This is a genomic window from Xanthomonas sp. 3058 (genome assembly GCF_014199765.1).
Taxonomy (GTDB): Bacteria; Pseudomonadota; Gammaproteobacteria; order Xanthomonadales; family Xanthomonadaceae; genus Xanthomonas; species Xanthomonas campestris_B.
Window position 1 is genome coordinate 57672 of the sequence record NZ_JACHOF010000002.1, and the last position, 115343, is coordinate 173014.

The following is a 115343-nucleotide window of genomic DNA, read 5'->3' on the forward strand; positions in this document are numbered from 1 at the left end:
TGGTGATCGGCGGCGAAGCCTTGCCCGCAGCAACACTCGCACGCTGGCAGACCCTGGCCCCACACACGCGGATCATCAACGAATACGGCCCCACCGAGACCGTGGTCGGCTGCGCGGTGCACGCCACCACCGCCGACGATGCCCTGGCCCCGAGCGGCCGCGTGCCGATTGGCCGACCGATCGATCATCTACGGCTCTATGTCCTGGATCCGCACGGTCAGCTGGCACCGATCGGCGTCGCCGGCCACCTGCATATCGCCGGCCCGCAGCTCGCCCGCGGCTACCTCGGCCGCCCCGACCTGACCGCCGAACGCTTCGTCCCCGATCCGTTCGCAGAACAGCCCGGCCAGCGCATGTACCGCAGCGGCGATGTGGCCTGCTGGCGTACCAACGGCACGCTGGACTTCCTCGGCCGCAACGACGACCAGGTCAAGCTGCGCGGCTTCCGTATCGAACTCGGCGAAATCGCCGCCGCGCTGCGTGCCTGCCCCGGCGTGCACGACGCCGCCGTGCTGCTGCGCGAAGACACTCCCGGCCAGCCGCGCCTGGTCGCCTATCTGCTCACCGAACGGCCCGACCAGGCCGACCCGCTGGCGCTGCGCGACACCTTGGCCATACGCCTGCCCGAGGTGATGCTGCCGACCGCCTATGTGCGACTCGAAGCGCTGCCGCTGACCGCCAACGGCAAGCTCGATCGCCGCGCCCTGCCGGCGCCGGGCGCGGACGCGCGCGCCGCGCAGGCCTATGCGGCCCCCGAAGGCGAGCGGGAAACCCTGCTGGCCGCGCTGTGGAGCGAGCTGCTCGAGATCGACCGGGTCGGCCGCCAAGACAGCTTTTTCGCCCTCGGCGGGGACTCGCTACTGGCGATCCTGTTGATCGAACGCCTGCAGCAGTCGGGCTGGCAGTTGGACGTCGGCGACCTGTTCAAGACACCGGTGCTGGCCACGCTGGCCGATGCGCTGCGTCCGGCGGCGGTCGTGCCGGTGCCGGCCAACCGGATCGCGCGCGATTGCACGCGGATCGTGCCCGACGACCTGCCGCTGGTGGTCCTGACCCAGACCGAGATCGATGCGGTGGTGGCGACCGTTGCAGGCGGCGCCGCCAACGTGCAGGACATCTATCCACTCGCCGCGCTGCAGGAAGGCCTGCTGTTCCACCATCTGCAACACACCGACAGCGACCCTTACGTCATGCCCGGCCTGCATGCATTCGCCACGCGTGCCGAGCTGGATCGGTTCCTGGCCGCACTGAACAGCGTGATCGCCCGCCACGACATCCTGCGCACCGCCTTCGTCTGGCATGGGGTCCGCGAAGCGGTGCAGGTGGTCTGGCGACACGCTCCGCTGCGGCTGCATTCCCATGTCCTCGACGGCAGCGACGCGTTGGCGCAACTGCAGCGCTGCCTCACATCGCCGCAGGCGCGGATCGACCCGCAGCAGGCACCACTGCTGCATGCACATCTGCTCCACGACACCATTCACCAGCGCTGGCTGCTCGGCCTCCTCTACCACCACCTGGTGATGGACCACACCTCGATGGATCTGGCCATCGAGGAAGTCGGCGCGTTCCTGGCCGGCCAGGAGCAGTCCCTGCCGGCACCGCTGCCGTTCCGCGAGTTCGTCGCCCGTGCGCGGCTGGGCGGTTCGGCACAGGCGCAGGAAGCGTTCTTCGGCGAACTGCTGGGCGACGTCGCGCAGACCACCGCGCCGTACGGCATGCTCGATGTGCACGGCGACGGCAGCAATGTGCGCGAAGCGCGCCTGCCGGTCCCCGACGCGCTGACCCAGGCGCTGCGCGCGCAGGCGCGGGTGCTGGACGTAGGCATGGCCAGCCTGTTCCATCTGGCTTACGCGCTGGTGGTGGCCACGACCAGCGGACGCGACGACGTGGTGTTCGGCACGACGCTGTTCGGCCGCATGCAGGGCGGCAGCGGCATCCACCGCGTGCTGGGCATGTTCCTCAATACCTTGCCGCTGCGCCTGCGCATCGACGCCACCAGCGTGGCCGATGCCGCAGGCACGGTGCAGGCCCTGTTGGCGATGCTCATGCAGCACGAACACGCGCCGTTGAGCCTGGCCCAGCGCTGCAGCGGCGTCGCCGCACCGGCACCGTTGTTCACCGCCCTGCTCAACTACCGCCACGTCGGCGGTAGCCAGGTGCTGGACAAGGCGCCGGACTGGGGTGGCATGCAATCGCTTGGCGCCAGCGAACGGACCAACTATCCGCTGTCGTTGTCGGTGAACGATGACGACCGCGGTTTCTGGCTGGATGTCCAGACCGGCCCAGCGGTCGCACCGGAGTCGGTCGGGCATCTCATGCTCGAAGCCTTGCAGCAACTCGCGCGAGCGCTGGCCGATGCGCCAGGCACCGCATTGCACGACCTCGACATCCTGCCGGAGAGCATGCGTACCGGCATCGTCGCCGGATTCAACCCGGCGCCCGCCGACGCACCCGACGCTGGCGTATCGCACTTGTTCGCCATGCAGGCGGCGCGCACTCCGCAGGCACCGGCGCTGATCGATGCCGACGGTACCACCCTCAGCTATGAAGAACTCGCGCAACGCGCCGAGCATCTGGCCTGCCGCCTGCGTGCGTTGGGCATCGGGCCGGAAGCGCGGGTGGCGGTGTGCATGCCGCGCGGCATCGATCTGGTGGCAACGCTGCTGGGCGTGTTGCAGGCCGGCGCGGCCTACGTGCCGCTGGACCCCGAGTATCCCGAGCAACGCCGTGCCGACATCCTGCGCGACTGCCGGCCACAGTTGCTGGTGACAACCTCCGCGTGCGCACACACGCTGCCCCCGCAGGCCGACGTCCCGCTGCTGTGCTACGACGACGGCAACGACGCGGCCATCGCCGCGCCGACCGCCCTGCCCGCTACCCGCGCCGAGCAATTGGCCTATCTGATCTATACCTCCGGCTCCAGCGGACGTCCCAAGGGCGCGATGATCGAGCACGGTGCCTTGGCCGCCTACTGTGTCGCCGCCGCCGAACTGTTCGGCCTGAGCGGCGAGGACTGCGTGCTGCAGCAGAATTCGATCAACTTCGATCTGTCGCTGGAAGAACTGCTGCCGGCGCTGATCGCCGGCGCCTGCCTGCGGCTGGCGCCGCTGCCGCTGGACGCGGCTGCCACCCCAACGCCCGCCAGCGTGCTGCATCTGACCAGCGCGCATTGGCATGCGCTGGTGAGCGCATGGACGCAGGCGCCCGAGCAGGCCCGCCAGCAGCTCCAGCAGGTGCGCCTGATCAACATCACCGGCGACGTGCTGTCGCCATTCCACCTGCAGCAGTGGTACGACCTGGGCCTGCAGGCGATCGTCCTGGTCAACACCTATGGCCCCACCGAGACCGCGATCTCCTGCACCGCCGCACGCCTGTGCGCCGCCGACGCCAGCACCGCCCGCATCGGCATCGGCACGCCGCTGCGCCACGCGCGCCTGTACGTGCTCGATGCGCGCCGCCGTCCGCTGCCGATCGGCGTGGCCGGCGAGCTGTATGTCGCGGGCGCCCAGGTCGGTCGCGGCTACCACGCGCAGCCGGCACTGAGCGCGGAACGGTTCCTGCCCGACCCGTTCGCGCTTGGCCCTGGCCAGCGCATGTATCGCACCGGCGACCTGGCGCGCTGGAACGCGGACGGCAGCCTGGAGTTTCTCGGCCGCAACGACCAGCAACTCAAGCTGCGCGGGTTCCGGGTCGAACTGGGCGAAATCGAAAACGTGCTGCTGGACTATCCGGGCGTGCGCGAGGCGGCAGTCTGCGCGCGCCAGGACGCCACAGCGGCGACGCGTGTGGTGGCCTACGTGGTTGCCGACGCACTCGATCCGGACAGCCTGCATGCACACCTCGCACAGCGCCTGCCCGACTACATGCTGCCCAATGCCTATGTCCGCCTGGACGCACTGCCGCTGACGCCAAACCGCAAGCTGGATCGCCATGCGCTGCCGGCGGCGGACACCGGCATGCAGATCCAGGCCCAAGGCCATGTGCCGCCGCGCGGGCCCTTCGAGCAGGCGCTGGCCATGCTGTGGGCCGAACTGCTCGGCTGCGAACGCGTCGGCCGCGAGGACAGCTTCTTCGCGCTCGGCGGGCACTCCCTGCTCGCGGTCCGCCTGGCCTCGCGGCTGCGCAGCCATTTCGGCGTCGATGTCGGCCTGGCCGACATCTTCGCCCATCCGCGTCTGGCCGACTTCGCCGGCTGCGTCGCGGCCGCCGCAGCGGACACCCTGCCGCCGATCCTGCCCGTCCCACGGGACACGCTGCTGCCGTTGTCCTTCGCCCAGCAGCGGCTGTGGTTCCTGTCGCAGCTGGACCCCGAGACCGACCTCGCCTATCTGGTCTGCACCGGCATGCGCATGGACGGTGCGCTGGACCTGCCGGCGCTGCGCAAGGCCCTGGACCGCATCGTCGCGCGCCACGAAACGCTGCGCACACGCATCGTCGCCAGCGCTGGCGAGCCGCGGCAAGAGGTGCTGCCGGCCGACACCGGATTTGTCTTGCGCCAGAGCGACCTGTCCGCGCTGGAGGACTCAGCCTCGCGGGTGCAGCAACTGTGCGCAGACGAACGCCAGACCGCCTTCGATCCGGCCGCCCCGCTGGTGCGCGGCCATCTGCTGCGTCTGGCGCCGCAGCAGCACGTGCTGTTGATCACCCTGCATCACCTGGTCTGCGATGGCTGGTCGATGGGCGTGCTGATCGGCGAACTGGGTGCGCTGTACACCGCCTATGCCCAGCACGCGCGCGATCCGCTGCCGCCCTTGCCGCTGCAGTACGCCGATGTCGCGGTGTGGCAGCGCCGCTGGCTGGAGGGCGAGGTTCTGCAGCGTCAGCTCGATTACTGGCGCGAGCGCCTGCGCGACGCACCGCGGTTGCTGGCACTGCCGACCGACCACACGCGTCCGGCACGGCAGGACTTCCACGGCGACAGCATCGCTTTCTCGCTTCCTGCCACGGTGAGTTCGGGCTTGCATGCCCTGAGCGTGCGCCATCGGGTCACGCCATTCATGACCCTGCTCGCCGCCTGGGCGCTGCTGCTGCACCGCTACAGCGGCCAGGAAGAGGTCGTGATCGGTACCCCGCTTGCCGGCCGCGATCGCAGCGAGCTCGAACCCTTGATCGGTTTCTTCGTCAATACCGTTGCGCTGCGTATCGACCTGTCCGGGCGTCCCAGCGTCGCGCAATTGCTGGAACGCGTCCGCAACGCGGTGCTCGGCGCGCAGGCGCACCAGGAGCTGCCGTTCGACCGCGTCATCGAAGCGGTCCAGCCCACCCGCACGCTCGCGCACGCCCCGTTGTGCCAGGCGCTATTTTCGTCCGACACCACGCCGTCGGGCGCACTGGACATGCCCGGCCTGCAGTTGCAGCCGCTGCAAGGCGGCAACCCGGTCGCGCTGGCCGATCTGGCGCTGGAAATGCGCGTCGGCCGCGACGGCATCGTCGGTTCGCTGGTCTATGCAACGGCGTTGTTCGAACGCGCCACACTGCAGCGGCATCTGGCCTATTACCAGGCGCTGCTAAGCGCCCTCGCCGATGCCGGCGAGGCCCAGGTGGCCGACGACCTGCCGCTGCATACCCCGGCGCAGCAGCGGCTGGCGCACGATAGCCACTGCGAAGCGGTGCAGCCGCTGCCGGCCAGCGTGCATGCCGCCTTTGCGCAACAGGTGCAACGCACGCCCACTACGCCGGCCGTCTGCGACGGGACGCTGCAGCTGGACTACGCCGATCTGGATGCGCGCTCGGACGCCTTGGCGCAGCAGCTACGTGCTGCCGGCATCGGCGCCGGCGCCACGGTGGCGACGGTACTGCCGCGCAGTGCGGCCCTGGTGATCGCGCAGTTGGCCATCCTCAAGCTGGGCGCCGCCTACCTGCCGCTGGACCCGCAACAGCCCGCCCTGCGCCTGGCGCAATTGCTGGAGGATTGCCGCGCAGCCGCGCTGCTGCATCCACCACAGGCACGTCCGGCCTGGGCCGGCGCACTGCACTGCCTGGCGGTCGACGTGGATGCGCCGACCGCCACAGCGGAGCGGTTCTCTGCTGCGGCGGTGCCGGGCAACGCGCCTGCCTACGTCATGTACACCTCCGGCTCCAGCGGTGTGCCCAAGGGCGTGGTCATCACCCATCGCGGCATTCTCAATCTGGTTGCCGCGCCGGACTACGCCGACTGGAAAGCGCAGGACCGCTTCGCCTTCGCCTCCAACCCGGCATTCGACTCCACCACCCTGGAAGTCTGGGCGCCGCTGCTGTGCGGTGCCTGCGTGGTGGTGGTGCCGCAGGCGGTGGTGCTCGATCCCAACGCATTGGCGGGCTTCGTCCGCACACAAGCGATCAGCGTCCTGATCCTGGTGGCCGGTGTGTTGCGGGCGTACGCACCGCAGCTGGCAACCTCCCTGCCCAGATTGCGTTATCTGATCACCGGCGGCGATGTTGCCGATCCACATGCGCTGTCCCTGCTACTGGGTTCTGCCGAGGCGCCGGAGCAAGTGCTGCAGACCTACGGACCAACCGAGACCACCCAGTTCGCCACCACCCTCGCCCTGCGCCAGTCGCCGCCGCCGGATCGGCGTGTTCCGATCGGGCAGCCGATCCGCCACATGCAGGTGCGTCTGCTCGACGCCCGCGGCAAGCCGGTGCCCATCGGCATTCCCGGCGAGCTGCATCTGGCCGGTGCCGGCCTGGCCCAGGGCTACGTCGGGCGCCCCGGCGCGACCGCCGAACGGTTCGTGCCGGATCCGCTCGCCGTTGTGCCTGGCACGCGCATGTATCGTACCGGCGACCTGGCCCGCTGGCGGGAAGACGGCAGCCTGGATTTCCTCGGGCGCGCCGACGCGCAACTGAAGCTGCGTGGCTTCCGCATCGAACCGGGCGAGATCGAGGCCGTGCTCGGCAGCCACCCGCAGGTGGCACAGGCGGTGGTGCATGTCCAGCTCGACCTTGCCAATCAACCGCGTCTGCTGGCGTACATCGTCGCCGACGCCGCAGCCGAACAAACCGCGCTGTGCCAGCGCCTGCGCCCCTGGCTGATCGACCGATTGCCCGACTATATGCAACCGGCCGCCTACATCCCGCTGCCACGGCTGCCGCTCACGGTCAACGGCAAGCTCGACCGCAACGCATTGCCGAGCGACACCGGCCAGGCGCGCAGCGGCGAAGCGGCGCAAGGCGCGAGCGAGCAGGCCCTGGCGCGCCTATGGTGCGAGCTGCTCGGCCTGGAGACGATAGGCCGCCATGACGACTTCTTCGAGGTCGGCGGTCATTCACTGCTGGCGGTGCAACTGATCGCACGCATCGAGTCGCAGCTGCAGCGACGCATCGCCGTTTCGCAACTGTTCGCCCATTCCAGCGTGGCCGCGCTCGCGGTCCTGCTGGACGCTAGTGAGATGCACAGCGACGACATGATCACGACCGGCGACCGCGAGGACTACTCCACATGAGTCGGTTCGATCCGCATACACCCGTGTCCGCCGTCGAGCGCAGCCCAGCTCGACGGCAACGCCTGCCCCGCGCGCCTTCCATCAACGCTGCGCAGGATGCACCTGGCATGCCGCGACGGCGAACCCGTGCAATGCCGGTCCGATCAATGCACACATGCGGAATGTGGCGGCCACGCAACGGTCGCTGCTCGCGAACAGAGTGCGCATCGGGCGATCTCGCCCGCTATATCGCGCATGCTGGCCCGAGCAGCTTTAGAGCGGCTAACAAAACGACTTCGCGTCAGCCTACTGCAGGCCGGCTGATCTGCGGCCTGGCTGCAGGGCCCGTTCCCGCCCAGCGTCGCGGGACACGCTGCAAGCTACGTCCTTGTAAGCGCTTACGCGGCATCCATGCCGCGTAAGGTCCCGCGACGCTGGACGGGCAAGGACCAGTCGAGATGGTCGGCATGCATGGGTTTAAACCAAGCAACCAGCGGAGTCTCTGGTGCGGTGTCCTCGCCGCTTGCGGGACCGGGTGGCGGCATGGATGCCGCCACCGAGCCTACATGGACGTACTTGCGGCGTGTCCCGCCAGCGGTGAGGGCACCGCGCATTCGACCCACTCAGTGTTTGATCTGGACTTCTGACGGCATCCACCAAGATACGGCCGACAAAACCACTGCACTCACTGACAGGCGCTCGCTAGGTTTTTTTACCTGCTCTTCTTCGCTATCGACCGTGATGCGTACGCCGATCAATAATCGCCACGGCGATACCGCAGCGGCGACGCACCCATTTGCTGCTTGAATAGACGACTGAAATGCGGGCAACTGCTGAAACCGAAAGAATAGGCGATCCCGGTAATACTCAAGTTACTGGAACCGCGCAGCTCCTGCGCACATTGCTCTATTCGTCGCCGCCACAGATAACCGTTCAGACTCTCGCCGTTACCTCCCTTGAATGCGCGATAAACCGTGCGCTTACTCCATCCGAGCGCGCGCGAGATGGTGTCCGGGGACAACTTCGGGTCGCGCAGATTGCGTTCGACGAACTGCAACACCATCTCGCGCGAGGGCCGGTTGGGTTCCACCTGAGGCTTCGCCACGGCGGCTTCCTTGAACGCCAGCTCCAGCAGTTTAATCATCGCCTGCGCAAAAAATTGCCCGCTCTCCGGATTGCAGAGATCTGGCTCATTGAACAAGCGTTCGACGAAACTGCATGCCAGGCGCTGCATCGGCGCCGGCCTGCAACGCCGATGCGAGACGACGCCATCCATCATCCTGATCGCATGCCGCGGCTTCTCGAACCAGATGAAATGTTGTTCGACATTGGATTCACTGACGATACTCAACGCCCGCTGGATCGACAGCACCGCCATCTCGCCGGCCCGCAACTCCAACGGCACGTCATCGTGCACGAACGTGCTCATACCCTTGAATTGTAGCGCAATCAGCACGTGGGAATGACGCTCGGCGTCGCCGCCGAGCGTCAACTCGAGCTGATGCCCGCTGGCCGACACCTTGGAAACATGTAGATCGCCCAGGCGTAATTGGGTAACAGACCCCTGGAACGCCGGTTGAGAAGGAATGAAGGAAAACGTGTGTCGACCGGGCGTGTCGTCAACGACCGCACCGACCGAGCGTGACATCCACTCAAGCCAGCGAAGCACGCGCTCGCCTGGGTGAACTTGCGAGGTAGAAAACGAATTAAGTATCTCCAACGATGACGCAGGCCGCACATCCGGTGCGCAACGTGAAAGTTCCATTTGTGCTCGGCATGACTTATTCATCCCATCCGGCCCCTCAGGAATCAAGTTGTGGGCACGGGATGCTAGGCAGGCATTGCGTACTTTTCGTGACAACATCAAAAAACAAAACCGTAGATATGGAACCATACATCATTGAATTTTATTTAACTTAAAATCTTAAACCGGGCTCATAAAAGTATTTATGCAATATTTTCACGGGGAATAAACTTCCTTGAAGAAATGTATAACTAAATTATTTTCATAAAAAGAAATGTTTATACCTCCAATTTCCCGGCATGAACTCGGGTTAACTAAATCGACTTATGCATTGTCACAGCGCTTTCTTATTTGCCGACTACTTTCAACCCCCAACTCCAAGCGCTGCATGCGCCTGAAACACCCCAATATCTGCAGCGATACAGACTGACCCGTCTTGCAAGTCTGCGCACACCCGCCTGCCAAGATACGATTTTCGTCGGCAACCCAGTAGATTCCCCGATGTCATACGGAGCGTTCGATGACTGAAATTGTCCAACAACTCGATAATGCACCGCGCTATCACAAGATCGATCACATCGCGCTCGCCGTAAACGATCTTGAAGCGGCCATTACACTGTTCCGCGACCAACTCGGCTTTGTATTGACAGGGCGACGCCACATCAGTGGCAAGACAACCGGCATGCTTTCGGCTGAGATGCAGCATGGCGACCTCATGTTCGTGCTGTGCCAAGGCACCGAACCGCAATCGCAGGTGTCGCGACTGATCGAGAATCACGGCGTGGGCGTCGCCCATATCGCACTGCGCGTCGACGATGCTCATGCCACCGCCAAGCACCTGCGCGAGCGCGGCCTGGCCTTCGACACCAACGTGATCGAAGGTCAGGGGCTGCGGCAGACCTTCTCCAAGCGCGACGAGGTCACTGGCCTGAGCTTCGAGTTCATCGAGCGCAGCGGCGAAGTCGGCTTCCAGGATGCCTCGGTCAACGAGCTATTCGCGCAATTGGAGCGCAGCGGCGCCTATTGACCGAACATCTCGCAGCTCAGGAGCCAGCCGATGCCCAACACAAACGCCTCCCCAGCAGCCGGCGGCGATCGTCTGGACGTGATGAACTTTCTCAACGAAGTTTCTTCACGACACTCCAACGCCATCTCGTTCGTTTCAGGACGTCCGACCGACAGCTGCTTCGATCTACAGGCCTGGATGCGCACCGTCCCGCGCTTCGCCGCGCACTTGGCGCAGCGTCACCACATCAGCCAGGCAGGTGCGCTCGAACTGATCGCACAGTACGGAACCACCCAGGGCATCGTTGACGACCTGGTCGTGGCGCAGCTGGCGGTGGACGAAGGCGTACCGGCCAGCACCGATCGTATGCTGATCACCGCCGGTTGCCAGGAAGCGCTGCACTTGTGCGTCACCGAACTTTGCCGACAGCCGAACGATGTCGTGCTGGTCCGCAATCCTGCCTATATCGGCATCACCGGAGTCGCCGACAGCCACGGCATTGCCATCACCGCGTTCAATCGCGACGGCCGCGCCGACGCCGAGGCACTGGCCGAGACGCTGGACGCGCTGAACGCCGCCGGGCAGCGTGCGCGCCTGCTCTATCTGGTGCCGGATTTCGACAACCCCACCGGAACGGTGCTGCCCTACGATCAGCGCGAGGCGATCATGGCCGTGTGCGCCGCGCACGGCATCCTCATCCTGGAAGACAATCCATACGGGCTGTTTGCGTTCGAAGCAGAGCGCGTACCCACGATGCGCGCATTGGACAGCCATGGGTGCGTCATCTATCTGGGCACCTACTCCAAGACGCTGTGCCCAGGCCTGCGCGTGGGCTTCCTGCTGCTGCCACCGACACTATTCGGCAGTGCGGCAGCGGCAGGCGCCCTGCACCAGGCGCTGATACGGCGCAAGAGTTTCGGAACGCTCAACACCAGCCAGGTCACCCAAGCCATCGTCGGCGGCGTGCTGATCGAACACGGTGGCAGCCTGGCGAGCCTGATCGAGGCGCCGCGTGCCCTGTACCGGCGCAATCGCGACCGCATGCTGGAATGCCTGGCGCACGAACTGGGCGAGATGAGCCCGCAGATCCATTGGAACGTTCCGGCAGGCGGCTTCTTCCTGGTCGTTACGCTGCCGTTCGTGTTCGCCGCCGAAGAAGCCGCGTGTTGCGCGCGCGAGTGCGGCGTGCTGGTGATGCCGCTGTGCTTCTTCGCGATCGATGGCAGTTGCCGCCAACAGGTACGCCTTGCCTATAGCAACGTGGCAACCGACCGGATCGCCGAAGGCATCGCGCGGTTCGCGCGATTCGTGCGCCATCGACTGCATGCGGGCAATGGCCTGCACCAGATGGCGCCCAGCCTTGCGTAATGGACCGCTGCGCTGCGCATTTGAGCAGGGCAGGCGCAACAAGCAGACCCGCCACGCGATCTCCATTGCGGTGAGGAAGACGCGGTTCCTGCCCCCCAGCTGCCAGCGCGCAGCCGGATGCGATCAATCCAGCACGATCGAGCGATCGATCTCCGCGATCCGGGTCCGCCCGCACAAGGCCATCGTCAATTCCAGTTCGCGCTGGATCAACGTCAACACCCGCGTCACGCCCTGCTCGCCGAGTGCGCCGAGCCCATACAGCCACGCACGGCCGATATAGGTACCGCACGCCCCGAGCGCCAGCGCCTTGAGCACGTCCTGGCCACAGCGGATGCCGCTGTCCATGTGCACCTCGGCGCGGCCGGCGGCGAGCTCGGCGATCGCAGGCAGCGCGCGAAGGCTCGACACGGCCCCATCGAGTTGTCGCCCTCCGTGATTGCTGACCACCAATGCGTCGGCGCCGGCCGCCAATGCCTGCCGCGCATCTTCCGCATCGAGCACGCCCTTCACCACCAGCGTCCCACCCCAGCGGCTTCTGATCCAGGCCAGGTCGTCCCATCCCAGGCTGGCGTCGAACTGGCGAGCAGTCCACTCCGCAAGCGTCTGCAGATCGCCTCGATCAGGCGCGTACTCGAGCAGATTGCCGAAGCAACGGCGGGGCGTGCGCAACATTCCCAGTGCCCAGCGCGGATGGCTCAGGAAATCCAGCAGCACAGCGGGCCGCAAGCGGGGCGGCACGCTCAGTCCGTTGCGAAGATCGGCATGGCGCTGGCCCAGGAACGGCACATCCATCGTCACCACCAACGCGCTGCAACCGGCAACGCTCGCACGCTCGATCAACGCCGCCACGATGCCTCGATCACGCAGCGGATAAAGCTGAAACCAGCAAGGCTGGCGCACGCTCGCGCAGACCTGCTCCAGCGAGCAGATGCTCATCATCGACAGGACGAACGGCACGCCGAACGCCTCGGCCGCGCGCGCACCGAGCATCTCGCCATCGGCGCGGATCAGGCCAGCCAGTCCGGTCGGCGCCAGCGCCACCGGCATCGTCACCGGATGCCCGAGCATGAGCGTGGCCGTGCTACGCAGCGAAACATCGCAACCGATGCGCTGGCGCAGCGCAAGCGCATCGAAATCGCGGCGATTGGCCTGCACCGTCGATTGCGACCAGCTACCGGCGGTCGCATAGTCGTAGAACATGCGCGGCACCCGACTACGCGCCAAGGCTTGCATATCGTCCAGGCAGGTCAGGGTCTGCATCGTACGAGCCTAACGCGCGCAGATGACCACAATACGTCGCACATGCCCATGCATCGCGGCAGGCCCACCGGCGACGCCGCAGACAAACGCGCGTCACGGCCAGTCAAGTTGCCGGCCAAGCATCGCTGTAAAAAAGCGCGCATCCACCGCTTGGCAGCAGCGCCTGGCGCGGCGTACGGCAACCGTCGCCCGCTGGCGGATGCGACGTGGCCCACAACGTCGCTCGCCGCCAGCATCGGGCAGGCAGCACGGAAGCGGGATCGACGCATCTGGCCTGGCTGGGGCGGGATGCTGCCGTGACGAATCGAGACAGATATGAACGACCCTCGCCAACTGTTTCAGCAGCATGAATCCAACGTACGCAGCTATTGCCGCGCGTTCGACGCGCTGTTCGTCCGCGCTGCTGGCAGTGAGCTGTTCGACGCGCAGGGACGCCGCTACATCGACTTTCTCGCCGGCTGCGGCGCACTCAATTACGGTCACAACGATCCGGACATGACCGAGGCACTGGTGGCGCACCTGCGCGATGGCGGCCTGGCGATGTCGCTGGACCTGCATTCGCAGACCAAGCACGACTTCATCGACGCCTTCGTCGCGCATATCCTGCAGCCGCGCGGGCTCTCGCACCGGCTGCAGTTCACCGGCCCGACCGGCGCCAATGCGATCGAGGCTGCACTCAAACTGGCGCGCAAGCGCACCGGACGTCACAACGTCATCGCCTTCAGCAATGCCTACCACGGCCTGTCGATGGGAGCGCTGGCCGTCACCGGTAGCCGCCACCACCGCATGGACCTGCCGCATGGCGGCGTCACCCGGCTACCGTACGATGGCTATCTCGGCACCGGAGTCGACAGCGCCGCCTTGCTCGAGGCGCTGCTCGACGATCCTTCCAGCGGGATCGACCCACCTGCGGCGATCGTGCTGGAACTGGTTCAGGGCGAAGGCGGACTCAACGTCGCGTCCACACCCTGGTTGCAGCGGGTGTTCGCGGCCGCTCGCCGTCATGGCGCGTTGACGATCGTCGATGATATCCAGGCCGGATGCGGGCGCTGCGGAAATTTCTTCAGTTTTGACGGCCAGGAACTGGTCCCCGACCTCATTACATTGTCCAAATCATTGTCGGGCTTCGGCTTGCCGTTTTCCCTGTTGTTGGTCGCTCCCGAGCACGACAGCTGGCGTCCCGGAGAGCACACCGGCACCTTCCGTGGCAACAACCATGCCATGCTCACCGCGACGGTGGCGCTGCGCAAATTCTGGACAGACGATGCGCTCTGCACGCACATCGACAGGCGTGGCCAGATCGTGGCCCAGGCGCTGACACGCATGGCGGAGCACGTGCCGGAAGCCCGGGTCAAGGGACGCGGCATGTTCATGGGGCTCGACCTGCGCACGCGCGAACGTGCTGCCTGCGCAAGCGCGGACGCATTCCGCAACGGACTGGTGATCGAAACGGCAGGGGCGCGCGGCGAGGTGCTGAAAGTCATGGCCCCCTTGACCACGCCGGATGCGTTGCTGCACGAGGGCCTGGAAATCCTGTCGCATGCGGTGCTCTCGGCACGCGGATAACCTGCGAAAGCAAGGCGTCAGGCTCTCGCTGATCTCCACGAATTTGCTCGTTGAGCGGTTAGAGCCAAGACCCACCCTGAACTCCAATACCTGTCACCACGCGCCAACGTGGCAGGCGCAGCCGTACCGCAGCGCTCCTCGCCGGCCTGGATCTCGCCGATAGCGTTGCGGCAAAATTCTCGCCCGTTCGCGCATACCGGTCAGGCCCCGATGGCCATCCCGGTTGCCGCGCGCCAGGAGTCCTGCTTCGACCGCAGCTGTCGAAGATCCACGAAAGACTATGCATTCAATACGTTGCGAAAAATACGCCGCGCAACATGGTTCAAGGGTTAGCTACAGCCCCATTGTCTTCCTGCAACTCCCGCTTGAACGGTACGTCCGGCGGCGGTCTTGCCGTTGCGGGCTGATCGTTGAGATTCGGGTCGCTCAGGCCGCATCCGCCACCTAATTGCAGCAGCGAAACCACGCAGCTGATCTTGGTGTTGGTTCCAGGAATCGGAATCTCGATCTTCTTCAAGCCTCTGCTGACCCATTCCTGCAGTAGCGACTGGTTCGGCATCCAGTACTTGTCTAACGACGTTGGCGTGTAGCCCTCTGGCGGACGCTTGAGCCAGGTGCCGCCTTTAGCGATCTGGTCGCGGGTCCAGGTGTCGGTCTCGCTGCCTGGCGGTCCGCGATTGTCTGCACCGTGACCGTCCGCACCGGCTCCGGCGACGCGGACGCTGCCGTCAGTCTTGAACATGCCATTGCGCTGGCCGTTCGCACCGGTGGTTTCGCCGCTGCGGTTGCGGTCCGATTTGCTCCAGTCGTCAGCGTTGGCGGCGACATCCCAGCCGCCGCTGCGGTCGGCGGGCTTCGGGCCGGCGTTGCCGCCGCTTGCTGGTCTGGGCGATGACGTTGTCGTCGCTGCCGCGTTGGCCGCGGGCTGGGATCGCGTCGGATTGGCCTGCGGCGCCGGTTGCGCGGCAGCTGGCGTGCTCTGCGCTGCAGCGGCAACGGTCGGCGATGGCGTCGCCGGTACAGCTACCGGTGCCGGTGACGGTTTCGGCTCGGGCTGCGATGCAACCGGCGCGGGCGTTGGTGCAGCATCCGGCACGTTCGGCAATTCGGCAGTTCGAATTGCGACATCCGGCATGCGAACGGTTGGGCTGATCGCTCGACTGCGCACTGCCGGCGCGGCAATCTGCGGTCGCTCCGGCACGACGATTTCACGCTCGCGCACGGCGGGGGCATCGGCGGATCGGACGGCGACGGTTGTGGCGGGACGCTGCAATTCGCGTAGCTGTGGCCGTTCTGTCACCGGGTCGATGTCGCGTTGCCGGACTTCGACCTGCGGCGCTGCCGGCGTGCTCGTTCGTGGCGTCAGGGTCATTGTGGGGGGCGGCGGCACGACGAAATCGTTCGTGGCCACCGGCGTTTCGGTGACCTGCAATGGCGATTCGATCGTCACCGGCCGCACCTGGACCCTGACTTGCGGTACGTCCGGCGTCACTGGTTCGCTTGCAACCGATGGCTCCTGTGCAGCTGCGATCTCCTGCGGCTGGGCAACACCGGGACTGTCGGTCCGCTGGGATGCCGTCGGCGTCGACGTCGGCGTTGCCTGCGCGGTCGGGTTGGCGGTTGCAGCAGACGCACTGGATTGCGCCGCCGCCGATGCATCACCAGCAGCCGCCTGCGCTGCAGGTTGACCCTCGCCACCGCCCTGCTCCGCCGTGCCGTCGCCGATAAAGGTCATGCGCACGCGTGCTTCGTCGGCTTGCGTCGATTCGTCCGGCGCCCAGCGCACGCTGACCACCCAGATCAGCAGTGCAATAAAACCAAGATGGATCAACAGGCTACCGAGCAGCGCCAGCCAATGCTGCGGACGCTGATCGCGCGGTCGCGGCTCCCAGTGCTGCCACCACAAGCTGCGAAATGCCTGAAATGGCGAGAGGATTGCAGCGACGCCGGCACTGCGTGGAGGCAGCGGCCGCGCCAGCAGGACGCCGGTCACCGCAGCATCGTCGAACGGCGCCGTCGCAACGTTGCGGCGGCTCATCCAGCTTGCCCAGCCATAAGGCAAGCCGGTGCGCCGATCCAGAATGCGTCTGCCCGGCATACGCGCCAGCAGCGCCTGCAGCAGATCGGCGGCAGTGATCACGGGTGACGCGGAATCAGGCGGCGCTGTCGCGCGGGATGTACGGCGCGTCGCCGGTGGCGTGGTCGGTGGCGTCACGGACTGCAATCACGCCCGGCACACGTCCCATCAGGGTTTTTTCGATGCCCTGCTTCAAGGTGACATCGGCCATGCCGCAACCATGGCAACCGCCACCAAAACGCAGCAACACCACACCGTCAGCGGAGACCTCCTGGACCGCCACCCGACCGCCATGCGAGGCCAGCTGCGGGTTGATCTCGTTCTCCACCACCCAGCGCACGCGTTCGACCATCGAAGCCGAATCGGCCGGGGCTTCGCCCTTGATCTTGGGCGCCTTGATGGTCAGCTGCTGGTTGCCGGTGGATTGGGTGACGTAATCGATCTCGGCGCCATCCACCCACGGCACGCTGGCGGCGACGATATACAGGGTGAAGCCGTCGCAGTCGATCGCCCATTCGTCGCCACTCAAATCCGCCGGCTCGGCGAACTCGAGCCGCGCATCGGCGCGCGGGGTGCCCGCGTCCACCGCGCTCAGGCGCACGCCCATGCCGGGCACGCCCTCCCGTTCGATGAGCTTGCGGAAATAGGTCTGGGCTTTGTCGGATATCTGGATCATGCGGGTTATTCTAGCGCTCATTGCGCCCCCGCTCATGGAACACCGTGATCCTGACGGCGCACCGTCCGCCACCCCTGCGAGACCGACATGACCGATCTGATTCCCCTGGAGCAGGCCCATTGCCTTCCGCGCAAGGGCAGCGACCACAGGCTGGGCGAAGCGCGCCTGGCCGAACTGTTGCCGCAGGTGCCCGGCTGGGAGCTGAGCGAAGCCGGCACGGCCATTACCCGTACGTTCCGTTTCGCCGACTACTACCGCACCCTCGCCTTCGTCAATGCGCTGGCCTGGATTGCCCACCGCGAAGACCATCACCCCGATCTGGGGGTGCACTACGATCGCGTGGTGGTCCGCTATTCCACCCACGACGTCGGTGGGCTCAGCGAGAACGACTTCATCTGCGCGGCCAAGACGGCGCAACTCTACGATCAAGGAGTCACGGCATGACCAGGTATCGCGCCGCCCTCGCCGGTTTGTTTGTCGCTGCCGGCCTCGGCGGCTGTGGCAAGTCGCCGCAGCAGGCCACCGCCCCGGCCGCTGCGCCGACCGAGCTGGCGGCAGTGAAAACGCCACCGCCGGACTATTCGCCGCAACTGGCCTGCGCCGGTATCGGCGGCACCACGGTCCTCAGGGTGGTGATCGGCACCGAAGGCACGCCCACCGATGTGTCGGTGACCCAGAGCAGCGGCCAGCCGGTGCTGGACGAAGCCGCTCAGACGCGCGTGCGCGAATGGAAATTCCGGGCCGCCACGCGCAACGGCCAGCCGGTGCCGCAAACCATCCAGGTGCCGGTCGCCTTCAAGCCACCGGTGCCGCGCCCGGACGAATGTTTTGCCATCGAAGAGCGCGCACGTCGCGGCAGTTGATGCGGCGTGCGTAGCGGCACGAATCCAGGTCCAGGCGTGCGCCGATGTGTTCTTGCGATGCAGGCAATCGCGCACTGAGCACATCAAGCGCACGCGTCTATTCGCTGCGTAGATTGGCACGCAGGCCGCGTCAGACACCACGCGTCCGTCATCCAGGCATGGCCATCCTGCATCTGCCGGTGGCCGGGCCGGGTGTGCGTCGTTGCCGTCGCCACGCGCCTCGCCGGATCGTTCCTTATTCCACAAGGTCGTTGCGTCACATGCTCGAAGTGTCATCCCATAATGTCTGGACCGCCTTTGCGGTCACGCTGGCGGCAGGTCTTGCGACCGGACTCGGCAGCCTGATGGTCGTGTTCTCCAAAAAGCCCAATCCGCGCCTGCTGGCGTTCGGGTTGGCATTCGCTGGCGGTGCGATGGTGTACGTGTCGCTGTCGGAGATTCTCAACAAGTCGATCTCCGCATTTTCCAACGCCTACAACGACAAACTCGGCTTTACTCTCGGCACGCTGAGTTTTTTGGCCGGCATGTTGTTGATCATGGTGATCGATCGCTTGGTCCCCAATCCACACCAGAGCCTGTCCAGCGACGATCCACTGTTCCGCGACGACAACCGCGCCTACATCCGCCGGGTTGGTTTGATGACGGCCATCGCCATCACCGCCCACAATTTCCCCGAAGGCCTGGCGACCTTTTTTGCGACGCTAGAAAGCCCGGTAGTGGGCATGCCGCTGGCGTTTGCCATCGCCATCCACAACATCCCCGAAGGCATTGCGATCGCGGTGCCGGTGTACTTCGCCACGCGCAACAAGTTCTATGCCTTCGGCGCCAGCCTGCTGAGCGGATTGGCCGAACCCATCGGTGCCGGCATCGGCTATCTGGCCTTGTCCAACGTGCTGTCAGAAGCGGTATTCGGTGCAGTCTTCGGGCTGATTTCCGGGGTGATGGTGTTTCTGGCGCTGGATGAATTGTTGCCAGCCGCCAAGCGCTATGCGCAGGGCCACGAGACGGTCTACGGCCTGGTGGCCGGAATGGGAACCCTTGCGATCAGCCTGGTGTTGTTCCGCTTCGCAACGCCCTAGGCTGCGCTATTTGCACGATGCCTGAACGCAGCCGTGCTCGGCCATGGTCAGGCGCCTTGTAGCAAGCTCCCAGACATTCAAGGCGGCGCATGGTACGCGCGTCATCCACGTGCACACAGCGAGGTGCCGTATGCAACGCCACACATGGTCACAGGAGCGCCTTGCCTTGGCGCTGGCCATCGCGTCCAGCAGCATGTTGGTCCTGGGCGGATGCCAGCGCGACGCAGCGCCGCCGACTGCGCCAACCGCAGCCGAGCCCTCTACCGCCGTGACGCCACCGCCCGCGCCGGCTTATACCCCGCCCACAGCGGACCAGTTGTATCAGCTGGTCGCACCGATCGCACTGTTCCCGGACAAGCTCCTGGCGCAGACCCTGGCTGCGTCGGTTTATCCGGATCAGGTGCTCACCGCCCAGGACTGGCTGCGCAGCAATCGCAATCTGACTGCCGCCGACCGCGCGCAGGCCACCGTGCCGCAGCCGTGGGACCCCAGCGTCAAGGCATTGACCGCGTTTCCGGATGTGGTGGATCAACTGGCCGGCAACCTCGACTGGACGCGTGCGCTCGGCGATGCCTACGCCCACGACCCCAACGACGTGCTCAATGCGGTGCAGGTCATGCGCCAACGCGCCCAGGCCAGCGGCCATCTGCGCAGCACGCCGCAACAACAGGTCCAGGTCGCGCGCCATGTCGTGGTGACACCGATCCTGGACGAGGACCGTATTCCGCCTCCCCCACAGGTGATCACGATCGAGCCGGCCCAGCCGGACGTGGTCTATGTGCCGCGTTACGACCCCGGCGTGGTCTACGGCACGCCGGTCGATGTCTACCGCGATTACGGTTATCGCCCGGTGCGCTGGTACCGCCAGGAAGACCTGGTGACCACCGGCGTGGTGTCGTTCGGCGTGGGCGTGTTGGTCGGCAGTGCGCTGGAGCATCACCACGGCTGGTTCGGTTGGGCTGCGCCAGCGCCGGCCTGGCATCGCTGGGGCTGGAACACCTGGGGCGTGGACTGGAATGCCCCGCCTGCCGCACCGCATTACGTGGTCTATCAGAATCATGTCTATGCGCCGCGCACCACCATCATCAACAACCGCACCACCTCGATCGACGCTCGCTCCTACGTGCGCCAGGACCAGCGGCGCTGGTTCACTACGGCTCCGGTATCCGCGCCCGCTGCCGGGTTGGCACCGCAGCACGGCGCTGCAGCGCAAGCCGTTCAGGCAATGACGTCTACGGCACGCGCGCAATCCCCCCGCAGCATGCCCGGCCCCAACGCAGCAACGCCCTCGCCCGCTGGCTTCCGCCGCGCACCGGATTACGCGCATCTGTCCACGCCGCGCTTCAATGCGCAGATGCTGCAGCCCGGTCGTCCGGTGGCACTGCGCGCGCCGGGTGCAGTGCCGGCGACCATGCCATCGGCATCGCCGGCTTCGCGCTATGTGCCACAGATGCAAGCGCAGGCGGCGCGTCCAGCCGCCCGCGCAACCGGGCCGTTATCGCGGACCGTTCCCTACCGTCCGGCAGCCGTCGAGCAGCAACGCGCAGCGATGCCGACGCATGATGCGGCCGCAATGCGGGACGTGCGCGATAACCAGCCCCGGGCATCAGCGCAGCTGCCGCTCTGGAAGCCACCCGTGCGCGACCAGCAACGCACGCCGGCACTGTCGCAGGCAGCCTTTGCGCGCCCCGCTCGCATTCAACGCCCGCAACAGTTGGCGCCCCCACGGCCAGAGCAACGCGTTGCAGTGAAGGCCGAACCGCAACAGCACATGCAGCGGATGGCTTCCTTCACACCGCCACGCGCCGCCCCAGCCCGGTCGATGGAACCGCATCCCGCCCGGCCGCGCGCTCCACAGCAACATCACGACGGCCACCATGACACCCGGCACGCAGGCTGAGCCGCTGGCGCTGGAGCCGCCACCAAGGCTGCTTCAGCGCCCCAGACGGTCCAGCGCGTCGGCCAGTTCCGGCGCCAGCGGTGCACTCAGTACATAAGGTGTCTTGCCGGCATCCAATGCGAACTCCAGCGACGCTGCGTGCAGGAACAGCCGCTTCAAGCCAAGTTGGTCGCGCAAACGCTTGTTGACCTCCGCCTCGCCGTACTTGTCGTCGCCCGCCACCGGGTGCCCCAGGTGCTGGGCATGCACGCGGATCTGATGCGTGCGGCCGGTTTCGATGCGGACTTCGCAATACGAGTGCCCGCCGCGTCGCTCCAGCAGCTTGAAGTGGCTGAGCGACGGTTTGCCGATCGCATTCACCTGCACATGCCGCTCGCCGCCTTGGCGCAGCCCGATGTGCAGCGGCGCATCGACCGTCATCACTCCGTCCGGCATCCGTCCGACCAGCAAGGTCAGGTAACGCTTGGTGATGCCACGCCCTTCGACCCGGTCGTCCTCCCGCATCAAGGCCTGCATCTCGGTCAGCGCCGAGCGCTTTTTGGCCACGATCAACAGGCCCGAGGTGTCGCGGTCGAGCCGGTGCACCAGTTCCAACGATTGATTGGGACGCAGCGACCGCAAGGTCTCGATGGCGCCGAAGCTGATCCCGCTGCCGCCGTGACTGGCGACACCGGAGGGTTTGTTGAGCGCCAGCAGGCGCGCGTCCTCGAACACGATCGCCGCTTCCAGCCTGGCCAGGAACGACGACGGTGGCGCCGCCTTGTCGCCTTCTTCGGCAACGCGCACCGGCGGGATCCGCACTTCCTCGCCACCTTCGAGCTTGCGCTCGGCCTTGGCGCGGCCGCCGTTCACCCGCACCTGGCCGCTGCGCACCAGCTTGTAGATCAGGCTGCGGGGCGCGCCCTTGAGCTGGCCGAGCAGGAAATTGTCCAGCCGCTGCCCAGCACGGTCTTCCGGAACTTTGAGAATACGCACGCCCACACGGTCGGTGGGCGGCTTGGGGGGCTGGGGGTCGGTCATCCGGCTCTTTATTCTGTTACACTCGGCGAGCGAGATAAGGGTTTGATTTCGTTGGAAGTTGATTGGCCAGAAGCCTGCCTTCCGATGAGTCCGGCACAGTGCGCGACCACCGCCCCCGGGGCGGCCATGTTAGCGGCTCACCGGCCTACCCGGCCATCGCCGGCGGTCTTTAGACCGTTGCGCTGAACATGTCCCGTGCGCTGCCCCGGTCCGTCCGGACGCGGCTGCCGGCCCTGAAACACCTATAAAACTTAAAGACAAGCGCTCCCGCGGCCTGCCGTGGTGTTGCAGCGCTGGAAACCCTGGTCAGGCCTGTCCGCGCGTTGCGCGAAGGGCCGACAAGCTGTTCCAGAGGCGAAACGTCACGGCGTTCCGCGCGGTAGAGCGCGTGAGGAACGCAACAATGAAGCGAATGCTGATCAACGCAACGCAGGCCGAAGAGCTGCGCGTAGCGATTGTGGACGGCCAGACCCTGTACGACATCGACATCGAACAGCCGTCCAAGGAACAAAAGAAGTCCAACATCTACAAGGGCCGTATCACCCGTCTCGAGCCCTCGCTGGAAGCGGCGTTTGTGGACTATGGTGCCGAGCGCCATGGCTTCCTGCCGCTGAAGGAAATCTCCCGCGACTATTTCCAGGCCGGCGTCGACCACAACAAGTCGACCATCCGCGAGCTGTTGCGTGAGGGCCAGGAAATCGTGGTCCAGGTGGACAAAGAAGAGCGCGGCAACAAGGGCGCTGCCCTGACCACGTTCATCTCGCTGGCCGGCCGCTACATGGTGCTGATGCCTAATTCGCCGAGCGCCGGTGGTGTCTCGCGCCGGATCGAAGGCGAAGACCGTGCCGCGCTGAAGGACGCGCTGGACAAGCTCGACATTCCCGACGACATGGGCGTGATCATCCGCACCGCCGGTGTCGGTCGTGACGCCGAAGAACTGCAGTGGGATCTGGATTACCTGCTGCAGACCTGGAAGGCGATCGCCGAGGCCGCACTGAGCAAGCCGGCCGCCTTCCTGATCTACCAGGAATCGCGCCTGATCATCCGCGCCCTGCGCGACTACCTGCGCGCCGACATCGGCGAAATCCTGGTCGATACGCCGGAGCTGTACGCCGACGCCCAGGAGTTCATGCAGCAGGTGATGCCGCAGAGCCTGCGCAAGCTCAAGCACTACACCGACGACATTCCGCTGTTCAACCGCTTCCAGATCGAATCGCAGATCGAAGGCGCCTACGAGCGCAATGTGCGGTTGCCGTCGGGCGGCTCGATCGTGGTCGACCAGACCGAAGCGCTGACTGCCGTCGACGTGAACTCCTCGCGCGCCACCAAGGGCAGCGATATCGAAGAGACCGCCTTCCAGACCAATCTGGAAGCGGCCGAAGAAGTGGCGCGCCAGTTGCGCCTGCGCGATCTCGGCGGCCTGGTGGTGATCGACTTCATCGACATGGCCTCGACCAAGCATCAGCGCGAAGTCGAAAACAAGCTGCAGAACGCGCTCAAGTACGACCGCGCGCGCGTGCAGCTAGGCCGCATCTCGCGCTTTGGCCTGATGGAAATGAGCCGCCAGCGCCTGCGTCCGAGCCTGGGCGAGTCCAGCCAGATCGTCTGCCCGCTGTGCGATGGCCACGGCCGCATGCGCAGCGTGGAATCGCTGTCGTTGTCGATCATCCGCGTGGCCGAAGAACATGCCATGAAGGAAAACACCGGACAGGTGCTGGTCCAGGCCCCGGTAGAGATCGCCAATTACCTGCTCAACGAAAAGCGCAGCGCGCTGCGCGAGATCGAGCAGCGCCACGATTCGCCGATCATCATCGTCGCCGACGAGCAGCTGCGTACGCCGCATTACGAAGTCACCCGCCTGCGCGAGAACGAGCTGGGCGAAGACAGCGGCAAGCCGAGCTACCAGCGCGGCACCCCGCGCAAGCTGCCGGTGCATGCGCTGACCAAGGCGCAGTTGAATATCCCCGCCGCTCCGGCAGTGACCTCGATCAAGCCGAGCCAGCCGGCGCCGGTGCGTGAGGAAGCCCCTGCCCCGGTCGCTGCGGCACCCGCACCGACGCCGGTCGTCGCGTTGCCGATTCCGGCGCCGGTCACCGGCGTGGTCGGTTGGCTGAAGCGGATCTTCGGTGGCGTCGAGCCGGTCGCTCCAGCGCCGGAATCGACCCCGCGCCCGCGTCAGAACGATGCCGGCCGCAGCAACCGTAACGAGCGTAGCGATCGCGGCGGCCAACGTCGTGACGGCCGCGATGCCCGCAACGGTGGCAACGCTGGCAATCAGCAGCGTGGCAATGGCGGCAATGGCAACGGCAATGGCGCCAACAAGGAACGTCGTGACGAGCGTCGCCAGCCGAGCAACGGCCAGAACGCGCAGAACGGCGCTCAGGCACAGCAGGTGCAGGTGCCCAAGCCGCCGCGCAATGACCCGCAGGCGCCGAAGCAACCCCAGCAGCAGAAGCAAAAGCCGCAGAACCAGACCCCGCGTCCGCCGCGTGCACCCGCACAGCAGCAGGATGGTGCGACGCCCGAGCGTCAGCCGCGTCCTGCGCGTCAGGACGAAGGCACCGCCTCCGCACAGACGCTGACCGCCACTGCCGCAACCGAGAGTGCAGTGTTGGCAGTGGCCTCCACTCCTGCGCCTGTCGCAGCGCAGGCAGCCGCAAGCGAAGCAACGCCGGCACACCCGGTCGATGGCATCGTGAGCGAGTCGCATGCCGATCGCGGCAGCGACGCAATCGCGGATGGCCAGACGCCGGATGCCCCGGGCGATGATTCGGCCAATGGCGAAGGCGGAAGCCGTCGTCGTCGCGGTCGTCGTGGCGGTCGTCGTCGTCGTCGTGGCGCAGGTGCCAATGGCGAAGGCGGCACCGGTGCCGATGGTCTGGAGACGGACGATCTGGACGGCGATGGCGAGGGCGATCTGGACGGCGACAACGACGAGGCCGCGACGCAGTCGTCGTCCGCTGCTGCGCCGCGCGCCGGACAGCCGGAGTTCGACTTCGACGATGACGCCACCACGCCTGTGACCTCGGCGCCCCCGAAGGCCGACAACAGTGCTCCGGTCGCAGTGAAGCCGCGTCCGATCCCCAAGGAACGTCAGGAAGTTCGGGCGGCCGATGACGCGACAGCGACCACTGCGCCGGTGTCCAACACCTCGCCGTCGTCGGAACAGCATGTTGCGACTGCGCCGGTGGCCGCTGCAGCCGAGCCGACACAACGCGCTGCAGCAACGGCACCGGTCGCGCCGGTGGCGGCTCCTGCTGCTGCTCCGATGGCGGCACCGAGGTCCGTAGCCGAGTGTGCCGACCCGGCATCCTCAGTCTCCGAGCCTGTCGCACAGCCCCAGGCTGCACCGGTGGCTGCGCCCGCACCTGAGGCACCGATCTCGACCGGCCCCCAGCAGGCAGCGCCTGCGGCAACGTCCCATGGACAGACGCAGCCTGTGCAAGCCGACACGGCGACAGCCAGGCCGTCCGACGTCCAGACGCCGCCCCCGACGCAATCGGCAAACGCCCCGGCGGTGCATGCCGCCGTGGCGACCGTCACCGCGCCGCATGCAGCGACGTCCGGCGATGCCGATTCCGAGGGTGCGGTGAGCTCCACGGCGACGTCGCCGCAGAGCCTGCCGACCACCGAGGCCGCCCCCGCAGCACCGGTACGCACGCCGTATGCCCCGGTGCAGACGACGCTGCTCGATGCCTTGTCGCCAGCGCAGGCGCAAGCGCCGATCTCCACGCCCACTGCGGTGGTGCCGACCGGAAGCGCGACCGCAACGCCGGTCAATACGCAGGCACAGGCCGAACAGCCCAAGCCGGCGGTCGCTGTCTCCGAGCCGATCAAGCCGACGACTCCGCAACCGGGTGATGCTGAAGTGGACGCATCGAAGGACGAAGCAGGCAAGCCGCGTAGCGATCACTGATCGGTTGGGCATGAAGCATCTCGCCCGAGTGCTCGGGCAAGATGCGCATCAGACACAGCGGCCTTCGGGCCGCTGTTTTTTTGGGTGCCGCCTGCCCGCAACGAGGTCTCCTCGAACCGTCTGAAAGCTCGCTCTCCGGTCAACGTTCATTGACGATGCGTCGAGACGCGCATGTGGACCGCCTGCAATGGACCGCAGCCGCCGCTGCGACCAGCGTGAAGACGCGCGCAATATCTCGCCGACCGCGCAACAACCATGGCGGCAAAATCACCCGTGCGCACGGCATCGGTCATCCTGGGCAACCGCCAGGACAGAGTGTCCGCCGCTGCTGGACACCGCTATCATCTGGCTCTGCGCGCCGAGCCACCCTCTGTGGCAGCGGGCGTCATCACAGGAGAATGCCGATGCGACTGGTCGAAACGCAGGAGTTTTCCATCCAAGCCAATCCGATGTTCGAAAACGCGCGCGTGTTCGCCGGTTCGATCAGTCTCAAATGCCAGCCGCAGACCACGTTCTCCCCTCAGATGAGCGTGTGGACGGCGGATGTGGAGCAGGACGTGTCGCCGCAGGACTGGCTGACGAATGTAGTACGCGACGACGACCCGCTCGTCGAACGCAAAGCCGTTGCTTTCGCCGGAATGCACGGTGAGATGGTCAAGCTCAAGGGTCGCCTCGAGGACTGGGAAACGACGCATGCGCGGGATTGGTACCGGCTGCGGGCTTTGCTGGTCGCCGCCGATGGCGGCACCTGGTATCACGCCACGGCGATGACCAGCGATGCCGACCTTGCGGCAATCGAGGCAGACTTCGAGCGGCTGCTCGGCTCCATCCAGGTGAAGCTGGATGGCGCTGCGGCCAGCGGGGCGCGAATGGCGGGCGACGAACAAAAGGACGCCGTGTTGTCGCAGGTGAAGAAAGCTCTGGATGCGGCCGCAGTCGTGCAGCTGGAGCGGGAAAACGCCCTGGCAAAAGCCACCGGCGATGCCCGAGCCCGCGCGCCCGTGGCCGACATCGAGACGCGCTTCGAGAAGGCCGTGGCCATGCTCGGCCTGGACGACAAGCGCGAGCTCTTGCGTCAAATCGTAGTGCCCACTGTCTCCCTCACCGAAATCGATGTGGCGGACAAGAACGCGATCGGCTTGAGCCGTATTGGCGGCGGTCCCGATCTACCCGAGGGAATGGACTGGCCACGCGATGCCAGCGGCTTCCATCTGAACTTTCTCGCCCAGATCGAACTCGCCGAGCTGCCGGAGCGTGCCGAGATCCTGCCGCAAGCGGGACTGCTCGCCTTTTTCACGGGATCTGACTATTCCGATTGGCGCGTGCTGTTCACCCCGCCCGGCACCGCACTGGTGGCCCATGCCCTGCCCGATGATGCAATCGACACCACCGAGTCCGCGTTGCGCATGGCCGAATGGAATCGTGACCAGGACCGCTTCGTCGCGAATGGAGTCAGCGTCGATGGGCTGTCGGTGGACACCGATGCGCAAGGACGCATGACCTTCAAGCGTGACGGTCGGGCGGTGATGGTGTTCGCCTCGGAATACGAGATCAGCCAATCGGCACAGGGATTGCGCCTGGAGCGATCGCTCAGCGCCCCGTTCGATCTCTCCGGCAGCAACCGTCCGACTATCGACGCGGATGCGGAACTGGACGATCTCTCCGATTTCGCGCTGGCGATTGCGGAACGGTTCCAGGTCGGCGACGGCCCGCAGCACCAGATGTTCGGCATTTGCGGCATACGGGGCCTGTCCGCCATTCAGCAGCTGGCAGCCGAGCATGCGAGCAGACAGGGCTGGTCGGACATCGCGACGCCTGACGACTGGTTCATCCTGATCAAGCTGGCGTCAGGCGGCCAGGCCGGTTTCAGCTTTTCCGACCACGGCGATTACATCTTCATGGCACATCGCAAGGACGCCGCGAAAGGTGACTTTTCGCGGGTGTATGCCTTCGTGGAATCCGGCTGACGCCCCGCCGGGCTGGCGAGCGCTACGCTCCGGCAAGCAACCGCGTGCTCGCGGAGCGCCGTCGATGCGACTGCGCAGCACGACGGCTGTGCCGCATTCAAGGCTGCGCGTTACAAGGTTCTGGACGGATCGGTCAGGCCGTACTGATTGGCCAGGCGCGCCAATGCGATGTTGTCCTGGATGCCGACCTTCTCGAACAGGCGCGCCTTGTGCGTATTGACGGTCTTGGCGCTGAGGCTCAAGCGCTTGGCGATATCCTCCTGGCGCAGGCCCTGAGTCAGCAGCAAAGCGACTTCCAGCTCGCGGGGCGACAAGGCATCGAAGGGCGAACCGCCGCCCTCCAGGTTTGACAGGGCCAGGTTCTGCGCAATGGTGTTGCCCAGATAACGCCGACCCAGCGCGACCTCGCGCACCGCACGCAGCAGTTCGTTCGCATCGCCGCCTTTGCCGACATAGCCCGAGGCACCCGCTTCTAGCAGACGCTTGGGCAATGGGCCGTCTTCGAGCACGGATACGATGATGACGCGTGTGCCGTAATCGCCTTTGACGATGCGCTCGGTGATTTCCAGCCCGCTAACGCCAGGCAGATGCAGATCGCATAGCACGATGTCGGGCTTGAGCTGGCGAATCTGCGGCAATGCCGCCTCGCCACTCTCCGCCTCGCCAACCACATCGACGTCCACTTCCTTGGACAGGATCATCTTCATGCCTGTGCGCACGAGTGCATGATCGTCAATCAGAAAAACTCTGATGGTCATCCTTGTTGTCCTCGCTGTGCGGCTGGCTGATGCAGCCTAGCTGCGTGAATAATTCAGGGCAAGCTCGATGCGACGTATTACCTTTGAGTCAGAGCCCATAGCGTTCTACCGCTGTCTATCATGGCAGGCATTGGAAGCACCATCGCGGCGTCATCAGATGATGCAAGCCAGGTAAGTGCGCGAATATCGGGCAATTCACTCGCGCTTGGTCAGATTTTTCCCGTCTCGGTACTGCGCTCGGCATCGACCAGCGGACGCAGTTCGGAATCGACTGCGACACGTTCGTCGAAGACAAAGCAGCGGCCCTCATAGCCTTCGCCACCGACTTCTTCGAAGTAGCCCAGGATGCCGCCTTCCAGTTGCAGCACGTTGTCCATGCCATCGGCCTGCATCCACAACGCGGCCTTTTCGCAGCGGATGCCGCCGGTGCAAAAGCTGACCACAGTGGCATCGGCCAACCCGGCGCGGTGTGTCTGCAGCGCGTGTGGCAGGTCGGTGAACTTGTCGATCGGCAGCGTCAACGCGCCCTGGAACGTACCGTATGCCACTTCCTGCGCGTTGCGCGTGTCCAGCAGTACCAGCGGGCGGCCGCGATCGTCCCGCCCGTTGCGCATCCACTCGCGCAGCACGGCGGGCGTCACCGTCGGCGCACGGCCCTGCAGCGGAGACGCATCGTCCCGGCGGAAGCTGATGATCTCCGGCTTGACCTTCACCTTGAGCCGCGCGAACGGCTGCAACGCGCTCAGGCTGTACTTGATGCGCATCTGCGCAAAGCGTTGGTCTGCCTGCAACCAAGCGTAGAACGCGCCGATCTGCCCGGCATCGCCTGCCAGAAACAGGTTGATGCCCTCTTCGGCCACCAGCACCGAGCCCTTCAATGCCTGCTGCTCGGCATGCGCAAGCACGGCGTCGGCAAGTTGCTGTGGGTTCTGGATGGTGACGAACTGGTAGGCAGCGGTATTGGTGATCATGCGGCTATTTTAAGCCGATGCCGCCGCAGGTGCGATCAGCCGCGCAACAGCAGAAACGGCAGCAATACCAGCGACGCGACCACCAGCATCCCGATCAGCGTGGCGATCACGAACAGCGGACGCCTGCGCAGCAGCGCACCGAAGGTTTCGGCAGTGCCGGACGCGAGCGCTGCCTGGCGCTGTGCACGTGCGACCGTGCCGCGCCGGGCCTGGTACGCATCCATCACCGCCTTGGCGCGCGGGTAGTCGGCATCGTCGCTGAGCCAGATGCCACCAGCGGAGATGCCCCAATTGCCGGGCCGGGTTTCGTAGATCTGCACGAGATGCTCGCGCATCAGCGCCCGCACCTCGTCGGCTTCGTCATCGGGAACATTGCGCAGATTGAGCAGCAGCTTGGCCATGGGCGCGATGATACCGGGAGCCAGGTGCGATAATGGCGCACTTCCTTTGACGGACCATCCCATGCGCCTTCTGTTGACGCTTTGTGCCGCGCTGCTGCTCGCAAGCTGTGCGCCTGCCCTGCCGCCGTCCGGGGGCACCATCGCCACGTTCGAGCGGATCGACCGCAATGTCGGCTCCGGCGCAGAAGCCACACCCGGCGCGATGGTCACCGTGCACTACACCGGCTGGCTGTACGACGAAAAAGCCGCCGACAAGCATGGCAAGAAGTTCGATAGCTCGGTCGATCGCGCCGAGCCGTTCCAGTTCGTGCTGGGCGGCCACCAGGTGATCCGCGGTTGGGACGATGGCGTGGCCGGCATGCGCGTGGGCGGCAAGCGCACCCTGATGATTCCGCCGGAGTACGGCTACGGCGATAACGGTGCAGGCGGGGTGATTCCGCCCGGCGCGTCGCTGGTGTTCGATGTGGAATTGCTTGGCGTGCAGCCGCGCTGAGTGCCGTTGCAATGACGGACGTGAGCAAGCGACGGCTGGCGGTGATCGGCGGCGGGCCGGCTGGTTTGATGGCGGCCGAGGTGGCATGTGCGGCAGGTCTTGCGGTGGATCTGTACGAAGCCAAGGGATCGGTCGGTCGCAAGTTCCTGATCGCCGGCAAGGGCGGCTTGAACCTCACCCATTCCGATCCAATGCCGCTCTTTGCGCAGCGTTATCGTGAACGTACCGATGCTGTCGCATCCTGGTTGCAGCAGTTCGATGCGCAAGCGCTGCGCGCCTGGGCGCGTGATCTAGGGGTGGACACCTATGTCGGCAGCTCCGGACGGGTGTTCCCGATGGATCGCAAGGCGGCGCCGTTGTTGCGTGGCTGGGTGCGACGACTCAAGGAACAGGGTGTGGTGTTTCATGTGCAGCATCGCTGGCTTGGGTTGAGCGATGACGGTACGTTGCGCTTCGACACACCAACCGGTGACATCCAGCGCGTTGCAGGCGCGGTGGTGTTGGCGCTCGGTGGCGGCAGTTGGCCGCAGCTTGGCTCGGATGGTCTGTGGCAAGCGCCACTGCAGCAACGCGGCATCGCGGTTGCGCCCTTGGTGCCGGCCAACTGCGGTTTCGACATCGACTGGAGCGCGCATTTTGTGCAGCGGCATGCCGGTGCGCCGCTCAAGCCGGTGGTGGCGCATTGGCAAGATCGCCATGGCGTGCAACACGAACTGCAGGGCGAATGCGTGGCCACCGCCACCGGAATCGAAGGCAGCCTGATTTATGCGGTGGCTGCAGACTTGCGAGAGCAGATCGATGCGCAAGGCGTGGCCGAACTTGGCCTGGATCTGGTGCCGGGACGTTCCCTTGAGCGCGTGAGCGCCGAACTGGACAAGCCGCGCAAGGGACGGAGTTTTAGCGAGCATTTACGCCGACAGGTCGGCATCGACGGCGTCAAGGCCGCACTGCTGTACGAACACCTGGGCAAACAGGCCGGCGACGATCCTGTGCAGGTGGCACGCACGCTCAAGCAGTTACCGTTGCGCTTGCTCAGGCCGCGCCCGCTTGCCGAGGCGATCAGTTCGGCCGGCGGCGTGCGGCTGGAAGCGCTGGACGATGGGCTGATGGCGATCGCACAACCTGGCGTGTTTTGCGCCGGAGAAATGCTCGATTGGGAGGCACCGACCGGCGGCTATCTGCTGACCGCCTGCTTCGCCAGCGGATTACGTGCCGCACATGGCGCGGTGCACTGGCTGCAGCAGCAAGACGGGTGCGTTACAGACGATCGTTGACCGCTTCGCGCGGCCAGACCGATTTGACGTCGTAAATCACCGCGCCCGGTTTGCCCAACGCGGCGATGCGCTGGGCGTCGTAGTCGCGGTACTGCGCATGCGCCACCGCCAGCACGACCGCGTCGTAGGCACCTTCGTCCACAACCTCGCACAGCTGCACGCCGGCATGCTGCAGGGCTTCTGCCGGGTCGGCCCACGGGTCACAGGTATCGACCTGCACGCCCGCAGCTTGCAGCAACTGCACCAGTTCCAGTGCACGGCTATTGCGTAGATCCGGGCAGTTCTCTTTGAAGGTTGCGCCCAGCACCAGCACCCTCGCCTGCGCGAGCACCACGCCGCGCGTGGCGAGCATGCCGCAGACACGCTCGGCCACGTGCCGACCCACGCGATTATTGACCTGCCGCGCGGTGTGGATCAGGTCCGGGTGATAGCCCACGCTCTCGGACTTGTGCATCAGGTAATACGGATCCACGCCGATGCAGTGGCCGCCGACCAGCCCGGGCCGGAATGGCAGGAAATTCCACTTGGTTCCGGCCGCTTCCAGCACATCCAGCGTGTCAATGCCGAGCTTGTCGAAGATCAATGCCAGCTCGTTGACCAGTGCGATGTTGACGTCGCGCTGGATGTTTTCGACCACCTTGGCAGCCTCGGCCACGCGCATCGACGGCGCGCGCCAGGTACCTGCGGTGATGATGCTGGTGTACAGCGCGTCGATCGCGTCGGCAGCTTCTATGGTGGAGCCGGAGGTGATCTTGCGGATATCGCGCAAACGCCGCTGGCGGTCGCCCGGATTGACGCGTTCGGGGCTGTAGCCGCAGAAAAAATCGTCGTTAAAACGTAGCCCCGATGCGGCTTCGAGCAAGGGCACGCAGACTTCTTCGGTGGTGCCCGGATAGACGGTGGATTCGTAGATCACCAAGTCGCCCGGCTTCAGGGCTGCAGCGATCAATGTCGTCGCGCTACGCAGCGGCTGCAGATCCGGTTGCTCGAAGCTGTCGATCGGCGTCGGCACGGTGACGATGAAGATGCTGCATGTCGCCAGATCGGCAGCGTTTGCGCTGTAGCGCAACTGTGTTGCAACGGCCAACTCGGTGTCGTCCAGCTCCAGCGTGGCATCGTGGCCCTCGCGCAACTGTCCGACCCGCTGCACATCGATATCGAAGCCCAGCGTGTCGCGCCGCTCACCGAATGCAACAGCCAGCGGCAGACCGACATAGCCCAGCCCGATGACGGCGATGCGTGACTGAAGCGGGGCGAGAAGCGTGGTGCTGGACATGCGGTTCCTTCGGTCGCGCGCGGTCGGTTACCGCGCAGCTGTGCGGCGGCAGCATAGCGCAGGCGGCAATCCAGCCGTCAGTGCAGCAACGCCCCCCCGCATGGAGATTCACAATCGGCGCGCAATCAGGCACGCTATCGCTATGCCCGGGTGGCGAAACTGGTAGACGCAAGGGACTTAAAATCCCTCAGCTGCAAGGCTATGCGGGTTCGATTCCCGCCCCGGGCACACGCTTCATCCATCTCCATTGGTTGGCACGAAGACGTTGGCACATGTCGCTAGGACAGCTAGGTCGGACTAAGTTGGAGACGTCGAGGATGTCCACGCGAGGCGACCAGCCCGATGACAGCCTGCAGTTCGCCATGTTGACCAGGGGCCTGCCTCCGGCCGGCGATCAAGGCATCGCTTCGATCGAGGCATTACGCGCGCGTTGGCAATATGCCCTGCCCTGCCTGGACGGCGGCAGATTGATCGTGCAGATGCTGGCATTCGAACTCGAGCAGTTTTCGCTCGAAGCATTTGGTATCTGCAACATCGCATGCCCTGACACGATTGCGCGTAGCGTTCGCAAACGCCAGGCCGAGTATTTCTTCGGCCGGCTGGCTGCGCGACAGGCCTTGCAGCATCAGGGATTGATCGCCGCCGGCACGTGTCCCGACATCGCCACCGGCAGCTCGCGTGAACCGCTATGGCCGGCGCAGGTGATCGGCAGCATCTCGCACACCAATCGCCTGGCTGCGGCGGCGGTTGCACCACTTGGCAGATGGCGCGGTATCGGCATCGATCTGGAGCACGTGGTCGGTGCTGACGCACGCGAGGCGTTGTTGAGCACTGTCGTAGACAGCTCGGAGCTGGCGTTGCTGCAGTCGATCTGCGCGTCCACCAACGTGCCGCTGGAAGTGTTGCTGACCATCGTCTTCTCTGCCAAGGAGAGTCTGTTCAAGGCGAGTTTTTCTGCAGTAGGCCGCTACTTCGATTTTTCCTGTGCCCACTTGGTGGCACTGGATCGCGTTGCGGGGCGGGTCCGTTTTCAGCTCAGCGAGCAGCTATGCCAGGATCTACCAAGCGGTCATCTGTGCGATACCGGTTTCGGTTTTGTAGATCCGCAGACAGTGATCACCTATCGAATCTGGTGAATCCGGCCGCATAACGTCGAGGCACGGCCGCGGAAAATAAAGTGCATGCACAAACATGGCATAACAAAAAAGGGCCGAAAGGCCCTTTTAAGTGATCCACTGAACCCTGAGATTCAGTCATTCTGATTTGGAGCGGGAAACGAGACTCGAACTCGCGACCTCAACCTTGGCAAGGTTGCGCTCTACCAACTGAGCTATTCCCGCGTGGAGCAATATTCTACAGCGTGTCAATTCAATGCGCTAGCCCCATTCATCTCGCTGGATGCAGGAAACCGCGCATGTGGTATGGAGGCCTGGGCCGGAATTGAACCGGCGTACGCGGATTTGCAGTCCGCTGCATAACCACTCTACCACCAGGCCGAAACGTCAACCCCAAGGCGTCCTGCCTTGAAAACAACGAGACCCCGGAGGTGGGGTCTTGTCTCTATCTGGAGCGGGAAACGAGACTCGAACTCGCGACCTCAACCTTGGCAAGGTTGCGCTCTACCAACTGAGCTATTCCCGCTTGGGAGGCGAAATTCTACAGCGAACAGGATAGCTGTCAACTGTTGCTTTCGATTTTTTTCGGCTTATTGCTGATTGCTGCTTTTTCATCGGCGCGCAGGCTCGGCCATGCGGCCTGCAGGTACTGAAAACCAGACCACAATGTCAGCAGCGCGGCGATCGCCAGCGTCCAGTAACCGGCGCGAAAAATCAGATTGCCGAACCAGATTTCGTGCGTGGGCATCTGCCCCGGCGTGACCGAATACAGCAGGCACAACAGCGCGACCATCTGCGCGGTGGTCTTGATCTTGCCGATCGCCGCCACGCGCACCTTGGCACGCTGGCCGATCTCGGCCATCCACTCGCGCAGCGCAGAGACGGCGATTTCGCGGCCCACGATCACCGCCGCCCAGAATGCCATCCACGGTGTCGGGTGGCCCTGCACGATCAGGAACAACGCCACGGCGACCATCAGCTTGTCGGCCACCGGGTCCAGAAACGCGCCGAAGGCGGAATACTGGTGATACCGCCGTGCGACCCAGCCATCCAGCCAGTCGGTGATGGCAGCCAGCCCGAACACGCCGGCAGACGCGAAATTGGTCCACGTGTACGGCAGGTAGAACACCACGACCAACACCGGGATCATCAAGATCCTCAGCAGTGTCAGCCACGTGGGGATGGTCAACTTCATTACGGACTCGACTCGCCTGCCGCATCGGGAAGCGCCAGCCCGTGCAGGTTAGCGTAGATTCGCGCGGCAAGTGCGGCATTGACCCCCTCCACCCGCGCGATCTCGGCTTCGCCGGCGGCCTTGAGACCGACCAGCCCGCCGAAATGCTTGAGCAGGCTTGCGCGACGGCGCGGGCCGATGCCGGGGATATCCTCCAGCTTGCTGGTCATGCGCGCCTTCTGGCGGCGACCACGGTGGCCGGTAATGGCGAAGCGGTGGGCTTCGTCGCGTACCTGCTGAATGAACTGCAGCGCCGGCGATGCCGCGCCCGGGCGCAGTTCGCGGCCGTCGGCCAGGATCAGCGCCTCGTGCCCCGCCCTGCGCTCCTCGCCCTTGGCCACGCCGACCAGCAGCACGTTCTCGATGCCCAGATCGGCCAGCGCGCCCTTTGCCTGCGCCAGCTGGCCGGCGCCGCCGTCGATCAGCAACACATCCGGCAGCACACCGTTCTCTTCCACCGCACGCCGAAAGCGCCGTTCGATGGCCTGGCGCATTGCGGCGTAGTCGTCACCCGGCGTGATCCCGGAAATATTGAAGCGCCGATACTGACCGCGCACCGGCCCGCTGGCATCGAACACCACGCACGAGGCCACCGTCGCCTCGCCCATGGTGTGACTGATATCGAAACACTCCACCCGCTTGACCTGCTCGGCCAGCCCCAGCATCTCGCGCAGCGCTTCACTGCGTGCGTGTTGCGCGCTCTGGCTGGTGAGTTCGGTGACCAGGGTCAGCTGTGCGTTGCGCGTGGCCAGCAGCAGATAGCCGGCACGCTCGCCGCGCACATTCCACTTCAACGCTACCTTGTGCTCGGCGGCGCTGCTGAGTGCGGCTTCGATCAATTCGGAATCGGGAATTTCGCGATCGAGCAGGATCTCGCGCGGCGGCGAATGTTCGGCGTAGTACTGCGAGACGAACGCCGCCAGGATTTCGTCGGCACTGTCTTCGCCATTGGTCTTTGGAAAAAACGAGCGCGTGCCCAGATTGCGGCCGTCGCGAAAACTCAGCAGCAAGACGCAGGCATGGCTGGATTGCGTGGCGCATGCGAGCACATCCAGATCGGCCGCACGACCATCCACATATTGGCGGTTCTGCATGCTGCGCAGCGAGGACAGCAGATCGCGCAGACGTGCGGCGCGCTCGAACTCCAGCGCTTCGCTGGCCTGCTGCATCGACTGCATGATCTCTTCGCCAAGCTGGTCGCTCTTGCCTTCGAGAAACATCGTGGCGCGGCGTACCGATTCTGCGTAGTCGGGCGCTGCGACCAAGTTCACGCACGGCGCGCTGCAGCGGCCGATCTGGTATTGCAGACACGGCCGCGAGCGATTGCGGAACACGCTGTCTTCGCAGCTGCGCAGCTTGAACAGCTTGTGCATCAGGCTCAAGGTTTCGCGCACGCCGGTCACGCCGGTGTACGGGCCGAAATAGCGCCCCTGCACCGCGCGCGGGCCACGGTGCAGCGCGATGCGCGGCCAGTCTTCGCGCGTCATTAACACATAAGGGTAACTCTTGTCGTCGCGCAGCGAGACGTTGTAGCGCGGCGACAGCGACTTGATCAGCTGGTTTTCCAGCAGCAGCGCCTCGGCCTCGCTGCGGGTCACGGTGACGTCCATGCGCGCGACTTGCGACAGCATCGAGGTCAATCGTGCGTTCTTCGGCGTGCCGTTGAAATAGCTGCCCACGCGCTTGCGCAACGCACCGGCCTTGCCGACGTACAGCAACGTGTCGTCGCCCGCATACATGCGGTAGACGCCGGGTGCGGTGCTCAGGTGCGCCGCAAACGCCTTGCCATCGAAGTCGGCTTGGGGCCTTGCGTTCATTCGTCTATCGCAACATCACTGAGCACGCCGCTTGCGAGGTCGTACCGCAACACGGCATGGGCGTCGGTTTCGGCGATCCAGACTGCGCCGGCGGCGACCGCCAGCCCGGCCGGGCCATGCAGGCGACGCGGCAGCTCCAGCGTGGTCAGTTCGCCGCCGCCCAGCCGCAGGCAACGCAAGCGGCCGTTGCCGGTGTCGGCGATCCACAGCAGCGGCGAATCGGCCGCCAATGCGATGGCTTGCGGAAACTGCAGACGCGCGGTACCGCGTGGACCGTCCTGGTCGCCGAACTGCCACATGCCCTGCCCGCCCACCAGGGTCTGCACCAGGTCGCCGCGCAATTGCATGGTGCGGATCGAGGAACTCAGCCCGTCGCAGACATAGGCCACCTGCTGCACCGCCGCCAGACCGGCCGGTTGCGCGAATGCGGCGAGATGGCCGCTCCCGTCGCGGATTTCAAGCGCGCCAGTCCCGGCGCGCGCGGTCAACGCAGCGCTGCCCAGGTGGTAACTCCAGATGCGGTTATCGCCGGCCATGGCGATCAGCACCTGGTTGTCGGCAACTGCCAGGCCGTGCGGACAGTTCAGCGCTGAGGCGCCGGCAAACGCCAGTGGCCCCTCGATCGGCTCGCCTGAGCGACCGGTGCCGCAGAGCGTATCCACCTGCCCACTGCCCAGATTGATGCGCCGCAAGGCGTGATTGCCGGTGTCGGCGACGTAAAGCTGGTTACGTTCGATCGCCAGGCCCTGCGGGCGTCGAAATGCCGCTTCGCCGATTCCGCCATCGATGAGATCGGCGGTACCGTGACCGAACTGGCGCAGCACCCGGCCGCCATGCGTGCACTCGAGCACGCGGTGATGGCCGGTATCTGCGACGTAAAGGCGATCTTCGGTGGCAGCCAGCCCGGTCGGGAACCGCAACGCCAGGCGCGGCTCGGGTTCACGCTCGGGCACGCCCTGCAGATCCGCATCGGACGGTGGCTGCTGGCCTTCGCACAAGGCGACCAGCGCTCGGTCCAGATCACTGGTGACGCCCACCAGGCGCTGGCGCTCGCGGCCGTAGGCGTCGATGAGCACCAGCGTGGGCCAGGATTCGATGCCGAAGCGCCGCCAGGTTTCCCAGTCGTTGTCGAGCAGGATCGGCGCACTCACCCCGTGTCCGCGCAATTGCTTGAGCGAGCGTTGCGGCAGGCGTTCGCTGTCGAAACGCGGCACCTGCACCACGATCACCTGCAGCCGCCCGGGGCTGCGCGCCTGCCACTGCGCCAGCTCGGCCAGGCGCTCGGCGCACCACACCGAACTGGCATTGACGAAGGCCAGCACCAGCGCACGCCCACGATGCTCCTGCAGGGTGGATGGCCTGGCGTTGAGCCAGGTGGGAAATTCCGGCAGTTCCTGGGTGAGCTGGGCAGTCATACGGTCATTATGCCCAAGCCCGATCAGCCGTAGGTGAGTCTGGTAACGGTCTGACGCGCAGCCGTATCGACCAGCTGCCAGGCATGCTCGAAGTCATCGGCGCCGCCGGTGTACGGGTCGGGGATCTCGTCGCGTTCGTCCACGCCTGCCCAGGGCAGCCACAACGCGACCTTGTCGCGTGACGCCTCCGGGGCAAGCCGCTGCAGGTCGCGCAGATTGCTGGCGTCGGCGCATAGCAGCCAATCGAAATGCTCGAAATCTTCCGCGCGCAGCTGACGCGCGCGCAAGCCGGAGATGTCCACGCCATGCCCACGTGCGCAACGCACTGCGCGCGGATCCGGGGGCTCGCCGGCATGCCAGTCGCCGGTGCCGGCCGAGTCGACCTCGATCCGCCGCGACAGCCGCGCTTGTTCGAGCCGGGCGCGCAACGCACCCTCGCCCATCGGCGAACGGCAGATATTGCCCAGACACACGATCAAGACCTTCATGCAGCGGCCACGCGGGTTTGCGCGCGCGCCAGGTCGTCGGGCGTATCGATTCCCGGCGGAAACTGCTCCGGGGTCAACGCCACCGCGATGCGATAGCCAGCTTCCATCACGCGCAATTGTTCCAGCGATTCGATGCGCTCCAGCATGCCGGGCGGCATCGCGGCAAAGCGCTGCAGAAACCCTGCGCGATAGGCGTAGATGCCGATGTGGCGCAACCATTGACCATCCTCGGGCAAGCTGTCGCGCTGGCTGGCGAAGCGGTCGCGGTGCCAGGGAATCGGCGCACGACTGAAATACAACGCATCGCCGTCGGTGGTGCGCACCAGCTTGACCACGTTGGGATCGAACAGCTCGTGCGCGCTGTCCACCTGCGCGGCAAGCGTGGCCATCTCGGCGCCGGACTGCAACAGCAGATCCGCGACGGCGCGAATGCCGGCTGCAGGCGCGAATGGCTCATCGCCCTGCAGATTCACCACGCAGGTGTCAGCCTCCCAGCCGGCGATCCGTGCGCATTCGGCAAGGCGATCGGTGCCGGATTCATGCGTTGCGCCGGTCATCGCCACATGCACGCCGGACAGGCCGTCGATCACCTCGGCAATGCGTGCGTCGTCAGTGGCAACCCACACCTCGCGCGCACCGGCCAGCAACGCCCGCTCGGCCACATGCTGGATCATCGGGCGCTCGCCGATCAGTTGCAACGGCTTGCCCGGCAGACGCGTGGAGGCGTAGCGCGCGGGAATGGCGACGACGAAATCGGCAGGAGGTGTGGTGGTCATGCGTGCACGCTCAGGGATGCAGGAAAATTGGAGAAACGAGATAACCGAATCGCATGATGTATCTATGTGATTGAGCGAAGTAGCGGCATTCAGTTGGAGCAGCGATGCGCTACATCAGCACTCGGAGGCCGCTGTACGCACTGCTGCAACCATGCATACCGGCCATCTCGACGGGTCCTTGCCCGCCCACCGTCGCGGGACCTTACGCGGCATGGATGCCGCGTAAGAGCGTACAGGGACGTACTTGCGGCGTATCCCACGACGGTGGGCGGGCAAGGACCCTGCAGCCAAGCAGCAGATCGCCATTGCCAGAAAAACCGCACTCACACACCCTGCCGACTCGCCAACTTGTCCAGGCGATCCAGCAGACTCACCCAGAACGCCGCCGGCAACTCCGCCTTGAGCGGCACGCTGTACAACCACTCGTCGGCAAAGGGCCGGCATTTCACTGCGTCTTTTTCGGTCATCAACACCGGAAGGCGACTACCGAAACTGAAATCGGCGGCGCGATAGACGTGGTGATCGGGAAAGGCATGCGGCACCACGCCGATGCCGCGCGCACGCAGCATGGCGAAGAAGCGTTCCGGGTGCGCGATGCCAGCCACCGCATGCACGCGCTGCCCGGCAAGCATGCTCAGCGGCTGGGCGCGCTTGCCATCCATCGGCTGCACGCTGTCGATGCTCAGACGCATCTGCCATTCACCGAATCCGGCGTCGTCGGGCGCGGGTGTCGCCGCCGTTGCACTGGCCTGCCCGAGATTGACCACGCGGAAATCGCAATCGCTTGCACGTGCGGCCGGTTCGCGCAGCGGCCCGGCAGGCAACAGGCGTCCATTGCCGTAGCGGCGCTGGCCGTCGACCACTTCGATCTCCACATCGCGGGCAAGCCGATAGTGCTGCAGGCCGTCATCGCAGACGACGATGTCGCAGCCCGCCTCGACCAGGGCCCGCGCTGCAGCCACACGATCGCCATCCACGCGCACGCGTGCGCCGGTCTTCCAGGCGATCAGTACCGGTTCGTCGCCGCCGAGCGCCACCGGCGTGTCTGCGTCGACCCACCGCGCGGTGCCGGCGTCGTCGCGTCCATAGCCACGGCTGGCGACGCCGGGCGTCCAGCCCGCGGCTTGCAACTTGGCGACCAAGGCAATCGTCAGCGGCGTCTTGCCGGTGCCGCCAGCGGTGACGTTGCCGACCACGAGCACCGGCACCGGCACGCCGTGGCGCTTGCGCCAGCCGCGGCGATACAGAGCGCGTCGCAGCGCGATGGCAGCCCCATAGACCGGCGCAAGCATGCGCGCCGATAGCGGAATCGGCGCATTGTCGTACCAATAGCCCGGCGTGCGGGCGCCGCGCTTGCTCATGCCTGCCGTTCGCGGAACTGCATGCCGTGCAGGTGCGAATACAGCCCGCCCTGCGCCAGCAATTCACTGTGCGTACCACGCTCGACGATGCGGCCCTGATCCATCACCAGTACCTGGTCGGCATGTTCGATGGTGGACAGGCGGTGCGCGATCACCAGCGTGGTGCGGTCCGGCATCAGCTTGTGCAGCGCGTCCTGCACCAGGCGCTCGGATTCGTTGTCCAACGCTGCGGTGGCTTCGTCCAGGATCAGGATCGGCGCGTCCTTGAGCATCGCACGCGCGATCGCCAGACGCTGACGCTGCCCGCCTGACAGTCGCCCGCCCTTGGTGCCCACGTGCGACTGCAAGCCTTCGGGCAACTGAGCGACGAATTCCATCGCATTGGCGCCCTGGATCGCGCGCTCCAGCTGGCCGGCGTCGGCGCTACGCATCTCGCCATAGGCCACGTTGTCGGCAATGCTGCCGTCGAACAGCATCACCTGCTGGCCAACCAGCGCGATCTGCCGACGCAGATCGGCCAGCGCGTATGCCTGTACCGGATGCCCGTCGAGCAGGATCTGCCCGGCCTCGGCTTCGTAAAAACGCGGAATCAGTTTGATCAGGCTGGACTTGCCGCTACCGGAACGCCCGACAATCGCAGTGACCGTCCCCGGCTGTGCGACGAAGCTGACATCGGCCAGCGCCGGATTCACCTGTCCCGGATAACGCGCGGTGACCTCGCGGAATTCGATCAAGCCCTTGGCACGCGTCAGCGGCACGGCCCCTTGATCCGGCTCGTCGGGGCTGTCGAGCACCGAGAACAGGCGCTCGGCCGACGCCAGGCCGCGCTGCACCATGTTCTGCACATTGGTGAGCTGCTTGAGGCCGGGAATGATGGTCAGCATCGAGGTCATCAGCACCACGAAGTCGCCTGCGGTCAGCCGCCCGGCCAATGCCTGCGCGCCGGCCACGAACAGCAGCGCGGACAACCCGATCGCACCGATCATCTGTACCGTGGCAGTGGAAATGCCACGCGTGGATTCGACCTTCATCGCCAGACGAAGATTGCGGTCGGCCAATGCGCCATAGCGCTCCATCTCGGTCTGTTGGGCGCCGTAGATCTTGACCTCTTGATGACTGGACAAGGTCTGGTCGGCCGCCTGCAACAGATGCGCGCCGCTCTCCTGGATGCTGTGGCTGATGCGGCGATAGCGCCGCGCCACCTTGTCCATCACCCATGCCAGCACCGGCGCGAGCACCAGAATGGTCAGCGTGACCTGCCAGCTATGCCACAGCATCAACGCCAGTGCGCCGATCACCTGCAGCGACTGCTGGATCATCACCTTGACCGCATCCACCGCCGCCTGTGCGACTTGATCGGAGTCCGAGCCCAGGCGAATCAGCATCGACGGCACCGGCTCGGAATCGAAGCGCGACCCCGGCAGGCGCAGATACTTGGACATCACTTTGACGCGCAGATCGCGCGCGATGCTGCGCGCGGATTTGCCCATCGCCATATCGGTGATGTAACCGGCAATCCCGCGCACCACGAACAACAGGATGATCTGCACCGGCAGCCAGCGACTGACCTCAGCGTTCTTGTAGATGAAGGTCTCGTCGGTGATCGGCTTCATCAACGCCAGGAAGCCGGTGGTACCCGCCGCTTCGACCAGCGCGGCAATCAGCGCGGCGATCAGCAGCAGCCGGTACGGCTTGGCGAAGGCCAGCAGGCGACGGTACGTGCGCCAGGACGACACTGGCGCCGGGCGGTCGTTGGAGATTGTCACTGTTGGGTTCCGTTATTGCGTGTCTTGCCGGCAGCGCCGGTGCTACCGGCTTGCGGCGCAGTGGCGATCGCGATACGCCGGAAGCCGAGTTGCCCCAGGGCGTCTTGCGCGGTCACCACGGCCTGATACGGCGTGCGTGCATCGGCGCGCATCAGCACGGTCTGCTCGCGGTCGTCGCCGGCGAGCTGGGCGATGGTCTGCTTGAGCGAATCCACATCCGCACGCAACACCTCCTGGTCGTTGATGAAATAACGCCCATCGGCATTGACCAGCACGCTCAGCGAACGCGGCGGCGCGCTGCTGGGTTGGTCGCTTGCGGTCGGCAACTGCAGTTGCAGTGTGGAACGTGCGTCGAAGGTCGTGGTCACCACGAAAAAGATGATGAGGACAAGGATCACGTCAATCAATGGCACCAGATCGATATGCGGCTCGTCCTGGCGTCGGTCGCTGCCGATACGCATCCGTCAGCCCTTGGCCATGACAGGCTTGGCACCTGCCGCAATCGGTGCTGCAGTGGCCGGCACCGCGCGTCCATCCATCGTATCCAGCAACAGCGTGGCTTCCTGCTCCATCTCGATGATGTAGCCGGCAATGCGTCCCTTGAAGAAGCGATGCGCCATCAGCGCAGGCACCGCGATGATCATACCGGTGGCCGTGCATACCAGCGCCTTGCCGATGCCGCCAGCCAGCTGGTTCACATCGCCCACACCGTGATCGAGGATGCCCATGAACATCTGGATCATGCCGACCACGGTCCCCAGCAGGCCCAGCAACGGGCCGGCGGAAGCGATCGTACCTAACGCGTTCAGGTAGTGCTCCATGCGGTGGACCACATGGCGACCGGTATCTTCGATGCGTTCACGGATCAATTCACGCGGGCGGCCACGCACGTCCAGCGCGGCGGCGAGCAAGGCGCCCAGCGGCGAATTGCGACGCAGCGACTCGATATGGCCGGGATCCAGCTTGCCACGCGCGGCCCAGTTGCGGACCTCTTCGCCTAGACCTGGCGGAGTCACCTCGTTGCGGCGCAGGCTCCACAGACGCTCCAGCACGATCGCCAACGCGATCACGCCCAGCAACAGCAACGGCACCATCGGCCAACCGCCTGCCCTGACCAGCTCCAACACGATTCGATTCCTCCGGCAACGCGGCCGCCTATTCGCTGGGCGATAGGATAGCAGCCGACCGCCGCCGTTCCGCAGCATCCCATAGCCGCCGCTGCCAGCGCCGGCGTTCGCGTACCTGCAGCCCGTCAGCGCCCAGCCAGACCCGGATCGCCCCGGCTTGCGCGGTGTCGAGCAGCTCTGCCCCGCCCGCTTGCCAGCGTTGCACCACCTCGGCGCGCGGGTGGCCGAAGCGGTTGCCGTACCCAGAGGACACCAGCGCCAGACGCGCGCCGGTGGCGGCGATGAAGCCGGCATGCGAGCCGTCTGCACTGCCATGGTGCGGAACGACCACCAGATCGGCGCGCAGTTCCGGTGCATATTCACGCAGCAAACGTCGCTCGACGATCTGCCCGATGTCGCCCGGCAACAGCGCGCTTCCATGCCGCGTCTCGACCCGCAGCACGCAACTGGATTCATTGCGCAAATACGGAAAGCCGGCGCTTGGATGCAGGAAGCGAAAGCGCACGCCGTCCCATTCCCAGTGTTGACCGGCGCCGCAGCGCGTTGTGACGTCCAATGGCGCACCGGGCGGCGCGGACGTCATCGCCACAGGCAGCCCGGCACGCACCGCTGCATAGCCACCGGCATGATCGGCATCGGCGTGACTGAGCACGATCGCATCCAGGCGGCGCAAGCCGAGCGCGCGCAATGCCGGCAGCACTACCCGCTCGCCGGCATCGAACCCGTCGCGCACTGCCGGGCCGGTATCGAACAGCAACGCATGCCGTTGCGTGCGCACCAGCACCGCCAGGCCCTGCCCCACGTCCAGTACCTGCACATCCGCTTCGCCGGCCGCAGGCAGTTCGCGGTCGGGCCAGAGCAGTGGCAGCCACAGCAGCAATGCCAGGGATTTGCCGGGCGTCCCGCGCGGCAGCAACATCCAGAACGCGCCGAGCAAGGCGCAAATCAATGCGATCGCATCGGACTCGGGCACCCACCACAACGCCACCGACGTCTCCCCGAGCCAGACCAGGCCCAGCCAGGTCGACTCGAAGCACCAGCCGGCCAATCGCCATGCCCAGACCCCCACGCCCGGAGACAGCGCTTCAAGCGCAGTCCCCAGCAAGGCGAGCGGCACCACCACGAAGGTCCACCAGGGAATGGCGAACAGATTGGCCAATGGCCCCACCATCGACGCCTGCCCGAACAGGCTGACGGTCAACGGCAGCAGGCCGACGGTGGCGACGGTCTGGGCGGACAAAAACCCCCGCACGACGGTGCGATCATCCGATGGCAGGCACCACACCAGCCACGCCACCCCGGCGAAGCTGAGCCAAAAGCCGGCCACCAGAACGCTCAGCGGGTCCCACAGCAGGACCGCCAACAAGGCCAGCGCGAGGATGTGCGCCGTGCTGGCGCGTCGTCGCGCCACGCGCGCCAATGCGACCACGGCAATCATCAACACGGTGCGCACGGTAGGCAGCGCCAACCCCGCCAACACGGCATAGCCTGCCGCACCCACCAATGCCGCGATCGCGGCCGCATGGAGACGCGGAACCAGCGTGCCAAGGCCGGGCAATAATCGCCAGCATCCCGCAACCAGCGCAGCGACGAATGCGGCGACCAGTCCGACATGGAACCCGGAGATCGCAATCAGATGGCTCAACCCGGTCGCGCGCAGCGTGGCCCAGGCTGCATCGTCCAGCCCGCGCGTGTCGCCCAGCGCAAGTGCGCGCAGATAAGGCGAAGACAGCCCGGGCACGCACTCGGTAATCCGCTGCGACATGCGTTCGCGCCAGGCATCCACGCCGCGCGGTGGAGCGATCTGCCGGGCAGCCGCCGGCGCCCGCACATACCCGGTGGCAGCAATGCGCTGCGCCAGCGCCTGGCGCTCGGCATCGAAGCCACCGGGGTTGCGCAAGCCGCGCGGCGCACGCAACTTGAGTCGGAATTGCCAACGCGCACCCGCGTGCAACGCAGCACGCGGGCCGATACGCTCGGCGCCGAAGTCGTCGTACCAGGCCAACTGCAACAGCTTGCCGCGCAGTGCTGCAGGCTGAGACGGATCGTCATCCATGCGGAGTTGAAAGCGGGTGCGTCGTTGCTCGACGACCGGAAGCCCGACAATCTGCCCACGCACGGCTAGTTCACGCGCTTCGTCGCCGGGGCGCAACTGTTCCTGCAAGGCGCTGACGACCTGCCAGCCCATCAGACCGAAGCCGAAGACAGCAGTTGATATCGCCAGGACCAGCATGATCCGTCGCGGACGCCGCCACATGCTCACACCGAAGCTCAGCGCGCCCAGACACAGGCATGCGGCATAGGCCGCCCGCGACAGCTGCGCGGGCGACCACGCGCAGGCCACCACCCCCAGCAGCAATGCCGCAGCGACCGCCACGGCAGAGACAAGCTGCTGCAAGGGCTCTGCCTGTGTTGATGCATCCATGCTGTCGATTGCTCCTGCCCCTGGTCCAGCCACCGACTCACGCTAGATCAGCGCCGGTGTCGACCACAGCAGTGATTGGCGCATTGGCCAGTAGGAAGAAGGCTGCATCTGCTGTGCTGTATTCGGTCTTCGGCGCGCGCCTGGACCCGGTTGGCTTGCAGCACAGGCCAGCTTGCCTTCACCACGCTTTCCTCGCTGCCAAGGCGCTGGTGCAGGCCTGCAACACGCTGGACAGCACAGTGTGTGCGAGCGACGCACGCACCAGAGCGCCATGCATTCGCCTCCATTTCATGGCTGCCGCGCTATGTTCGCCACTGTTTTTGAGGAGTTCCCCCCATGCGTAAAGGCACTGCATTGATTGTCGGCGTGACCGGCATTTCCGGTTACAACCTCGCCAACGTCCTGGTGGCCGATGGCTGGACCGTCTACGGCCTGGCGCGCCGTCCGCTGGCCCAGGACGGCGTGATTCCGGTTGCGGCCGATCTACTCGATGCCGAAAGCACCAGCAAGGCCTTGCATGGCCTGCCGATCACCCACGTGTTCTTCTGCACCTGGACACGGCGCGACACCGAGCGCGAAAACGTCGAAGCCAACGGCGCGATGATGCGGCATCTGTGCGAAGCGCTGAGCGATGCACCGCTGCAGCACATGGCGCTGGTCACCGGCACCAAACACTACCTGGGCGCGTTCGAGAACTACGGCAGCGGCAAGGCCGAAACGCCGTTCCGCGAAAGCGAGCCGCGCCAGCCCGGCGAAAATTTCTACTACACGCTGGAGGACCTGTTGTTCGCACACGCCGAGCAGCACGGCTTTGGCTGGAGCGTGCATCGCTCGCACACCATGATCGGCATCGCCAACGGCAGCAACGCGATGAACATGGGCGTGACGCTGGCGGTGTATGCGTCGCTGTGCAAGCACACCGGCCAGCCGTTCGTGTTTCCCGGATCGCAGGCGCAGTGGAACAGCCTCACCGATCTGACCGATGCCGGCCTGCTCGGCAAGCAGTTGGCCTGGGCCGGCCTGAGCCCGGCCGCGCGCAATCAGGCCTTCAACACCGTCAACGGCGATGTGTTCCGCTGGCGCTGGATGTGGGGCCAGATTGCCGAGTTCTTCGAGCTTGACGCTGCGCCCTGCCCGGAGACGCCGATGCCGCTGGAAGCGCGCCTGAGCGAGACCGCGCCGGCGGTGTGGAGCGAGATCGCCAAGCAACATGGCCTGGTGGAAGCCGACGTCAGCCGGCTGGCATCCTGGTGGCACACCGATGCCGACCTGGGGCGAGAGATCGAGTGCGTCAACGATATGACCAAGAGCCGCGAACTGGGCTTTGTGGACTTCTACGACAGCCGCGCATCGTTCCTGGAACTGTTCACGCGGCTGCGTGCGCAGCGCATCATTCCCTGATGCATCAGGTCGTCGTCACACGTGACGGCGACCGTTCCCGTCAACGCAGGCATCGACATGACGGTGCTCGCAGGCACTGCATGCTGAGTGAGCATGTTTGTTGCTACATCCGGCCAATCCATCACGCGAATGCATCGGCAACCGACGTCAGGATCTTCAATCTGACATCCAGCGTTCAACACTGCCGAGCCGTCAGCGATTCCGACGGCTCGACACGGTTTACACCGCAGACGGCGCCAACTCGCGCAGCTTGCCCTGATGCAGCTCCAGCACGCGGTCCAGACGCCGCGCCAGACTGCGATCGTGCGTCACCAGGACCAGGCTGGTGCGCTGCGCACGATTGAGTTCCAGCATCAGCTCGAACACGGTTTCGGCGGTCTTGTCGTCGAGGTTGCCGGTCGGCTCATCGCCCAGCACGCAGCCCGGCTTGTTCACCAGCGCACGCGCCACGGCCGCACGCTGACGCTCGCCGCCGGACAACTCGCTGGGCTTGTGCTCGATGCGATGCCCGAGCCCGACCGACTCCAGCAACTGCAACGCCTGCGCCCGGGCGACCGCCACGTCTTTGCCGGACAACAGCACCGGCATCATCACGTTTTCCAGCGCGGTGAATTCCGGCAGCAGATGATGGAACTGGTACACGAACCCCAGCGCCTGATTGCGCAGCTTGCCGCGCTCGGCATCGGACAATGCCGACATGCGCCGACCGGCGACATACACCTCGCCCGAGGTCGGAACATCCAGCCCACCGAGCAGGTGCAGCAGCGTGCTCTTGCCCGCGCCGGAAGCGCCGACGATGGCGACCGTCTCCCCGGTCGCCACCGACAAGTCCAACCCATCGAACACCGGCGTACGCATCTTGCCTTCGGCATAGGTCTTGGCCAGACCCTCGGCGCGGATCACCGCCTCTGCTTGGTTTGGCGTTTGCACGGCCGATTCCCGGTTCTCATTCATAACGCAGCGCCTCCGCCGGCTGCGTACGCGACGCGCGCCATGCCGGATACAAGGTCGCCAGGAAACTCATCACCAACGCGACAACGGTGATCACCACCACGTCCTGGGTCTGCATATCGGTCGGCAACCCGGTGATGTAGTACACGTCCTCGGGCAGCAGCTTGACGCTGAAGATCGTCTCGATCAGCCCAAGGATGCGCTCCAGATTGAGCGTCAGCACGATGCCACCGATCACGCCCATGATCGTGCCCATGAAGCCGATCAGCGAGCCCTGCACCATGAACACCTGCATCACGCCCGCAGGCGACAGGCCGAGGGTGCGCAGGATGGCGATATCGGCCTGTTTGTCGGTCACCAGCATCACCTGCGAAGACACCAGGTTGAACGCACCCATCGCCACGATCAGCGACAGCAGGATGCCCATCACGGTCTTTTCCATCTTCAACGAGTGGTAGAGATTGGCGTTTTCCTGAGTCCAGTCGCTGACCCGGTACGGGCCGTGCAACTTCACCGCCAGATCCCGCGCGACCGGCCAGGCCTGGTCCATGTCATGCAATCGCAACCGCACGCCGGTGACGCCGTCCATGCGCAGCACACGCGCCAGGTCCTGCATATTGACCACCGCCAGACCGCGATCGATCTCGTTGTAGCCCGCCTCGAAGATTCCGCTGACGGTGAAGCGTTTGAGCCGCGGCATCGCGCCCAGCGGTGTGGCCTGGGTGTCGCTGAGCAACACCACGATGTTGTCGCCAACATCCACGCCCAGCCAGATCGCCAGCTCCTTGCCGATGACGATGTTGTAGGAGCCTGGCGTCAGACTGTCGATCGACCCCTGCTGCATCTTCTTGGCCAGTACCGACACCTTGTTTTCTTCGGCCGGCACGATGCCGCGCACGATCGCCGGCTGCTTGCGCGGACCCTGCAGCAGCGACTCGGTTTCGATGTACGGCGCGGCGCCGGCGATGCGCGGATCGGACATGGCGACCTCGACCGCGTGCTGCCAGTCACGCATCGGCGCACCCTCCGCACTCACCGTGGCATGCGCGGCCATCTGCAATAGACGGTCGCGGATCTCCTTCTGGAAACCACTCATCACCGCCAGCGTGGTGATCAGCACGGTCACGCCCAGGGCGATGCCCAGGATCGATGCCATCGAGATGAACGAGATGAAGCCATTGCGCCGCTTGGCACGCAGGTAGCGCAAGCCGATGGCAACCGGGATAGGTTTGAACATGCGGTTCAACCAGGAAAGGGACGCTATGGTGCCACTTGCGGCGGCCGGGACGAAATGGCGTGCGCCCGAGCGGCCAGACGCAGTTCACGTCGTTGCGCTGCGGGCAAGGTATCCGGCCAGAAATGCAGGCGCTGCCGGCGTGTATCCAGTCGCGTCCACGACACCACCGCGATCGGCCCGCGCCATGCGACCTGCAGCCGCTGCACCTGCTCACCGTCAACGCTGGCGGGCGTTGGGCTCCAGGGCACGACCACCTGGCGCACTGGCGAACGCAACAATTGGCGCAGCGCGTGACCACCTGCCAGCAGCGCGTAAACAGACAACAGCGCTTCCAGCCATAGCGGTACTCCGCTACGCCACACCGCCCACAGTGCGAGCGCGCTCAGCAGGCTCAGTGCGCAAACAAGCCCGCGCGAGGGCCGCCATTCAAGCCGGCATGGCGCGAATATCGGCGATGAGTGCGGCGTTGTCGGCATCGGGGCAAGCCTCGTATCCCATGAACCAGCGCCATAACTTATCGTCTTCGCAATCCAGCAGCTGTAGGAAAACCGCGCGCTCTGCCTGGGAAGCCTGCGCCCAGCGTTGGTCCAGATAGCGACCGAACAACTGATCGAGCTCGCGCATGCCACGCCGGCAACGCCAGCGCAGTTTTTTCAGCAGGGTTTCTTCATCCATCTCAGTCTCCACAAACGACAGCGGCACCAGACCAAGGGCCGGTGCCGCTGTAAACCATCTCCACACCAGGGCGGAGCCGCATTGCTTGCGATCAGGCGCGACGCGCCATCATCAACTTCTTGATTTCGGCAATCGCCAGCGCCGGATTCAAGCCCTTCGGGCAGGTCCGCGCGCAGTTCATAATCGTGTGGCAGCGATACAGCTTGAACGGATCTTCCAGGTCGTCCAGGCGCGCACCGGTGTCCTCGTCGCGCGAATCGATGATCCAGCGATAGGCCTGCAGCAGGATCGCCGGGCCCAGATAACGCTCGCCATTCCACCAGTAGCTCGGGCAGCTGGTCGAGCAGCAGGCGCACAGGATGCACTCGTACAGGCCGTCCAGCTTCTTGCGGTCTTCCGGCGACTGCAGGCGTTCGCGATCCGGCGGCGGCGGGGTCTGGGTGCGGATCCACGGCTTGATCGACGCGTACTGCGCATAGAAGTGGGTCAGATCGGGGACCAGATCCTTGATCACATCCATATGCGGCAGCGGATAGATCGGCACCTCGGCCTTGCCGCAGGCAGCAATCGCCTTGGTGCAGGCCAGCGTGTTGGTACCGTCGATGTTCATCGCGCACGAACCGCAGATGCCCTCGCGGCACGAACGACGGAACGCCAGCGTCGGGTCGATCTCGTTCTTGATCTTGATCAGCGCGTCCAACACCATCGGGCCGCACTTGTCGAGATCGATCTCATAGCTGTCGGTACGCGGGTTGGCCTCGCCATCCGGATCCCAGCGGTAGACCTTGAAGGTGCGCGTGTTCTTGGCGCCCTGTGCAGGGTAATGCTTGCCCTTGCCGATCTTTGAATTCTTGGGGAGGGTGAACTCTGCCATAGCTGCTCTCGTTGGCTCAGGCGATGCGCGGTGCGAACGACAACCGCACCGTGCGCATGAAGGTAAAGATGACGGATGCCACCACCGAAGCGGTGGCGCAACGGCCAGCGGCGTGCCGGCGTTGCCCCTGCGTCACGAAGCGACCCGGCTGTAACGGTGCATGATTGCTGTACCCGGACAGGCCGGGCAGCAACGGCAACGCGGAAGCGGATCGATCCATGCGCATCGATTAGTAAACGCGCGGCTTCGGCGGGACCACGTCCACGTCCTTGCTCAGCGTGTACATGTGCACCGGACGGTATTCGAACTCGCACTTGCCCTTGTCGTCGACGGTGACCAGCGTGTGCTTCTGCCAGTTGACGTCGTCGCGGTCGGGGAAATCTTCGTGCGAATGCGCGCCTCGGCTTTCCTTGCGCTGCTCGGCCGAGTTGATCGTCGCTACTGCATTGAGCAGCAGGTTGTTCAACTCGTAGGTCTCGATCAGATCCGAGTTCCACACCAGCGAGCGGTCGGACACCTTGACGTCTTCGAAGGTGGCGAAGATCTCGGCCATCTTGTCCACGCCTTCCTTCAGCGTCTTGCTGGTACGGAACACAGCTGCGTCCGACTGCATGGTGCGCTGCATGTTGTCGCGGATCACCGAGGTCGGCGTAGAGCCGTTGGCGTAGCGCAACTTGTCCAGCAGGCCCAGCGCCTTGTCGCAGGCATCCGACGGCAACGTCTTGTGCGGCTGGTTGGGCTTGACCGTCTCGGCGCAGCGGTTTGCCACCGCACGGCCGAACACCACCAGATCCAGCAGCGAGTTGGAACCCAGGCGGTTGGCACCGTGCACCGACACGCAGGCGGCTTCGCCGATCGCGTACAGGCCAGGCACCACCGCGTCCGGGTCGTCGCCCTGCTTGCGCACGACTTCGCCGTAGAAGTTGGTCGGAATGCCGCCCATGTTGTAGTGCACGGTGGGCAGCACCGGGATCGGCTGCTTGGTCACGTCCACACCGGCAAAGATGTGCGCGCTTTCGGCGATGCCGGGGAGCTTCTCGTTGATGACTTCCGGGCCGAGGTGGGTCAGGTCGAGCAGGATGTGATCCTTGTGCTCGCCGACGCCGCGGCCTTCGCGGATTTCCACGGTCATCGAGCGCGACACCACATCGCGCGAGGCCAGATCCTTGTAATGCGGTGCGTAGCGCTCCATGAAGCGCTCGCCGTTGCTGTTGCGCAGGATGCCGCCTTCGCCGCGCACGCCTTCGGTGATCAGGCAGCCCGCACCGTAGATGCCGGTGGGATGGAACTGCACGAACTCCATGTCCTGCACCGGCAGGCCGGCACGCATCACCAGGCCGCCGCCGTCACCGGTACAGGTGTGCGCGGAGGTGGCGCTGAAGTAGGCACGGCCGTAGCCGCCGGTGGCCAGCACCACGCCGTGGGCGCGGAACAGATGCAAGGTGCCATCGGCCATGTCCAGCGCCAGTACGCCACGGCAGACACCTTCTTCGTCGAAGATCAGGTCGAGCGCGAAGTACTCGATCATGAAACGCGCGTTATGCGCCAGCGACTGCTGATACAGCGTATGCAGCATGGCGTGGCCGGTACGGTCGGCTGCCGCGCAGGTGCGCTGCGCCGACGGGCCTTCGCCGTACTTGGTGGTCATGCCACCGAACGGGCGCTGATAGATCTTGCCCTCTTCGGTGCGCGAGAACGGCACGCCGTAGTGCTCGAGCTCGATGATGGCCGGGATCGCCTCACGGCACATGTACTCGATCGCGTCCTGGTCGCCCAGCCAATCGGAGCCCTTGATGGTGTCGTAGAAGTGATAACGCCAATCGTCTTCGCCCATGTTGCCGAGCGCGGCGGAAATACCGCCCTGCGCCGCGACGGTGTGCGACCGGGTCGGGAAGACCTTGGTCAGGCAGACCGTCTGCAGGCCTTTCTGGGCCAAGCCGAACGTGGCACGCAGGCCGGCGCCGCCGGCACCCACCACGACCATGTCGTACTTGTGTTCAGTGATCTTGTAAGCGGACATCTAATCTGGATTCCTGTTCTGTGTGCCCGATGACTCAGGCACCGCCCAGCGCGATGCGCGCCACTGCGAAAATGCTGACGATCGCGCCAAGCACGGCGATGAACTTCACCGTCGTCTGCAACGCCAGCGCCAGCAACGAGTTGTGGATGTAGTCCTCGAGCACGACCTGCAGGCCAAGCTGCGCATGCCAGAACATCGCCACCAGGAACCCGACCAGCAACACGGCGTTCCATGGCTTGGAGACCGCGGCCACTGCAGTCGTGTAGTCGGAACCGAGCAGGCTCAGCACGAACGCCACGAACCAGATCGCCAGCACGACCAGCGCAGTCGCGGTCAGGCGCTGCATCACGAAATGTTCGGTACCGGTCTTGGCCGCGCCCAGACCACGCACATTCTTCAACGGGGTGCGATAGCGGCTCATGCGGAAGCTCCAGTCAGGACATACGCCCAGATCGCAGCGGTCAGCACCAGGCTGGCGATCACCGATGTCCAGCTGCTGCGGATAAAGGCCGGAATGCTGAAGCCGCGGCCGAAGTCCTGGACGATGTGGCGGATGCCGTTGGACAGGTGGTAGGTAAAAGCCCATGACCAAGCGAACAGGAACACCTGGCCATACCAGGCGCCCAGATGTTGGATGAGGCAATTCCAGTGGTCCTCACCTAGCATCAGCAACAGCAGCGAGACGGCGATGACCAGCGCGCCTCCGGAAAGGATGACGCCGGTGGCTCGATGCAGGATCGAGGTCGCCATCTGGATCTGCCAGCGGTAGACCTGCAGATGTGGAGAAGTGGGACGTTCGCGGATCGCCATTCGCTGGGCTCGTTTTCTCGGCTGGGCGGCACTAGGCCGCTGTGGCTAAAAGCTGCTCAAAAATCGATGCAGCGTCCATTTTTTTCCCAGTCGCCGTAGCGCGTTGGCTCGGGGCCGTCGCGTCCACCAATCTCCTTCGGCAGTGGCTTCTTCTCGGGAATGTGCTCCTGAGGGGAAGGCTGCGTCTCGGAATCCTGCGCTGGGGTGGGGGTTGGATGGCCTATCATAGTGGTCTCACAACGTTGCGATTTTAGTCCTCCCCTTCCATGGCTGACAACCTGAATCTTATTCCCCAGGGTTTTGGCTCCCTGCACGACATGCAATACGTCCACTTGATCGGGACGGATGCGGTGGCGTTCGCGCATGCGCAATTTGCCAACGACGTACAGGCGCTGGCGATCGGGCAGTGGCAGTGGAATGCGTGGTTGACGGCGAAAGGGCGCGTGATCGCCATCTTCGCACTCCTGCGTGAGGACGACACACACCTGCTGATGCTGTTGCCCGACGGCAATGCGGCCGAGATCGCCGCGCAACTCGGCCGTTTCGTGTTTCGACGCAAGCTCAAGATCGGCGTGGCAACGCGATCGGCGCATGGCGGATTCGTGGCGCCTGGGCGTGCACACGGTGCGCAGGCCGATATCGGAACGCAGTGTATCGAGCTGGATATGGGCAGCACGGCCCTGCCGCGCACGCTGGTGCTGCGCGCTGCGGATGCAGTGACCGACCCAGTCCAGTCGCCGAGCGTCGATGCCGACTGGCGCCGCGCAGATCTGCAACTGGGCTTGGCGCGCCTGCCCGCTACGCAACGCGAGCAATGGACACCGCAACAGTTGGCATTGGACCGCCTGCACGCATTCAGCGTGAAAAAAGGCTGCTACCCGGGCCAGGAAATCGTTGCGCGCACGCACTTCCTGGGCAAGGCCAAGCGCGCGATGCAGCTGCTGGAGATCGACACTGCCGTCGAGGCAGGCGACACGGTCTCGCTGGACGGCGCAGCTGTCGGCACGGTCGTCAGTGTCGCAGGCACCCTCGCATTGGCCGTGCTGCCCCTGGAATTGACGCTGGACGCCGGCATGGCATTGCAGGCAGGCGCGCATACCGCACGCCTGCTCACGATGGTGCCCGGGCTGGAGCGCTAGACCGGCTCCAGCCGCTCGCCGGTGGCTGGGTCGAAGAAATGCAGCGCCTCGCTGCGCAGCGCCAGGCGCAGCGGCTGGCCAACCGCCGGCAATGTCTGCGGCGCGACCCGGATCACCAGCGGCTGGCCGCCCCGGTCGAGGTTGAGGAAGATTTCGTTGCCGACCGGCTCGATCACATCGACACGTGCCTCGAAGCCCAGCGCCGCATCGCTCGACGGCTGCAGATGCTCCGGGCGCACGCCGACGATCACCTCACGACCGAACCAGCTGCGATCGACCCGCGCCGTGCCCAGCGGCACGCGCCAGCCATCGGCCATGACCAGATGCAGCCCGTCCTGCTCGTCCAGCCGCCCCTGCAGCACGTTCATCGCCGGGCTGCCGAGGAAACCGGCCACGAACAGGTTGGCCGGGCGGTCGTACAGCGCCATCGGGCTGTCGATCTGCTGGATCACGCCATCCTTGAGCACCACGATGCGCTGGCCGAGGGTCATCGCCTCGACCTGATCGTGGGTGACGTAGATCATCGTGGTGCCGAGTTTGCGGTGCAGCTGCGCGATCTCGGTGCGCACGCTGTGGCGCAGCTTGGCGTCCAGGTTGGACAGCGGCTCGTCGAGCAGGAACACCGACGACTCGCGCACCATCGCCCGGCCCAAGGCCACACGCTGACGCTGGCCGCCGGACATTGCCTTGGGCAGCTTGTCGAGCATCGGGGTCAGGCCCAGCAGCTCGGCGGCATTGTTGACCCGCTCGGCGATGACGTGCTTGGGATGGCCGCGCAGCTTGAGCCCGAACGCCAGGTTCTCGGCCACGGTCATGTGCGGGTACAGCGCATAGCTCTGGAAGACCATGGCGATGTCGCGGTCCTTCGGGGCCACGTCGTTGACCACGCGCTCGCCGATCTTCAGCGTGCCGGCGCTGATGTCCTCGAGTCCGGCGATCATGCGCAACAGGGTGGACTTGCCGCAGCCGGATGGCCCGACCAGCACCATCAACTCGCCGTCGGCGACTTCGAAGCTCGCCCCCTGCACCGCGACCTGGCCGTTCTCGTAGACCTTGCGGACACCTTCCAACTGCACTTTCGCCATCTTTCGGCCTCAACATAAGTTGTGCGCCCTGCCCTCGGCCCTCCCGACGGCGGTGACGCCACATGTGCCTGCAAGGAAATCTCCTGCAAACGAATGCGTTGGTTTATTCTGACATGTAATCGTTTTCACATGGCAACATCGATCTCGGGAGGGACCATGCCGCCACCGACCCACGCCGCCGTTCCAGGCGCCGCGTCCTGCCTTGCCAAGCCAGGCATTCTGCCACGCGCAGGCAGACGCACCGCCGTGGCATTAACCGCTTGCGGCCAGTTGCTGCAACAATCGGGGATTGGGCGCGCGCGCCCATCCTCCGCTGCGCGCACGCAGGTGTCGCTCAGGAACAGACGTACCGACCGCCGGTTGTCCGGCGCCCTTTCGCCAAGCCGCTGATAACGATGTCCCCAGAATCTGAAACTCGGTCCATGCACGACACCCTGATCCTGTTCGGCGCCACCGGCGATCTCGCCCAGCGCTATCTCTTTCCTTCCCTGCTGCGGCTGTTCGTGGACGGGCTGCTGCCGGAGAACTTCCGTATCCGTGCGCTGGCCTTGTCGCCGCACGACACCGACGGCTTTCGCGAGGTGCTGCGTCCGCGCCTGACCGAAGCCCTGCCGATCGCCAAGCCTGAACAAATCGAATCGCTGCTGCAGCGGGTCGACTACCGCTCGGTGGACCTGCGCGATGCCGACTCGGTCGCCAACGCGGTGCGCGAGCTGGCCAGCCGCCAGATCGTGAGCTATCTGGCGATTCCACCGGGGCTGTACATCAGCACCTGCCAGGGCCTGGCCCTGGGCGGCGCGTTGGCCGCACCGCACCGGCTGATGCTGGAAAAGCCGATCGGCCACGACTCGGACAGCGCCCGCGAGATCCTGCAGTCGATCGGCGCGCTGATCGACGAAGACCGCGTGTTTCGCCTCGATCATTACCTGGGCAAGGCGGCGGTGCAGAACCTGATCGCGCTGCGCTTCGGCAACACGCTGCTGGAAGCGGTGTGGAACCGTACCTACATCGAGTCGGTGCAGATCCTGGTCGCCGAAAGCGAAGGCGTGGACGGCCGCGATGCCTACTACGCCCGCTCCGGCGCGCTGCGCGACATGGTGCAGAGCCATATCCTGCAGTTGCTGTGCCTGGTGGCGATGGAGCCGCCGGCCTCGCTGGAAGCCGACCGCATCCGCGATGAGAAGGTCAAGGTGCTGCGCGCCCTGCGCCCGATGACAGCCGAACACGCCGCCCATGACAGCGTGCGCGGCCGCTACACCGCCGGCAGCATCAACGGCCAGCCGGCGCAGGCCTACCACCCGCCGGAAGGCAGCGACGTGGAAACCTTCGTCGCGGTGACCGCGCATATCGACAACTGGCGCTGGGCCGGGGTGCCGTTCCACCTGTGCACCGGCAAGCGCCTGGCCGAGCGCTCCACCCGCATCGTGGTGACGCTCAAGCCGGTGACGCATTGGTTGTTCGAGCGCCCGGACCGCCAGAACGCGGTGCCCAACCGCCTGACGTTCCAGTTGCAGCCGCAGGAAAACATCGAGCTCGGCCTGATGAGCAGTCTGGCCGGCCCGGAATGGGGCGCGATCGAACTGCAGCCGCTGGAACTGGAATTGTCGGTCCCCACCGGCCTGCACCGCCGCATCGCCTATGAGCGCCTGTTCGTGGATGCCTTCAACGGCAACCCGGCGCTGTTCGTGCGCGACGACGAGGTCAAGGCCGCCTGGTCGTGGATCGACAGCGTCAGCGATGCCTGGAAAGACGCGCAGTTGCCGCTGCAGCCCTATACGGCCGGCAGTTGGGGGCCCGAGAGTGCGGCGCCCTTCCTTCCCCCGGCCACCGACGCACAGGGAAACACCGCATGACCGCTCCTTCCAAGCCGGTGCTGGTCGCCGATATCGGCGGCACCAATGCGCGCTTTGCGCTGGCCGACATCGACGCCTCGGTGCCGCTGCTGGATGACACCTCGCGCGAATTTGCGGTGGTGGACTTCGGCTCGCTCGGCGAAGCAGCGCGCTATTACCTCGACCAGATCGGCGTACAGGCCACCCAGGGCGTGTTTGCGGTGGCCGGCCGCGTGGATGGCGACGAAGCGCGCATCACCAATCATCCGTGGGTGATCTCGCGCTCGCGCACCGCTGCCATGCTGGGCTTCAGCACGCTGCATCTGATCAACGATTTCGCCGCGCAAGCGATGGCGATCAGCCTGCTGCGTCCGCAGGACGTGGTGCAGGTCGGCGGCAGCAGCTGGCGGCCGGCACCGATCGATCAACCGCGCAACTACGGCGTGATCGGCCCGGGCACCGGCCTGGGCGTGGGCGGCCTGATCGTACGCAACGGCCGCTGCTTCCCGCTGGAAACCGAAGGCGGCCATGTCAGCTTTCCGCCCGGCACCCCGGAAGAAATCCGCATCCTGGAAATCCTCTCCGAACAGTTCGGCCGGGTCTCCAACGAGCGGCTGATCTGCGGTCCCGGCCTGGTCAATATCCATCGCGCGCTCAGCGAGATCGCCGGCGTCGACCCCGGTCCGCTGCAGCCCAAGGACATCACCGCGCGTGCGGCGGCAGGCGATCCGCGTTCGTCGCGCACCATCGACCTGTTCTGCGCCATTTTCGGCGCGATCGCCGGCGACATGGTGTTGATGCAGGGCGCCTGGGATGGCGTGTTCCTGACCGGCGGGCTGGTGCCGAAGGTGCTGGATTCGCTGCAGCACTCGGGATTTCGCCAGCGCTTCGAACACAAGGGCCGCTTCTCCGCGATCATGTCGCGGGTGCCATCGCTGGCGGTCATGCATCCGCATGCCGGCCTGCTCGGCGCCGCCGCCTATGCAGTGGATGCGCAACGCCAGCACCCGGGAGAACAGCGATGACCTTGCAGGACAACCCACGTATCACGCTGGTGCGTTATGAAGATCCGGCCGAGTGGACCGAGGCGGTGGCCGGCGAGATGGTCGATCTGCTGGAGCAGGAGATCTCACGTCGCGGTCAGGCGCGCATGCTGCTGTCCGGTGGCACCACGCCGGCGCCGGTCTACGAATCCCTCGCCCACCGTCCGCTGGACTGGTCGCGGGTGGAAGTGGGCCTGGTCGACGAGCGCTGGCTTTCGCCGCAGGATAAAGACAGCAATGCCTGGCTGGTGAACCAGAGTTTTCTTGCGCACGCGCCGGCCGCGACCTTCATCCCGCTGGTGCGCCCGGGCAAGCAATTGCCCGAATGCGTGCACACCGCCAATCTGCAGGCCACCCACGCCGAACCGGCCTGCCTGGCAGTGCTGGGCATGGGTGGCGACGGACATACTGCTTCGCTGTTCCCCGGTTCCACCGATCTGTCCAAGGCGCTCGCCAACCCGCAACCCTATGCATCGCTGGATGCGACCGGTTGCCCGGGGTCGAATCAATGGCCATTGCGCATCACCCTGACGCCCGCCGGACTCGCGCCGATCCCGACCCGCCTGCTGTTGCTGCGCGGCAAGCAGAAGCTGGACGTGTTGCAGGCAGCATTGGCAGGTGAGGACATCAGCGAGTACCCGATCCGGGTGGCGCTGCAACAGCCCGGCCCGCAGTTGCGGGTGCATTGGTGCGCTTGAATGCGAGTCGTTGATGCGAGTCCCTCGCAAGAGCCGATTTAATGCGAGTCCCTCGCAAGAGCCCGCACATCCATGTGCGGGGATTTAAACAGCACAGCATGCGTCCTTTCTTCCCCCTGTTTCTCATAGCCGGTAGCCAATGAGCCTGCATCCGAACATCCAAGCTGTCACCGACCGTATCCGCAAGCGCAGCGCGCCGTCGCGCACGGCTTATCTGGCCGGTCTCGATGCCGCCCTGCGCGAGGGTCCGTTCCGTAGCCGATTGAGCTGCGGCAACCTTGCACATGGTTTCGCCGCGTCCGAGCCGACCGACAAGTCGCGTCTGCGCGGTGCGGCCACGCCCAACCTCGGCATCATCACCGCCTACAACGACATGCTGTCGGCGCACCAGCCGTTCGAGCATTACCCGCAGCTGATCCGCGACACAGCGCGCACGCTCGGCGCCACCGCGCAGGTCGCCGGCGGCGTGCCGGCCATGTGCGATGGCGTGACCCAGGGCCGCGCGGGCATGGAGCTGTCGTTGTTCTCGCGCGACAACATCGCCCAGGCCACGGCGATCGGTCTCAGCCACGACATGTTCGACAGCGTGGTCTACCTGGGCGTGTGCGACAAGATCGTGCCGGGCCTGCTGATCGGCGCGCTGGCATTCGGGCATTTGCCGGCGTTGTTCATGCCTGCTGGCCCGATGACGCCAGGCATCCCGAACAAGCAGAAAGCCGAAGTGCGCGAGCGCTACGCCGCCGGCGAAGCCACCCGCGCCGAGTTGCTGGAGGCCGAGTCGTCCTCGTATCACTCGCCCGGCACCTGCACCTTCTACGGCACTGCCAACTCCAACCAGGTGTTGCTCGAAGCGATGGGCGTGCAGCTGCCCGGCGCCTCGTTCGTCAACCCGGAACTGCCGCTGCGCGATGCCTTGACCCGCTCCGGCACCGAACGTGCGCTGGCGATCTCCGCATTGGGCCAGGACTTCCGCCCGTTCGGTCGCCTGATCGATGAGCGCGCCATCGTCAACGCCGTGGTGGCACTGATGGCCACCGGCGGCTCGACCAACCACACCATCCACTGGATCGCTGTTGCACGTGCGGCCGGCATCGTGCTGACCTGGGACGACATGGATCTGATTTCGCAGACCGTACCGTTGCTGACCCGTATCTATCCCAACGGCGAAGCCGACGTGAATCGCTTCCAGGCTGCTGGCGGCACCGCGTTCGTGTTCCGCGAGTTGATGGACGCCGGCTACATGCACGACGACCTGCCCACCGTGGTCGAAGGCGGCATGCGTGCCTATGTCAATGAACCGCGTTTGCAGGACGGCAAGGTCGTCTATGTGCCCGGCACCGCGACCACCGCCGACGACAGCGTGGCACGCCCGGTCGGTGATGCGTTCGAATCGCAAGGCGGCCTGCGCTTGCTGCGCGGCAACCTTGGCCGCTCGCTCATCAAGCTGTCGGCGGTCAAGCCGCAGCACCGCAAGATCGAAGCGCCTGCGGTGGTGATCGATACCCCGCAGGTGCTCAATAAACTGCATGCCGCCGGCGTGCTGCCGCACGATTTCGTGGTGGTGCTGCGCTACCAGGGCCCACGCGCGAACGGCATGCCGGAGCTGCATTCGATGGCGCCGCTGCTGGGCCTGTTGCAGAACCAGGGCCGGCGCGTGGCGCTGGTCACCGACGGCCGTTTGTCCGGTGCCTCGGGCAAGTTCCCGGCCGCCATCCACATGACGCCGGAAGCCGCACGTGGCGGTCCGATCGGGCGCGTGCGCGAAGGCGATATCGTGCGTCTGGACGGCGAGGCCGGCACGTTGGAAGTGCTGGTCTCGGCCGAAGAATGGGCATCGCGCGAGGTCGCGCCGAACACTGCGGTGGCCGGCAACGACCTGGGGCGCAACCTGTTCGCCATCAACCGCCAGGTGGTCGGCCCCGCCGACCAGGGCGCGATCTCGATTTCCTGCGGCCCGACCCATCCGGACGGCGCATTGTGGAGCTACGACGCCGAGTACGAGCTCGGCGCCGATGCAGCGGCCGCAGCGGCACCGCACGAGTCAAAAGACGCCTGATCCCCTTCCCTCTGTGCGACCGCCCGGCGGTCGCCGTCTAACGGAGTTGCAATGACGATTGCCCAGACCCAGAACACCGCCGAACAGCTGCTGCGCGACGCCGGCATCCTGCCGGTGGTCACCGTGGACACGCTGGACCAGGCGCGCCGCGTGGCCGATGCGCTGCTCGAAGGCGGCCTGCCCGCGATCGAGCTGACCCTACGCACCCCGATCGCGATCGAAGCGCTGGCCATGCTCAAGCGCGAACTGCCCAACATCGTGATCGGCGCCGGCACCGTGCTGAGCGAGTTGCAGCTGCGTCAGTCGGTGGATGCCGGTGCGGACTTCCTGGTCACCCCGGGCACCCCGGCGCCGTTGGCGCGTCTGCTCGCCGATGCGCCGATCCCGGCCGTACCCGGCGCGGCCACGCCGACCGAACTGCTGACCCTGATGGGCCTGGGCTTCCGCGTGTGCAAGCTGTTCCCGGCCACTGCCGTGGGTGGTCTGCAGATGCTCAAGGGCCTGGCCGGTCCGCTGTCCGAACTCAAGCTCTGCCCCACCGGCGGCATCAGCGAGGCCAACGCGGCCGAGTTCCTGTCGCAGCCGAACGTGCTGTGCATCGGCGGCTCGTGGATGGTGCCCAAGGACTGGCTGGCCCAGGGCCAGTGGGACAAGGTCAAGGAAAGCTCGGCCAAGGCCGCGGCGATTGTCCGACAGGTGCGCGCGGGCTGATTTCCGGGCCGCATCCAGCGTGTTTGGAAAGCCGGGTGGCTTGGGAAAGCTGGTTGGCTGAGGAAGGCTGATCAGCTGGCGCTTTCATGTTGATTGAGGAAAGCCCGGTTTGCTGACGCCTTGATTTTGGTTGAGGGTTGAGGAAAGCGTGGTTGGCTGGCGCCTTGATTCTGTGCGCAGGAGCGGTCCGCGGGCACCGGGGCAGGACACGCCGTGAACCCATCCATGGGGGGCTCTTACACGACATCATTGTCGTGTAAGGTCCTGCCCCGGCGCCTGCGGACCACTCTTCGAAAGTTCCTGTGTTGGCGGAACGGAGAGCAGCGATTATTACCGCAAGGCATGCTCGACCTAGGCGTTGATCCTTGCCTCGCCTAATGAGGCAGAGGCCTCTTCGCCGTCCTCTTGAAGGCGGCGGATTGAGAGCGGCGGAAAAAACCGTGCGCTTCCACGTAGTTGGCGTCAGGGCGGTTTGCCTGAGAGCTACGAAGTCGCAGTTCCAGAAGACATGCAGCGAACGTGGCGGTTGATTGGCACGTACCAGATTCAAGCACTGACTGCGCTGCCGTCTTTCGTCGCTCAAAGTCACGGAAACGACTTGCCGAAGCGGCAGCGTGGCCGGGGATTGGCGGAGAGCGGCACAGGGATGTGCCGCGGCGGCGAGTCAGACAGGATGTCTGACCGAGCCGAGGAGCCAGTCCCCGGACGCGCTGTCGCCCGCACCGAAGCCAGCGGCAGACAGCCGTTTGATTGGCAGTCCCGGAGACCCGTGCCCTCCCCCAGCTCCGCGCCTCCCCAGCGCGCGCTTTCGGCACGCGCGCCCATGGCGCGCATGCTGTGCTTCCTGCCTGTGCCTCTTCGCCGCGGCGGGAGAGGGGCTTTGTGCGCCTTATGTCATTCAAGGCTCCAGCACATTGGTAGATGCCTTACGCCGTGAAAACCGCAGCGCTGTTGACTGCTCAAGACTCCAACACAGCGTTCGCTGGCGGCGTCTTCGGCACACCACGCGCACGTCGCACCAGCGCTGCCGCGCCGTTGCTCATATCATCGAGAATCGCGTAGATCGTCGGCAGGAACAACAGGCTCACCACGGTTGAAAACGCCAGCCCTCCCGCAATCGCGCGGGCCATCGGGAAGTACGGCGGGCCGTCGCTGAACATCGTGGTGCTGGTCAGCGAGATCGGCACCATCGCCAGGATGGCGGTGCCCATCGTCATCATGATCGGGCGCAAGCGCTCGCGTGAGCCTTCCACCAGCGCCTGCGTGCGGCCCATGCCGCGGCGGCGCAGATTGTTGATGTGCTCGATCATCACGATGCCGTTGTTCACCACCACGCCCATCAGCACCAGGATGCCGATGAAGGACATGATGCCGAACGAGGTGCCGCTGATCCAGAACAGCCAGAACACACCGAAGATGGAAAACAGCACGCCGCTCATGATCGCCGCCGGAAACAGCAACGACTCGAACACCGCGGCCATCACCACGTAGATCATCACCAGCGCGATCACCAGGTTGAAGACCATCTGCTTCATCGCCTCGCCATCGTCCTGATAATCACCGCCGTCGAAGGTATAGCTGTAACCCGCCGGAAAATTCATCGCCTTGAGTGGTTTTTCCATTGCCGCACGTGCCTCGGGCACGGTCACCTTGTCGGCCAGGTTGGCCTTGATGGTCAGCGTGGTCTGGCGATTGGTGCGTCCTATCTGCGTCGCGGCCGGGCGAATCTGCACGTCCACCAGACTGAGCAACGGCACGCTGCGGCCGTCCTTGGCGCGGACGGTGAAACTGGCCAGATCCTCGGGCTTGCTCTGTTCGGCGCCGGCAAACCGCACCCACACCGGCACTTCGTTGTCGCCACGGCGGAACTCGCGCAGTGGCGTGCCGCGCAATGCCAGGCCAACGAAACTGGCCACCTGCTCGGCACTGAAGCCGAAGGCTGCCGCGCGCTCGCGGTCCACCCGGATCGCCAACTCGCTGGTGCGATCGCCGGTGTCCACATGCACGTCGCGCAATTCCTTGCGCTGCGCCAGCAGCGGGATCACATCGTCTGCCAACGCCTGCAGTGCCTTGGTCGAATCGCCAACCAATTGCACCTGTACACCTTGATTGCCGCTGCCGCCATTGCCCTGATTGCCGATGCTGTAATCGACGCGCGCCGAGCGCGGCAGCCCCTTGCGGATCTGCTCCAGCAACGGCGGCAGGTCGGTGACCTTGCTCGCGTCGAAGGTCACGGTGCTACTGCCGCCTTCCACTTCGCTGAACCACGAATAGATCTGGGTGATGTGGTATTTGTCGCGATTGGCTTGCAGGTACTGTTCGACCCGGCCGACCTCCTCGCCCATCTGCTCATGCGTGTACGAGCCTTTCCACTGGTACTGGATGAAGGCCTCGTTGCCGCCGTCGCCGCCGAACATGTCCACCTTGGTCAACTTCATCGGCACCAGGCTGATCGCAATGACCAACACGATGCCGGCCACGCTCCAGCCGCGATGCGCCAGCGTCCATGCCAACACCGTGGCGTAACGGCGCTGCAGCCGCCCGATCACGCCATGTTCGGAAGTCACCATCGGCGGTGTCTTCATGCGCGCGGACAACATCGGAATCAGGCTGATCGCCACCAGCCACGAGGCCAGCAGCGACACCGAGATGGTGATTGCGATCTGCGCCATGAAGATACTGATGTTGTTGGTCTCGCCGAACAGGTTCGGCACGAACACGATGCAATGGCACAAGGTGCCGGCGCTGAGCGCGATCGCCACGCTGCGCGTGCCCAGCAAGGCCGCCAGTTGCGGTTGGCCGGGCATGCGCTCGCGTTCCTGGTAGATGCTTTCCACCACCACCACCGCGTTGTCGACCAGCATGCCCACCGCCAGCAGCAGGCCCATCATCGTCAGGATGTTGAGCGTGACGCCGACGAAGTACATGAAGCCCAGCGTGATCGCGAAGCAGATCGGAATCGCCAGCGTCACCATCAACGTCGATGGCCAATGCCGCAGGAAGAAGAACAGCACCGTGATCGACAGCAGCAGGCCCACCGCACCGGCTTCGGCCAGCTCCGCCAGCGACGAGGTCACCGCCTTGCCCTGGTTGTCGATGACCTTGATCTGCACATCGCGCATCGCAGGTTCGGCGCGGATGTCCTCGACTTCCTTCAACGCTGCCTTGGACACATCCACCAGGTTGGCGCTGCGCTCCTTGTAGATATCCAGCCCGATGGCCGGACGCCCATCCAGGCGGCGACCGTAATTCATGCGCGCGGGCTTGAGCCGCACCTCGGCGATATCCCCCAGCCGCAGCCCTTTGGCGTTGAGCACCAACTCGCGCAGCTCCTGCAGATCGCGCAATTCGCCAATCGGCTGCACGCGGATGCGCTGGCCGTTGTCGTCGATCTGGCCGGCAGAGACCGAAAAATTCAGCTTGCCCAGGCGTTCGCTCAGGTCGTTGAGGCTGAGGTCGTGCGCGGTGAGTCGATCCGGCGCGATCGCGATCTCCACTTCGTTGGGTGGCGCACCGCCAATCTCGACTTTCGCCACGCCGGGAATACGCTCGATGCGCCGCTTGAACTCGCGGTCGAGCATGTCGTATGCGCCGGTCAGATCGGACTGGCTGGCCAGGCGCACCTTCAGCACCGGATCGTCGCTGCTGGACCATTTGTAAATGTGGAAACGCTGCAGATCTTCCGGAAAATCGTCGCGGATGGCATCCAGCCGCTCGCGCGCGTCCGACGCAGCAATGGCGATGTCGCGATCCCAGTCGGAGAACTCGATGAAGATATTGGCGCCGTCGGCGGTGGCGGTCGAGCGCATGCGTTTGATGCCGGTCATCGTCGCCAATGCTTCTTCGGCCGGCCGCACCAGGTTGCGCTCCACCTCGTCCGGGGTCGAACCGGTGTACGGCAATTGCACGAACAGGAACGGTGCGGAAATATCCGGCAATGCCTCCAACGGCAGCCGGAACGCGGCGATCAGCCCCACCACCACCAGCGAGACGAAACACATGATGGTGGTGACCGGGCGACGGATACTGAAGGCGGCAACGCTCATAGCGCCTCCAGTCCGTCGGTGTTATCGCGAGCCTGCGCCTGCTGCCGTGCCATGCGCCGGCCACGCTCCAGGTAATACGCATCGGCGCGACGATCCAGCAGGTCGTACACCACCGGGATCACCAGCAAGGTCAGCAACGTGGACACCAGCAGCCCGCCGATCACGGTGATCGCCATCGGCGCGCGCACCTCCGCGCCCTCGCCCATCGCCACCGCCAGCGGCAGAAAGCCGAACAGCGTGCACAACGTGGTCATCACGATCGGGCGCAAGCGTGAACGTGCGCCTTCGATCAAGGCCTCGCGCTTGGGCACGCCTTCCTCGCGCAGCTGGTTGACCTTGTCGATCAGGATGATCGCGTTCTTGGTCACCAGCCCCACCAGCAGGATCAACCCGATGAACACCACCACCGACACCGGCTTGCCGGTCATCAGCAAGGCCAGCACCGCACCCACCATTGCCAGCGGAATGGTGAACAGGATGACGAACGGATGCAGCAGCGATTCGAACTGCGAGGCCATCACCAGATAGACCAGAAAAATCGCAAGACCAAAGGCGAACAACAGTGATTTCACCGACTGCGCCAGCTCTTCGCCCTGCCCGCCGATATGCATGCCTACGCCGGCGGCCAGCGGATTCTTGCGCACCATCGACTCGACCTCGCGCACCGCACCGCCCAGATCCATGCCATGCAGACTGGCCGACACGATCGCCACCCGGGTCTGATCCGCGCGATGGATCTCGCTCGGCCCGGTCGTCGCCACGACCTCGGCCACCGCGGCCAGGCGCACCGGTCGGCTGCTGCCCGGATTGACGATCAGCTGCCGGATCGCCTCCACACTCGCGCGGTCACTGTGTTGCGCGCGCACCAGCACATCGATCTTGCGATCGCGGAAGCTGTAGCGCGTGGCCACGTCGCCGCGGACCTTCTTGACGATCACATCGGCGATCTGGCGCGTGGTCAACCCCAACGCACCGGCGCGCTCCTGATCGAAACGGATCTGGATCTCCGGAAATCCTTCTTCCACCGTCGATTTGACGTCGGCGTAGTGGCCATTGGCGCGCAGCATCGCCGCCAACTTCTGCCCGGCACGTTCCAGCTCGCCCAGATCCTGGCCACGCAACTCCACTTCCAGCGGCGTGGAAAAACTGAACAACGCCGGCCGCGCGAAATCCACCTGCGCCCCCGGATGATCGACCATGCTGCTGCGCAGCCGCTGCGTCGCCGCCGCTTCCACTTCCGGGCTGCCGCCGCCAGCCATCACCACGGTGAGCTTGCCGATGTTCTCGCCACTCTCGGTGGGATTGGCATCCAGCCGCGTGCCGCTACCGCTGACGCCATACAACGAAGCAATGCCTGGGTCCTTGTCGTGCGCAAGCTGCAGCTCGCGCACCAGTGCATCGGTCTGCGCCAACGGCGTGCCGGATGGCAGCTTCACCGTCATTTCGAAACGGTCCTGCGCCAGCTGCGGAATCAGGTCAGCCCCCAGCATCGGCACCAGCAACACCGTGCAGATAAACGCGGCCGCCGCCAGTCCCAGCACCAAACCGGGCCGACGCAACGCTGCCGGCAGCATCGCCAGATAGCCACGCTCGGCGCGGCCATACGGCGCCATCGCCAGATCGCTGGCCTTGCGCATCACCGGCGACACCAGCCGCGCGATGCCGCGCCACAGCTTGACCACCGCCCACGCAGCGCCGAAGAACGCATAGCGCACGCTCGCACCGGCACCGCGCCGGCCAGCTGCAACCGGTTTGAGCCAGCGCTGCTGCGGCTGCCACTGCGGATGACCAGGCTCGTCCGGGAACGCCATCGGCGGTGCGCCCTTGAGCGAACTCAACATCGGAATCAGCGTCATCGACACCACCAGCGAGATCGCAATCGCAATCGCCACGGTCATCGCCTGATCGCGGAACAGCTGCCCGGCGATGCCCTCGACAAACACCAGCGGCAGGAACACCGCAATCGTGGTCAGCGTGGAGGCCATCACCGCCATGCTCACTTCGCGGGTACCTGCAATCGCCGCATCCAGCACGCTCAAGCCGCGCTCGCGCGCCTTGGCGATGCTTTCCAGCACCACGATCGAATCGTCCACCACCAGGCCGGTCGCCAACGCCAGCCCGCCCAGCGACATCACGTTGAGGCTCAGCCCCAACTGGCCCATGAAGAAGAACGTGGTGATGATCGACACCGGCAACGACAGGCTGATCACGAAGGTGCTCCAGCCATCGCGCAGGAACAGGAAGATGATCAGGATCGCCAGCACGCCGCCGATCACCGCATCCTTTTTGACGTCGCTGATCGCATGCTCGATGAAGTGCGACTGATCCTCGATGGTGGTGATTTCCACATCGCCCGGCACCGTCGCCTTCAATTGCTCCAGCCGCTTGCGCAGCGCGGCCGCCGTGGACACGGTATTGGCATCGCCCTCCTTGTAGATCGCCAGCTCCACCGCTTCCTTGCCGCCCAGGCGGATGATCGCCTCGCGCTCCTTGTAGCCCTGGCGCACCTGCGCCACGTCTTTCAGCCGCACCGGCATGCCGCCGGCAATACTGCTGCTGGACGCAGACGAGGTGCTCTGCACTTCGGCCGCCGCCGCCAATGCCGCCTGCGACCCGGTGGACGCGGCGATCGCATACATCTGCTGCATCGCCGCCTGCGCCGCGCTGCCGCTGCTGCTCTGCGTGGTCACCAGCATGTTGCGGATCTCGTCCAGATCCACGAACTGGTTGACCGTGCGCACCAGATAGCGCTGCGAACCTTCTTCCAGCCGCCCGCCGGAGATGTTGACGTTCTCTTCCTTGAGTCGGGTGATTACGTTATCGATCGGAAGATTGAGCTGGGCGAGCTTCTGTTGATCGATATCGACCTGGATCTCGTCTTCCAGCCCGCCGCCGACCTTGACCGCAGCCACGCCGGCCACCGGCTCGAGCTTCTTCTTCAGATCCTCTTCGGCATAACGACGCAAGCCGGTGAGCTGGCGGATCGCATCGCTGTCGGAGGCCGGCGCCTGCCTGGGCGACAACGCCAGCCGCATGATCGGCTCGGTCGATGGATTGAAGCGCAGCAACACCGGCGGCTTGGTTTCCAGCGGCAGCGACAAGGCTTCCATCTTGTCGCGCACTTCCAGGCCGGCCTGGTCCATGTTGGTGCCCCAGGCAAACTCCAGCACCACATCGCTTTGCCCGGTGCGCGAGATCGACTTGAGCTTGCGCAGGTTCTTGACCACGCCGACCGCTTCTTCCACCGGCTCGGTCACCAGCGTTTCGATTTCCGCTGGCGCCGCGCCGGTGTATTCGGTGCGCACGGTGAGCGTGGGGTAGCTCAGATCCGGCAATAGATTGACCTTGAGACTGCGCAGCGCGATCAGCCCGAACAGCAGCATGGTCACGGTGATCATCGCAATGGTCACCCGTCGCCGCGTGGCGAAGACCACCAAGCCGCCACCGCTGCCCGGCAACGGCGCATGCGGGTCGTGCACGGGGCCGTGCGCGTTGCCGTGCTCGCTCATGAGCGCTTCTCATCGCTGACTGCCGGTGCCGCCGCAGCCACCGGCTTGCGCTCGGGCTGGCCGATGATCTGCACCGCCGTGCCATCGCGCAGCGCCACCTTGCCGGCAGTCACCACCTGATCGCCTTCCTTCAGGCCCTGCCGTACTTCCAGCCACGGGCCTTCGGCATAGCCCAGTTTCACCGGCACTCGGCTGGCCCTGCCGTTGCGCACCACGAACACCGCCGGGTCGCCATCGTCCAGCAGTGCCAGGCGCGGAATTACCAACGCATCCTTGCGCTGGTCGTAATCGATGCGGATGCGCCCGAACATCCCTGGCTGCAGCGCCTCGGCACCTTGGCCAAATGCACAGATCACCCGGAACGTACCGCTGCCTGAGTCCACTACCGGTGCGATGCGATCCACCTTGCCGATGAACTGTTGACCCGGCAACGCGTCGGCGAGCAAGGTCACCGGCTGCCCGGATTTGAGCGTGGCCAGTTCGCGCTCGGGCACATTGAGCGTGGCTTCCAGTTGCGAGTCGTCGACGATGCGGAAGATCGGCGTATTGATCTGCACGAAGTTGCCGGTCTTGATCGAGCGCGACGCAATCACCCCGGAAATCGGTGCCTGCACGGTGGTGTAGGACAATTCCAGCGATGCCAGCCGGTGCTGCGCGCGGCTGTTTTCGACATCGAACTTGAGCTGATCGACATCGGCAGCACTGACCAGCTGCTGGCCGACCAGCTGCGTGGCACGGCGATAGCTGTTTTCCAACTTGCGCAGCTGCGCCTCGCTCTGCGCCACCGCCAGATGCGCGCGGTCCGGGTCCAGCCGTACCAGCGCCTGGCCCGCGGCGACTTTCTGCCCTTCCTCCACCATCACCGACAACGCAACACCGGAGGTCTTGGCCACCACTTGCGCCTCGGCGCGCGGCTCCAGGGCCGCCGTGCCGGTATAGCTGGCGGCCACTGCACGCCGAGCGGCCTTGGCAATTTCCACCGGCACCGCATCCACCGCCTTCTTTTCTTCGGCGGCCTTGGCCTCGCCGTCTCCCGTCTTGCATCCGCCCAACAGCAGCGTCGTGGTGATCAGCAACGCCGCAACGCAGGTTCCGCTGCGACCGGGCAAAAAGGCATGTGGCGACATCGTCGTGTCCTAGTGGATGCGTCAAGAGGTGTTGTAGGCAAGTAGACCACCAGGATACATACGCTGCCAATGCGCCAAAGGTCATGGTCTGTTCAACTTCGCGTATTCACCTGGTTTGCGCCAAGCCAAATCGCAGGCATACTCGGACCGGTTCCGTCACGCCCCCACGTGCGGACGCTCAATCAGTCTTCCGGATACGAAACCATGCGCCCGCAGCCGCTCGCCGCTTGTCTCGCTCTGGTCGTCTTCCTGCCGTTTGGGGGCGCATCAGCGACACCGTCAGTCACACCTGCAGCACCTGCCACGCCGCCTGCCGCAGCTGTCCCTGCGTCCCCCGCGTCTGCGGCACCGACCGGCAATCCGTCCAATGGTCGTCTGCTCGCCTACACCTGCCAGGGCTGCCACGGTGTCACCGGGTACAAGAACGCCTACCCCAGTTATCGCGTTCCCAAGATCGGCGGCCAGTCCAGCCAATATCTGACCCAGGCGCTGACCGAATACCGTCAGGGCAAGCGCAAGCATCCGACCATGCAGGCGCAGGCGCAGAGTTTCTCCGAGCAGGACATCGCTGACATCGCCGCCTTTCTGTCCACTCTCAAGTAAGCGCCCACATGCCGAACGCCCTGTACGCTCCGCGTCTAGCCATCGTCCTGGTCGCTGCCCTGATGATGGCGGCCTGTTCTCAATCACAAGTTGAATCCACCGATCACTCTGCCGGCGATGCCGGCCACGCCAGTGGCGAGCACGGTTCCGGCTCGTCGGCGGGCTTGCCGTCCGGGCGCGCCGACGCCGGCGACAAACTGGCCCACGCAAAAGGCAAGGCCACTGGCCAAAGCTGCGTGGATTGCCACGGCGCAGACGGCAATGCGCCGATCGATCCAAGCTATCCCAAGCTCGGCGGCCAGTACGGCGACTATCTTGCGCACGCCTTGCAGGCCTATCGCAGCGGCGATCGCCAGCACCCGCTGATGACGGCGCAGGCGACCGCGCTCAGCGACCAGGACATTGCCGATCTGGCCGCATATTTCGGCGCGCGGCAGACGCAGCTGCGCGATCTGCATGGCGTGAAGTGAACTGACGGCGCAGCACGCGCCGTCTCATTCGGAATGAAAAAGCACTTGCACGAACATTAACAGGCCGCTATCATTTCGTTCTCAGTTTCGTGGGGCCATAGCTCAGCTGGGAGAGCGCCTGCATGGCATGCAGGAGGTCGGCGGTTCGATCCCGCCTGGCTCCACCACTCCTGGCTTAGGCCGTCAGGAAGACAACTCAGGTTTTGATATGCGTCCCCATCGTCTAGAGGCCTAGGACACCACCCTTTCACGGTGGACACCGGGGTTCGAATCCCCGTGGGGACGCCAATCATCTAAAAGCCTCGGCATTGCCGGGGCTTTTTTTTGTGTTTTTTTGCATCGACCGGGGTCGTGCCACGCTCAAGCGCTGCCCTCCATCTTTGCGGCATCCCGTTGCTGAGAACACAGTCGCGCGCATCCCTGAAAATCGTTGTTCACTCACTCGCACCTCGCTACTTGGCAAGCGAAAACGGGACAACGGGACAACACACAGAGCGCCGCAGCGATGCGAGCCTATTGTGTAAATGCCCCCTTTCTGCCCGCAAGGCAGGCGTGTCGCGGCTGCGCAGCAATCGCATGGCGCTCTCCATTCGATCACGCCACGCGCCGGGATCGGCACCACCACATCATTGGCAGCGCCTGTGCGCCGCCGACCCGGATTGCGCCATGACCGTTCCAGATCAACGCGGCGCTCTCCCGATCGCGGGTAGCTTCTTCGCGCAACGCGCACGGCTGCACGCCTGTCGTTACAAGCGAACGCATCATGCGAATCTTTTTTTACGCAGACTCCCTTCCCAAGCACTGCCGATACCGCTATGATTGCCGGCTCGCAGCATCGTGGGGCCATAGCTCAGCTGGGAGAGCGCCTGCATGGCATGCAGGAGGTCGGCGGTTCGATCCCGCCTGGCTCCACCAAATTCCGGACATAGGCCGTCAGGAATCTACAACCAGGTTTGATACGCGTCCCCATCGTCTAGAGGCCTAGGACACCACCCTTTCACGGTGGACACCGGGGTTCGAATCCCCGTGGGGACGCCAATCATCTAAAAACCTCGGCATTGCCGAGGTTTTTTTTGCCTGATGTTTTTACTGCGACAGGGATTGCAGCATCCGTCGTTTGCCTGATCGCATGCATGCGTACAACGCAGCCCTGTTGTGATGTGTCTCCACTGCGCAACTCATCCCCCTACTCGCTCGCATTACCTGCATCGCAGATCACGCGCAACGCGCAGCTTCAGGCCTGCTCGTCATCCAGCGCCTTGCGGCCTTCGTGCGTAAGGTCGATATCACCATCCTCGGCCTGCGTGGCGTAGCCGGCGCGCACCGCCCAATTGCCCTCTTCGTCGCTTACTGGCTTGGTGTCGTGGATGTCGCGAAGAATGCGCAGCTGTTGCGCAGAATCAAAGTCCATGAAGGCCACCTGCTTGAAAGGAGACGTCCACGGTACGCACCCGGCGTGAGGACTGCGTGCCTTGCGCGGCCGTTGAATGCCGATCCCGATATGCAGCCTGCATCCAGGCGCAGCGCATGGACGCAGGATCCCTCGCTTGGCGGCAACAGAGCGTACGAAGAACTCAGGCACGGCACGCATCAATCGCGAAGCCAACCTAGCTGGCAACCGCACCACAGCGACCCAGGTGTTTGCACATCCGCGTGGGCACTCGACCGCCTGGGCGCTGCAACCCACCGCGATTCGAATCGCACACAGCAAAAACCCCTCTGGATTTCGCCAGAAGGGCTTTGCGTGTACTGCTGGATCTTGGTGCCGAAGGTGGGACTCGAACCCACACGCTTTTAAGGGCGGCGGATTTTGAATCCGCTGCGTCTACCGATTCCGCCACTTCGGCGTGGCCGCGCAGTATAGCGACTTGTGAACGAAACGAACAGTAGTGTGATGCGCCTGAGGAATTCAGCTGCAAGCGAGGTCTGCAGCGCCGCAGCCCGGCTGGCTCGATATACTGGCGGACTTAAGTGAAGGAGTAAGCAATGTCGGTGTTGCGTGGAGTTCGGGTACTCGTGGTCGAAAACGATGACATGAATGCCATGCTGCTTGAATTGCAGCTCGTCCAGGCGGGTGCGGTGGTGATGGGACCGGTTGGCGAGGTTCAAGAGGCGCTGCAGTTGATCGATACCGACGCGCCCGACATTGCAGTGCTGGACTATCGCCTGGGCAACGGCGAGACCAGTGAGCCGGTTGCGCGACGGTTGGCCGGACAGGGGATTCCGTTCGTGCTCGCCACCGGCGTTGCCAGTGCCAGCATCCCGAGCGGTTTCGAACGCGGCATCATTCTGACCAAGCCCTATCTCGCCGACGAATTGGTCAATGCCTTGTCCAGGGCGCGGCAACTGAGCGACGCCAGCAGTTAACCGCCGACATCCGTCCTTCCGCGCACGTTTCCCGGACGCGCCTGTAGGTTGCGCCAGCGCCATGCAGGCGGTGATGCAGCACTTGGCACCACTTCTGCCCCCCCCTGTCGCCAACGGCGACGTTGTGCCGGCTGCCAGCCTTCGTTACGGACGTGGTTGCCACTAGAATCTGACATAGAACATTTACGGACGGATCGCTGGGATGGGTATTACCGTGTCGCCGTTTGCGGGCCTGCTGCCGAAGGCGAGCGAAACCGCGGTGCTGTTGCTGGCATCGACCTGCGCCGCAGATCCGTTACTGCGCGATACGCCGGCGCTGCACACAACGCTGTCTGTCTGTCTGAACGCGCAGGTGCCGATGCTGCTGGTCTGGGGGAGCGACGCGCGCTGCATCTATAACGATGCCTGCATTGCATTGCTGGGTCGGCGACACCCTGCGGCCTTCGGGCAACCGCTGGCAACGCGCGTCGATGTGCCCGTCGCCGACGACATGCATGCCGATGCAGCGGCGGCGCTGAACCTGGCGGCGTGGTCTTGCAGCCCGGTCCTGCACGCTGGACAACAGGTGGGGACGCTCTACGTTGCCAATGCGCTCGCCCCCACGGTCTGCGCTGTCCGCAGCGATGCGGCGCTGCTGCCGGCCCCCTCGGTGCTCGAGCAATCGCCGGCCTTCATGGCCGTGCTGCGCGGGCCTGACTACATTGTCGAAAGCGCGAACCAGCGCTTTCATGCATTGGCTGGGGATCGGCCATTGATCGGACGGTCGTTGGTCGAGGCGATGCCGGAAATCGTCGATCAAGGCTATCAGCGGCTACTCGACGAAGTGCGGCGCAGTGGCGAGCCGTTCATTGGCGAATCGATGACCGCCTACCTGCAACGCACGCCGACCGCTGCGTTGGATGAAATCTTCGTGGACTTCCTCTACCAGCCGATGCGCGACAGCGATGGCCGCATCGACGCGATTCTGGTGCACGGCTTCGATGTCACCCATCAACGCAACGGCGAGAGCCGCGATAGTTTTCTGTTGATGCTCGAAGACGCGCTGCAGCACATCTCCGATCCACGTCAGATCATCGATACCAGCATGCGCTTGCTCGGTGAGCATCTGCAGGCCAATCGCTGCGGGTTCGGCCTGCCAAGTGACGATGGCCGGACCCTGCATGTGATCAGCGATTACGTCAAGGACATGCCGAGCCTGCAAGGTGATTTCCCGATGGAATTGGCGCAGGGGCTGCGCGATGCCTTGCTGGAAAACCGCCCATGGTTCACCACCGACGCGATGGCACCGGGCGCACCGGACTACGTGGTAGACGAATACCGGCGCTCGGGTCTGCGCGCATCGTTGGCGATCCCCTTCCATAAACATGGCAATCTGGTCGCAGCGATCGGGGTGCATCAGCGCACACCGCGGAGGTGGTTGTCGAGCGAGATCGAGCTGGTCCGCCTGGTCGCGGCGCGCTGCTGGGAATCGATGCAACGGGCCAAGGCGCAACAACAGCTGGCTGCCAACGAAGCGCGTTTACGCCAATTGGCCGATACCCTGCCGCAGATCATCTTCATCGCCGGGCCGGATGGACAGCCGCATTACTTCAACCGGCGCTGGTACGAATACACCGGGCTGGATCCGGCCAGTAACGAAGACGCGGCCTGGCAGCGGGCGCACACCGCCGACGGGTTGTGCATGTCCGACCAGGCCTGGACGTCGGCACTGAGCGGCGAGCGCGCCTATGAAATGGAATGCGAGCTGCTGCGTCACGACGGCCAACCACGCTGGCATCTGGCGCGCGCCCTGCCGGTGCGCAGCGATGAAGGCGATATCAGCGAATGGATCGGCACCTATACCGACATCCATGACCACCGTGCGTTCGAACAGCGACTGAGCGAAAGCGAAGCGCGCTTCCGCGCGTTGTGCGAAACCGTGCCGGCAATGATCTGGATGTCCGATGCGCAAGGCAATTGCATCTACTGGAATCCGCGCTGGTACCACTTCACCGGGCAGGCCGAAGACCAGGCGATGGATCAGGGCTGGTGGGACGTCATGCATCCAGACGATGATGCGCGCGTGCGCCAATCGTTTGAGCAAGCGCTGGCGCAGCGCGGCGAGTTTGTTGCCGAATACCGCGTGCGCCGCCACGACGGGCAGTATCGCTGGTGCATCGACACCGCCTCGCCGCACTTTGCCAGCGATGGACGGTTTCTTGGCCATATCGGTTCGCTTACCGACATTTCCGAACGCAAGCATATCGAGGATGCCACCGCGTCCGACCGCGCGATCCTGAGCCTGATCACCACGGGCGCACCGCTACCGGTGGTACTGGATGCCATCGCATTGAGCGTGGAGGCACGTGGCGAGATTCCGTTGTACTGCGCGGTGATGGTGCTGGACGAAATCCACCATAAGTTGGCCTTCGGTTCGGCGCCGCACTTTCCGATCGATTATCACGGGCAGTTCGAACCGGCGCCGATCAGCGCGGACGGGCCGCCCTGCGCGCGCGCTGCGTTTATCGGGCGCCAGGTGATCTGCGAAGACATCCAGAACGACCCGAACTTCAGCCAGCATCAGGCGATCTCGGTCGCGATGGGCATCAGGGCGTGTTGTGTGACGCCGATTGTGGCCAGCAATGGCCAGGTGCTGGGCACACTCAACATCTATTACGACCGCCCGCACCAGCCCTCGCTGCGCGAACAGACAATGGCGCGCTCCGCGTCGCACCTGGCCGGCATCGTCATCGAGCGCACGCGCGTGGATGCCAAGCTCAAACAATCGCTGCAAGCCGAGACCGCCGCACGCAGCCAGGCCGAGCATGCCAGCCGGATCAAGGACGAATTCCTGGCCACGCTCAGCCACGAGTTGCGCACCCCGCTCAACGCCATCCTGGGGTGGTCGCGGCTGATGCAGTCCGAGGTGTTCGAGCCAGCCAATCTGGGCAGGGGTCTGGTCATCATCGAGCGCAGTGCGCGTGCGCAGACCCAGATCATCGACGACCTGCTGGACATGAGCGCGATCCTGTCCGGCAAGATCCGCCTGCAAGCCGAACACTTCGACATCGCCGGTCTGGCGCGCAGCACGGTGGAACTGATGCAACCGACCGCGCTCGCACGGGATATCAAGCTGGAACTGGATGCGCCTGCCGAAGGCGAATTGTGGTTCTTTGGCGATGCCGGACGGTTGCAGCAGGTGCTGACCAACCTGCTCAGCAATGCGCTCAAGTTCACTGCGCCTACGGGAACGGTGCGGGTGGCGCTGGACATCGAAGACGATCGGCTGCGGTTGTGCGTGCAGGACACCGGCATCGGCATCGCCGCCGACTTCCTGCCGCATGTGTTCGACCGCTTCCGGCAGGCCGATGCCGGCACCACGCGCCGCGTCGGCGGGCTGGGGCTAGGCTTGTCCATCTCGCGCCAGTTGATCGATCTGCACGGCGGCAGCCTGGGCGCCTCCAGTGCCGGCGAAGGCAAGGGATCGATGTTCACCATCGTGCTGCCGTTCCAGCATGGGGTCAGCGACCTACGTCCGGCATCGTCGGGCACTGCCACCGCGCAGGTGGGTCCGTTGCCTGCCGACTGCCATGGGCGCCTGGACGGCGTGCGACTGTTGCTGGTCGACGACGATCAGGATTCGCGTGAGGCGGTCATGCAATTTCTGATGCTTGCCGGCGCACAAGTACAGGCAGCCGGCTCGGTGGATATCGCCGAACAGTGCCTGGCCGATGCGCAGTTCGATGTATTGGTGAGCGATATCGCCATGCCGCTGCGCGATGGCTACGACCTGATCCGCACGGTGCGCTCGGGGCGCACCGACCTGCCACGACATATCCCGGCGATCGCCCTCACCGCCTATGTGCGCGAAGAAGATCGAGACCGCGCGGTGGTGGCCGGCTTCGATGCGCATATGGGCAAACCGGTCGAACCGCCCGGCCTGGTCGATCTGATCGAACGTCTGGTGTTGCCGAGGCGCGCGGTGCCGGGAGAGGCGTGAGATCGCCCGATAGCGACTGGTAAAAAAGAACGCAGACAGGGGGCAGGAAGGAGGCCAACGACCTGATCGCAAATGCAGAATTTCTGGCAGGAGCGCACCGTCTGACACCCGGCACGCTTCGATTGCCGCCCGACTTCATTGCAGGCTGCACCCTTCATTCCAGGCTACATCGGCACAACGGGATTCGATTTGTCGCGTCGCGTGTTGGATGCAGTCAAAAGCTCAGGTCATCGAGAGCGCGGTGCCCTCGCCGCTCGCGGGACACGCCGTGAACCCGTCCGTGGGGGCTCGGTGGCGGCGGCATCCATGCCGCCACACGGTCCCGCAAGCGACGAGGACACCGCACCAGAGAGTTGGCTGACTGTTTTATTGATAGCACTGCTTTATTGAAAGCCCTGCACACCGATCAACTCGACTGGTCCTTGCCCGCCCAGCGTCGCGGGACCTTACGCGGCATGGATGCCGCGTAAGAGCTTACAAGGACGTATTTGCAGCGTGTCCCGCGACGGTGGGCGGGCAAGGGCCCTGCAGCAACGTTACATATCCGCTCTACGACACCCACTCAACGACAGTCGCCACGCCAGGCAGCATGACTCAGGTGCGCTTGGCGCGGGCGAATGCGGCAGCCAGTGCGTTATCGGCCGGGGGAGCCGTGGTGCGCGGCTTGCTGTTGCCCTGCGCCGGTCCACGTCCACCGCCACCCTCGCGCCGGCCCTGCCCCGGACCACCGTTTCCGCGCGCGTCGCGCGATGGCGCTGTGCCATCGGCCGGCGGCGGGCTATCGGACAGGCGTCGGGTCAGTGCGATGCGCTTGCGCGCCACATCCACTTCCAACACCTTGACCTTGACGATGTCGCCAGCCTTGACCACATCGCGCGGATCCTTGACGAAGGTGTCCGACAACGCGGAGATGTGCACCAACCCATCCTGATGCACGCCGATATCGACGAACGCGCCGAATGCGGCCACGTTGCTGACCACCCCTTCGAGCACCATGCCGGGCTTGAGGTGCTTGATGTCCTCGATGCCCTCGGCAAACTGCGCGGCCTTGAACTCGGGACGTGGATCGCGGCCGGGTTTTTCCAGCTCTTTCAGGATGTCGCGCACGGTCGGTACGCCGAACTGTTCGTCGGTGAACAGCTCCGCCTTGAGGCCGCGCAGAAAGCTGCCATCACCCAGCAACGCCTTGATCGGCTTGCCGGTGCTGCCGACGATGCGCTCCACCACCGGGTAGGCTTCCGGGTGCACCGCCGATACATCCAACGGCTCCTCGCCATCGGCGATGCGCAAAAAGCCGGCGCATTGTTCGAAGGTCTTGTCGCCCAGGCGCGGCACCTTGAGCAAATCCTTGCGACGCTTGAACGGCCCGTTGTCGTCGCGATGGCGCACGATGTTTTCCGCCACCGTGCTCGACAACCCGGACACCCGCGCCAGCAATGCCGCCGAGGCGGTGTTGACGTACACGCCCACCGCGTTGACGCAGTCTTCCACGCGCGCGTCCAGCGCCTTGGCCAGGCGGTACTGGTCCACGTCGTGCTGGTACTGGCCCACGCCGATTGCCTTCGGTTCGATCTTCACCAACTCGGCCAACGGATCCTGCAGCCGTCGCGCGATCGATACCGCACCGCGCAGCGACACGTCCAGATTGGGGAATTCCTTGGCGGCGAACTCGGACGCCGAATACACCGATGCGCCTGCCTCGCTGACCACGATCTTCTGCAACTTGGCTCCCTCGCACAGCGCAATCGCCTCACCGGCCAGCTTGTCGGTCTCGCGGCTGGCCGTCCCGTTGCCGATCGCGATGAGCTCCACGTTGTGCTGCATGCACAACTTCTTGATCGTCTGCAGCGACTGATCCCACTGCCGCTTGGGCTCGTGCGGATAGATGGTCTCGGTCGCCACCAGCTTGCCGGTGGCATCGACCACGGCGATCTTGCAACCGGTGCGGATGCCCGGGTCCAGCCCCAGCACCACACGCTGACCGGCGGGTGCGGCCAGCATCAGGTCCTTGAGATTGTCACCGAATACGGCGATCGCCTCGGCCTCGGCCTTTTCGCGCGCCTGGTTGAACAGATCCAGCAGCAGATGCATGTGCAGCTTGGCGCGCCAGGTCAGCCGGCACGCATCCAGCAACCAGCGATCGGCCGGGCGCCCCTGGTCGGCAATGCCGGCGTTACGTGCAACCCGCCCTTCGGCATAGCGGTGGCCGGCCTCGGCATCGTTGCCCGGCTCCAGGTCCAGATACAGAAATTCCTCACGCCGCGCGCGAAACAGCGCCAGCAGCCGGTGCGAGGGAATCTTGGACAGGGATTCGGCATGGTCGAAGTAATCGCGATACTTGGCGCCGGCGTCTTCCTTTCCGTCGGCGACGCGCGCGCGGATGATGCCGTTGTCGTTGAGCCAGCTGCGCAGCTCGCCGACCAGCGCAGCGTCTTCGCCCCAACGCTCCATCAGGATCGCACGCGCCCCTTCCAGCGCCGCCTTGATATCGGCAACACCCTTCTCTGCATCGATGAACGGCGCAGCAGCGACTTCCGGGGCCTGGTTCGGGTCGGCCAGCAGGCCGTCGGCCAGCGGTTCGAGGCCGGCTTCGCGCGCAATCTGCGCCCGCGTGCGGCGCTTGGGCTTGTAAGGCAGATACAGATCTTCCAGCCGCGACTTGGTATCGGCGGCGGCGATCTCGTTGCGCAATTCGTCGCTGAGTTTGCCCTGCTCGCCGATGCTGGACAGGATCGCCGCGCGGCGCTCTTCCAGCTCGCGCAGATAGGTCAGGCGCGTTTCCAGGTTACGTAACTGGGTGTCGTCCAGCCCGCCGGTGACCTCCTTGCGGTAGCGGGCGATGAACGGAACGCTGGCACCCTCGTCGAGAAGGGCAATGGCGGCGCGCGCCTGGGCGGGTTGGGCACCGATCTCGTCGGCGATGGTGCGAGCGATCTGCTGGGCAAGCTGGCTATCGTGCATGGCGGCGCGGCCGGAACCGCTTCACTGAAAAAAGCATTTTCGCAGTGCTGGCCCGCCGCGGGAACCCGTTGACAGGACCACCGTAAACCTATGCCGGCGCACGATGGAGCGGCTGACAAAACCAGCAGCGGTCGTCAGGTGGGCGCGAATGGCCCGGAGCAACCGGAATGAACGACTGAGGGATGCCGATTCGGTGAACCGGCCGCGCCCGCCTGGTGGCGAGCGCGAGCATTGGGAGAGTCGCGCTTAGCTGACGCGACGCGCGTAATGGGTGGCAGCACGCTCGACCAGGATGCTTTCCTGCAGCGATTCCAACGCCATCACGCGGATCTTGCCGACATCCTTCAGCGGCACCATGCGCTCGACATAGATCTCCGGGCCGGTATCGGTCATCGTGCGCGACTTGCTGAAGCCGTAAGGCACCACGCCCTTGTCGCCATCTTTGCTGCCACCGACGTACAGAACGATCGACATACCCACACCTTCTATTCTGCTGTTGCTGCGTTAGTGGCGCGAGGATAACGACCGCGCTGTGATGAGCTTTCCACGCACGTTAACGCCGGCTGTTTGCGGTTTGGTGACCATCGCACGTCCACGGCCACCTCACGATCGCTTCACCCCGCTTGGCCGTCAAATCGCGATCCACCCGTTTGCTTACAACACTGTATGGATCTCAAAAGTGGCTACCCGTTCTGGTCGATCCGCAATGGGTTGATGCGTGCCTACCCGCGCCTAGAGCAAGACACCCAGTGCGAGGTCGCCATCGTCGGTGGTGGTGTCACCGCCGCATTGATCGCGCACGAACTGCTCAAGCACGGACACGACGTGGTCGTGATCGAGCAACGCGAGATCGGCTGGGGCAGCACGTCGGCCAGCACCGCCTTGCTGCAGTACGAAATCGATACACCAATGATCGAACTGGCCAGACAGCACGGCATGCCGGCGGCTGCACTGGCCTATGGCGCGTGCGCGCAAGCCATCGTCGACCTGCAAGGCCTTTGCAATACGCTTGGCGGCTGCGACTTCTCGCGCCAGGACAGCCTGTACTACGCCAGCCGGGCACGGGACATCGACGACCTGCGCAGCGAACTCGATAGCCGAAAAGCGCACAAGCTCCCGGTGGAATGGATCGAGCGCGCACCGCTATGGCACAACTACGGCGTGCGCTCGGACGGTGCGATCCTGAGCCGCCTGGCTGCCAGCGTCGATCCGTATCGGCTGTGCTACCGGCTGTTTGCCGAGTGCGAGCAATACGGTGCGCGCATTTACGACCGCAGCACGATCGCCACCCTTGCATCCCACGACCAGCATGTCGTGTTGCGCACCCAGGACGGCGTCACGCTACGCGCCCAGCACGTCATCATGGCCGCAGGCTATGGAAACCAGCAGTGGCTGTCGCAGCGCGTGGCACGCAACCGCAGCAGCTACGCGTTCGTGACCGATCCCTTGCATGACAGCGAAATGGGCGCGCTCAAGCACACCATGATGTGGGAGACCGCGCGCCCGTATCTGTACGTGCGTAGCACGCCGGATGGACGCGTGGTGGCCGGTGGTGAGGACGACAACGTGGACATTCCCGCGCGCCGCGATGCGCGTGTGCAGAGCAAACTGAAGACATTGCTGAAAAAAATCGCCAGGACCATGCCCGATGTCAGCCTGCGCCCGGTCTTTGCCTGGGGCGGCACCTTTGCCGAAACCGCGGATGGATTGCCGTTCTTCGGCCCGCACCCCGAACACGGGCCGCGGGTGTCGTTCGCCATGGCTTACGGCGGCAACGGCATCACCTATAGCGCGATCGGTGCAGGGCTATTGCGGGCGCAACTGGAAGGCAGGCCTCACCCGTTGTCGGAGCTGTTCGGGTTTTCCCGAGTGCGCTGAGACATCCACGGCCACCAGCCGTGGCCGTGCATCGCATAGGTATCTGCAGCCCGCTCCAGCGGGTTGCGTACGTGGATGCCGCCGCACAGGAAGTACACCGGCAGGAACAGCGGGCCGAGCAGCATGTACTGGTAGACATGGGCGCGCTCGTGATCGCCCAGGCGCACCGGAGGGTGCTGGCAACGTCCGGCAGCATGCGCGTAGGTGCTGCATTGCAGATCGAGCGAGGCGCCCTTGAGCAGCATCACATTGCCCAGCGTCATCGCCCCGCCCGGCCCCCAGGGCCAGGCATGGAATACCACCGCAAGTTCCTGGCTGGACCAGCGCGGGCGCGCGCCGAAGCAGCTGCCGGCCGCACCGATCACCAGGCCGATCAGGGTATTGGGCAGCGTCCACAAGGCGCCGATCACATGCAATGCAGACCTGCGGCGCCGGGCGGGCGTCAATCGGCCTGGTTGGGGATCAGCAGCCACAGGATCAGATAGACCAGAATGCCGGGAAACGCGGCGGAGGCGATCGACACGATGACGAACAACACGCGCAGCAGCGTGGAGCTCCAGCCGAACCGGCGCGCGATACCGCCGACCACGCCGGCGATCATGCGATCGTTGAGGGAACGGGACAGTGCGGTGGTCGTGGACATGGCAAGACTCCTGCAAATCGAGTCGAAAGTGTAAAAATCCCGGCGACAGCGTGTCGTGATGGTCGCTGCGGCCAGTTGGATGCAGCGGCAGGCGCCCGCACCGCCGCGCGACACCGCATCAGGTGTTGCCGCCACGCTCCTGCAACCAACGATGGATCGCCACCGGCACTTCACGTTGCGCACGGCCGGACACGTAAATGCCGATGTGCCCGCCACGGAAACTCAGCTCGGTGTAATCGTCGCTACCCACCAGCCCGCGCAATGCACGCGAGGCATCCGGCGGCACCAGATGATCGTGCTCGGCGTAGATGTTGAGCACCGGCATATCGACAGCCTGCAGATCGACCGCCTGCCCGCCGATGGTGACCTGCCCGGTCACCAGCCCGTTGCGTTGATAGAACAGGGTGACAAACTCGCGGAAGGCCTCGCCGGCCAGATCGGGCGAATCGAAGATCCACTTTTCCATGCGCAGGAAATCTTCCAGCGCCTGCTTGTCGTCCAGGATGTCGAGCAGGCCGACGTACTTCTGCAGATTCAGCCGGAACGGCTTGAGCATCAGGTAACTGGCGTTCATCAGATCCGCCGGCACATTGCCCATGGTGTCCACGAACAGATCCACATCGACCATGCGCGCCCAGTTGGAGAGCATGTTGTCGGGAGTATGGAAATCCACCGGCGTGACCATGGTGATCAGGTTGCGTACCTTGGGCCGTTGCAGCGCCGCGTAGCACAGCGCGAATGTGCCGCCCTGGCAGATACCGAGCACATCGACCGCGTCCAGGCCCGACTGCGCGCGCAGATGATCCACCGCACCGTCGATGTAGCGCAGCAGATAGTCTTCCAGCGTGAGATACCGCTCGGAGCGGTCCGGGTAGCCCCAGTCCAGCACGTAGACATCCTGACCGTGACCGAGCAGACCTTTGACCAGCGAGCGATCGGCCTGCAGATCGACCATGTAGGGACGATTGACCAACGCGTAGACGATCAACAGCGGCGTCTTGGCGACCGGCGCCTGCTCCCCGACAAAGCGATACAACACCACCTTGCCGTCGCGCCAGATTTCTTCGCGCTCGGTGACGCCGTAGTCCACGTCTTCGACGCCGGGCAGCAGCTTGAGGCCTTCGCGCAGCTTGCGCTGCAGCGACAGGGTTTCCTGCATCAGATCTTCGGCGCTGAATCCCAACGGGCCTTTCATTGCTGCGCTCCACGTGGTTTGCGTGCGGTCGGCGTGTTGCTGGATTTGCGGGCCGATGGCTTGGCTGCTGCGGTCTTCGTCTTGGCCGCCGTCTTCCGCGCGGCAGTCTTCTTCACCGCACTCGTTGCAGCTGCCGGCTTTGGCGCAGCATCCGATGTCGACGTCGCCGCACGCTTTGCCGCGATCGGCGCGACCGGATCAGGCGTCGGCGCTGTTGCAGGCTTGCCCGTCTGACCAGCGGCAGTGCGCAGCATCCGCCGCACCGCGCGCTCCAGTTCGGCGATGCGGCGATGCGCGGCATCCATTTCCGAACGCGTCGGCATCCCGAAGCGCTCGCTCAGCTGTTCGACTTCTTCCTGCAAGGCTGCGCGCAGGCGCATGTGCGCGTTGGCGAAGCCGCCATACACGGTGCGGAAGTGGTCAGACAACGCGATGTCGGCATAGGATTCTTCGGCCGCTTCGATCCACAGATCGAACAAGGCACGCGCGCTGGTCAGCTGACTGCCGCTGCTTTCGTGCTCGCTCAGTTTGGAAGTGAAGCGCGTGAAGGCCTGCTCGATGGCCGCCTTGAGTTGCTCGCCATAGGCCTGCGACTGCGCCTGATAGTCCTGCTGGGCACGTGCCAGCTTCTGCAGGCGCGATTGATGATTGCGATTCAAGCCGAACGCGGGCATCTCCAGCCACGGCGCATTTTCTTCGCGCCATTTCTCCAGGGACTGCGCTGCCTCCTGCAGCCAGGGATCGAAACCGCCGGGGCTGCCGCCACGCAGCGAACCCAGCGTCCACTGCATCAGTTGCTCGCCCTGCCCTTGCACCGCATGCCGCCAGGCATCGGAGACTTCATTGGCCGAGGTGTCGCGCCCTGCAAACTGGGCGGCCACCTGTTGCATGGTGCCGAACCAGCCACCCGCCTGATTGCGGAAGCGGTCGATCGCCTCCTGCGCCTGCGGTGCAGCCTGCGTGGGCAGCAACTGAGACCACCAGTCCACCGCCTTGCGCCAGTCCTGCGGCGCATCGCTGCCGGGCGCCGGCGGAGGCTGCGCGGCGGAAGCGGACTGGCCGTGGCGCATGGCATCTCCCCAAGCGCTCCAGTACTGACGCGCCTTGTCTTCGAAGTTGCCGTTGTCCGAACCGCTGGTTGCCATGATCCCTTCCCGTGACTGTCCACCAGCCATCCTACCGCGTGTACCCGGCTGTACCGGTCAGGGTTTGGGAATCCGCAGCGTCTTGCTGATCATCAGCGAGCCGGACACCGCAAACAGCAACACCAGCGGGTGGAACTGCCACGGCCCGAGTTGCCACTGGCCCCACCACAGGGTCTGTCCGATATGGCCAGTGCTGGCGGCCACCGCCAGCAGGATCACCAGCAGCAGACTGGTGGGAATCGGGGTGCCTTCGAAGTACGGCACCTTGTCGGCCTCGCCGGCGATCTCTTCGGCGGTCACGTTGTAACGCGCCAGCCGGCTCACGCCGCAGCAGACGAAATAGCTCAGCACCAGCCAATCCCAGCCGCCGCGCATGCCGCAGGCATAGCCCAGCGCCGCCGGGGCCACCCCGAACGAAATCACATCGGCCAGTGAATCCAGCTCGCGGCCCAGGGTCGAGGACGCCTTGCGCCAGCGCGCCACATGCCCGTCCAGCGCATCGAACACGAATGCCAGCGGGATCAAGGCCATGCCCAGCAGCAGGTCGCCGCGATGGCCTTCCTGCAGAAAGCGCATCGACGCGAACACCGCGCCAGTACCGCAGAAGGCGTTGGCCAGCGTGAACCAGTCCGCGAGTTGGAAGTCGCGCAGCATCGAGAAATGGCGTTTCATGCGGAACCTGAGAAGAGCAAGGCGCAAAGGGTAACGCGCGCACGGCATGCAGGCGACCGTTTCGCCACACTCCGCTAGTCTGGCGATCAGCGTGGCCGCTCCGGCCGCGCACGGTTCGTCAAAGGAACATCCGATGCGCAGCATCCTGATCACCGGCGCGGGCAGCGGCATTGGCGCCGGTATTGCCGCCCAACTGGCCGCCGACGGCCATCACCTGATCGTCAGCGACATGCAACTGACGGCAGCCGAGCGCACCGCACGCAGCCTGCACGAGGCTGGCGGCTCGGCCGAAGCGCTGGCGCTGGATGTGACCGACGAAGAAAGCATTGCGCGGGCGCTGGCTGACGCATCACGCCCGCCGCAGGTGCTGGTCAATAACGCCGGCCTGCAGCAGGTGGCCGCACTGGACGAATTCCCGATGCAGCGCTGGGCCTTGCTGGTGGATGTGATGCTGACCGGCGCCGCCCGGCTCAGCCGCGCGGTCCTGCCCGGCATGCGCACGGCCGGCTACGGACGGATCGTCAACATCGGCAGCATTCACTCGCTGGTGGCCAGCCCTTACAAGAGCGCCTATGTCGCAGCCAAGCATGGCCTGGTTGGCCTGGCCAAGGTCATCGCACTGGAAACCGCCGACTGCAACATCACCGTCAACACCTTGTGCCCGAGCTATGTGCGCACCCCGCTGGTAGAGCGCCAGATCGCCGATCAGGCGCGCACGCGCGGCATCGCCGAAGACGCGGTGATCCGCGATGTGATGCTCAAGCCGATGCCCAAGGGCGCCTTCATCGAGTACGACGAGCTTGCCGGCACGGTCGCGTTCTTGATGTCGCACGCTGCCCGCAACATCACCGGGCAAGCGATCGCCATCGATGGCGGTTGGACCGCGCAGTAATCACGGCTGGCGAAAATTTGACCAGCCCATGCGACAGCCTTGTGCCGCAACGCCAGTGCACACTTGTCCACAGACTTGCGCAGTGTTCATCCACAGCAGATGTGGAGAACTGCACAGCGACGCTGGACCAGCGCACTGCAGGCGACGCGCCGGGCGCCCATGTTTGCGCTCGCCAGCGGTGTCACGCGTCGCTGTCACTGGATTGAAGCGCCCTTTGCAGGCGACGATGGATGACGCGTAGAGGCCAGAGGCCGCACAGCGACGAGCCAGATGCCGTACCAGCGACCGGCACGCACGCCTCCCCCAGTCGCTTCGTCCGCCGCTCAGATGCGCGAGTACGTCCACGATTGCATGCGGCCATCGCGATACGGCATGACGCCATGAAACGGGCGCGGATCGCCGTCGAACACCAGCGGCAGAAAATTGCGGTCGCCTTCCCACATCGGCACCTGGTCCATGCGGTCGATCGCCACCCATTCCAGCGTGCCTTCCGGGTTGCAGGCCTGTGGCTGGCCCTCAAAGCTGCGGATCAGGAACACAAAACCCAGCCAGTCCTCGCCGTGCTTGCCGAAGCCCGGCCAGCTGATGGTGCCGCGCAGTTGCATGTCGCCGCACTCCACGCCGGCCTCTTCGCGGATCTCGCGGCGCATGCCGGCCAGCACATCCTCATCCGCTTCCACCTTGCCGCCAAGCCCGTTGTACTTGCCCAGGTGCTGGTCGCCCGGGCGGGCGTTGCGGTGGATCATCAGCACCTGGGTGCCATCCGGCGACAACAGGTAGCCAAGCGTGGCGACGATGGGGGTATAAGGCATGGCATGCGATCTGGCACGAAGCGCATCAGTATGACCGATCCGGCACAGGGCGCGGCGGCGGGCAGTCGCTCAGCCGATGGTGGTGCGGGACCCAGGACGCGGCGGCGCGACGTAGTCGGTATCCAGGCGCAACGTGGCCACACCATGGCCGCGCTCGGCCAGGTAGTCCAGCCACTTGCCCAGGAAGGTATTCATGCGCATGCGGTGGCTGATCAGCTCGGCCGGCGGCGGAAACATGCCCATCACATCCTGCCAGCGTCGGCCGACATAGCAATGCGTGGTCTCTGCCTGGCGTGCATCGCGGTACAGGCGGACATACGCCGACGGGTCCGGCTCACCGGTCACCGGGTCGCACAGGTCGTAGGTCAAGCGCAGCTCGACCGTGTAGCGGTGGCATTCGATCACGTCCAGACGCAGGTCCAGGCCATCGCCGATCGTCGAGACGTAGGATCCGGGCGCCAGATCGGCCGGTGCGAACAACCGGGTCAGGTGCTGGAAGTTCTCTGCATACAAGCCCATCAGCCAGCCGAACCGGCTCAACTTGGGGATGCGTTCGAGTTTGCTCAGTGCTTGCGCCATGGATCGATCCTACACGCTGCGCTGCCACTCGGGCAGCATTGACGAGGCCCAACCGCAGGCCTACCTTGGCAGGCTCATGCCCGGCCCCGCTTCATTTCCTCAGAGCTGACACGGAACTGCGCGGGCAGCGTTTCCGGCGTTTGGCGCGGCACGCAGCAACCGCGCGTCGTAGCGACCGCATCACGGCCATCCAATTCCCAATCCCGGCAACTTCAGAACATCTCGCGCTGCAGCCCCAGCGTGGACAGCACCTTGCTGGAAATTTCCTCGATCGAGGTGTTGGTGGTGCTGAGCGAGGGAATGCGTTCCATCTGGAACATGCGCTCGGCAATCGCCACCTCGCGCCGGCAGGTGTCGGCCGCGCTGTAGCGCGAGTTGGCGCGACGTTCCTGTCGAATCTGCTGCAGCCGCTCCGGGTCGATGGTCAGGCCGAACAACTTGCTGCGGTAGTTGCGCAGCCGCGGCGGCAGACTCTCGTTTTCCAGATCTTCGTCGGTGAGCGGATAGTTGGCGGCACGAATGCCGTAATGCAAGGCCAGGTAGATGCAGGTCGGCGTTTTGCCGGCACGCGACACCGCCACCAGGATCACGTCGGCCTCGTCGTAGTTGAGCGCGATGCCGTCATCGTGGCTCAGCGCGAAATTCATCGCATTGATGCGGCGGTGATAGGTCTCGAAGTCCACCATGCCGTGCGCACGTCCGACACGCGAGTGCCGGGGCGCATTGAGCTCGCGCTCCAGCGGCTCGATGAAGGGCGCGAACACGTCCAGCATCAATGCGCCGCTTTCGGCCAGGATCATGCTGAGTTGGGGATCGACGCACGAGTTGACCACCACCGGGCGCACTTGGTAACGCTCGCCAGCGGCGCGCACACGCATCGCTGCATCGCGTGCTTTTTCTGCATCATCGATGAACGACATGCGGTCGGTGACGAAGTTGAATCCACTGAACTGCGTGAGCAGGCTATGCCCAATCGTTTCAGCGGTGATACCGGTTCCATCGGACACGTAAAACACCGGCCGGATTGTTGACATCAAGACCACCTCTTTGAACTGGTGTTCAAAACTTACGGGTTCATGCTTGTGCATATTCTGCTGTGCACTGCATCATAGCGGCTTCTTCCTACGGACGCGGCCATCCAGCCCGCTCGGGCGATGGCCAATACGGAGCATCGCGCTTGAACGAGAATATCCTGTGGTTGCATGAGCTACGCCTGGCCGATCTGGCCCGCGTAGGCGGTAAAAATTCCTCGCTCGGCGAGATGATCGGCAACCTGGCCGGGCTGGGCGTGTCGGTTCCTGGTGGATATGCGACCACTGCGGAGGCATTCAAGGACTTCATCGCGCACAACGATCTGTCCAAACGCATCTTCGACAGGCTTGCCACGCTGGATGTCGAAGACGTCAACGCGCTGACCGTGGCCGGCAAGGAAATCCGCAGCTGGGTGACCGACGCGCCACTGCATCCCGAACTGGACCGCGACATCCGCACCGCTTACGCACAGCTATGTGCCGAAAACGGCGGCGGCGACGTCGCGGTGGCAGTGCGTTCGTCGGCCACCGCTGAAGATCTGCCCGATGCCTCGTTCGCAGGCCAGCAGGAAACCTTCCTCAACGTGACCGGCGCGGACGACGTCGTGCATAAAGTTAAGGAAGTGTTCGCCAGTCTCTACAACGATCGCGCGATCGCCTATCGCGTGCATCACGGGTTCAAGCACGAAGACGTGTTCCTGTCGGCCGGCGTGCAGTTGATGGTGCGCTCGGGCGTCGGCGCCGCAGGCGTGCTGTTCACCCTGGACACCGAGTCCGGTTTCCGCGATGTGGTGTTCGTCACCTCGAGCTTCGGTTTGGGCGAGATGGTCGTGCAAGGCGCGGTCAACCCCGACGAGTTCTATGTGTACAAGCCCACGCTGAGCGCAGGCAAGCCGGCGATCCTGCGCCGCTCGCTCGGCAGCAAGGCGATCCGCATGGTGTATTCGGATGTGCCCGGCGAACGCGTGCGCACCGAAGACACGCCAGCGGAGCTGCGCAACACCTTCTCGATCAGCGATGAAGATGTGCAGGAGCTCTCCAAGCAGGCATTGGTGATCGAAAAGCATTACGGCCGCCCGATGGATATCGAGTGGGCCAAGGACGGGGTGAGCGGCAAGCTGTTCATCGTGCAGGCGCGCCCGGAGACGGTGAAGTCGCGCAGCCACGCCACCCAGATCGAGCGTTTCTCGCTGGAAGCCAAGGACGCCAAGATCCTGGTCGAAGGCCGCGCGGTGGGCGCCAAGATCGGCAGCGGCGTCGCACGTGTAGTGCGTTCGCTGGACGACATGAACCGTGTACAGGCCGGCGATGTGTTGATTGCCGATATGACCGACCCCGATTGGGAGCCGGTGATGAAGCGCGCCTCGGCGATCGTCACCAACCGTGGCGGCCGCACCTGCCACGCGGCCATCATCGCGCGCGAACTCGGCGTGCCGGCCGTGGTCGGCTCCGGCAATGCCACCGATGTGATCAGCGATGGTCAGGAAGTGACGGTGAGCTGCGCCGAAGGCGATACCGGTTTCATCTACGACGGCCTGCTGCCGTTCGAGCGCACCACCACCGATCTGGGCAACATGCCGCCTGCCCCGCTCAAGATCATGATGAACGTGGCCAACCCGGAGCGCGCGTTCGACTTCGGCCAGCTGCCCAACGCCGGCATCGGCCTGGCGCGTCTTGAGATGATCATCGCCGCGCATATCGGCATCCATCCCAACGCGCTGCTGGAATACGACAAGCAGGACGCCGACGTCCGCAAGAAGATCGACGCCAAGACCGCCGGCTATGGCGATCCGGTGAGCTTCTACGTCAACCGTCTGGCCGAGGGCATCGCCACGCTGACCGCGTCGGTGGCGCCGAACACGGTGATCGTGCGCTTGTCGGACTTCAAGTCCAATGAGTACGCCAACCTGATCGGCGGTTCGCGTTACGAGCCGCATGAAGAGAACCCGATGATCGGCTTCCGTGGCGCCAGCCGCTATGTCGATCCGTCCTTCACCAAGGCCTTCTCGCTGGAGTGCAAGGCGGTGTTGAAGGTGCGCAACGAGATGGGCCTGGACAACCTCTGGGTGATGATTCCGTTCGTGCGCACCTTGGAAGAAGGCCGCAAGGTGATCGAGGTGCTGGAGCAGAACGGGCTCAAGCAGGGCGAAAACGGCCTGAAGATCATCATGATGTGCGAACTGCCGTCCAACGCGCTGCTGGCCGACGAGTTCCTGGACATCTTCGACGGCTTCTCGATCGGCTCCAACGACCTGACCCAGCTGACCCTGGGCCTGGATCGCGATTCGTCGATCGTGGCGCACCTGTTCGACGAGCGGAATCCTGCAGTCAAGAAGCTGCTGTCGATGGCGATCAAGTCGGCACGTGCCAAGGGCAAGTATGTGGGCATCTGCGGCCAGGGGCCGTCGGATCACCCGGAACTGGCCGAATGGCTGATGCAGGAGGGCATCGAATCGGTGTCGTTGAATCCTGACACCGTGGTCGATACCTGGTTGCGTCTGGCCAAGCTCAAGAGCGAGAGCTGATCGAAATGGTGGGTGCATTTGTGATGGCGGCGGCTGCCGGAGCAGCCGCAAAGCCGGTAACCGCGGTGCCTGCGGCGACAGAGCCGGCATTCAACTGGGCCAACATCCCATGGGCGCAATACGCGCTCAATTGGGGGTTGGCGCTGCTGATCATCGTGGTCGGCATGTGGCTGGCCAAACAGCTCAGCCAGTGGCTGCACCGTGCGCTGACCCGCGCGCGCATCGAGATCACGCTGACCAACTTCCTGCGCAACGTGTTGTATGCGTTGTTGCTGGTGCTGGTGTTTGTGAGCGCATTGAGCAAGATCGGCGTGCCGCCGACCTCGCTGATCGCGGTACTGGGTGCGGCAGGTCTGGCGGTTGGCCTGGCACTGAAGGATTCGCTCTCCAACATCGCCGCAGGCGTGATGCTGATCGTGTTGCGGCCGATGCGCGATGGCGACCACGTGGTGATTGCCGGCCAGGAAGGCATCGTGGACGAGATCCGGATCTTCCAGACCCGGCTACGCTCGTTCGACGAACGCATGATCACCCTGCCCAACAGCACGATTACCACTGCGCCGATCGTCAACTACAGCACCCTGCCCAACCGGCGTCTGGATGTGACCGTGGGGGTGGGCTATGACGACGATCTGAAAAAAGCCCAGCAGCTGTTGCTGCAGATCGCCAAGGACAATCCGAACATCCTGGATTCGCCGGCACCGTTCGTGCAGGTGACCAATCTGGGCGAAAGCACGGTGGACCTGATGTTGTTCGCGTATGCGACCAACAGCAATTTCGGCGCGGCCAAGAGCACCACGCTGGAGCAGATCCGCAACCAGTTGCTGGAGAACGGGCTCAACCTTCCCTACCCGCAGCGCGACCTGCATGTGTATCACCACGATGCCGACGGCAAGCCGATTTCGGACCTGTTGTTGAAGGGGGTCACCGACGATGGCGACGTCACCAAGGGACCGTCATTGGCGCGTTGATGCCCTGGATGGCGTGATGGAAAAGCAAAAGGCCGCATCAGGTGATGCGGCCTTTTTTATCGGAGATCCACCGTCATCGCCGCGTGCTCGACCGGTGCATTCAACCAGCGCGGGCAGACCCGCGCGTACGTCGTTTGCAACCCGGGACGTGCAGTACGCAGCGACGCGGTGACCAGCGCTCAGCCCTGCACGTCGGCCTGGCGATCGCCGCCCAGCGCGCCCATGAACTGCCGGTAGTGGCGCAGCTCGTCGATCGAATCACGCACATCGCTCAAGGCGGTGTGGGCCGAGCTCTTGGCAAACCCATTGGCCACCGTCGGCGCCCAGCGCCGTGCCAGTTCCTTGATGGTCGACACGTCGAGATTGCGGTAGTGGAAGTAGCGCTCCAGGCGCGACATCTGACGGTGCAGGAAGCGGCGATCCTGGCAGATCGAGTTGCCGCACATCGGCGATGCGCCGGCGCGGATCCACTCGCCCAGAAACGCAATGGTCTGCGCTTCGGCCTGAGCATGGCTGACCTGGCTGTCGAGCACGCGCTGCCACAGGCCGGAACGACGATGCTGGTTGCGGTTCCATTCGTCCATCGCTTCGAGCGTTGCCAGCGGATGGGCAATGGCCAGTTCCGGCCCCTCGGCAAGCACGTTCAACTGCGCATCGGTGACGATGGTGGCGATCTCGATGATGGAATCGCGATCGGTATCCAGGCCGGTCATTTCCAGATCGATCCAGATCAGTCGGTCGTTGCCCGCAAGGTTGTCTGCCATGTCGCCGTCCTGTGAAGGGCCGTCGCCGGCCAGATGCTGAAGGGCGCGCATCATACCGCGGCCGCGCCGCTCAGGGCGCGAGTGGCGGCTTGCCACGCTTGGCCCTGAAGTAGTTGGTCAGCCGCAGACTTGCCTCGGCCGCCAGCACGCCGCCGCTGACCTGCACGCGATGGTTGTGGCGCGGGTCGGCGAGCAGATCGAATACGCTGCCGCAGGCACCGGTCTTGGGGTCGCTGGCAGCGAACACCACCCGTGCGATGCGGGCATGGATCATTGCCATCGCGCACATCGCGCACGGCTCCAGCGTGACATACAGCGTGCAGCCGATCAGCCGATGGTTGGACAAGCGGCGGCCGCCCTCGCGCAGGGCCATGATCTCGGCATGCGCGCTGGGATCGTGGCTGGCGATGTTGAAGTTCCAGCCCTCGCCCAGCACGTTGCCGGCGGCATCGATCAGCAAGGCGCCAACCGGAATTTCGTCGTAGTCGCGCTCGGCACGTTCGGCCAATTGCAGGGCGCGTTGCATCCATTGCCGGTCGATCAACGCCTGCGCAGCGTCGTCTGGCGCTTCCAGCGGCATGCTCACGCGGCACTGCCGCCCTGGCGTTCCAGGAAAGCGGCGAATGCGGCGACGGTCGCTTCGCTGACGTGGTGTTCGATGCCTTCGGCATCGCGGCGCGCGGTGGCCTCGTCGATGCCCAGGGCCAGCAGGAAGCGCTCGACGATCTGATGCCGCTGCCGGCTGGACGCCGCCAGCGCCTCGCCGGCCGGGGTCAGGAAGACGCCGCGATACGGGCGCTGCACCACCCAGCCGTCGCGCACCAGGCGTTTGAGCATCTTCGCCACGGTCGGCTGGGCCACGCCCAGGCGCGCCGCGATATCCACCTGGCGCGCTTCGCCGCCATCGACCAGCAGATCGGAGATCAGCTCCACATAGTCCTCCACCAGCTCGGCGCGGCGCGCTTCGCGCACCTGACGGAAGCTCTCCATATGCACCTGCGCATCGATCAGGACCGGCGCGGCCACCTCCGGCTTTTCGCTCTTGCCCACCCTCATCCCCGTTATCACGTCCGGCAGCATTGCCTGGATGCGTAGTTTGAAGCACGCAGCCGATCAATACGATTTAGTTTGCCAATGCTCAACAGAATAGCAAGTGCTATATCATCCCTACGATCCTCCGCCAGCACCTTCCGCATGTCCGCCAACAGCTTGTCCTCCGCCCGTCCACCCGCCCCTGCCTTGACCCCGGACAACCGTGGCCTGGGCGATCACCACGCCAGTGTCGCCGTGCCCCAGGGTGGCCATTGGTGGTTCCGGCTGCTGGCATTCCTGGGGCCGGGCTACATGGTGTCGGTCGGCTACATGGACCCGGGCAACTGGGCCACCGATCTGGCCGGCGGCTCGCAGTTCGGCTATCTGTTGCTGTCGGTGATCCTGCTGTCCAACCTGATGGCGATCGTGCTGCAGAGCCTGTCAGCGCGGTTGGGCATCGCGACGGGACTGGATCTGGCGCAGGCCTGCCGGGCGCGCTACCCGCGCGGAGTGAACCTGGCGCTGTGGGGAATCTGCGAGCTCGCGATCATCGCCTGCGATCTGGCCGAGGTGATCGGCACCGCAATCGCGTTGAAGCTGCTGTTCGGCATTCCGCTGACCCTGGGCGCGATCATCACCGCGGTGGATGTGGTGCTGGTGCTGTTGCTGATGAACCGTGGCTTCCGCGCGCTGGAAGCCTTCGTGATCGCATTGCTGTTGATCATCTTCGTGTGCTTCGGCATCCAGATTGCGCTGGCCGCGCCGCCGATCGCAGCGGTGCTGGGCGGTTTCATTCCGCGCGCGCAAGTGGTCACCGACCCACAGGCGCTGTATCTGGCGATCGGCATCATCGGTGCCACGGTGATGCCGCATAACCTGTATCTGCATTCGTCGATCGTGCAGACGCGTGCGTATCCGCGCACCGATAGCGGACGCAAATCGGCGCTGCGCTGGGCAGTGACCGACAGCACCGTGGCGTTGATGTTCGCGCTATTCATCAACGCATCGATCCTGATCCTGGCGGCGGCGGTGTTCCATGCGCAGGGACGCACCGATGTGCAGGAAATCGAACAGGCGCATGCATTGCTGGCCCCCATGCTGGGCGTGGGGCTGGCATCGACCCTGTTCGCCGTCGCCCTACTCGCATCGGGCGTGAACTCGACGGTGACCGCCACCTTGGCCGGGCAGATCGTGATGGAAGGTTTTCTGCAGTTGCGCCTGCCGCCCTGGATACGCCGGCTGCTGACCCGCAGCATCGCCATCGTGCCGGTGGTGATCGTGACCTGGCTGTATGGCGAGGCCGGTACCGCGCGGCTGTTGGTACTGAGCCAGGTGGTGTTGTCGATGCAGCTGCCATTCGCGGTGATTCCGCTGGTGCGCTTTGTGTCGGATCGCAATTTGATGGGCGCATTGGTCGCACCGCCGTGGCTTGTGCGCACCGCCTGGGTAATCGCTGCGGTGATCGTCTGTTTGAACCTGAAATTGCTATGGGATACCGCATTGCAGTGATGGTCGGCGTCGACCGGGCCGATACGCGCTAGCGGCGCGTGCGTCATATCTGCGCGCGGGGTTTTGTGCGATGCGCGTCTTGAGGCACGCACTCCGATGGCTGCATACCGCGTCGCTCCGCTACACGGCGCGATGCGTTTCCCCCGGCCGGCGGCGTGGGGTCACTTCAGCATCCTGCGTGACGGCCGATAACAGCCATGTCCGGCTGCGGCACTGCGCTGCGCCGGCGTAGATCCAATCATATAAACGCATTCAGGGGAATTGCGATGCTTCGTCACTCTTTGCGGGTGCGCCTGCTGTTGCCGGTGCTGGCCTTGGTATTGGTCGTGGTGGTGGCACTGACGGTCATTCTGGCCATTACCGAAGCCAACCGGGTCAGGTTCGAAGCCGGCGAATCGATCGAGCGTCAGTCGGTCTCCTTGCAGACGCTGTTCTCGGTCACCCGCGCCATGATGCTCGATCGCGTCAATTCGTCCATGCGCCAGCTGCGCAAGGAGGCTAACGCACAGGGCGCGGCAAGCCTCGGCAGCGAAGTGCGCGTTGCCGATCGCACTGCCAACGACCTGCTGCTGGGTCAGCGGTCGCAGGCCAATGTGTTCGGCATGCTCGACGATGTGACGTCCATCCACGAAGGCACCGCCACGTTGTTCTCACACACCGGCGAAGAGTTCGTGCGCATCTCCACCAACGTCAAGAAGGACGATGGCAGCCGCGCCATCGGCACCGTGCTGGACCCCAACGGCAAGGCCGCCGCCAAGCTGCGCAACGGCGAAAGTTTCTACGGGGTGGTCGACATCCTCGGCAATCCGTACGTCACCGGCTACGAGCCGATTTTCGCCGGCAACGACAAGCGCGTCATCGGCGCCTGGTACGTCGGCTACAAGGCCGACACCCAGGCGCTGGAAAACGTGATCGGCAGCCGACGCGTGCTCGACTCCGGCTTCATTGCCGTGTTCGACAGCAAGAACACGCTGCGCTTCCAATCCACCACCGGTGTCACCACCGACACCGCCACCATCGAGCGGATCGTCAAGGAAAGCCCGGACGACTGGGTCGTCATCAAACAGGACGTGCCCGACTGGGGCTTCACCTTAGTCTCGGCCTACCCGAAGAGCGACGTCAATCGCGTGATCGTGCGTCAATCGCTGTGGATCGCCGGCATCGGCCTGCTGGTCTGCGCCTTGCTGCTCGGCCTGCAATGGGCGCTGATCTGGAACCGCGTGCTGCGTCCGATCCAGCACTTGACCACCGTGGCCGAAGAGCTGAGCCTGGGCAAATGGAACCACACCATCGACGAGGTCAATCTCAAGGATGAAATCGGCACCCTGGCGCGCGCCATCTCCCGCCTCTCCAACAGTGTCCGGTTGGCCATGGAGCGCCTCAGCAAACGCTGAGCCGCTCCCGCCCATTCCGTACCAGATGCTGCAAGGGAGACGTCATGTCCACTGAATTTCGTCCGCTGATCGAGATCCTGCGCGAGCTCAAGGCGCTGGCATTGAAGAAGGCGTCCGGCTTTCTGTTCATCGTCACCGACGAAAACCATTCCTGCATCGTCCGCCTCAATGCCGGCCAGATCGAAGAAGTGGTGTTCCGCATGTTGCGCAATGATGAGGCAGTGCAACGCCTCACCATGGTCAATGCAGCCAAGGCCCGCTTTCAGGCCGATCCCGGCGTCGGCCTGGGCAAGCCCTCGCTGCTGAGCGAGGACTCGCGCCAGTGGTTGTTGGGCGGTTTCGAGCAGGATCTGGGTAGTGCGCCGGCTGCGCCGCGCGCAGCGGCAGCACCCGCAGCGGCCCCCGCTGCTGCAGCACCTGTCGCGGCAGAAAGTGCAGCGTCAGTTTCTGCAGACGGCGGCTCGGCACCGGACGATCGCGTCCGCGAAGCGCTGGAAAAAGTCGCGCTGAACTACCTCGGCCCGATCGCCGGCATGCTCTGCGACGAAGCCTGGGACGCCTCAAGCGATATCGAACAAGTCCTCAATCAGCTTGGCGCCAATCTTTCCACTCCGCAGGAAACCCAGAAGTTCATGGCCGAGGCGCGTCTGGCATTGGCCAAGGTCCGCTGACTGGTCGATGCACTAGACTCCGGATCAAACCGCGCATCGCGCAGTTTTTTACCGCATCGCCGCCAACTCCCGTTCGACTTGGCAGCGCACCGGGCATGTTCGGATTGGGTCGCGCGGATTGGATGTGGACGTCAGCGGCATGCACACCCGTGACCACCACCCAATCACCCCATGCATCGATGCATGGCGACGAGCGAAGCACTCCACGACACGACCGCACCAACAGAACGACAAAGGCGCCTGTCGGCGCCTTTGTCGTTCAACTCATTCCCACTCGATCGTCGCCGGCGGTTTGCCGGAGATGTCGTAGACCACGCGCGACACGCCGCGCAGCTCGTTGATGATGCGGTTGCTCACCGTGCCGAGGAAGTCGTACGGCAGATGCGCCCAGTGCGCGGTCATAAAGTCGATGGTTTCCACCGCGCGCAGCGCGATCACCCATTCGTAGGCGCGTGCGTCGCCGACCACGCCGACCGACTTCACCGGAAGAAACACTGCGAACGCCTGGCTGGTGGTGTCGTACAGATCGGCCTTGCGCAGTTCTTCGATGAAGATCGCATCGGCCTTGGCCAGCAGTTCGGCGTATTCGCGCTTCACTTCGCCCAGAATGCGCACACCCAGGCCCGGGCCCGGGAACGGATGGCGATACACCATCGTGCGCGGCAGGCCGAGTTCGACGCCTAGGCGACGCACTTCGTCCTTGAACAACTCGCGCAACGGTTCGACCAGGCCCAGCTTCATGTGCTCGGGCAAACCACCGACGTTGTGGTGGCTCTTGATGACATGCGCCTTGCCGGTCTTGCTGCCGGCCGACTCGATGACGTCCGGATAGATCGTGCCCTGCGCCAGCCATTTGGCATTGGCCAGCTTGCTGGATTCTTCGTCGAAGATATCCACGAACAGGTTGCCGATGATCTTGCGCTTGGCTTCCGGGTCGCTGATGCCTTCGAGCTTGGCGAAATAGCGATCGGCCGCGTTGACGCGAATCACCTTGACACCCATGTGCTCGGCGAACATCGCCATCACCTGGTCGCCTTCCTGCCAGCGCAGCAGGCCGGTGTCGACGAACACGCAGGTCAGCTTGTCGCCGATCGCCTTGTGCAACAACGCCGCGACCACCGACGAATCGACGCCGCCGGACAGGCCAAGAATGACTTCGTCATCGCCTACCTGCTCGCGCACGCGTGCGATCTGGTCGTCGATGATGTTGGCTGCGGTCCACAACGTCTGACAGCCGCAGACATCGACGACGAAGCGACGCAGCAGGGTCTGGCCCTGCAACGTGTGGGTGACTTCGGGGTGGAACTGCACGCCGTACCAGCGCTTGTCCTCGTTGGACATCGCCGCGACCGGAATACGGTCGGTCACCGCAGTGACCGTGAAGCCCGGCGGCACCTGCGACACGTGGTCGCCGTGGCTCATCCACACATTCAGGCGCGACGCGCCGGCATGATCGGTCAACCCTGCGAACAACGCATCGGCGGCCACCACATCGACTTCGGCATGACCGAATTCGCGCTGATCGGCCGCTTCGGTGGCGCCGCCCAATTGCGCAGCCAGGGTCTGCATGCCGTAGCAGATACCAAGCACCGGCAAGCCGCTGTCGAACACTTGCTGCGGCGCGACCGGCGCGCCCGGCAACGTGGTCGACTCAGGGCCGCCGGACAGGATGATGCCCTTGGCCCCAAAGGCAGCGATTTCCGACGGATCGTGATCCCAGGCCCAGATTTCGCAATACACCCCGATCTCGCGGATACGCCGTGCAATCAGCTGGGTGTATTGCGCGCCGAAATCGAGGATGAGGATCTTGTCGTGATGGATGTTGGTCATTGGCGCCGGGAATCGGGAACGGGGAATCGGGAATGGGCAAAGCGGCGCAGACGCTGGTTCATCGATTCCCGACTCCCGATTCCCCATTCACGCGCAGGCATCACCCCATGCGGTAATTCGGCGGTTCCTTGGTGATCTGCACGTCGTGGACATGGCTCTCGCGCTGGCCGGCACCGGTGATGGTGACGAACTTCGGCTTGGTGCGCATTTCCTCGATGGTCGCGCACCCCACATAGCCCATGGTGGCGCGCAGGCCGCCGATCAGCTGATGGACGATGCCACCGACCGAGCCGCGATACGGCACGCGCCCTTCGATGCCTTCCGGCACCAGCTTGTCGGCATCGCTGGAATCCTGGAAATAGCGGTCCTTGGACCCCTTCTCCATCGCCCCCAGGCTGCCCATGCCGCGGTAGCTCTTGTAGCTGCGACCCTGGAACAATTCGACCTCGCCCGGGGCTTCCTCGGTGCCGGCGAACAGGCCGCCGACCATCACCGTGGAGGCGCCGGCGACCAGCGCCTTGCCGATGTCGCCGGAATAGCGGATGCCACCGTCGGCGATCAGCGGAATCCGGTCCTGCAGCGCCTCGGCGACCATGTCCACCGCAGTGATCTGCGGCACGCCGACACCGGCGACCACGCGCGTGGTGCAGATCGAGCCAGGACCCACGCCGACCTTGACCGCATCAGCACCGGCGTCCATCAGCGCCAGCGCGGCATCGCCGGTGACGATGTTGCCGCCGATCACCTGCAGCTGCGGATAGGTCTTCTTGACCCAGGCCACCCGATCGATCACGCCCTGCGAATGGCCGTGCGCGGTATCGACGATGACCACGTCCACGCCCGCCGCAGCCAGCAATTCGATGCGCTGTTCGGTATCGCCGCCGACACCGACCGCCGCGCCGACCAACAGGCGCGTGGACGCGTCCTTGGCGGCATTGGGATTGTCGGTTTTCTTCTGGATGTCCTTGACCGTGATCAGGCCGCGCAGCTCGAAGCTGTCGTTGACCACCAGGATCTTTTCGATGCGGTTGCGATGCAGCAGCTCCAGCACTTCCTCATCGCTGGCGCCTTCGCGCACGGTGATCAGGCGATCCTTCTTGGTCATGATGTGGCGGACCGGATCGTCGAGCTTCTTCTCGAAGCGCATATCGCGGCTGGTGACGATGCCGACCAGTTCGCTGCCATCCACCACCGGCACACCGGAGATGTTGCGCGCGCGGGTCAGCTTGAGCACCTCGCCGATGGTCGTGTCCGGGCTCACCGTGAACGGCTCGGTGATCACGCCGGACTCGAACTTCTTGACCCGGGCCACCTCGCCCGCCTGCTGCGCCGGGGTCAGGTTCTTGTGGATGATGCCGATGCCGCCCAACTGGGCCATGGCCACCGCCAGACGGTGTTCGGTCACTGTGTCCATCGCGGCCGAGAGAATCGGCAGTTTCAGGCGCAGATCGCGCGTCAGCCGGGTTTCCAGGCTGACGTCCTTGGGCAGGACGATCGAATGAGCGGGGACGAGCGAAACGTCGTCGTAGGTAAGAGCTTCAGCCTGGATGCGGAGCATCGGCGGACCCGAGTTTGGGGAAGCGCGGCATTTTACCCTGAAAGCCTTCACGAAGACACCACGCAGCCGCAATGCTGCGTTACGTCCGCAGCTCAGCCAGCCGCGTCGGCCGCCTCCAGGGTGTTCTGCATCAACGTGGCCACCGTCATCGGCCCTACCCCGCCCGGGACCGGGGTAATCCACGCGGCGCGCTGCGCTGCGGCGTCGAAACCGACATCGCCGACCAGGCGCCCGTCATCCAGCCGATTGATGCCCACATCGATCACCACTGCACCCGGCTTGACCCAGTCGCCGGGAATCAGGCCAGGGCGGCCCACCGCCACCACCAGGATGTCGGCATTGCGCACGCTGGCCTCCAGCACATCGGCCGGGGTGAACTTGTGGCAGCTGGTCACCGTGCAACCGGCGATCAACAGCTCCAACCCCATCGGCCGACCGACATGATTGCTCACGCCAACGATGGTCGCATTACGTCCGCGCACCGGCTGGTCGGTATGCCCGAGCAGGGTCACGATGCCGCGCGGCGTGCAGGGGCGCAGGCCGAATTCGCGCAATGCCAGGTGCCCGACATTCTGCGGATGGAAGCCATCCACGTCCTTGCGTGGATCGATACGCTGGATCAGGCGGTTGGCATCGGGAATGCCGGGCAGCGGCAACTGGATCAGGATGCCGTGGATCTTGGGATCGGCATTGAGCTGGTCGATCAGCTTCGCCAACTCGGCTTCGCTGGTGCCCTGCGGCAAGTCGTAATCGAAGGCTTCGATGCCGACCTTCTCCGCCGCACGCCGCTTGTTGCGCACATACACCGACGAGGCAGGATCGCCACCGACCAACACCACCGCCAATCCGGGGCGGGCCTTGCCGGCGGCCAGACGCGCATCCACCCGCAGCTTCAGTCCGTCGAGCAATTCCTCGGCAATACGGCGACCATCGAGAAGGCGGGCCGAAGCACGGGCTGGCGCGGAAGCGGTCATGGGGCGTCGGGTGTAGAGTCGAAGGCCGCCTATTGTCCCCGATTCCGCCATGACCGACACCACCTCGATACCAGATTCAACCACGTCCATCGAAGCGGCCGCATTTCGCCGGCTCTTGCAACATCTCAACCAGGAGCGGCCCGATGTGCAGAACATCGATCTGATGATCCTGGCCGGCTTCTGCCGCAATTGCCTGGGCGACTGGTACCGCGAAGCGGCCGAGGCGCAAGGCCATGCGATGAGCAAGGAACAGGCGCGCGAAGCGGTCTACGGCATGCCGTTTGCGCAATGGAAGCAGCAGCATCAAAAAGAGGCTACGCCCGAGCAGCTGGATGCCTTTGCAGCCGCACAGCGCAAGCACGCACCATGACGCTTCGAACGCGCCCGTGATACGGCGGGTAACGCAAAACAAAAAAAACGGCGCCGTGAGGCGCCGCCTTTTGGTTGCATCGTGCGCAGATCAACCGCGTGCGTCGGCCTCAGCCAGCGCGTTGCGCAGAATCTCCTTGGCCGGCCCACCATGCTTTTCGTGTTCGAGTGCGAAATGCACCGTGGCCTCGATCAGACCAATGTGTGCGCCACAGTCGAAACGACGTCCCTCGAAGCGGTATGCGTCCACGGTTTCCTGCTGCAACAGCCCGGCAATCGCATCGGTCAGCTGGATCTCGCCACCCGCGCCGGCGCCGGTTTCTTCGAGCAATTCGAAAATCTTCGGGCTCAGCACATAGCGGCCGACCACTGCCAGATTGCTCGGTGCGACTTCCGGCTTGGGCTTTTCGACAATGGCATTGATGCGCCCCTTGCGGCCATCGAATGCGTCGGTCGCCACGATGCCATAGCTGGCGGTCTTGTCGTGCGGCACGTCCTCCACGGCGATGACGCTACCACCGGAGGCTTCGGCCACATCGGCCATCTGGGTCAATGCGCCATCGCCCCGATTCCAGATCAGATCGTCCGGCAGCAATACCGCGAACGGCTCGTCACCGACCACCGCCTTGGCACACAGAACCGCGTGGCCCAGGCCAAGCGCTTCGGCCTGCGTCACGAAGATGGCGCGTACGCCTTCCGGCAATGCATTGCGCACCAACTCCAATTGCTCCAGCTTGCCGGCGCGTTCGAGCTTTTGTTCCAGTTCGTAAGCCTTGTCGAAGTAGTCGGCGATCGAGTGCTTGTAGCGATTGGTCACGAAGATCAGCGTATCGCAACCGGCCTGGATGGCCTCGTCGACGGCATACTGGATCAACGGTTTGTCGATGATTGGCAGCATTTCTTTCGGAACCGTTTTGGTCGCCGGAAGAAAGCGGGTCCCAAGACCTGCGACGGGGAATACGGCCTTGCGAATACGCTTGCTCATTAAAGTCTTCTGACCTCACGTGCGGGGAATGGAACGACCGTATCAGATCGCGTGTCGACTTTCCGTCTAGCCGCTGCAAAATCCGGCATCAGACTACCCAGCACCGTCTCCATTGCGTTGACGTCATAGCGATTGACCGCCTCACGTAAACGCGTCACCAGTTGCAAGACCTGCTCGTGCGAAAACTCGCGCACGCCCGCCTCCAGGATCTTGGGATGTGCGGTCGGGCGATAGTCTTCGTCCGAATAAAATAGTGTCTCGTGCAACTTTTCGCCCGGGCGAAGGCCCGTGTAGAGAATCGCGACATCCTTGCCCGGCTGCTTGCCGGCAAGCCGGATCATCTGCTCGGCCAGCAAGCGGATCGGCACCGGCTCGCCCATGTCCAACGTGTAGATCGCACCATGCGAGGCGGATGCCGCAGCCTGCACCACCAACTGGCAGGCTTCCGGGATGGTCATGAAATAGCGCGTCACATCCGGATGCGTCACGGTGACCGGGCCGCCCTGACGAATCTGCTCGCGGAACAGCGGCACCACGCTGCCGGCCGAGTCCAGCACATTGCCAAAGCGCACAGTGATGAAGCGCGTCGGCGCGTCGCGCGCATCAAGGCTCTGGCAGATCATTTCGGCATAGCGCTTGCTCGCGCCCAGCACGTTGACCGGCTCGACGGCCTTGTCGGTGGAAATGAACACAAAGGTTTCGATGCGTGCACGCTGACAGGCACGGGCAACGTTCTCGGTTGCCAGCACATTGTTGCGGACCGCTTCGCGTAACTGCTCTTCCAGCAGCGGCACCTGCTTGTATGCGGCGGCATGGAAGACGGCGTCCGGGGTGGCGATCTTGAGCGCATGCGCGACCACCGCCGGATCGCCGCAATCGCCAAGTACACGAACGACCTCGATATCCGGAAACAACCGCCGCAGGTCCGAATCGATCGTCAACAGCGCCAGCTCGTCGATCTCCAGCAGCACGATACGACGCGCCCCGTGACGCGCGCACTGCCGGCACACTTCCGAGCCGATCGAGCCGCCGGCCCCGGTCACCATGACCGTCTTGCTGGTCAGCCAATCGCGGATCAGCCGCCAATCGGGCGTGACCGGCTTGCGATTGAGCAGGTCTTCAATGGCGACCTCCTTCAACTCGCCAGGCAATGAACGCCCTTCCAGCACGTTGATCAGCTTGGGCACCATCCGGAACGGCAGGCCGGTGCTTTCGCAAATCGCCACGACGCGCTGCATGCCGGAGGCATCCAACGAGGGAATGGCGATCACCAGCAGCTTTGCAGCCGTTTCCTTGGCAATGGCTGCGGCCTGGTCCAGATTGCCCAATACGTTCAGACCCTGGATCTTGGCGCGATGCAGATTGCTGGCGTCGTCCAGATAGCCGACCGGCACGAATGCACCGGTACGGCGAAGATCGCGCACCAACCCCTCGGCGGCACGTCCGGCGCCCAGGATCAGGACGCGTTGCGCAGCGTCCCCGGAGTGCGCGATCTGATAGTCCTTCCAGGCCCGATACAACAGCCGTGGCGTTCCCAGCAATGCCGACAATGCGAACGGATAGACAACCAACACCGACAGCGGCACGCCGTCCAGACGATCGTAGGAGAGCGCCAATACGATCGCGACCAGGCCGAGAAAACTCGACTTGAAAATGTTCCAGAGATCCGGCACCGAGGCGAAGCGCCACAGCCCGCGATACAGCCCCATCTTCCAGAACACCAGCCCTTGCGCGATCAGCACGACCGCAGTGTGCCAGTCCCACAAGGGAAGCCCCGGCGCCTCGCGCAACATCGAATAGCGGCCGGCGTGCAGCAACTGCCAGCACACCCACACCATCAGCAGGTCGTGTGTCACTACGGCCAGCTGCGGCAACACCTTTGTCAAACGGTCACGCCAGGAAATCATAAAAGTCCATTGCTCAGAAATTGCGCAGTCCATCGCGCAGAAAATGCCAGATCGCGGTCATGCCTGCACTCCAGACCATGGCTGCGAGAACCTGGAGCAAAAACGCATCATGGCGGATTACCACATACAAGCAGACTGTAGCGAAGCTGAAAGCGAAGTAAACGCCTGTTACCGAGACGTGCGTCTCAAGCCTGCGCGCCAGGCGCTGATAGACATGCTGAGCATGAGGCTCCCACCAGCGCTGCCTGTCGAGCATGCGAGACAGCAGCGTGAAGCCGGCGTCCACAAGAAAGGCAGTCAACGGCAACCAGCTGATCCACCAGGTCACTTGCCCGCTCGCCACGTTGAGCGCGAGCAATGCAGCCAGCACATATCCAAGCCCACCGCTGCCGCCATCGCCGAGGAAAATGCGCGCGCGTGGAAAATTGAACGGAAGAAATCCCAGGCAGGATGCCGCCACTGCAAGACCGGCCAAGCCCCATGAACCGGGGGCAACAGCGGCGAACGCCAGTGCGGCCAATGCGGCCTGACTGGCAGCAAGACCGTTGATGCCATCCATGAAATTCCAGACATTGATCAGCACCACCGATGCTGCTGCGCCGAGCACGCCATCCCACACGTTGCCAGTGCAGTCACCCACCAACACGCCCAACGACGCCGATGCGGTCAGATGAATCGCAAAACGCAGCCTGGCCGACAACGGCCGATGGTCATCCCACCAGCCCACCCCCGCCACCAGTACCAGACCGGCCGCAAACCAGCCGATGATCAGGCGCGCATCCGGCCACACCGTTGCCGCAGTCACGCAACCCAGCAGGATTGCCGCCACGATCGCCATGCCGCCGCCGCGCGGCGTTGCCACCCTGTGGCTACGGCGCTCACCCGGGTGGTCGAGCAAGCGGCGATGCAGCGCGTAGCGCCGCAGCAACCAGGTTCCCAGGGCTGCGATCGTCAGATGCAACAGGCACCACCACAGCCAAGCCTGCGGCATCAGACCACCGCGTAGTTCAACAGCGGCTTGACCGTACCCCATTCCTTGCAGCTCGGGCATTGCCAGTGGTGCGTCTTGGCACCAAAGCCGCAGCGCGTGCAGCGATAACTCGGATTGCGCACCAGCAACTGGTCGGTGATGTGCTTGAGATCCTGCAGCGTGCCGACCGGGTCACTACCTTCGGCCAGGGTAAGGTCGATCAATGCGGACTCACCACGTACCGACGGCCGATCCTTGAGCTGACGGCCCAGGTAGGCCAGCGCAGGCGCCACGCCATCCTGCGCTTCCATCAGCTGCGTCAGCGCCAGCACCGGCGCGATACCGCGATAGTGTTCGGTCATCTCGGACAGGAAGTTACGTGCGCCCGCGATGTCGCCGACCCGGCGATAGGCGGCCATCAGCGCAGGAATGATCTCCGGCAGATATTCCGGATCATGCCGGGCGGCGCGCTCGAAGGCGCGCACGGCCGCTTCGTCATGTCCACGCTCGGCTTCGATGCGTCCTTCCAGAATGCCCGCGCGCACGGAAGTGCCATCGGCCTGATAGGCGCGTGCGATCGCCTGCAATGCTTCATCGGTCTTGTTCACGCCACGATAGCGATCCGCCAGCTCGCACTGGAACTGTGAGATCAGCTTGCCCATCGGCTCGCCGGTCACTTCTTCGTAGCGGGTGGCGTTGTCGATCGCCTTTTCCCAATCGCGTTCGGCCTGATAGATGCCGATCAGATGGCGCAGCGCTTGCGGGGCGCGTTGATCCAGCTGGGCCAACTCGGTGAACACGGTTTCGGCACGATCCAGCAGACCGGATTTCATGTAGTCCTCGCCCAACGCCAGCAAGGCCTGGACGCGCTGCTGATCGGTCAGGTCGGCGCGTTGCACCAGACCCTGGTGCAAGCGGATGGCGCGATCGACTTCACCGCGACGTCGGAACAGATGCCCCAACGCGACCTGGGTCTCGAAGGTTTCCTTGTCCAGCTCGGCGATATGCAAAAACAACTCGATCGCCTTGTCCGGCTGCTCGTTGAGCAGATAGTTCAGACCGCGAAAGTACGTACTGGACAGGCGGCTGACCTGCGTATCTCCATGCCGTTGACCGCCACGACGGCCAACGATCCAGCCACCCAGTGCCGCCACTGGCACGAACAGGAAGAACCAGATCCATTCGGTCAGAAAGTCCATACGCGCTTACAGTCCATCAAAGGGGCGCGGCTCGACTGCGGCAGGCGTGATGGGCCTGGCGTCGGCGCGACTGACCGCTACAGCCTTGTTGGCCTGGCGCAGTTTGGAATAGAGGGGAATCACCACACTCACCAGCACCATGCCGGCGCCGATCAACACACCGACCAGCAACGCGACGATGATCGCGATTCCGGACGTGGTATGCACACTTGAGAACAGAAAATCGAGGGTAATGTCCTGGGAATTGACCGCGCCGATGATCAGACCGACCAACAGAAAGGCCAACATCACCAGCAAGCGAAACACCTTCATGGCCAGACTCCGTCGGAAAGGGGTTTAGCTTAACCGAGCCGGCATAAACGCAGCGGCAGAACGGTCTTTAGTCAGCTGCATCGGCCAGATCGACCGGGACCACAGAGCTGACACGCTCACGCAATTCCTTGCCTGGCTTGAAGTGTGGAACATGCTTGCCCGGCAACGCGACCGACTCACCGGTCTTGGGATTACGGCCAAGGCGTGGCGGGCGGTAGTGCAGCGAGAAGCTGCCGAACCCGCGAATTTCGATCCGATCACCATCGGAGAGCGCCTGCCCCATCATTTCCAGCAGCGACTTCACTGCCAGATCCACGTCGTCCGACTTCAGATGCGCTTGACGTCGCGCCAGGATTTCAATCAATTCGGACTTGGTCATGGGAAAACTTGCTTTTTTCGACTGACACATCGGAATCGGCCCGGGCATGCCCGGGCCGATCCATCACGCTCTTGCGAGCGCTACGCGCTTACTCGGACTTGTTGCTGTTCAACTGTGCACGCAGCAGCGCGCCCAGCTGAGTCATGCCGCCCGACGCAGCGGAGGACTGATATTCCTCCAGCGTCTCGCGCATTTCGGCGTCGTCCTTGGCCTTGATCGACAGCTGCAGGGTACGGCCCTTGCGGTCCATGCCCACGAACTTGGCTTCGATCTTGTCGCCGACCTTCAGGTGCTGAGTCGCATCGTCGACGCGCTCGTTGGCAATGTCGCGTGCAGCGACGTAGCCCTCGATGCCGTCGGCCAGGTCGATGGTGGCGCCCTTGGCATCCACTTCACGCACAACGCCTTCGACCTTCGAACCCTTCGGGTTGGACGCCATGTACTGACCGAACGGATCCTGCTCCAGCTGCTTGACGCCCAGGCTGATGCGCTCGCGTTCCGGGTCCACTGCCAGCACGACGGCTTCCAGCGTGTCGCCCTTCTTGTAGTTGCGCACGACATCTTCGCCGGTGGTGTTCCAGCTGATGTCGGACAGGTGCACCAGACCGTCGATGCCGCCGTCCAGACCGATGAAGATGCCGAAGTCGGTGATCGACTTGATCTGACCGGACACCTTGTCGTTCTTCTTGTGGGTCGCAGCGAAGGTTTCCCACGGATTGGCGGCAACCTGCTTCATGCCCAACGAGATGCGGCGACGCTCCTCGTCCACGTCCAGCACCATCACTTCGACTTCGTCCCCAACCTGCACAACCTTGGACGGGTTGACGTTCTTGTTGGTCCAATCCATCTCGGAGACGTGCACCAGACCTTCGACGCCCGGCTCGATCTCGACGAATGCGCCGTAATCGGTGACGTTGGAGACCTTGCCGAACACGCGGCTGTTGGCCGGGTAACGACGGGCGATGTTGTCCCACGGATCTTCGCCCAGCTGCTTCAGGCCGAGGCTGACGCGGTTACGCTCGCGATCGAACTTCAGCACGCGCACGTCGAGCTCGTCGCCGACGTTGACGACTTCGGACGGATGGCGCACGCGCTTCCAGGCCATGTCGGTGATGTGCAGCAGGCCGTCGATACCGCCCAGGTCCACGAACGCGCCGTAGTCGGTCAGGTTCTTGACCACGCCCTTCAGGATCGCGCCTTCCTGCAGCTTGTCCATCAGCTGCTCGCGCTCTTCCGAATGCTCGCTCTCGACCACTGCACGACGCGAAACCACCACGTTGTTGCGCTTGCGGTCCAGCTTGATCAGCTTGAACTCGAGTTCCTTGCCTTCCAGGTAGGCCGGGTCGCGCACCGGGCGCACATCCACCAGCGAACCGGGCAGGAACGCGCGGACATCCTTGATGTCCACGGTGAAACCACCCTTGACCTTGCCGCTGATGCGGCCGGTGATGGTTTCGTTCTTCTCCAACGCCTCTTCCAGCTCGTCCCACACCATTGCGCGCTTGGCCTTCTCGCGCGACAGCACGGTTTCGCCGAAGCCGTTTTCGATGGAGTCGAGGGCAACCTTGACCTGGTCGCCCACGCCGACATCGATTTCGCCAGCGTCGTTACGGAACTGCTCGATCGGCACAATGCCTTCGGACTTCAGGCCAGCGTTGATCACCACCACGTCGCCGCGAACTTCCACGACGGTACCGGTGACAATGGAGCCCGGCTTCAGCTTCGCCAGATTGGCTTGGCTGGCTTCGAACAGTTCGGCAAAAGATTCTGTCATTTGGAATTTACTCAGTTGAACACACGGGGGTCGATCGTCGCCTGGCGACTGATACGTACCGCCCAGCCTGTTGGTCGACCCCGGACAGCGAGTCGGTTAAGTAGTCATAGAACCGCCACACGGGATGTGCGGCGGAGCCTTGGAACGCCTTACGGTCGGCGGGACATGCCCGCTTGCGGAACGCTTACGACGACGTGTGAGGAGCTAACAACCCCACCACACGTTGGACGACATCCTCGATCCCCATTCCGCTGGTATCGATCAGCACGGCGTCTTCGGCCGGCCGCAATGGCGCCACCACCCGCTGCGCATCACGGGCATCTCGAGCCATGATCTCGCGCAGCAGGTCGTCAAAGATAACCGAAACACCCTTTTCCATCAACTGTTTATGGCGACGACCCGCACGTTCCTCGGCACTGGCGGTCAGGAAGACCTTGTATGCGGCGTTCGGGAAGATCACCGTCCCCATGTCGCGCCCGTCCGCGACCAACCCGGGCGCGCGCCTGAATGCGCGCTGGCGCTCCTTCAGGGCACTGCGCACCTCGGGAATGGCGGCGATCGCCGACGCCAATGCGCCAGTGGTTTCCAGGCGCAATTCGCTGGTGGCATCCACGCCGTTGACCAGCACCCGCAGCCCCGCCTCGCCCGCGTCGTCGAACTCCACCTTGGTATCGAAGGTGCAGCGCACCAGCGCGGCCTGGTCGGAGACGTCCAGATCGGCCCAGCTCGCCGCCACGCCCACCGCGCGATACAGTGCGCCCGAATCGAGGTAGTGCCAGCCCAACCGGGCGGCCACGATCCGGCTCACGGTCCCCTTGCCGGCGCCGGAGGGACCATCGATGGTGAGGACGGGCGAAAGGTCGGTCATTCAGGTTTCCGGAAGGTCAACAGCCGCTAGTGTAGCGCCGCCCGCAGGGATTGGGATGCAAGCACTTGAAAGCACGACGAAAAGCCGGTTAGAATTGCCGGCTTAATTCCGGGTGCAGCCTTGATCGCGCGCACTCTTCCATCGAATCCAACCGTTTACGCCGAGGTGTGCCATGAAAGTCCTGTCCTCCCTGAAGTCTGCGAAGACCCGTCACCGCGACTGCAAGGTGGTCCGCCGCCGCGGCAAGGTCTTCGTGATCTGCAAGTCGAACCCGCGCTTCAAGGCGCGTCAGCGCTAAGCCTTTGCTGCGCGAGCAAGACCCGAGAAAGCCGCCTTCGGGCGGTTTTTTCTTGGCCGATGCTTCACGCCAGCGGTTGCGAGGTGCAGGCTGTCATGCGCCAGGGCCTGGCCAGCTTCGCGCGCTGGTGGCGCGGGGGCACAGGCTCGAGACTGCTTTGAACAACACCGCGCTGGAAGCACGTCCATCCTGAATTTTTGCTGTAATCACCATCCGAAATCTTGTCCACTGGGGAGTAGATGACATGCGCAACCGTTTGTTTGTCCTGCCACTGATCGCGCTGATGGGGATTAGCGCCGTTGCGTCGGCCGAGACGTTGCTGATCGATCGTGTACAGCAGAAACCTGCCGCCGCCCTGCCCTTGCGCGGCGACAGCATGGGTCAGGTCGAAGGTCGTTACGGCGCGCCGCAGCAAAAGCTCGACCCGCGCGGCGGCCAGAAGCGCCAATGGCCGACGATCCACCGCTGGGTGTATCCGGCCTTCACCGTGTACTTCGAAAAGAGCCGGGTGATCGACGTGGTGGCCAATCAGGCCGATGCCAACGAGATCGGGCCGAAGCCGCCGATCAGGTGATTGCGCATTTGAGCGCGTGCGTTCGGTGGTTCCTGTCATCCTGGTTCGGTGCAATGGCGCAGGAGGCGATCAACGTGAGCTCCCGGCAATGTCGATGTTGCGCCATGTCGTTTCGCGCAACGTCGATGCAGGTCGCTCGCAAAGGTCGATGCAACGCGCGTCCTTCGCAAGAGCCCGCACGTCCATGTGCGGGGATTTGATAAACAGCCCGGCTTCGCATGGGCATTGATGGGTATTTGTTCGTTATGACCGACGCAGTTCGCTTTCCCGCCGAGTGGGAACCCCAATCCGCCGTGCTGCTTGCGTGGCCGCATGCCGGTACCGATTGGGCCGAGCGCCTGGCCGATGTGGAAGAGACCTACATCGCGCTGGTGACGGCGATCTCCCGCTTCGAGCCGGTAGTCATCTGCGCGGCCGATGACGATCTGCAGATCTACGCCGAGGCACGGCTGCGCTCGGCGCGGGTGGACATGGCGCAGGTACGCTTCGTGATTGCGGCCTACAACGACACCTGGCTGCGCGACTCCGGCCCGATCACGCTGCGCCAGGACGGCGGCTTCCGGCTGATGGATTTCCGCTTCACCGGCTGGGGCGGCAAGTTCGAGGCCAGCCTGGACGATCAACTGGTCACCTCACTGGATGCGGCGCAGGTGTTCGTGCCTGCCCCGGTGCAGACGGTGGATTTCGCGCTGGAAGGCGGTGCGATCGAGACCGATGGCGCCGGCACGTTGTTGACCACCTGGAAGTGCCTGCACGAGCGGCATCCGCAGCGCACGCGCGAGTCGTTGAGTGCCGATCTGGCCACCTGGCTGGCGCAGGACCGCGTGCTGTGGCTGGATCATGGCTATCTGGAAGGCGACGACACCGACGCGCATATCGATACGCTGGCCCGCTTTGCCGGACCCGACGCGATCGTCTACCAGGGCTGCGATGTAGCCACCGATTCGCATTACACCGAACTGCAGGCGATGGGCGCCGAACTGGCCGCGTTGCGCACCGCCGATGGGCAGCCGTATCGCCTGTTCGTGCTGCCGTGGGCCGAGCCGATTCTCGATCAAGGCCGGCGTCTGGCTGCGTCGTATGCCAACTTCCTGATCGTCAACGGCGCGGTGCTGATGCCGGCGTACGGCGATGCGGTCGATGCCGCCGCGCAGGCAGTGTTGGCCCAAGCGTTTCCGCAGCACGAAATCGTGCCGGTTCCGTGCCGTGCGCTGATCTGGCAGAACGGCAGTCTGCATTGCCTGACCATGCAGTTGCCGGCCGGCCTGCTCGCCGCCTAAACGTTGCGTTCGTCGCGGCTGCGCACGCAGCGCGTCGGTTCTTGTTCCGGCCGGCAGGCCGGTGTTACGCCATGGCGCGCTACCTTAGTGCGCACCTTTGCAGGATGAGATGCCATGTCCCGTCACCTTCTTTCCGTCGCGCTGATCCAGGAGCGCAACCACGGCGACGCCGAGGCCAATCTGGCCATCATCGCATCGCGCGTGGCAGAAGCCGCCG

At 64.6% G+C, this 115343-nt stretch carries 93 protein-coding genes, 9 tRNA genes and 2 pseudogenes (2 of these 104 cut by a window edge); 42 read left to right on the plus strand and 62 right to left on the minus strand.

Features of this window, described 5'->3' with window-relative positions:
* Positions 1-7424, plus strand: the 3' end of a protein-coding gene (locus GGR61_RS04205; protein WP_184620564.1) for a non-ribosomal peptide synthase/polyketide synthase. 15244 nt of this gene lie to the left of the window's left edge; the window shows 7424 of its 22668 coding nt (coding positions 15245-22668); its start codon lies off the left edge, out of view; it ends in the stop codon at positions 7422-7424.
* A gap of 733 nt (positions 7425-8157) precedes the next feature.
* On the opposite strand, the gene GGR61_RS04210 is transcribed toward GGR61_RS04205, so the two are convergent.
* Positions 8158-9168, minus strand: coding sequence for a helix-turn-helix domain-containing protein (locus GGR61_RS04210; protein WP_260286880.1), 1011 nt, complete (start codon positions 9166-9168; stop codon positions 8158-8160).
* A 499-nt stretch (positions 9169-9667) separates the two neighbouring features.
* On the opposite strand from GGR61_RS04210, the gene GGR61_RS04215 reads away from it, so the two are divergent.
* Positions 9668-10174, plus strand: coding sequence for a VOC family protein (locus GGR61_RS04215; RefSeq protein ID WP_184408854.1), 507 nt, complete (start codon positions 9668-9670; stop codon positions 10172-10174).
* 30 nt (positions 10175-10204) lie between these two features.
* On the plus strand, positions 10205-11521 hold the full coding sequence (locus tag GGR61_RS04220) for a PLP-dependent aminotransferase family protein (RefSeq protein ID WP_184620565.1): 1317 nt from the start codon (positions 10205-10207) through the stop codon (positions 11519-11521).
* A gap of 123 nt (positions 11522-11644) precedes the next feature.
* Here the strand turns inward: GGR61_RS04220 and GGR61_RS04225 are convergent, their stop codons facing one another.
* On the minus strand, positions 11645-12781 hold the full coding sequence (locus tag GGR61_RS04225) for an alpha-hydroxy acid oxidase (protein WP_184620566.1): 1137 nt from the start codon (positions 12779-12781) through the stop codon (positions 11645-11647).
* Positions 12782-13096: 315 nt separating this feature from the next.
* Here GGR61_RS04225 and GGR61_RS04230 point away from each other — a divergent pair, with 315 nt between their 5' ends.
* The gene (locus GGR61_RS04230) at positions 13097-14347 is read left to right on the plus strand and encodes an aspartate aminotransferase family protein (protein ID WP_184620567.1); all 1251 of its coding nucleotides are present in this window, start codon (positions 13097-13099) and stop codon (positions 14345-14347) included.
* Between the two features lie 322 nt (positions 14348-14669).
* On the opposite strand, the gene GGR61_RS04235 is transcribed toward GGR61_RS04230, so the two are convergent.
* Complete coding sequence (locus GGR61_RS04235; RefSeq protein ID WP_184620568.1) at positions 14670-16487, minus strand: transmembrane repetitive protein; 1818 nt, start codon at positions 16485-16487, stop codon at positions 14670-14672.
* Between the two features lie 13 nt (positions 16488-16500).
* On the minus strand, positions 16501-17100 hold the full coding sequence (locus GGR61_RS04240; protein WP_006450396.1) for an NfuA family Fe-S biogenesis protein: 600 nt from the start codon (positions 17098-17100) through the stop codon (positions 16501-16503).
* A gap of 87 nt (positions 17101-17187) precedes the next feature.
* On the opposite strand from GGR61_RS04240, the gene GGR61_RS04245 reads away from it, so the two are divergent.
* From GGR61_RS04245 to GGR61_RS04260, 4 genes are all read left to right on the plus strand, one after another.
* Positions 17188-17544 (plus strand): 4a-hydroxytetrahydrobiopterin dehydratase, encoded by a 357-nt coding sequence (locus GGR61_RS04245; RefSeq protein ID WP_184408859.1) that lies wholly within the window; start codon positions 17188-17190, stop codon positions 17542-17544.
* Complete coding sequence (locus tag GGR61_RS04250) at positions 17541-17963, plus strand: energy transducer TonB (RefSeq protein ID WP_184620569.1); 423 nt, start codon at positions 17541-17543, stop codon at positions 17961-17963. Before GGR61_RS04245 ends, GGR61_RS04250 begins: the two co-directional genes overlap by 4 nt.
* 260 nt (positions 17964-18223) lie before the next feature.
* A complete protein-coding gene (zupT, locus tag GGR61_RS04255) occupies positions 18224-19042 on the plus strand; it encodes a zinc transporter ZupT (RefSeq protein ID WP_184620570.1) in 819 nt (272 codons plus the stop codon).
* Between the two features lie 130 nt (positions 19043-19172).
* Positions 19173-20942, plus strand: coding sequence for a DUF3300 domain-containing protein (locus tag GGR61_RS04260; RefSeq protein WP_184620571.1), 1770 nt, complete (start codon positions 19173-19175; stop codon positions 20940-20942).
* 33 nt (positions 20943-20975) lie between these two features.
* Here the strand turns inward: GGR61_RS04260 and GGR61_RS04265 are convergent, their stop codons facing one another.
* The gene (locus GGR61_RS04265) at positions 20976-21962 is read right to left on the minus strand and encodes an RluA family pseudouridine synthase (protein ID WP_184620572.1); all 987 of its coding nucleotides are present in this window, start codon (positions 21960-21962) and stop codon (positions 20976-20978) included.
* A gap of 412 nt (positions 21963-22374) precedes the next feature.
* Between GGR61_RS04265 and GGR61_RS04270 the strand changes: the two genes are divergently transcribed.
* Both GGR61_RS04270 and GGR61_RS04275 read left to right on the plus strand, forming a co-directional pair.
* A complete protein-coding gene (locus GGR61_RS04270; protein ID WP_184620733.1) occupies positions 22375-25878 on the plus strand; it encodes an Rne/Rng family ribonuclease in 3504 nt (1167 codons plus the stop codon).
* A 404-nt stretch (positions 25879-26282) separates the two neighbouring features.
* Positions 26283-27845, plus strand: a complete 1563-nt coding sequence (locus GGR61_RS04275) for a DUF1963 domain-containing protein (protein ID WP_184620573.1) — start codon at positions 26283-26285, stop codon at positions 27843-27845.
* A 110-nt stretch (positions 27846-27955) separates the two neighbouring features.
* Here the strand turns inward: GGR61_RS04275 and GGR61_RS04280 are convergent, their stop codons facing one another.
* From GGR61_RS04280 to GGR61_RS04290, 3 genes are all read right to left on the minus strand, one after another.
* The gene (locus GGR61_RS04280; protein WP_184408866.1) at positions 27956-28603 is read right to left on the minus strand and encodes a response regulator; all 648 of its coding nucleotides are present in this window, start codon (positions 28601-28603) and stop codon (positions 27956-27958) included.
* A 209-nt stretch (positions 28604-28812) separates the two neighbouring features.
* On the minus strand, positions 28813-29574 hold the full coding sequence (locus GGR61_RS04285) for a sulfurtransferase (RefSeq protein ID WP_184620574.1): 762 nt from the start codon (positions 29572-29574) through the stop codon (positions 28813-28815).
* Positions 29575-29609: 35 nt separating this feature from the next.
* Positions 29610-29975: a DUF6164 family protein gene (locus GGR61_RS04290; protein ID WP_184620575.1), complete on the minus strand. Its 366-nt coding sequence runs from the start codon at positions 29973-29975 to the stop codon at positions 29610-29612.
* A 61-nt stretch (positions 29976-30036) separates the two neighbouring features.
* On the opposite strand from GGR61_RS04290, the gene GGR61_RS04295 reads away from it, so the two are divergent.
* Both GGR61_RS04295 and GGR61_RS04300 read left to right on the plus strand, forming a co-directional pair.
* Positions 30037-30468, plus strand: a complete 432-nt coding sequence (locus GGR61_RS04295) for an FKBP-type peptidyl-prolyl cis-trans isomerase (RefSeq protein WP_184408869.1) — start codon at positions 30037-30039, stop codon at positions 30466-30468.
* An 11-nt stretch (positions 30469-30479) separates the two neighbouring features.
* A complete protein-coding gene (locus GGR61_RS04300; protein WP_184620576.1) occupies positions 30480-31742 on the plus strand; it encodes a TIGR03862 family flavoprotein in 1263 nt (420 codons plus the stop codon).
* Here GGR61_RS04300 and GGR61_RS04305 read toward each other — a convergent pair.
* Positions 31726-33018 carry a nucleotide sugar dehydrogenase gene (locus GGR61_RS04305; protein ID WP_184620577.1) on the minus strand — a complete coding sequence of 431 codons (1293 nt, stop codon included), beginning with the start codon at positions 33016-33018 and terminating at the stop codon, positions 31726-31728. The genes GGR61_RS04300 and GGR61_RS04305 overlap by 17 nt on opposite strands.
* A gap of 144 nt (positions 33019-33162) precedes the next feature.
* On the opposite strand from GGR61_RS04305, the gene GGR61_RS04310 reads away from it, so the two are divergent.
* Together GGR61_RS04310 and GGR61_RS04315 are read left to right on the plus strand one after the other, a co-directional pair.
* Positions 33163-33246, plus strand: a tRNA-Leu gene (locus GGR61_RS04310).
* A gap of 89 nt (positions 33247-33335) precedes the next feature.
* Positions 33336-34154: a 4'-phosphopantetheinyl transferase superfamily protein gene (locus GGR61_RS04315; RefSeq protein WP_260286881.1), complete on the plus strand. Its 819-nt coding sequence runs from the start codon at positions 33336-33338 to the stop codon at positions 34152-34154.
* A 128-nt stretch (positions 34155-34282) separates the two neighbouring features.
* On the opposite strand, the gene GGR61_RS04320 is transcribed toward GGR61_RS04315, so the two are convergent.
* The 13 genes and pseudogenes from GGR61_RS04320 to GGR61_RS04380 all read right to left on the minus strand — a co-directional run.
* Positions 34283-34358: transfer RNA gene (locus GGR61_RS04320), tRNA-Gly, on the minus strand.
* A gap of 82 nt (positions 34359-34440) precedes the next feature.
* Positions 34441-34514: transfer RNA gene (locus GGR61_RS04325), tRNA-Cys, on the minus strand.
* 69 nt (positions 34515-34583) lie between these two features.
* A tRNA-Gly gene (locus GGR61_RS04330) sits at positions 34584-34659 on the minus strand.
* Between the two features lie 36 nt (positions 34660-34695).
* The gene (gene pgsA, locus GGR61_RS04335) at positions 34696-35328 is read right to left on the minus strand and encodes a CDP-diacylglycerol--glycerol-3-phosphate 3-phosphatidyltransferase (RefSeq protein WP_184620578.1); all 633 of its coding nucleotides are present in this window, start codon (positions 35326-35328) and stop codon (positions 34696-34698) included.
* On the minus strand, positions 35328-37184 hold the full coding sequence (gene uvrC / locus GGR61_RS04340) for an excinuclease ABC subunit UvrC (protein ID WP_184620579.1): 1857 nt from the start codon (positions 37182-37184) through the stop codon (positions 35328-35330). Before uvrC ends, pgsA begins: the two co-directional genes overlap by 1 nt.
* Positions 37181-38599 (minus strand): hypothetical protein, encoded by a 1419-nt coding sequence (locus tag GGR61_RS04345; protein WP_184620580.1) that lies wholly within the window; start codon positions 38597-38599, stop codon positions 37181-37183. The genes uvrC and GGR61_RS04345 overlap by 4 nt, the downstream gene beginning before the upstream one ends.
* 23 nt (positions 38600-38622) lie before the next feature.
* Positions 38623-39087 carry a low molecular weight protein-tyrosine-phosphatase gene (locus GGR61_RS04350; protein ID WP_184620581.1) on the minus strand — a complete coding sequence of 155 codons (465 nt, stop codon included), beginning with the start codon at positions 39085-39087 and terminating at the stop codon, positions 38623-38625.
* Positions 39084-39863: a 3-deoxy-manno-octulosonate cytidylyltransferase gene (gene kdsB, locus GGR61_RS04355; protein ID WP_184408193.1), complete on the minus strand. Its 780-nt coding sequence runs from the start codon at positions 39861-39863 to the stop codon at positions 39084-39086. The genes GGR61_RS04350 and kdsB overlap by 4 nt, the downstream gene beginning before the upstream one ends.
* Positions 39864-40186: 323 nt before the next feature.
* Positions 40187-41224, minus strand: a complete 1038-nt coding sequence (gene lpxK, locus GGR61_RS04360) for a tetraacyldisaccharide 4'-kinase (protein WP_184620582.1) — start codon at positions 41222-41224, stop codon at positions 40187-40189.
* On the minus strand, positions 41221-42990 hold the full coding sequence (gene msbA, locus GGR61_RS04365; RefSeq protein ID WP_184620583.1) for a lipid A export permease/ATP-binding protein MsbA: 1770 nt from the start codon (positions 42988-42990) through the stop codon (positions 41221-41223). The genes lpxK and msbA overlap by 4 nt, the downstream gene beginning before the upstream one ends.
* Complete coding sequence (locus GGR61_RS04370; protein WP_184408190.1) at positions 42987-43451, minus strand: biopolymer transporter ExbD; 465 nt, start codon at positions 43449-43451, stop codon at positions 42987-42989. The genes msbA and GGR61_RS04370 overlap by 4 nt, the downstream gene beginning before the upstream one ends.
* Before the next feature lie 3 nt (positions 43452-43454).
* Positions 43455-44117: a MotA/TolQ/ExbB proton channel family protein gene (locus GGR61_RS04375; RefSeq protein ID WP_184620584.1), complete on the minus strand. Its 663-nt coding sequence runs from the start codon at positions 44115-44117 to the stop codon at positions 43455-43457.
* Positions 44011-46542: pseudogene (locus tag GGR61_RS04380) on the minus strand (DNA internalization-related competence protein ComEC/Rec2); the annotation flags it as partial. The gene GGR61_RS04375 and the pseudogene GGR61_RS04380, both read right to left, overlap by 107 nt.
* Before the next feature lie 336 nt (positions 46543-46878).
* Here GGR61_RS04380 and GGR61_RS04385 point away from each other — a divergent pair.
* Complete coding sequence (locus GGR61_RS04385; protein ID WP_184620586.1) at positions 46879-47943, plus strand: SDR family oxidoreductase; 1065 nt, start codon at positions 46879-46881, stop codon at positions 47941-47943.
* Between the two features lie 219 nt (positions 47944-48162).
* Here GGR61_RS04385 and lolD read toward each other — a convergent pair whose 3' ends face one another.
* From lolD to GGR61_RS21345, 10 genes are all read right to left on the minus strand, one after another.
* Positions 48163-48897, minus strand: a complete 735-nt coding sequence (lolD, locus tag GGR61_RS04390; protein ID WP_184620587.1) for a lipoprotein-releasing ABC transporter ATP-binding protein LolD — start codon at positions 48895-48897, stop codon at positions 48163-48165.
* Positions 48890-50131 carry a lipoprotein-releasing ABC transporter permease subunit gene (locus GGR61_RS04395; protein WP_184408185.1) on the minus strand — a complete coding sequence of 414 codons (1242 nt, stop codon included), beginning with the start codon at positions 50129-50131 and terminating at the stop codon, positions 48890-48892. Before GGR61_RS04395 ends, lolD begins: the two co-directional genes overlap by 8 nt.
* Before the next feature lie 23 nt (positions 50132-50154).
* Positions 50155-50607, minus strand: coding sequence for a hypothetical protein (locus GGR61_RS04400; protein ID WP_184620588.1), 453 nt, complete (start codon positions 50605-50607; stop codon positions 50155-50157).
* Positions 50558-50806: a succinate dehydrogenase assembly factor 2 gene (locus GGR61_RS04405; protein WP_184408183.1), complete on the minus strand. Its 249-nt coding sequence runs from the start codon at positions 50804-50806 to the stop codon at positions 50558-50560. The genes GGR61_RS04400 and GGR61_RS04405 overlap by 50 nt, the downstream gene beginning before the upstream one ends.
* Before the next feature lie 91 nt (positions 50807-50897).
* A complete protein-coding gene (locus GGR61_RS04410) occupies positions 50898-51680 on the minus strand; it encodes a succinate dehydrogenase iron-sulfur subunit (RefSeq protein WP_184408182.1) in 783 nt (260 codons plus the stop codon).
* A 16-nt stretch (positions 51681-51696) separates the two neighbouring features.
* On the minus strand, positions 51697-51906 hold the full coding sequence (locus tag GGR61_RS04415) for a hypothetical protein (RefSeq protein WP_184620589.1): 210 nt from the start codon (positions 51904-51906) through the stop codon (positions 51697-51699).
* A 3-nt stretch (positions 51907-51909) separates the two neighbouring features.
* A complete protein-coding gene (gene sdhA, locus GGR61_RS04420; RefSeq protein WP_064630110.1) occupies positions 51910-53700 on the minus strand; it encodes a succinate dehydrogenase flavoprotein subunit in 1791 nt (596 codons plus the stop codon).
* 34 nt (positions 53701-53734) lie between these two features.
* Positions 53735-54121: a succinate dehydrogenase, hydrophobic membrane anchor protein gene (sdhD, locus tag GGR61_RS04425; protein WP_115513083.1), complete on the minus strand. Its 387-nt coding sequence runs from the start codon at positions 54119-54121 to the stop codon at positions 53735-53737.
* Positions 54118-54510: a succinate dehydrogenase, cytochrome b556 subunit gene (gene sdhC, locus GGR61_RS04430; RefSeq protein WP_184620590.1), complete on the minus strand. Its 393-nt coding sequence runs from the start codon at positions 54508-54510 to the stop codon at positions 54118-54120. The genes sdhD and sdhC overlap by 4 nt, the downstream gene beginning before the upstream one ends.
* Before the next feature lie 56 nt (positions 54511-54566).
* On the minus strand, positions 54567-54875 hold the full coding sequence (locus GGR61_RS21345) for a DUF1674 domain-containing protein (protein ID WP_326520616.1): 309 nt from the start codon (positions 54873-54875) through the stop codon (positions 54567-54569).
* Here GGR61_RS21345 and GGR61_RS04440 point away from each other — a divergent pair.
* Entirely contained in the window at positions 54777-55649 is an 873-nt protein-coding gene (locus GGR61_RS04440; RefSeq protein WP_184620591.1) for a folate-binding protein YgfZ, read from the plus strand. The two genes, GGR61_RS21345 and GGR61_RS04440, sit on opposite strands and share 99 nt — an antisense overlap.
* Here the strand turns inward: GGR61_RS04440 and ugpC are convergent.
* Complete coding sequence (gene ugpC, locus GGR61_RS04445; protein ID WP_184408178.1) at positions 55646-56734, minus strand: sn-glycerol-3-phosphate ABC transporter ATP-binding protein UgpC; 1089 nt, start codon at positions 56732-56734, stop codon at positions 55646-55648. The genes GGR61_RS04440 and ugpC overlap by 4 nt on opposite strands.
* Before the next feature lie 422 nt (positions 56735-57156).
* On the opposite strand from ugpC, the gene zwf reads away from it, so the two are divergent.
* The 5 genes from zwf to GGR61_RS04470 all read left to right on the plus strand — a co-directional run bounded on the left by zwf (position 57157) and on the right by GGR61_RS04470 (position 63074).
* On the plus strand, positions 57157-58587 hold the full coding sequence (zwf, locus tag GGR61_RS04450; protein ID WP_184620592.1) for a glucose-6-phosphate dehydrogenase: 1431 nt from the start codon (positions 57157-57159) through the stop codon (positions 58585-58587).
* Positions 58584-59591, plus strand: coding sequence for a glucokinase (gene glk, locus GGR61_RS04455; protein WP_184408176.1), 1008 nt, complete (start codon positions 58584-58586; stop codon positions 59589-59591). Before zwf ends, glk begins: the two co-directional genes overlap by 4 nt.
* A complete protein-coding gene (pgl, locus tag GGR61_RS04460) occupies positions 59588-60307 on the plus strand; it encodes a 6-phosphogluconolactonase (protein WP_184408175.1) in 720 nt (239 codons plus the stop codon). Before glk ends, pgl begins: the two co-directional genes overlap by 4 nt.
* Positions 60308-60446: 139 nt before the next feature.
* A complete protein-coding gene (gene edd, locus GGR61_RS04465) occupies positions 60447-62363 on the plus strand; it encodes a phosphogluconate dehydratase (RefSeq protein ID WP_184408174.1) in 1917 nt (638 codons plus the stop codon).
* Positions 62364-62414: 51 nt separating this feature from the next.
* Entirely contained in the window at positions 62415-63074 is a 660-nt protein-coding gene (locus tag GGR61_RS04470; protein ID WP_039815810.1) for a bifunctional 4-hydroxy-2-oxoglutarate aldolase/2-dehydro-3-deoxy-phosphogluconate aldolase, read from the plus strand.
* Positions 63075-64033: 959 nt separating this feature from the next.
* On the opposite strand, the gene GGR61_RS04475 is transcribed toward GGR61_RS04470, so the two are convergent.
* From GGR61_RS04475 to GGR61_RS04485, 3 genes are read right to left on the minus strand one after another with little or no spacing between them, the layout of a single operon-like run.
* A complete protein-coding gene (locus GGR61_RS04475; protein WP_184620593.1) occupies positions 64034-67120 on the minus strand; it encodes an efflux RND transporter permease subunit in 3087 nt (1028 codons plus the stop codon).
* The gene (locus GGR61_RS04480) at positions 67117-70629 is read right to left on the minus strand and encodes an efflux RND transporter permease subunit (protein WP_184620594.1); all 3513 of its coding nucleotides are present in this window, start codon (positions 70627-70629) and stop codon (positions 67117-67119) included. Before GGR61_RS04480 ends, GGR61_RS04475 begins: the two co-directional genes overlap by 4 nt.
* Positions 70626-71756, minus strand: coding sequence for an efflux RND transporter periplasmic adaptor subunit (locus GGR61_RS04485; protein WP_184620595.1), 1131 nt, complete (start codon positions 71754-71756; stop codon positions 70626-70628). Before GGR61_RS04485 ends, GGR61_RS04480 begins: the two co-directional genes overlap by 4 nt.
* Before the next feature lie 204 nt (positions 71757-71960).
* On the opposite strand from GGR61_RS04485, the gene GGR61_RS04490 reads away from it, so the two are divergent.
* The 6 genes from GGR61_RS04490 (at position 71961) to GGR61_RS04515 (ending at position 73867) form a co-directional block, all read left to right on the plus strand.
* Positions 71961-72359 (plus strand): cytochrome c, encoded by a 399-nt coding sequence (locus GGR61_RS04490; protein WP_184620596.1) that lies wholly within the window; start codon positions 71961-71963, stop codon positions 72357-72359.
* An 8-nt stretch (positions 72360-72367) separates the two neighbouring features.
* A complete protein-coding gene (locus tag GGR61_RS04495; protein WP_184408169.1) occupies positions 72368-72829 on the plus strand; it encodes a cytochrome c in 462 nt (153 codons plus the stop codon).
* Between the two features lie 91 nt (positions 72830-72920).
* A tRNA-Ala gene (locus GGR61_RS04500) sits at positions 72921-72996 on the plus strand.
* 45 nt (positions 72997-73041) lie between these two features.
* Positions 73042-73117 (plus strand) — tRNA-Glu (locus GGR61_RS04505).
* Between the two features lie 551 nt (positions 73118-73668).
* Positions 73669-73744, plus strand: a tRNA-Ala gene (locus GGR61_RS04510).
* Positions 73745-73791: 47 nt separating this feature from the next.
* Positions 73792-73867, plus strand: a tRNA-Glu gene (locus GGR61_RS04515).
* A gap of 196 nt (positions 73868-74063) precedes the next feature.
* Here the strand turns inward: GGR61_RS04515 and GGR61_RS04520 are convergent.
* Together GGR61_RS04520 and GGR61_RS04525 are read right to left on the minus strand one after the other, a co-directional pair.
* Positions 74064-74240 (minus strand): hypothetical protein, encoded by a 177-nt coding sequence (locus GGR61_RS04520; RefSeq protein ID WP_184408167.1) that lies wholly within the window; start codon positions 74238-74240, stop codon positions 74064-74066.
* 349 nt (positions 74241-74589) lie between these two features.
* Positions 74590-74676 (minus strand) — tRNA-Leu (locus GGR61_RS04525).
* Between the two features lie 139 nt (positions 74677-74815).
* Here GGR61_RS04525 and GGR61_RS04530 point away from each other — a divergent pair.
* The 3 genes and pseudogenes from GGR61_RS04530 (at position 74816) to GGR61_RS04535 (ending at position 79175) form a co-directional block, all read left to right on the plus strand.
* Positions 74816-75196: a response regulator gene (locus GGR61_RS04530; protein WP_184620597.1), complete on the plus strand. Its 381-nt coding sequence runs from the start codon at positions 74816-74818 to the stop codon at positions 75194-75196.
* A 202-nt stretch (positions 75197-75398) separates the two neighbouring features.
* A pseudogene (locus GGR61_RS21350) lies at positions 75399-75779 on the plus strand (histidine kinase); the annotation flags it as partial.
* Between the two features lie 66 nt (positions 75780-75845).
* Positions 75846-79175, plus strand: coding sequence for a PAS domain S-box protein (locus GGR61_RS04535; protein WP_326520617.1), 3330 nt, complete (start codon positions 75846-75848; stop codon positions 79173-79175).
* 594 nt (positions 79176-79769) lie between these two features.
* On the opposite strand, the gene GGR61_RS04540 is transcribed toward GGR61_RS04535, so the two are convergent.
* Both GGR61_RS04540 and GGR61_RS04545 read right to left on the minus strand, forming a co-directional pair.
* Positions 79770-82136 carry a Tex family protein gene (locus tag GGR61_RS04540; protein WP_184620599.1) on the minus strand — a complete coding sequence of 789 codons (2367 nt, stop codon included), beginning with the start codon at positions 82134-82136 and terminating at the stop codon, positions 79770-79772.
* 246 nt (positions 82137-82382) lie between these two features.
* Positions 82383-82610 carry a hypothetical protein gene (locus GGR61_RS04545; RefSeq protein ID WP_184408163.1) on the minus strand — a complete coding sequence of 76 codons (228 nt, stop codon included), beginning with the start codon at positions 82608-82610 and terminating at the stop codon, positions 82383-82385.
* A gap of 192 nt (positions 82611-82802) precedes the next feature.
* On the opposite strand from GGR61_RS04545, the gene GGR61_RS04550 reads away from it, so the two are divergent.
* Positions 82803-84014 (plus strand): FAD-dependent oxidoreductase, encoded by a 1212-nt coding sequence (locus tag GGR61_RS04550; RefSeq protein WP_184408162.1) that lies wholly within the window; start codon positions 82803-82805, stop codon positions 84012-84014.
* Here the strand turns inward: GGR61_RS04550 and GGR61_RS04555 are convergent.
* The 5 genes from GGR61_RS04555 to GGR61_RS04575 form a co-directional block, all read right to left on the minus strand.
* A complete protein-coding gene (locus GGR61_RS04555) occupies positions 83972-84460 on the minus strand; it encodes a hypothetical protein (RefSeq protein WP_184620600.1) in 489 nt (162 codons plus the stop codon). The two genes, GGR61_RS04550 and GGR61_RS04555, sit on opposite strands and share 43 nt — an antisense overlap.
* A complete protein-coding gene (locus GGR61_RS04560; RefSeq protein WP_184408160.1) occupies positions 84457-84657 on the minus strand; it encodes a PspC domain-containing protein in 201 nt (66 codons plus the stop codon). The genes GGR61_RS04555 and GGR61_RS04560 overlap by 4 nt, the downstream gene beginning before the upstream one ends.
* 118 nt (positions 84658-84775) lie before the next feature.
* Positions 84776-85852: a class III poly(R)-hydroxyalkanoic acid synthase subunit PhaC gene (locus tag GGR61_RS04565; RefSeq protein WP_184620601.1), complete on the minus strand. Its 1077-nt coding sequence runs from the start codon at positions 85850-85852 to the stop codon at positions 84776-84778.
* The gene (gene phaE / locus GGR61_RS04570; protein WP_184620735.1) at positions 85849-87000 is read right to left on the minus strand and encodes a class III poly(R)-hydroxyalkanoic acid synthase subunit PhaE; all 1152 of its coding nucleotides are present in this window, start codon (positions 86998-87000) and stop codon (positions 85849-85851) included. Before phaE ends, GGR61_RS04565 begins: the two co-directional genes overlap by 4 nt.
* A gap of 54 nt (positions 87001-87054) precedes the next feature.
* Positions 87055-87717 carry a CDP-alcohol phosphatidyltransferase family protein gene (locus tag GGR61_RS04575; protein ID WP_184408158.1) on the minus strand — a complete coding sequence of 221 codons (663 nt, stop codon included), beginning with the start codon at positions 87715-87717 and terminating at the stop codon, positions 87055-87057.
* An 85-nt stretch (positions 87718-87802) separates the two neighbouring features.
* Here GGR61_RS04575 and GGR61_RS04580 point away from each other — a divergent pair, with 85 nt between their 5' ends.
* Positions 87803-88561: a 3-hydroxybutyrate dehydrogenase gene (locus GGR61_RS04580; RefSeq protein ID WP_184620602.1), complete on the plus strand. Its 759-nt coding sequence runs from the start codon at positions 87803-87805 to the stop codon at positions 88559-88561.
* A 323-nt stretch (positions 88562-88884) separates the two neighbouring features.
* On the opposite strand, the gene GGR61_RS04585 is transcribed toward GGR61_RS04580, so the two are convergent.
* The 3 genes from GGR61_RS04585 to GGR61_RS04595 all read right to left on the minus strand — a co-directional run bounded on the left by GGR61_RS04585 (position 88885) and on the right by GGR61_RS04595 (position 90986).
* Positions 88885-89373 (minus strand): 8-oxo-dGTP diphosphatase, encoded by a 489-nt coding sequence (locus GGR61_RS04585; protein ID WP_184408156.1) that lies wholly within the window; start codon positions 89371-89373, stop codon positions 88885-88887.
* 69 nt (positions 89374-89442) lie between these two features.
* Positions 89443-89952, minus strand: a complete 510-nt coding sequence (locus tag GGR61_RS04590; protein ID WP_184408155.1) for a DUF1249 domain-containing protein — start codon at positions 89950-89952, stop codon at positions 89443-89445.
* Between the two features lie 212 nt (positions 89953-90164).
* Complete coding sequence (locus tag GGR61_RS04595) at positions 90165-90986, minus strand: pyruvate, water dikinase regulatory protein (protein WP_184408154.1); 822 nt, start codon at positions 90984-90986, stop codon at positions 90165-90167.
* Between the two features lie 143 nt (positions 90987-91129).
* On the opposite strand from GGR61_RS04595, the gene ppsA reads away from it, so the two are divergent.
* Together ppsA and GGR61_RS04605 are read left to right on the plus strand one after the other, a co-directional pair.
* Positions 91130-93508 carry a phosphoenolpyruvate synthase gene (gene ppsA / locus GGR61_RS04600; protein ID WP_184408153.1) on the plus strand — a complete coding sequence of 793 codons (2379 nt, stop codon included), beginning with the start codon at positions 91130-91132 and terminating at the stop codon, positions 93506-93508.
* Entirely contained in the window at positions 93508-94479 is a 972-nt protein-coding gene (locus GGR61_RS04605; RefSeq protein WP_184620736.1) for a mechanosensitive ion channel domain-containing protein, read from the plus strand. The genes ppsA and GGR61_RS04605 overlap by 1 nt, the downstream gene beginning before the upstream one ends.
* 179 nt (positions 94480-94658) lie before the next feature.
* On the opposite strand, the gene orn is transcribed toward GGR61_RS04605, so the two are convergent.
* The 3 genes from orn to mntR all read right to left on the minus strand — a co-directional run bounded on the left by orn (position 94659) and on the right by mntR (position 96293).
* Positions 94659-95243: an oligoribonuclease gene (gene orn, locus GGR61_RS04610; RefSeq protein ID WP_184408152.1), complete on the minus strand. Its 585-nt coding sequence runs from the start codon at positions 95241-95243 to the stop codon at positions 94659-94661.
* 70 nt (positions 95244-95313) lie between these two features.
* Positions 95314-95829 (minus strand): tRNA adenosine(34) deaminase TadA, encoded by a 516-nt coding sequence (gene tadA / locus GGR61_RS04615; RefSeq protein ID WP_184620603.1) that lies wholly within the window; start codon positions 95827-95829, stop codon positions 95314-95316.
* Positions 95826-96293 (minus strand): manganese-binding transcriptional regulator MntR, encoded by a 468-nt coding sequence (mntR, locus tag GGR61_RS04620; RefSeq protein ID WP_184620737.1) that lies wholly within the window; start codon positions 96291-96293, stop codon positions 95826-95828. The genes tadA and mntR overlap by 4 nt, the downstream gene beginning before the upstream one ends.
* Positions 96294-96437: 144 nt before the next feature.
* Between mntR and GGR61_RS04625 the strand changes: the two genes are divergently transcribed.
* The 3 genes from GGR61_RS04625 (at position 96438) to GGR61_RS04635 (ending at position 99849) form a co-directional block, all read left to right on the plus strand.
* Complete coding sequence (locus tag GGR61_RS04625; RefSeq protein WP_184620604.1) at positions 96438-97784, plus strand: Nramp family divalent metal transporter; 1347 nt, start codon at positions 96438-96440, stop codon at positions 97782-97784.
* A gap of 266 nt (positions 97785-98050) precedes the next feature.
* Positions 98051-99178: a Cache 3/Cache 2 fusion domain-containing protein gene (locus tag GGR61_RS04630; protein WP_184408149.1), complete on the plus strand. Its 1128-nt coding sequence runs from the start codon at positions 98051-98053 to the stop codon at positions 99176-99178.
* A 44-nt stretch (positions 99179-99222) separates the two neighbouring features.
* Positions 99223-99849: a hypothetical protein gene (locus tag GGR61_RS04635; protein WP_184620605.1), complete on the plus strand. Its 627-nt coding sequence runs from the start codon at positions 99223-99225 to the stop codon at positions 99847-99849.
* Between the two features lie 264 nt (positions 99850-100113).
* Here the strand turns inward: GGR61_RS04635 and guaA are convergent, their stop codons facing one another.
* The 3 genes from guaA to folD form a co-directional block, all read right to left on the minus strand.
* Entirely contained in the window at positions 100114-101679 is a 1566-nt protein-coding gene (guaA, locus tag GGR61_RS04640; protein ID WP_184408147.1) for a glutamine-hydrolyzing GMP synthase, read from the minus strand.
* Positions 101680-101779: 100 nt separating this feature from the next.
* The gene (guaB, locus tag GGR61_RS04645; RefSeq protein WP_184620606.1) at positions 101780-103237 is read right to left on the minus strand and encodes an IMP dehydrogenase; all 1458 of its coding nucleotides are present in this window, start codon (positions 103235-103237) and stop codon (positions 101780-101782) included.
* A 92-nt stretch (positions 103238-103329) separates the two neighbouring features.
* Positions 103330-104211, minus strand: a complete 882-nt coding sequence (gene folD, locus GGR61_RS04650; RefSeq protein ID WP_184408145.1) for a bifunctional methylenetetrahydrofolate dehydrogenase/methenyltetrahydrofolate cyclohydrolase FolD — start codon at positions 104209-104211, stop codon at positions 103330-103332.
* 49 nt (positions 104212-104260) lie between these two features.
* On the opposite strand from folD, the gene GGR61_RS04655 reads away from it, so the two are divergent.
* A complete protein-coding gene (locus GGR61_RS04655; RefSeq protein ID WP_184620607.1) occupies positions 104261-104581 on the plus strand; it encodes a DUF1244 domain-containing protein in 321 nt (106 codons plus the stop codon).
* 90 nt (positions 104582-104671) lie between these two features.
* Here the strand turns inward: GGR61_RS04655 and galU are convergent, their stop codons facing one another.
* The 8 genes from galU to cmk form a co-directional block, all read right to left on the minus strand.
* Positions 104672-105565: a UTP--glucose-1-phosphate uridylyltransferase GalU gene (gene galU / locus GGR61_RS04660; RefSeq protein ID WP_184408143.1), complete on the minus strand. Its 894-nt coding sequence runs from the start codon at positions 105563-105565 to the stop codon at positions 104672-104674.
* On the minus strand, positions 105565-107472 hold the full coding sequence (locus GGR61_RS04665; protein ID WP_184620608.1) for a nucleoside-diphosphate sugar epimerase/dehydratase: 1908 nt from the start codon (positions 107470-107472) through the stop codon (positions 105565-105567). The genes galU and GGR61_RS04665 overlap by 1 nt, the downstream gene beginning before the upstream one ends.
* Positions 107473-107485: 13 nt before the next feature.
* Positions 107486-108463 (minus strand): lipopolysaccharide biosynthesis protein, encoded by a 978-nt coding sequence (locus GGR61_RS04670; RefSeq protein ID WP_184620609.1) that lies wholly within the window; start codon positions 108461-108463, stop codon positions 107486-107488.
* Positions 108463-109641, minus strand: a complete 1179-nt coding sequence (lapB, locus tag GGR61_RS04675) for a lipopolysaccharide assembly protein LapB (protein ID WP_184408140.1) — start codon at positions 109639-109641, stop codon at positions 108463-108465. The genes GGR61_RS04670 and lapB overlap by 1 nt, the downstream gene beginning before the upstream one ends.
* Before the next feature lie 6 nt (positions 109642-109647).
* The gene (locus tag GGR61_RS04680) at positions 109648-109953 is read right to left on the minus strand and encodes a LapA family protein (protein WP_184408139.1); all 306 of its coding nucleotides are present in this window, start codon (positions 109951-109953) and stop codon (positions 109648-109650) included.
* Positions 109954-110020: 67 nt separating this feature from the next.
* Positions 110021-110332: an integration host factor subunit beta gene (locus GGR61_RS04685; RefSeq protein WP_002805779.1), complete on the minus strand. Its 312-nt coding sequence runs from the start codon at positions 110330-110332 to the stop codon at positions 110021-110023.
* Between the two features lie 88 nt (positions 110333-110420).
* The gene (gene rpsA / locus GGR61_RS04690; RefSeq protein WP_016903550.1) at positions 110421-112106 is read right to left on the minus strand and encodes a 30S ribosomal protein S1; all 1686 of its coding nucleotides are present in this window, start codon (positions 112104-112106) and stop codon (positions 110421-110423) included.
* Between the two features lie 184 nt (positions 112107-112290).
* Positions 112291-112974: a (d)CMP kinase gene (gene cmk / locus GGR61_RS04695; protein WP_184408138.1), complete on the minus strand. Its 684-nt coding sequence runs from the start codon at positions 112972-112974 to the stop codon at positions 112291-112293.
* Between the two features lie 172 nt (positions 112975-113146).
* Between cmk and ykgO the strand changes: the two genes are divergently transcribed.
* The 4 genes from ykgO to GGR61_RS04715 all read left to right on the plus strand — a co-directional run.
* The gene (ykgO, locus tag GGR61_RS04700; protein WP_005913193.1) at positions 113147-113272 is read left to right on the plus strand and encodes a type B 50S ribosomal protein L36; all 126 of its coding nucleotides are present in this window, start codon (positions 113147-113149) and stop codon (positions 113270-113272) included.
* A gap of 244 nt (positions 113273-113516) precedes the next feature.
* Complete coding sequence (locus tag GGR61_RS04705; protein ID WP_184408137.1) at positions 113517-113846, plus strand: hypothetical protein; 330 nt, start codon at positions 113517-113519, stop codon at positions 113844-113846.
* Between the two features lie 245 nt (positions 113847-114091).
* The gene (locus GGR61_RS04710) at positions 114092-115126 is read left to right on the plus strand and encodes an agmatine deiminase family protein (protein ID WP_184620610.1); all 1035 of its coding nucleotides are present in this window, start codon (positions 114092-114094) and stop codon (positions 115124-115126) included.
* 114 nt (positions 115127-115240) lie between these two features.
* Positions 115241-115343: the beginning of a carbon-nitrogen hydrolase gene (locus tag GGR61_RS04715; protein ID WP_184408135.1), read on the plus strand. 782 nt of this gene lie beyond the right edge of the window; the window shows 103 of its 885 coding nt (coding positions 1-103); the start codon lies at positions 115241-115243; the stop codon falls past the right edge of the window.

What these genes read in the sequence shown, in the direction of transcription:
- GGR61_RS04210 (WP_260286880.1), bottom strand. Translation starts at nt 9,168, where the DNA reads ATGGAACTTTCACGTTGCGCACCGGATGTGCGGCCTGCGTCATCGTTG.
- GGR61_RS04215 (WP_184408854.1), top strand. Translation starts at nt 9,668, where the DNA reads ATGACTGAAATTGTCCAACAACTCGATAATGCACCGCGCTATCACAAG.
- GGR61_RS04220 (WP_184620565.1), top strand. Translation starts at nt 10,205, where the DNA reads ATGCCCAACACAAACGCCTCCCCAGCAGCCGGCGGCGATCGTCTGGAC.
- GGR61_RS04225 (WP_184620566.1), bottom strand. Translation starts at nt 12,781, where the DNA reads ATGCAGACCCTGACCTGCCTGGACGATATGCAAGCCTTGGCGCGTAGT.
- GGR61_RS04230 (WP_184620567.1), top strand. Translation starts at nt 13,097, where the DNA reads ATGAACGACCCTCGCCAACTGTTTCAGCAGCATGAATCCAACGTACGC.
- GGR61_RS04240 (WP_006450396.1), bottom strand. Translation starts at nt 17,100, where the DNA reads ATGATCCAGATATCCGACAAAGCCCAGACCTATTTCCGCAAGCTCATC.
- GGR61_RS04245 (WP_184408859.1), top strand. Translation starts at nt 17,188, where the DNA reads ATGACCGATCTGATTCCCCTGGAGCAGGCCCATTGCCTTCCGCGCAAG.
- GGR61_RS04250 (WP_184620569.1), top strand. Translation starts at nt 17,541, where the DNA reads ATGACCAGGTATCGCGCCGCCCTCGCCGGTTTGTTTGTCGCTGCCGGC.
- zupT (WP_184620570.1), top strand. Translation starts at nt 18,224, where the DNA reads ATGCTCGAAGTGTCATCCCATAATGTCTGGACCGCCTTTGCGGTCACG.
- GGR61_RS04260 (WP_184620571.1), top strand. Translation starts at nt 19,173, where the DNA reads ATGCAACGCCACACATGGTCACAGGAGCGCCTTGCCTTGGCGCTGGCC.
- GGR61_RS04265 (WP_184620572.1), bottom strand. Translation starts at nt 21,962, where the DNA reads ATGACCGACCCCCAGCCCCCCAAGCCGCCCACCGACCGTGTGGGCGTG.
- GGR61_RS04270 (WP_184620733.1), top strand. Translation starts at nt 22,375, where the DNA reads ATGCTGATCAACGCAACGCAGGCCGAAGAGCTGCGCGTAGCGATTGTG.
- GGR61_RS04275 (WP_184620573.1), top strand. Translation starts at nt 26,283, where the DNA reads ATGCGACTGGTCGAAACGCAGGAGTTTTCCATCCAAGCCAATCCGATG.
- GGR61_RS04280 (WP_184408866.1), bottom strand. Translation starts at nt 28,603, where the DNA reads ATGACCATCAGAGTTTTTCTGATTGACGATCATGCACTCGTGCGCACA.
- GGR61_RS04285 (WP_184620574.1), bottom strand. Translation starts at nt 29,574, where the DNA reads ATGATCACCAATACCGCTGCCTACCAGTTCGTCACCATCCAGAACCCA.
- GGR61_RS04290 (WP_184620575.1), bottom strand. Translation starts at nt 29,975, where the DNA reads ATGGCCAAGCTGCTGCTCAATCTGCGCAATGTTCCCGATGACGAAGCC.
- GGR61_RS04295 (WP_184408869.1), top strand. Translation starts at nt 30,037, where the DNA reads ATGCGCCTTCTGTTGACGCTTTGTGCCGCGCTGCTGCTCGCAAGCTGT.
- GGR61_RS04300 (WP_184620576.1), top strand. Translation starts at nt 30,480, where the DNA reads ATGACGGACGTGAGCAAGCGACGGCTGGCGGTGATCGGCGGCGGGCCG.
- GGR61_RS04305 (WP_184620577.1), bottom strand. Translation starts at nt 33,018, where the DNA reads ATGTCCAGCACCACGCTTCTCGCCCCGCTTCAGTCACGCATCGCCGTC.
- GGR61_RS04315 (WP_260286881.1), top strand. Translation starts at nt 33,336, where the DNA reads ATGTCCACGCGAGGCGACCAGCCCGATGACAGCCTGCAGTTCGCCATG.
- pgsA (WP_184620578.1), bottom strand. Translation starts at nt 35,328, where the DNA reads ATGAAGTTGACCATCCCCACGTGGCTGACACTGCTGAGGATCTTGATG.
- uvrC (WP_184620579.1), bottom strand. Translation starts at nt 37,184, where the DNA reads ATGAACGCAAGGCCCCAAGCCGACTTCGATGGCAAGGCGTTTGCGGCG.
- GGR61_RS04345 (WP_184620580.1), bottom strand. Translation starts at nt 38,599, where the DNA reads ATGACTGCCCAGCTCACCCAGGAACTGCCGGAATTTCCCACCTGGCTC.
- GGR61_RS04350 (WP_184620581.1), bottom strand. Translation starts at nt 39,087, where the DNA reads ATGAAGGTCTTGATCGTGTGTCTGGGCAATATCTGCCGTTCGCCGATG.
- kdsB (WP_184408193.1), bottom strand. Translation starts at nt 39,863, where the DNA reads ATGACCACCACACCTCCTGCCGATTTCGTCGTCGCCATTCCCGCGCGC.
- lpxK (WP_184620582.1), bottom strand. Translation starts at nt 41,224, where the DNA reads ATGAGCAAGCGCGGCGCCCGCACGCCGGGCTATTGGTACGACAATGCG.
- GGR61_RS04370 (WP_184408190.1), bottom strand. Translation starts at nt 43,451, where the DNA reads ATGCGTATCGGCAGCGACCGACGCCAGGACGAGCCGCATATCGATCTG.
- GGR61_RS04385 (WP_184620586.1), top strand. Translation starts at nt 46,879, where the DNA reads ATGCGTAAAGGCACTGCATTGATTGTCGGCGTGACCGGCATTTCCGGT.
- lolD (WP_184620587.1), bottom strand. Translation starts at nt 48,897, where the DNA reads ATGAATGAGAACCGGGAATCGGCCGTGCAAACGCCAAACCAAGCAGAG.
- GGR61_RS04395 (WP_184408185.1), bottom strand. Translation starts at nt 50,131, where the DNA reads ATGTTCAAACCTATCCCGGTTGCCATCGGCTTGCGCTACCTGCGTGCC.
- GGR61_RS04400 (WP_184620588.1), bottom strand. Translation starts at nt 50,607, where the DNA reads ATGCCGACAACGCCGCACTCATCGCCGATATTCGCGCCATGCCGGCTT.
- GGR61_RS04405 (WP_184408183.1), bottom strand. Translation starts at nt 50,806, where the DNA reads ATGGATGAAGAAACCCTGCTGAAAAAACTGCGCTGGCGTTGCCGGCGT.
- GGR61_RS04410 (WP_184408182.1), bottom strand. Translation starts at nt 51,680, where the DNA reads ATGGCAGAGTTCACCCTCCCCAAGAATTCAAAGATCGGCAAGGGCAAG.
- GGR61_RS04415 (WP_184620589.1), bottom strand. Translation starts at nt 51,906, where the DNA reads ATGCGCATGGATCGATCCGCTTCCGCGTTGCCGTTGCTGCCCGGCCTG.
- sdhA (WP_064630110.1), bottom strand. Translation starts at nt 53,700, where the DNA reads ATGTCCGCTTACAAGATCACTGAACACAAGTACGACATGGTCGTGGTG.
- sdhD (WP_115513083.1), bottom strand. Translation starts at nt 54,121, where the DNA reads ATGAGCCGCTATCGCACCCCGTTGAAGAATGTGCGTGGTCTGGGCGCG.
- sdhC (WP_184620590.1), bottom strand. Translation starts at nt 54,510, where the DNA reads ATGGCGATCCGCGAACGTCCCACTTCTCCACATCTGCAGGTCTACCGC.
- GGR61_RS04440 (WP_184620591.1), top strand. Translation starts at nt 54,777, where the DNA reads ATGGCTGACAACCTGAATCTTATTCCCCAGGGTTTTGGCTCCCTGCAC.
- GGR61_RS21345 (WP_326520616.1), bottom strand. Translation starts at nt 54,875, where the DNA reads ATGCGCGAACGCCACCGCATCCGTCCCGATCAAGTGGACGTATTGCAT.
- ugpC (WP_184408178.1), bottom strand. Translation starts at nt 56,734, where the DNA reads ATGGCGAAAGTGCAGTTGGAAGGTGTCCGCAAGGTCTACGAGAACGGC.
- zwf (WP_184620592.1), top strand. Translation starts at nt 57,157, where the DNA reads ATGCACGACACCCTGATCCTGTTCGGCGCCACCGGCGATCTCGCCCAG.
- glk (WP_184408176.1), top strand. Translation starts at nt 58,584, where the DNA reads ATGACCGCTCCTTCCAAGCCGGTGCTGGTCGCCGATATCGGCGGCACC.
- pgl (WP_184408175.1), top strand. Translation starts at nt 59,588, where the DNA reads ATGACCTTGCAGGACAACCCACGTATCACGCTGGTGCGTTATGAAGAT.
- edd (WP_184408174.1), top strand. Translation starts at nt 60,447, where the DNA reads ATGAGCCTGCATCCGAACATCCAAGCTGTCACCGACCGTATCCGCAAG.
- GGR61_RS04470 (WP_039815810.1), top strand. Translation starts at nt 62,415, where the DNA reads ATGACGATTGCCCAGACCCAGAACACCGCCGAACAGCTGCTGCGCGAC.
- GGR61_RS04475 (WP_184620593.1), bottom strand. Translation starts at nt 67,120, where the DNA reads ATGAGCGTTGCCGCCTTCAGTATCCGTCGCCCGGTCACCACCATCATG.
- GGR61_RS04480 (WP_184620594.1), bottom strand. Translation starts at nt 70,629, where the DNA reads ATGAGCGAGCACGGCAACGCGCACGGCCCCGTGCACGACCCGCATGCG.
- GGR61_RS04485 (WP_184620595.1), bottom strand. Translation starts at nt 71,756, where the DNA reads ATGTCGCCACATGCCTTTTTGCCCGGTCGCAGCGGAACCTGCGTTGCG.
- GGR61_RS04490 (WP_184620596.1), top strand. Translation starts at nt 71,961, where the DNA reads ATGCGCCCGCAGCCGCTCGCCGCTTGTCTCGCTCTGGTCGTCTTCCTG.
- GGR61_RS04495 (WP_184408169.1), top strand. Translation starts at nt 72,368, where the DNA reads ATGCCGAACGCCCTGTACGCTCCGCGTCTAGCCATCGTCCTGGTCGCT.
- GGR61_RS04520 (WP_184408167.1), bottom strand. Translation starts at nt 74,240, where the DNA reads ATGGACTTTGATTCTGCGCAACAGCTGCGCATTCTTCGCGACATCCAC.
- GGR61_RS04530 (WP_184620597.1), top strand. Translation starts at nt 74,816, where the DNA reads ATGTCGGTGTTGCGTGGAGTTCGGGTACTCGTGGTCGAAAACGATGAC.
- GGR61_RS04540 (WP_184620599.1), bottom strand. Translation starts at nt 82,136, where the DNA reads ATGCACGATAGCCAGCTTGCCCAGCAGATCGCTCGCACCATCGCCGAC.
- GGR61_RS04545 (WP_184408163.1), bottom strand. Translation starts at nt 82,610, where the DNA reads ATGTCGATCGTTCTGTACGTCGGTGGCAGCAAAGATGGCGACAAGGGC.
- GGR61_RS04550 (WP_184408162.1), top strand. Translation starts at nt 82,803, where the DNA reads ATGGATCTCAAAAGTGGCTACCCGTTCTGGTCGATCCGCAATGGGTTG.
- GGR61_RS04560 (WP_184408160.1), bottom strand. Translation starts at nt 84,657, where the DNA reads ATGTCCACGACCACCGCACTGTCCCGTTCCCTCAACGATCGCATGATC.
- GGR61_RS04565 (WP_184620601.1), bottom strand. Translation starts at nt 85,852, where the DNA reads ATGAAAGGCCCGTTGGGATTCAGCGCCGAAGATCTGATGCAGGAAACC.
- GGR61_RS04575 (WP_184408158.1), bottom strand. Translation starts at nt 87,717, where the DNA reads ATGCCGTGCGCGCGTTACCCTTTGCGCCTTGCTCTTCTCAGGTTCCGC.
- GGR61_RS04580 (WP_184620602.1), top strand. Translation starts at nt 87,803, where the DNA reads ATGCGCAGCATCCTGATCACCGGCGCGGGCAGCGGCATTGGCGCCGGT.
- GGR61_RS04585 (WP_184408156.1), bottom strand. Translation starts at nt 89,373, where the DNA reads ATGCCTTATACCCCCATCGTCGCCACGCTTGGCTACCTGTTGTCGCCG.
- GGR61_RS04590 (WP_184408155.1), bottom strand. Translation starts at nt 89,952, where the DNA reads ATGGCGCAAGCACTGAGCAAACTCGAACGCATCCCCAAGTTGAGCCGG.
- GGR61_RS04595 (WP_184408154.1), bottom strand. Translation starts at nt 90,986, where the DNA reads ATGTCAACAATCCGGCCGGTGTTTTACGTGTCCGATGGAACCGGTATC.
- orn (WP_184408152.1), bottom strand. Translation starts at nt 95,243, where the DNA reads ATGGCAGACAACCTTGCGGGCAACGACCGACTGATCTGGATCGATCTG.
- GGR61_RS04625 (WP_184620604.1), top strand. Translation starts at nt 96,438, where the DNA reads ATGTCCGCCAACAGCTTGTCCTCCGCCCGTCCACCCGCCCCTGCCTTG.
- GGR61_RS04630 (WP_184408149.1), top strand. Translation starts at nt 98,051, where the DNA reads ATGCTTCGTCACTCTTTGCGGGTGCGCCTGCTGTTGCCGGTGCTGGCC.
- GGR61_RS04635 (WP_184620605.1), top strand. Translation starts at nt 99,223, where the DNA reads ATGTCCACTGAATTTCGTCCGCTGATCGAGATCCTGCGCGAGCTCAAG.
- guaA (WP_184408147.1), bottom strand. Translation starts at nt 101,679, where the DNA reads ATGACCAACATCCATCACGACAAGATCCTCATCCTCGATTTCGGCGCG.
- guaB (WP_184620606.1), bottom strand. Translation starts at nt 103,237, where the DNA reads ATGCTCCGCATCCAGGCTGAAGCTCTTACCTACGACGACGTTTCGCTC.
- folD (WP_184408145.1), bottom strand. Translation starts at nt 104,211, where the DNA reads ATGACCGCTTCCGCGCCAGCCCGTGCTTCGGCCCGCCTTCTCGATGGT.
- GGR61_RS04655 (WP_184620607.1), top strand. Translation starts at nt 104,261, where the DNA reads ATGACCGACACCACCTCGATACCAGATTCAACCACGTCCATCGAAGCG.
- galU (WP_184408143.1), bottom strand. Translation starts at nt 105,565, where the DNA reads ATGAGCAAGCGTATTCGCAAGGCCGTATTCCCCGTCGCAGGTCTTGGG.
- GGR61_RS04665 (WP_184620608.1), bottom strand. Translation starts at nt 107,472, where the DNA reads ATGATTTCCTGGCGTGACCGTTTGACAAAGGTGTTGCCGCAGCTGGCC.
- GGR61_RS04670 (WP_184620609.1), bottom strand. Translation starts at nt 108,463, where the DNA reads ATGCCGCAGGCTTGGCTGTGGTGGTGCCTGTTGCATCTGACGATCGCA.
- lapB (WP_184408140.1), bottom strand. Translation starts at nt 109,641, where the DNA reads ATGGACTTTCTGACCGAATGGATCTGGTTCTTCCTGTTCGTGCCAGTG.
- GGR61_RS04680 (WP_184408139.1), bottom strand. Translation starts at nt 109,953, where the DNA reads ATGAAGGTGTTTCGCTTGCTGGTGATGTTGGCCTTTCTGTTGGTCGGT.
- GGR61_RS04685 (WP_002805779.1), bottom strand. Translation starts at nt 110,332, where the DNA reads ATGACCAAGTCCGAATTGATTGAAATCCTGGCGCGACGTCAAGCGCAT.
- rpsA (WP_016903550.1), bottom strand. Translation starts at nt 112,106, where the DNA reads ATGACAGAATCTTTTGCCGAACTGTTCGAAGCCAGCCAAGCCAATCTG.
- cmk (WP_184408138.1), bottom strand. Translation starts at nt 112,974, where the DNA reads ATGACCGACCTTTCGCCCGTCCTCACCATCGATGGTCCCTCCGGCGCC.
- ykgO (WP_005913193.1), top strand. Translation starts at nt 113,147, where the DNA reads ATGAAAGTCCTGTCCTCCCTGAAGTCTGCGAAGACCCGTCACCGCGAC.
- GGR61_RS04705 (WP_184408137.1), top strand. Translation starts at nt 113,517, where the DNA reads ATGCGCAACCGTTTGTTTGTCCTGCCACTGATCGCGCTGATGGGGATT.
- GGR61_RS04710 (WP_184620610.1), top strand. Translation starts at nt 114,092, where the DNA reads ATGACCGACGCAGTTCGCTTTCCCGCCGAGTGGGAACCCCAATCCGCC.